This is a genomic window from Rhodococcus phenolicus, from assembly GCF_001646785.1.
GTDB lineage: Bacteria > Actinomycetota > Actinomycetes > Mycobacteriales > Mycobacteriaceae > Rhodococcus > Rhodococcus phenolicus.
In genome coordinates, this window is sequence record NZ_LRRH01000005.1 from 1 (window position 1) to 113503 (window position 113503).

The window sequence follows — 113503 nt, forward strand, 5'->3', positions numbered from 1 at the left end:
GTTCAGCCGCAGCAGCGACAGGTACCGATCCATGTCGAGGTTGACCGAGACTGTGTTGAGGATCAGGTCGAACCGGCTGCGCAGTTCCTTGAACACGGCGGGATCGCTCGTCGCACGGTAGTCGACGGCACCGAACCGCAGGCCGTCGTCCTTCTTCGACAGGGAATGCCCGAGCACGGTGACCTCGGCGCCGAGCGCGGCGGCGATCTTGACCCCGATGTGACCGAGCCCGCCCATCCCGATGATCGCGACGCGGGTACCGGGCCCGGCCCCGTAGCGCCGCAGCGGGGAGTACAACGTGATCCCGGCGCACAGCAGTGGCGCGGCGGCCGCGGGATCCAGACCGGCCGGAACCTTCAGCACGAAGTGCTCGGTCACGACGATGTGCGTGGAGTACCCGCCCTGGGTGACCTCGCCGTCGCGGCCGACCGCGTTGTAGGTGCCGGTGACCCGGTTCTCGCAGTGCTGTTCCGCGCCCGCGGTGCACGCGCCGCATTCGCGGCACGAGTCGACGAAGCACCCGACGCCCACCCGATCACCGACCGCGTGCTTCGTCACGTCGGTGCCGACGGCCTCGACGATGCCCACGATCTCGTGCCCGGGAACGATGGGATAACGGGTGTGCGCCCACTCGTTGCGGGCGGTGTGGATGTCCGAATGGCAGATACCGGCGTATTCGATCCGGATGAGCACATCGAGGGGGCCGGGTTCCCGGCGCTCGACGGTGGTCTTGGCAAGCGGTGCGTCTGCGGCGGGGGCAGCGTAGGCGGCGACGGTCGTCATGCCTTCATGCCTACACCCGTGCAGACGACGGTGCGCACCCGCGGGGGCTGTCCACGGGTGCGCACCGATCCGGGCGGGAGGCTGCTACTGCTCGGCGGCGGTACGGCGCCGCAACCGTCGTGCCGCCGCGACGAGGTTGCGCAACGACGGTTCGAGCTGCCAGTGGTGGCGGGTCTTGAGGCCACCGTCCGGGTTGGCCCACAACCGATCCGGGTCCACCGACTCGGCGGCCTCGGTGAGCAGTTCGTCCAGTTCGTCGATGTCCGGGATCCGTGCCGAGCGGCTCTCGTACACACCGGGGCCGACGCCGTGGGTGAGCGCGTGGTCCTTGATCGCCTCGAGCACCCAGCGGATGGACCGGGTCGCGACGATCGCGGTGACGTCCGCGTCGAGCCGTTCGATCGCGTCGACCACCGACTGCTGACCGGAGTACGTCAGATGTGTGTGGATCTGGGTCTCCGGCTTCGCGCCGCCGGTGGCGAGCCGGAACGCGTCGACCGCCCAGTTCAGGTACTCGGTGCGCCCGTCCTGCCGCAACGGCAGCAGTTCGCGGATGGCCGGCTCGTCGACCTGGATGATCGCGATACCCGCGCGCTCGAGGTCGGCGATCTCGTCACGGATCGCCAACGCGAGTTGATCTGCGGTTTCGTGCAGCGGCTGATCCTGGCGCATGTACGACCGGGCGAGCATCGTCACCGGGCCGGTCAGCATGCCCTTGACCGGCTTGTCGGTGAGCGACTGCGCGTACGCGATCCACTCGACGGTCATCGGCTTCGGCCGCACGATGTCGCCGTAGAGGATCGGCGGTCGCGTGCACCGCGAACCGTAGGCCTGCACCCAGCCGAAGTGCGTGGTGGCGAAGCCCTCCAGCAACTCGGCGAAGTACTGCACCATGTCGTTGCGTTCGTGTTCACCGTGCACGAGCACGTCGAGACCGATGTCCTCCTGCAACCGGACGGTGGACTCGATCTCCTCGCGGATCCGCTTGACGTAGTCGTCGTAGGAGATCCGGCCCTCACCGAGATCGCGACGGACCTTCCGGATCTCGTCGGTCTGCGGGAACGACCCGAGGGTCGTCGCCGGGACCGGCGGCAGATTCAGACGGTCCTGCTGCGCGGCACGACGCTGCTCGTAGGGCGCGCGCACCCGGTGTTCGGGCGTCAGCGCGTTGATCCGCGCGCGGACGGTGTGCTTCTGCTTGAAGTGCACCGAGGTCGGGGGCACCCGCCACTTCTCCTCGGCACCGGTGGTCAGTGCCTTGGCGAGCGAGACCACCTCGCCGACCTTCTGCTTCGCGAAGGCGAGGCGGTCGGCGACGTCACCGGGAATGTCGTATTCGACGAGCAGGTCGTAGGGCACGTGCAGCAACGAGCACGACGTCGACACGACCAGGTCCGGCGCGACCGCGGCGATCGAGTCGAGATACTCGAGGACGCGACGCCGGTCGGCGCGCCACACGTTGCGGCCGTCGACGACCCCGGCGTAGATGCGCTTGCGCTTGAGGCCGGGCACGGCGGCCAGTTCGTCGGCGTTGATCCGGCCGTTGATCAGGTCCAGGCCGATCGCCTCGACCTTCGACGCCGCGAGAATCGGCAGCGCGGCACCGAGGTGACCGTACGGACCGGTGACGAGCAGGCGCGGACGCAGCGGCGCCTGGGACAGCACGTCGTATGCGCGCTTCAGCGCCGCGAGTTCGTCCTCGCTGCGGTCCTCGGTGAAGGACGGCTCGTCGAGCTGGACGCACGTCGCGCCGGCCTTGGCGAGCTGCTCGAAGAGCTTCTCGTACTCGGGGAGCAACGCGTCGAGCAGGTCGAGCGTGGAGAATCCGTCCTTCTGCGAGGTCGGCGAGATCTTCGACAGCAGCAGCAACGAGACCGGGCCGAGGACGACCGGGCGCAGTTCGATGCCCTTGGCCTTGGCGCGTTCGAACTCGTCGAGCACGGCGGCCGAGTTCAGGGCGAACACGGTGTTCTCGTCGAGTTCGGGTTGCCGGTAGTGATAGTTGCTGCCGAACCAGCGGACCAGTTCCAGCGGCGGGAAATCCTCCCGGCCGCGGCACAGGGTGAAATAGAAGTCGAGCGGGTCGAGCTCGCCGACCAGGGGACGGAACCGCTCGGGGACCGCGCCGAACAACAGGGCGTTGTCCAGAACGTGGTCGTAGTAGGAGAACGTGTTGCCGGGGACCTGTGTCAGTCCGGTCGCCGCGAGTTCGCTCCAGGTGTCCTCCTGGATTTCGCGGGCGACGGCGACGAGTTCGTCGCGTGTGCCGGTGCCGTGCCAGTAGGCCTCGAGCGCACGCTTGAGTTCGCGGCGGGTTCCGATACGCGGGTACCCGAGGATGCTGGATCCGTAGCCGGTGGCGTTGCTGGCCATCTCGGAATCGACCTTTCCCTCATGCACCTCACGCCCGTGCACCGACGAGCAGTGCACAGGGCACTGCTGTCGGGCACGGGCGCCGAAGTACGGTGTGGTGCTACCTACTTGCTCAGCTGGCCTTCTTGGAGGCCCGACCGTTTTCGGCGTACTCGTAGAAGCCGGCACCCGACTTCTTGCCGACGAGGCCGGCCTCGACCATGCGCAGCAACAGCGGCGGGGCCGAGTACAGCGGCTCCTTGAACTCCTCGTACATCGAGTCGGCGATCGACTTGACGGTGTCGAGCCCGACGAGATCGGTCAGCGCGAGCGGACCCATCGGGTGGGCGCATCCGAGCACCATCGCCTTGTCGACGTCCTCCTTGGTCGCGAAACCGGATTCGACCATCCGGATCGCAGACAGCAGGTAGGGCACGAGCAGCGCGTTCGCGATGAAACCGGCCCGGTCCGAGGAGCGGACGACCTGCTTGCCGAGCACGTCGGCGGCGAAGGCCTCGGCACGGGCGGTGACCGCGGGGCTGGTCTTGAGGGTGGTGATGAGCTCCACCAGCGGGAGCACCGGCACCGGGTTGAAGAAGTGCAGGCCGATGACGCGCTCGGGGGCGCTGGTGGCGATGCCCAGCTTCATGATCGGGATCGACGAGGTGTTCGAGGCGAGCACCGCGTTCGGGTCCGTGACGATCTTGTCGAGCTCGGCGAAGATCTCGCTCTTGACCTTCTCGTCCTCGACGACGGCCTCCACGACGAGCTGGCGGTCCGCGAAGTCACCGAGGTCCGAGGTGAACCGGAGGCGCCACGCGGCCTGCTCCCGTTCCCGTTCGGTGATCTTTCCGCTGCTCACACCCCGGTCGAGGGACCGGAGGATGCGGGCACGTCCGGCGGCCGCAAGTTCGCGGGTCTGCTCGAACACCAGTACGTCGACATGAGCGCGCGCGCACACCTCGGCGATACCTGCGCCCATGATCCCGGCGCCGATCACGCCGACGCGCTGAATCTTTTCGCTGGTCACGTCAGCTCCTTCTCGTCATGTGGGGTTGGTCGTGGAGTTCTTCCTGCACGGTGTGTCCTCAACCGTGATCGTGCACAGTGCGGCTCTTACACGACGATCCGGCGGGGATCATCCACCGACCGGATCGTCGCAATGTGTCCGACTGGACCCGGCCGGAGAGGCCGGGGTGAAGTCACCGCGGCGGGAGTCCGGGACGGATCCCGCCGCGATGTGACTTCGAAGCCTGTTCCTAGTGGAACTGGCCCTCCTCGGTGGAGCCCTTCAGGGCAGCCGTGGAGGTGTTCGGGTCGACCGTGGTGGCGATCGAGTCGAAGTAGCCGGCGCCGACCTCGCGCTGGTGCTTGATGGCGGTGAAGCCACGCTCCTCGGCGGCCTTGAACTCGCGCTCCTGCAGGTCGACGAACGCGGTCATGCCGTTGCGGGCGTAGCCGTGAGCCAGGTCGAACATGCCGTAGTTGAGCGAGTGGAAGCCGGCGAGGGTGATGAACTGGAACTTGAAGCCCATCGCGCCGAGTTCGCGCTGGAACTTCGCGATGGTCGCGTCGTCCAGGTGAGCCTTCCAGTTGAAGGACGGCGAGCAGTTGTAGGCGAGGAGCTGGTCCGGGAACTCGCCACGGACGGCCTCGGCAAACTGCTTGGCGACCTCGAGGTCCGGAACGCCGGTCTCCATCCAGATGAGGTCGGAGTAGGGGGCGTAGGCCTTGGCGCGGGCGATGCAGGGCTCGATGCCGTTCTTGACGCCGTAGAAGCCCTCGGCCGTCCGGGTGCCGTCGAGGAACTCGCGGTCGCGCTCGTCGACATCCGAGGTCAGCAGCGTGGCGGCCTCGGCGTCGGTGCGGGCGATGACGACGGTCGGGACGTCCGCGACGTCGGCCGCGAGGCGAGCCGAGGTCAGGGTGCGGATGTGCTGCTGGGTCGGGATGAGCACCTTGCCACCGAGGTGACCGCACTTCTTCTCCGACGCGAGCTGGTCCTCCCAGTGCGAACCGGCGACGCCGGCAGCGATCATGGCCTTCTGCAGCTCGTAGACGTTCAGCGCGCCACCGAAGCCGGCCTCACCGTCGGCGACGATCGGGGCGAGCCAGTTCTCGACGGAGGTGTCGCCCTCGACCTTGGCGATCTCGTCGGCGCGGAGCAGCGCGTTGTTGATGCGGCGGACGACCTGCGGAACCGAGTTCGCCGGGTACAGCGACTGGTCCGGGTAGGTGTGGCCGGAGAGGTTCGCGTCACCGGCGACCTGCCAGCCGGACAGGTAGATGGCCTTGAGGCCGGCACGGACCTGCTGCACGGCCTGGTTGCCGGTCAGCGCGCCGAGCGAGTTGATGTAGTCCTCGTTGTTGACGAGATCCCAGAGGATCTCGGAGCCACGGCGGGCGAGGGTGGCTTCCTCGACGACGGTGCCCTGCAGCTTGACGACCTGCTCGGCCGTGTAGTTGCGGGTGACGCCCTTCCAGCGGGGGTTGGTGTCCCAGTCCTTCTGGATTTCCTCAGCGGTCCGCGGGGTGCCGGTGGTCGACATCAAAGCTCCACTCTCTAGATTCGAATCCGCTCCGGGTGTTCAGCAGTACGTGCGTACGACTTCACACCCTTCGCGTGCCGTTCGGATGTACACCAAGACAATGACACAGCTGAAAAATGCCGTCTACCTGTTGCTAATGCCAACCTTGGCTAGTTTTCGAGGCGCCTTTGCAAAGTTTGTAAATCAATGGCGGCTCCAACGACTTCCCAAATCGGACAGTTTGGTTACTCGTCGGTAGCCACTACCTCGGGTTTCCCGGCGCGACGGTTCCGCCGGCGCCGGACCGCCCCGAAGCAGCAGCGGACGCCCCACCCCGGGCGCGGTCGGGCGGCGATGTGGGCGGTCTCACACCTGCCGCGCCCCTGAGCTGCACATTTCGGCAAACCTTGATCAACACGATTCCTGCAACCCGCCGTAACATGTCTCCCGACGACCAGATCGGGGCTGGACTCGTCGCGCATCGTGCTGCGCAGCTGCTCGCGTCTCGCCCATCCACACGAGCAGAGGAGGGGTCATCCTTTCCCCCACGTCGCACGACGTCATAGAGGCCACGCTGCCCGCCGTCGAAGCCCACATCGGCGCGATTTCCGAACGTTTCTACGAGCGGCTGTTCGCAGCGGCGCCACATCTCTGCACGGACCTGTTCAACCGCACGAACCAGCGCAACCGCGAGCAGCAGAAGGCACTCGCGAGTTCGATCGCGGCGTTCGCCAAACTCCTCGTCACGGAGAAGCCCGAGGACATCGACCCGATCATGGCCCGGATCGCCAACAAGCACGCGTCGATCGGCATTCAGGCCGGGCACTACGAGATGATCCGCTTCCACCTGTTCGCGGCGATCGGCGAGGTCCTCGGTCCCGCGGTGACCCCGGAGGTCGCCGCGGCCTGGCACCAGGTCTACACCCTCATGGCAGGTTCGCTCATCGCCCAGGAAGCCGCTCTCTACAACTCGGTCGGGGTACCCCACGGCCACGTGTGGCGGCTGGTCGTCGTCTCCGAGGTCGAATACGACGGTGCCCGGGTCGCGACCTTCGTGCTCCGGTCACTCGACGGACGACCGCTCCCCGATTTCCTTCCCGGACAATATATTTCGATCTGCGTACGACTCCCGGACGGCACCCGCCAGATCCGGCAGTACACCCTCGTGCGGGGACGGGCGTCGGGTGAATGGGCCGTCACGATCAAACGGGTCCCGGGCGGCCTGGTCTCCCCGTTCCTCGTCGACGCCGTGCGGACGGGCACCGAGCTGATCGTGTCGCACCCCTTCGGAAGCCTGCTCGTCGAAGGCGGAAACACCCCATTGGCACTGATCTCGGCCGGCATCGGCATCACCAGCACACTGACCGTCCTGCAGAACCTCGCCGAGACCAATCCCCTGCGCCGCGTCGTGGCTCTGCACGTGGACCACTCCCCCTACGATCATGCGCGCCGCACCGACATCGCCGAACTCGTCTCCCGCCTCCCCAATTCCCGGATGCAGGTGCGGTACAACGATTTCGAAGAATTCCACGTGATCGGCCGATCGCCCGTCGACGACCTCGACCTTCCCGCGGGCGCCACCGCGTACGTCTACGGTCCGGTGGCGTTCATGCGCGCGGTCCGGGACGGGCTCGTCGGCCGCGGAATCCCGCTCGAGTCGATTCACTACGAGGCGTTCGCGCCCGGGTCGTGGCTCGGCGTCGACCGACCCGCGCAGGTGGCTTCGACCCGACACGATTAACACGTTGCGAACCTCGCGTTGCAAAGCCTCGTAGGTGATCGTACGCTGGGCGAATGGCCAAGACCTTCGTGGGAGCCCGCCTCCGCCAGCTGCGTACCGAGCGGGGCCTCAGCCAAGCCGCACTCGCGAAAACCCTCGAGATCTCCGCCAGCTACCTGAATCAGATCGAACACGACGTCCGTCCCCTCACCGTTCCCGTGCTGCTGCGGATCAGCGAGGTCTTCGGTGTCGACACGACCTTCTTCTCCTCGCAGGACGACACCCGCCTGATCGCCGAGATGCGGGAGGTCGCACTCGACCAGGAGATGGGCATCGAAGCCGACGCCCAAGAGATCGCCGAGATGGTCGCCGCGCATCCCGGGCTGGCCCGGGCGATGGTCAACATGCACCGAAGGTTCCGCAACACCACCGCGCAGCTCGCCGCCGCGACCGAGGACCGCTACAGCGACGGCAGCGGCAGCGGCTCCATCACGATGCCGCACGAGGAAGTGCGCGACTACTTCTACCAGCGGCAGAACTACATGCACGACCTCGACACCGCAGCCGAGGAACTCGCCAACCGCATCCGGTTCCATCGCGGCGACGTGGCCGGGGAGATCGCCAAACGCATGGCGTCGGTGCACGACGTGCAGATCGTCAAGCGCATCGACCTCGGCGAGAACGTCCTGCACCGATACGACCCCGAGACCCGCACCCTCGAAATCGCCCCGCAACTGTCCGGCGGCCAGCAGGTGTTCAAGCTCGCCACCGAACTCGCCTACCTCGAATGCGGCGACCTCATCGACAAGATGGTCGACGACGGCGCCTTCACCTCCGACGCCTCACGCGCCCTCGCCCGCCTCGGTCTCGCGAACTACTTCGCCGCGGCGACCATCCTGCCGTACACGCAGTTCCACGAGATCGCCGAGGACTTCCGTTACGACGTCGAGCGCCTGTCCGCGTTCTACGGCGTCAGCTACGAGACGATCGCCCACCGTCTGTCGACGCTGCAGCGTCCCAAACTGCGCGGGGTGCCGTTCTCGTTCGTCCGTGTCGACCGGGCCGGCAACATGTCCAAGCGCCAGTCCGCCACCGGCTTCCACTTCTCGTCCAGTGGTGGAACCTGCCCGCTGTGGAACGTCTACGAGACGTTCGCCTACCCGGGCAAGATCATGACGCAGATCGCGCAGATGCCCGACGGCCGCCGCTACCTGTGGGTCGCGCGAACCGTCGAACGCCGCGCGGCACGGTACGGGCAGCCGTCGAAGACGTTCGCCATCGGCCTCGGTTGCGAACTGCGCCACGCGCACCGGCTGGTCTACGCCGACGGTCTCGACCTCGACGATTCCAACCCCGGCACGCCGATCGGCGCGGGTTGCCGCATCTGCGAACGCGTCAACTGCCCGCAGCGCGCCTTCCCACCGCTCGGCAAGGAACTCGACATCAACGAGCACCGCAGCTCCGTCTCGCCCTACCTCATCCGCTGATCCGCGCGCCGCGCACCCGCGCGTCGCACCACCGCGCGTCGCCCGGCTGCCGGGTACCGCCCCTGTCCTCCGAGCGAGTGGTACACCCGATCGATTGAAGGAGACGAGGGATACATTCGCTCGGGCGCCGGGGCAGGGTCCGGACACGCTGACGGGTGCGGCTCCGGCCTGTTCACGCAACGGAAACATCGAACATCCAATCGTCACAAGCAGATATACCCGCGCAACACCGTCCCTTTACTGTTTGGCCGACGAATACAGCGTTGTATACGCACCCGGATACACCGGGAACCGAGGCTTCACATCTTCGAACAAGGGGGCATCTCCATGCCAGTTGCCAGGTCCACATTCGCCCAGCGAGCCGTCGCCGTTCCGGTGGCGCTCGCGGCCATCGGTCTGCTCCTCACCGCTTGCGGCAGCAAGGCCGGTGACACCGCGACCGGCGCGGCCGGCGAATCCTGCGTCGACACCTCCGGCGACACCATCAAGGTCGGTTCGCTGAACTCCCTGTCCGGCACCATGGCGATTTCCGAAGTCACCGTGCGTGATTCGATTGCGCTGGCCGTCGAGCAGATCAACGCGTCCGGCGGTGTCCTCGGCAAGCAGATCACGATCGTCGCCGAGGACGGTGCTTCCGAGCCCACGGTGTTCGCCGAGAAGGCAGAGAAGCTCATCAGCTCCGACTGTGTCGCTGCGGTGTTCGGCGGCTGGACGTCGTCGAGCCGCAAGGCGATGCTCCCGGTGTTCGAGGACAACGACGCACTGCTGTACTACCCGGTGCAGTACGAGGGCCTGGAGTCGTCGCCGAACATCTTCTACACCGGAGCCACCACCAACCAGCAGATCGTGCCGGCGCTGGACTACCTCAAGGAGAAGGGCGTCAAATCCCTCTACCTGGTCGGCAGCGACTACGTGTTCCCGCAGACGGCCAACCGCATCATCCGCGCCTACGCCGAAGCCAACGGTATCGAGATCAAGGGCGAGGACTACACCCCGCTCGGCTCGACCGACTTCTCGACGATCGTCAACAAGGTGCGCACCGCCGACGCGGACGCGGTGTTCAACACCCTCAACGGCGATTCGAACGTCGCGTTCTTCCGCGAGTACGCCAACGTGGGCCTGAAACCTGCCGACATGCCTGTGGTCTCGGTGTCCATCGCCGAGGAAGAGGTCGTCGGCATCGGCGCCCAGAACATCGAGGGCCAGCTCACCGCATGGAACTACTACCAGACGGTGGACTCCCCCGAGAACAAGTCGTTCGTCGACGCGTACAAAGCGAAGTACGGTGCGAACAAGCCGACCTCGGATCCGATGGAAGCCGCCTACACGTCGGTGTATCTGTGGAAGAACACCGTCGAGAAGGCGAACTCGTTCGCGGTGGCCGACATTCAGGAAGCAGCCGACGGTGTCTCGTTCGACGCACCCGAAGGCACCGTCACGATCGACGGCGACAACCACCACATCACCAAGACCGCCCGCATCGGCGAGATCCGCGGCGACGGACTGATCTACACGGTGTGGGATTCGGGTTCGCCGATCGAGCCGGACCCGTACCTCGAGAGCTACGACTGGGCCGCGAGCCTGTCCGGTAACTGAGTCGAGGAGACCGGGAAACCGGCGGGAAGGGAGGCGAAATGGATGTCGTTGTAGGACAGCTCTTCACCGGATTGAGCATCGGCTCGATCCTGTTGCTCGCGGCGCTGGGACTGTCACTGACGTTCGGCCAGATGGGCGTGATCAACATGGCCCACGGCGAATTCATCATGGCCGGGTCGTACACCGCGTACGTGGTGCAGCAGGTGGTGTCCGCGGCCGGGGTCTCGCTGCTGATCTCCCTGCTCGTCGGTTTCCTGGTCGGCGGTGTCATGGGCGTGCTGCTCGAGGTCACGCTCATCCGCCGCATGTACCACCGGCCGCTCGACACACTGCTCGTGACGTTCGGTGTCGGCCTGTTGCTGCAGCAGGCCGCGCGTGACGTCTTCGGCGCACCGGCGGTCAATGTCGTCGCCCCGCAATGGTTGTCGGGCGGTGTCGAGATCCTGGGCGCGGTGGTTCCGAAGACCCGCCTGTTCATCCTGGCGCTGGCCGCCGTGTGCGTGGTGGCGCTGATCGTGGCGATGAAGTACACATCGATGGGACGGCGCATCCGGGCCGTGGTGCAGAACCGCGATCTCGCCGAAACCGTCGGCATCTCCAGCAGGCGCACCGACATCACCACGTTCTTCCTCGGCTCCGGACTCGCCGGCCTGGCCGGTGTCGCGCTGACCCTCATCGGATCGACCAGCCCGACGATCGGCCAGTCGTACCTGATCGACGCGTTCCTCGTCGTCGTCATCGGCGGACTCGGACGGATCGAGGGCGCCGTGATCGCGGCGATCGCGCTGGGGCTGCTCAACTCGTTCATCGAATACTCCACCACCGCGTCGATTGCGAAGGTGATCGTGTTCGGAATCATCGTGGTGTTCCTGCAGATCCGTCCGCAGGGTCTGTTCGCGGTCAAGACAAGGAGCCTGGTCTGATGTCCGTTCTCACCCGGCCCGGGCCGGCCCGCACGTGGGCGGGTTTCGCGATCGCCGCCCTCGTGCTGTTCGGCCTCGCTCCCGCCGTCCTGTCCGACTTCCGACTGAATCTGCTCGCCAAGTTCCTGTGCTTCGCCATCGTGGCCGCCGGTATCGGCCTCGCCTGGGGCCGCGGGGGCATGCTCACCCTCGGCCAGGGCGTGTTCTTCGGTCTCGGCGCCTACATGATGGCGATGCACCTGAAGATCGCCGACGCCGAGGTGCGCGGCGACACCGTCCCGGATTTCATGCAGATCGCGGGTATCCGTGAACTGCCCGCGTACTGGGTGCCGTTCGCTTCCCCGCTCGTGACGTTACTGGCCATCCTTCTGGTGCCCGCACTGCTGGCGCTGCTGCTCGGTCTCGGTGTGTTCAAGCGCCGGGTCAAGGGCGCCTATTTCGCGATCCTGTCCCAGGCACTCGCGGCGGCGTTCGCGATCCTGCTCATCGGCCAGCAGAGCACCGGAGGGTCCAACGGCCTCAACAGGTTCCGCACGTTCTTCGGCTACGACCTGTCCGATCCGGTCAACAAGCGGATGTTGTTCTTCATCGTCGCCGCGATCCTGCTGCTCGTCGTCGCCGCGACCCGCCAGCTCATGCACTCGCGTTACGGCGAACTGCTCGTCGCGGTCCGCGACCAGGAGGAACGTGTCCGTTTCCTCGGCTACGACCCGGCGACCGTCAAGGTCGTCGCCTACACCGTCGCCGCGTTCTTCGCCGGGATCGCCGGCGCGATGTTCGTGCCGATCGTCGGCATCATCTCGCCCGCGGACATCGGTATCGTGCCGTCCATCGCCTTCCTCATCGGTGTCGCGATCGGTGGCCGCACCACCCTGCTCGGACCGGTACTCGGCGCCATCGGCGTCGCGTGGGCGCAGACCGCGCTGTCGGAGAACTTCCCGTCCGCGTGGACGTACGCGCAGGGCCTGCTCTTCATCGTCGTGGTCGGATTCTTCCCCGCCGGACTCGCCGGTCTGGCAACGCTGCGCCGCCGAAAGCGTTCCGGAACCGACTCCCCTGCCACGGAACCCGATTCCGATCCCGAAACTCCCGCCGAGAACACCGAGATGGAGCCGGCCCGATGACCGAACCCACCTTCGGCGGCAACGCCGGAATGTCCAGTCAGTACCTCGAAATCCGCGACCTGCGCGTGCAATTCGACGGCTTCATCGCCGTCGACGGTGTCGACCTGACGCTGTTGCAGGGCGACCTGCGGTTCCTCATCGGACCCAACGGCGCGGGCAAGACAACCCTGGTCGACGCCATCACCGGACTCGTCCCCGCGACCGGGTCGGTCACCAAATCCGGAGTCGAACTGCTCGGCAGGAAGGTCCACAAGATCGCCCGTCTCGGGGTGGGCCGCACGTTCCAGACGGCGTCGGTGTTCGAGGAACTGACGGTCCTGCAGAACCTCGACATCGCCGCCGGAGCGGATCGCAGCCCGTGGCAGCTGCTGCGCCGCCGCAAGGATGTGCTGCCGCAGATCGAGGAGGCCCTCGAAACCACCGGTCTCACAGCCCACCGCGACACCCCCGCCGGCATCCTCGCGCACGGCCAGAAACAGTGGCTCGAGATCGGCATGCTGCTCGTGCAGAACGCCGACGTGCTGCTCCTCGACGAGCCCGTCGCGGGCATGAGCCACGACGAGCGGGAGGAGACCGGCCGGCTGCTGCGTCGGATCGGCGCCGAACGCACGGTCGTCGTCGTCGAACACGACATGGATTTCATGCGGGCGTTCGCGACCTCGGTGACGGTACTGGCGCGCGGCAAGGTGATCGCCGAGGGCACCGTCGAAGAAGTCCAGAACGATCCGCAGGTCCAGCAGGTCTACCTGGGCACCGCAACCCTCGAGGAGGCCAACTGATGCTCGAACTCGTCGACGTACGCACCGGATACGGACGCACCGAGATCATCCACGGCGCGACGATCGTGGTCCCCTCCGACGGGGTCGTCGCGGTCATGGGCCACAACGGCGCCGGGAAGACCACGTTGCTTCGGGCGGCGGTCGGGCTGTTGCCGGTCGCCTCCGGCAAGATCCTGCTCGACGGCGAGGACATCACCGCGCTGCGTCCGGCGGCCCGGGTGGCGCGCGGTCTCGCCTACGTGCCGCAAGGTCAGCAGTCCTTCGGGCAGCTCACCTGCGCCGAGAACCTGCAGGTGGTCGCGGACGGACGCAAGAACGGCAAAGCACTGATCGCGGAGATGCTCGACCTGTTCCCCGCGCTGGTTCCGCTGCTCGACCGCCGCGCGGGCCTGCTCTCCGGTGGACAGCGCCAGCAGCTCGCCATCGCCCGGGCCCTGATCACCCGGCCGCGGATGCTCATCCTGGACGAACCGACCGAGGGTATCCAGCCGTCCGTCGTCGCGGAGATCGAGAAGACGATCGTGGATCTGAGCCGCCGCGGGGACCTCGGGGTGCTGCTCGTCGAACAGCACATCGGTTTCGCCCTCGACAACGCCCGCCACTACTACGTCCTGGAGTCTGGCCGCATCACCGCCACCGGCGAAGGAGGCACCGAAGCCGCCCGGACCGTCCGAACCGCGATGGCGATCTGATGCTCTCCCCCGGCACCCGGCGGGAGCGGGTCTACCGGGCACTTCGCGCCGACCTGATGGCAGGCACCGTCTCACCCGACGACAGGCTCAGCGAGGAACGGCTCGCGGAGTTGTACGGGGTCTCCCGCACGCCGGTGCGGGAGGCCCTGGCCCGGCTGGTATCCGAGGGGCTGGTCGAGCGCCGCGAGCACGGGCTGTTTCCGTACCGGCCGCGTTTCGACGACCTCGGCGACCTCTACGAACTGCGCGTCACGCTCGAACTGCGCGGAATCGCCCGCGCGATGTCCGGCGACGTCACCCACGACCGGGACGTACTCACGAGCGAACTCGAACGGTGGCGACGCTTCCGCGACAAACCCCCGGAGGCGGACTCGGGTTTCGTCGCGCTCGACGAGCAGTACCACCTCGCGTTGCTCGCCGCGTCCGGGAACCGGGCACTGTGCAGCGCACTCGACTCGGTGAACGCGAAGGTCCGCACCGTCCGGATGTTCGACGAACTCACCCCACAGCGGGTGACGTGCGCCGTCGACGACCACATCGCCGTCGCGGAGGCGGTGGTCGACGGCAGACTCGACGACGCCCATTCCCGTCTGCGCGACCACATCGTCAACGCTTCCGTCGCCGTCGTACAGCGCACCGAGGCGGCACGGACGATGGCCCGGCTCTCGCGGGCCGTGCGAGACTGACCCTCATGACGCCCCGCATCACGCCCGGACGGTTCCGTCAGCTCGGCCCGATCAACTGGAGCGCCTGGCGCGTTCTGTCGCTGGCTGCGGGGACCTCGGACGCGCACCTGTTCAGCACGCTGGGCCGCGCCGGGGGCCTGTTCCGCGGCTGGCTGCACTACTCCGGCAAGCTGATGCCCGGCGGCCGTCTCCCCCGGCACGACACGGAGCTGATCATTCTGCGCGTCGCGCACCTTCGCGGCTGCGACTACGAGATGGACCACCACGTGCGGCTCGGTCGTCGCGCGGGGGTAACTACGGAGATCCTGCAGCGCGTCATCGAGGGGCCGGGCGCCGACGGGTGGAGCCCGCGGCACCGCGCGCTGCTCACCGCCGTCGACGAACTGGTCGCCACCAAGGACCTCGGCGACGACACGTGGGCGGCGCTGGCAGCGCACCTCGACGAGCGCCGAATGATCGAATTCTGCATGTTGGTCGCGCACTACGACGGGCTTGCCACCACGATCGGCACCCTGCGCATCGAACGGGACTTCCCGGCGTCGAATCCGCCCACCGATTCGGAATCCGCCCCTCCTGCAGGGTGAGCGGATTCGTATTCACCGCGTCGATCGCCGGGCGGCCGCCCGCTCGAATCGCCGCGCAACCACATCGAACCGCGCCGGATCCGCCCACGTCCAGCGGATGACCTCGAGGCGGAGGTCGCGCACGGCATCCTCGCGGAGCTTCTCGGCGACCAGGTCGCGTCGATCGACATACTTGCCGGTCCCGTCGAACTCGCCGACCAGTCCGTGTTGCCCCCAGAAGAAGTCGAGACGGAAGCGTCGGCCGTCGCGCACCACGATCGGATGCTGAAGTACAGGACGTGGCAGCCCCGTCTCTGCGATCCGCACTCGCGACGACGACTCCCCCGGGCTTTCGCTGAGCGCGTCGAGGAACGACACCACCGCTGCGGCACGGACGGTCCCGTTGCGGTGCCGGGCCGCCGCTAGGGTATCCGGCAGAAGATCCGAGGTGGCCGGGTTGGTCCGCAGGGCCGAATCACCGACGACCACTGCCTGATCCCGACATCGAGACCGCGCGAGATCCACGACCGTGCGTGCCGGGGAGGTGACGGCCACGCCGTCGACCGCGGCGACGTCTCCGTCCGTCCAGGTGGTCGCGTGCACGTGCAGGTGGGTGGTCCGGCGGCCGTGTGGACCCGCACGGGAGACGTGCACCCGGTCGAGGTCGATGTTCCACACGTCCAGGTTCAGGAGCGTTGCCGCCGACACATGGCTGATCACCGTGCCGGGTGACAGTTTCGAGGCGACGTGCCGCGCCCGCATGCGGTGCCGTCCGGGAGCGTCGAGCCGGTCGTGATCGGCGCGCGACAGGTAGAGACCGCGTGTGAGCGGGACGAGGTCGCCTGCACGCACCGCGGCACGAATGTGGTCGTCCGAGATGCCCGCCGCGAGCAGGTCCGGCCTGGTCGGTGGCCGAGGGTCGGTCATGAGGCGACAATGCCCGATCCGATCCGGGGAATCGTGCAGACCGGTCCCTCGTCACCGCTTCTGTGGATGAACCACGCACCTGTGCACAGTCGTCGGATCGGTTGATGCACGACCTGATTCGGAATTCGCCGACCCGGTAGCGTGAGCGGATTCCGAATCACCGCGCCATCAGGCGCGCTCAGCGCGCGTGCGAACGGGGTCGCGTCGCGGCCGATGAGCCGCTGGAGGTCGCCGCTGTCGGTGTCGAGGGCACCGGTGGCGATGCCCGCGTCGGAGTCGGCGAGCTCCGCGTAGGTGAGCCGGTCGCCACCGAGTTCGTACACCTTGCCGGCGGTTCCGGCGAGGAATCGACGGGGTCAGCGAGCGCATGCTGTCACAGACCCTGCAGCAACTCGAACGCGACGGCTTCGTCGCCCGCGACGTCCAGGCGACGGTCACGCCCCACGTCGAGTACAGCCTGACCGATCTGGGTTCGAGATTCGCGCAGCGCCTGCTCGGGCTCGTCGAACTGGTACAGGAGTCGATTCCGGAAGTGTTTGCGGCGCAGGCACACTACGACAGCAACCGCTGATCCCCGCCGGGTCAGCGCAGGACGATCAGCGTCACCACGGAATCCTCGTTCGCGACGAGACGATGCATGATGCCCGCCTCGACGTGCACGGCCGTTCCCGGCACGAGCGAGATCGACTCGCCGCCCACCTCGAACGTCACGTGACCGGCAGCACCCTGGACCAGGATGGGGAATCCCGCGCGGTGCTCCTCCATCGTCTGACCGGCGGTGAAGCTCAGCCGGACGATGGTCGCACCGGGACCGGCCGCCATCCGTTCGATGCGGGGAGTGTCGCCCTCCTGAGCGTTCAGGTCCGCGAGGCCGCGGATTCGCGTCACACCGGCGGTGTCGTCGTGCTGTCCGGTGGGCACCGGCGGGTTCTGCGACATGCTCGACTCTCCTTCGTGGTGACCGGACGCGATCCGCGACCGCAGCGACCACGATTCTCGAACCGGTCGTGGCCGCCGTACCGTTGATCCGTCGCCCGTACCGGCGACAACTGTAAAGGAAAATACTCATTCCGATAGGGCAGGTCTCGACCGAGGCCCGTCGAGCGCGCAGCGGAGGGGCAGGAATCGGCACGACAGGTCAAGCAACGGGACCACGTTCCGGCCCTGCTCGAAGATCGACCGACCCGCTCGACGCGCACCCGCCGGCCCGGGATCTCGATCTGCACGTCACAACCGTCCGCCTCCACCTCGACTCGCTCATCGAGGAGGGCCTGGTCCGGCCACGACAACTCGGGTCCGCCAAGGTCGGGCGGCCTCGTCTCGGCTACGCCGCCGTGACGAAACCGTCCTACATCGACCTCGTCGCGCTGCTCGCGGCTCGGCTCGGCGGCACCGCGACCGAGCGGGAGAAGACGCCTGCGAGGTGGGCAGCGACGGGGCGGGCATGGTCGGTCTCGAACCGGCCGGCGACACGGACGCCGCCGCCTTCGTCATCGACGTCCTCGGCCGTCTCGGATTCGAAACACGATCCGCAACAAGCACATTCGGCGATCGTGAACTCACGTTGTGTACGTACCCGCTGGTCGCGGTCGCCCGCACCGATTCCGAGGTCGTGCGCGGCATCCGGCGCGGACTCGTCCAGCGGATTCTCGACGACAACGCCCCCACGCTCGGCGACCGGTACACCGCAGCGGTCTTTCCCGACCCACAGGACGGCAACTGCTCGATCCGCTTGGCGCTGCGCAGGTCGGACCGAGTCACAGCAACGACAACGGCCCGTGGTGACGGTGAAGTCTCCACGGGCCGAGGCCGGTACATCCGAGCGGGGATCGACCCGCACGGAGGCTCTCTCAGAAATTGATCATGTGTCCCGCGAGGCCGTGGATGGCCTCCTGCAGCGCCTCCGACAGCGTCGGGTGCGTGTGGACGTTGCGGGCCAGCTCGTTGACGGTCAGGTCCCACTTCTGGGCCAGCGTCAGTTCGGGCAGCAGCTCGGAGACGTCGGGGCCGATGAGGTGGCCGCCGATGAGCTCGCCGTGCGTCTTGTCGGCGATGAGCTTGACGAACCCGTTCGGGTCGCCCAGGCCGTGGGCCTTGCCGTTGGCGGTGAACGGGAAGGTCGCGACCTTCACGTCGTAGCCCTCGGCCCTGGCCTGCTCCTCGGTGAGACCGAACGACGCGACCTGCGGCTGGCAGAACGTCGCGCGCGGCATCATGCGGTAGTCGCCCAGCTCGAGCGTCTCGGCATTGCCGATGGTCTCGGCGGCGACGACGGCCTGCGCCTCGGCGACGTGCGCGAGCTGCAGCTTGGCGGTGACGTCACCGATCGCGTAGATGCCCGGCACATTGGTGCGCATGCGCTCGTCGATGTCGATGGCGCCGCGGTCGGTGAGGGCAACACCGGTGTTCTCGAGGCCGTAGCCCTCGACCCGCGGGGCGAAGCCGACGGATTGCAGCACCTTGTCGACGACGACGGTCTCGACGTTGCCGCTCTTGTTGTCCTTGATCGCGACGGTCACCTTGGTGCCGTCGTCGTCGATCGTCTGCACGGCCGCACCGGTCTTGATGGTGACGCCGAGCTTCTTGTACGCCTTGGTGATCTCCTTGGAGACGTCGGCGTCCTCGTTGGGCAGGGCGCGGTCGAGGAACTCGACGATGGTGACGTCCACGCCGTAGTTCTTCAGGACGTAGCCGAACTCCATGCCGATGGCGCCGGCGCCGACGATGAGGATCGAGCCCGGCAGGTCGCGGGTGAGGATCTGCTCCTCGTAGGTCACGACGTTCTCGCTGAGCGAGGTGCCCGGCAGCAGCTTGGTGACCGAACCGGTCGCGATGATGACGTTGTCGAAGGTCACCCGGTCGGTGCCGCCCTTGGTGAGCGCCACGTCGATGGTCTTGGCGTCGACGAACGAGCCCTTACCGTCGTACTCGGTGATCTTGTTCTTCTTCATGAGGAAGTGCACGCCCTTGGTGCGACCGTCCGCCACCTTGCGGCTGCGGTCGAAGGCGGCACCGAAGTCGAAGGACACGTCCCCGGAGATACCGAACGTCTTGGCCTCTTTGTTGAAGAGATGCGCCAGTTCGGCATTGCGGAGAAGCGCCTTCGAGGGAATGCAGCCCACGTTCAGGCACACACCACCCCAGTACTTCTGCTCGATGATGGCGGTGCTCAATCCCAGCTGTGCCGCGCGGATAGCAGCGACGTACCCACCGGGACCGGCTCCGAGGACAACGACGTCATAGTGTGAGGTCACGGATATACAGGGTAGTCCCGCCGAATTCCGGTGTCTGTCGATGGTCCTGTTACCGGCCGGTAGCATCCGTTTCGCGCGTTCATCGCTGCGCACCGTACCGGCGCACCGCGACGGGAACGGTCACCGCGAGAATCACCGCGATCCAGCCGAATGCCGCGGCCACCGGGTGCTGCATCGGCCACGCCGAACCCGCCGCGATACCGCCGCCCGAGCCGAACAACTCACGCAACGCCGCCACGACCGCGCTCACGGGATTCCACTCCGCGATCGCCCGCACCACGGCCGGCATGGTCTCGGTGGGTGTGAACACGTTCGAGAACATGATCAGGCCGAAGATCATCGGGGCCGCCTGCTGCAGCATGCGCTCGTCCGCGACGGCCAGCCCGAGCAGGATCCCGAGCCAGCCGAGCGCGAGACGGAACGCGAACAGCAGCACCACGGCGAGCACCACATCGGACGCGGGTGCGTCGATCCGCCACCCCACGAGATACCCGACGCCCATCATCGCGACGAGCGCGACGATCCCCACCGCGGTCTCGGCGAACGCCAGCCCCGTCGGCACCGCCGCACGGGAGATCGGGAGGGCACGGAACCGGTCGGTCAGCCCGCTGTGCAGGTCCGCGTTCGCGGTGCTCGCCGTCGCGATCAGTCCCATCGCGGCGACGAGCACGAACACCCCCGGCATGAGATACGACCGGTAGTCCGACGGATCGGCATCCCCGGCGAGTGTGCCGCCGAAGACGTAGCCGAACAGCAGCACCATCCCGAGCGGGGCGGCGAGCGTGACGGCGAGAAGGCCCGGCGCGTGCCGGTAGGTCGCGACGGTGCGGCCGAACACCACCCGGATGGCGGCGGTGGCTGTTGCGGTGGTCATGCGGTGGTCCCCTCGGTGGGACGGCCGGTGAGCGTGAGGAAGGCCTCGTCGAGGCTCGCGCGGCGACGGCCGATGTCGTGGACGTCGATCCCGTCGGCGTCGAGTGCGCGCAGGATCGGCAGCAGTTCGGGGTCCTCGTCCACCGCGAACGACATCCTGAGTGAATTGTCTTGTGTTTCGGACACTTCCACCTCACGCGCGCCGGCCTTCGCGAGGACGTTCCGGGTGCGATCGCGATGCTCGGCTGCGACCACCACATCGAGTCCGACACCGACAGCCGACGTGATCCGTTCGGGTGTGTCGGTGACGACGGTGCGGCCCCCGTCGAGGATGGTGATCGTGTCGGCGAGCCGTTCGGCTTCGTCGAGATACTGGGTGGTGAGCACGACGGTGGTGCCTTCCCGCACGAAATCTTCGACGTGCCGGTAGATCTCGTTCCGGCTGCGCGGGTCGAGGCCGGTCGTCGGTTCGTCGAGGAACAGCACGGCGGGTCGTACGACGGTGCCGGCGAGCAGATCGAGCCGGCGCCGCATGCCGCCGGAGTAGGTGCCCGCGAGGCGATCCGCTGCGTCGGAGAGACCGAATCGGTCCAGCAGATCGCGGGCGTGGTCGCGGGCGGCCCGGCGGCCCATGCCGCTCAGCCGCGCGAACATCGTGAGATTCTCGAATCCGGTGAGCCGCGGTTCGATCGCGTGGAACTGACCGACCAGCCCGATGTGCCGGCGCACGCGGTCGGCCTCGACGACGGTGTCGTGACCGAGGATGCGGGCATGCCCGTGCGTCGGGCGCAACAGCGTGGCGAGCATGCGCACGGTGGTGGTCTTGCCCGATCCGTTCGGCCCGAGAAGCGCGTGAACGGCCCCCTCCGGCACTGCGAGATCGACACCGTCGACGACGGTGCGCTCGCCGTACCGCCGGGTCAAGCCTTCGGTTTCGATGACGTTCATGCTCGTCTCCCTCAAACTGTGAACAACGTTCGCAGTTAAAGTGTAGATAAATGCGAACGGTGTTCGCAACTCTCTTCTCGAGGCATGCTGGGGTCATGCCGACCTCACTGTGGCTGCGCACCGGCGAACGCAAGCGCGGGCCCCGCCCGGCGCACACCCTTGACGACATCGGCGAGGCCTGCGTCCGGCTGGTCGACGACGAAGGCATGCGAGCGCTGTCGATGCGGCGCGTCGCCGAAGCGCTCGGCACCTCGGCGGCGTCGCTGTACCGGTACGTGGCCGGCAAGGACGACCTGCTCGCGCTGATGGCCGACCGCGTCGCCGCCGAATACGACTTCCCACCGCTCACCGGCGACGTGCGCGCCGACGTGTTCGCCATCGCCCAGCAGTCCCGGTCGCTGCACAGGCGTCATCCGTGGCTGCGCGACGTACCGGCCACCGACCTCGGGCCCAACAGCATCCGCTACCTCGACCGGCTCATCGGCGCGCTCGCCCCCGCCGGGCTGGACTCGACCGCCGTCATGATGGGTGTCGCCCTGATCAGCGGCTGGGTCGCCAACTTCGCGGCGCAGGAATCGACCGGGGAGACGGCATCGGACGCCGGGGGCGGTGCAGCGCACCTGTCCGCGATGCTCGCGCACGGCGACTACCCGCACCTGACGGCCCTGTTCACCGCGGACGCCTCGGACGCCGCCGCGCCCCTCGACAACGACGCCGCGTTCACCGCGGGGCTCGACGCCATGTTGTTCGGCATCGCCCCCGCCGTCGAGCCCTGAAACCGGAACCGGATGTCCCGGAACGGAAATGACGGTCGGCGTACCGAAACATCGGTACGCCGACCGTCACACAGGACCCTTGCGGCAGCGCGAGCTACTTCTTCTTCGCGTTGTTGAACCGGCGCATCGCCAGCAGATAGGCCGGAACCTTCCGGATCGAGACCGGACGCGGCCAGTCGCCGCCGCGGAAGAACGGCTCGGTGCCGCCGTCGACGGTGACGACGGATCCGCAGAGGAAGTCCGCGGCCGGGGAGAGCATGAACTCGACCCACGCGCCGATCTGCTCCGGCTGCCCGAAACCGCCGATCGGCACCGGGAACTCCCGCACCCGATCACCTTCCGGGCTGTCGAGCTGGGAGGTCAGCAGCGGCGTCTCGATGGCCCCCGGCGCGATCACGTTGAGCCGGATTCCCGCGCCCGCCCACTCCGGGGTGACCGCGGTGCGCCGAACCCAGTGCGTCACAGCGAGCTTCGATGCGGCGTAGGTGAACGTCGGACCGGCGGGCTTGATCCGGGACGCCCGCTTGACGGCCTTGTCCACGTCACCGGCGAGGAACGCCTTCACCGCCGACATCGGGGCCGCCGGGACCGTCGTCGTCGAATTCGACCCGAACACCACGACCTTGCTGTTGCCTGCGGCGGCGAGCGTCGAGCGCCAGCCCTCGAGCAGTTCGACGACCCCGCGGAAGTTCACCTCGGCGATGACGCGTTCCCTGCCGGGGACCGGACCGAGCCCCGCGGCGAGGACGGCACCGTCGAGGCGACCGTCGGTCTTCTCGAGCGTCTTCGCGATCGCGGTCGCGCGACCCTCCGCCGTCGACAGATCCGCGACGACGTCGCCGTCCTTCAGGTCGATCCCGATCACGGTGTGACCGGCTTCCCGCAGCCGGTCCGCGCTCGCCTTGCCCATTCCGGAAGCCGCACCGGTCACCACATAAACGCCCATTGCCATCCCCTCGTCACATCAGGTGTGCAGGCACGCTACCGCCCTCCCGATGGTTCCCGTCAGCCGGTACGCACCGAGCGACGTGCAGGTCGCCGGCCTGCCGATGTCAGGATTCGGAACGCTTCGCCAGGCGCTCGTATCTCTGCCGCGCCGCCTGGGTACTGCCCAATCCGAGTCCGAATGCGATTTGCTGCCAGGTCATTCCGCGGTCGCGTGCGATCTTCAGCAGAAGCGCTTCCAGCTGGTCCATGTCGGCCCTCGCCTTCGGGACGAGCCCCAGAGCAGCCGTCACGTCGGCGTCGTCCACGTCGGGTTCGCCGGCACCGAGCGGGTGGGCGCCACCGGCCAGCACGGCAACGATGCGGACAGCCCCCAGCGGGTCGAGCGCCTCCGGATGCGCCTGGCGGGCACGCTGGACGGGAGTGGCACCGTGCCGGTCGGAGATCCGGGACAGCCCGGCGTACTCGCGATCAGCGCGTTCACGGCTGGGATTCGGTGGGATGAACCGGTCGTCGGACATGACCCCATCGTGATGGCCGATCGTCTCGTTGTCAACATCTTGCTGTGAACAAATTGTTCACACGCGAGTGCGGCTGCTCCGACGCCACACGTAGCACCGAGCCATGAGCGCGCACCAAGCGATCGCCAAGCCGCCGCCAAGCGCCGGCGCGCACGCTACCGCCATGACTTCTGCAACGAAGGCTCCGCGCCTCACCACCGACGACGAACTGCTCGGAATGCGCCTCGCCCACCGCGTGATCCGTCACGACATCGACCGTCTCTCACGTCTCGCCGACGAGATGCTCGCGGACCCGTCGCGTTTCGATCGGGCCCGGTACGCCGCGATCTCCGACTACGTCGGGCTGTTCACCACGAGCCTCCACCATCACCACACCATCGAGGACCTCTCGTTGTGGCCCTTGATCACGGAGTCGGCCGGCCCGGACGTCGACTTCACCGCGCTCACCGACGACCACGACGAACTCGATCCGCTCCTCGACGACCTTGTCCGCCTGGCAGGCGAACTCCCCGGGCAGACCGCCGTCGCCGGGTTCGCGCGAACCGTCCGCCGGCTGCGAAAGCTGCTCGACAAACATCTCGACGACGAAGAGCGGGCCGTGTTTCCACTGATCACCGGCTATGTGACCGTCGACCGGTGGCAGCAGTTCGAGAAGGAGGCACAACGCAGCGGTCGAGCGGACTTCGACCTCACACGATTCGTCGCGGTCATGACCGCCGAGGAATCGGAGAAGGCGCGCGGGGAGATGCCGCTGTTCCTGCGCGCGGTGGTCTCGGTGCTCTCCCGCAAACAGCGCCGGCGTGAACGAAGGACATTCGGCGCCGACGCGTGACCCTGCGACTCTGCCCGGCATGCTCGTCGCGACCGGACGCGGACGCTTCACGGTTCGGGCATGATGGGTCCGTGCGTGTTCCCGGTCGATCCCAACCCGCGCGGCGCGAGGCCGCTCGGGTGTTCGACACGGGAGAACACACATGGAATACAACGCGCTGATCGAACTCGACGTGCTCGTCGATCTGCTGACCGACGACGACATCGACGACTTTCTGGAACCGATCGTCCCGCATCACGGCTGCGTGGGCCGCAGCGACCACGACCTGGTCCACCTCACCGTCACCGTCGACGCCGTCGACGCGATCCACGCGACTCGGCTGGTTCAGGATCTGATGCGCACCTCGTATGCGGGTTACCGCGTCAACTACGTCGACGTGCTTCCCACCTGCACCTTCGATGCGATCTTCGGGTTCGGTGACTACTTCCACTGACACGACCGGGCATGGGGCCGCGTCCCGGGCGCGGCCCCCGTCGCCCCCGCGAGCGGCTTGCGCAGGAGACGCGGAGAGCCGGGCACCGCACGGACGGTACTCTCGGCCGGTGCATTCACCCACGGACACGCTCGCGCAGGTGCGCGGTGGTTTCGTGGGCGCGGTGTCCGGCGCGGTCAGCATCGCCGCGCACGGCATGGCAGGCGGCGGTAGCCCACCGGGCACCGGGGTCGTTCTGCTCATCGCCGCGTGCGTCGCGATCGGAGCGATCGTCGCTTCCGTCCCCGCCGCAGCCCACCGCCGTAGGGCACTCGTGGCGGCACTGGCCGCCGGGCAGTTCGTCGGTCACCTGACCCTGACGCTGGTGTCCGAGCAGATTTCCGGGCACACGCATCCACTGGCGCCCTCGGCGCCGATGCTCGTCGCGCACGTCGCGGCGGTCGGCGTTTCCGCAGTGCTCGTCCGCGGCGCCGAGCGCGGCTGCCGGGCGGCGATCGCGGCGGTCACCCGCATCGTGCTGGCCGTGCTGTCCTTGCCGCCCGCCGAAGCACCCCTGTGGATCTCCACACCGGTGCACCGGGCGACGCTGTCTCCGTGGCTGCTCGCCGGCGCGACCGCCGGTGTCCGGGGACCTCCCCTGCCCGTCTGACCGATCCCGCCTCGCCCCGTTCAAGTCGGGCGACCACGGGCTTCGGTGCGTTCTTCCACGTCCGTGTCCGCGGTGCCCGCACCCGTGCCGCGGTGTCGTCGACGTGTGCCTGTCCGGTGCGACGACCACCCGATGTTCGCCGCACCGGTCCACCTCACCGGTCGACGCCGAGCGCCCACATGAGCGCCGCGCCGAGCCGGCACCTTCCGAATCGAGTACACGCATGTCCATTCCCGAACTGGAACGCGACAGGTCCACCGGCACAACCGCGGCGACGGATCCGCCGGCCCGGAGTTTCCGGCCGTTGATCCTGCGACTGCACTTCTACGCCGGCATCCTGATCGCGCCGTTCCTGCTCGTCGCGACGATCAGCGGCGGCCTGTATGCGATCGCCCCCGCACTCGAACAGATCGTCTACCGCCAGTACCTGCACACCGACACGACCGGACCCGTGGTTCCCGTCGCCGAGCAGGTCGCCGCAGCGCGCGCGGTTCTGCCGGATCTGACGGTGACCGCGGTCCGTCCGGCGTCCGAACCCGGCGAGACCACCCGGGTGCTGTTCACCGATCCGGCCCTCGGCGAATCCGAACGGCGCGCGGTGTTCGTCGACCCCACCGACGCGACGACGCGCGGCGATCTCGTCGTCTACGGCAGCAGCAGCGCCCTGCCGATGCGGACCTGGATCTCGCAACTGCACCGGCACCTGCATCTGGGTGAACCGGGACGCATCTACAGCGAACTCGCCGCGTCGTGGTTGTGGGTGGTCGCCCTCGGCGGCGTCTATCTGTGGGTCCAGCGGTACCGGACCACCCGGCGGCGGAACCCGGGCTCGGCGCGACTGCTGACCGTCGACCGGTCCGCCCGCGGCCGCGGCCGGACGCTCGGGTGGCACGGCGCCGCGGGCATATGGATCGCCGCCGGGCTGATCTTCCTGTCCGCGACCGGACTGACCTGGTCGAAGTTCGCGGGTGAGAACGTCGGAACCCTGCGGACCGCGTTGAGCTGGACCACGCCGGGCCTCGACGACAGCCTCGCGGACACCGGTGGGTCGGCCGGTGGTCACGACGGACACGGTGACCACCACTCCGCCCCGGTGACGGACCCCGGCATCCTCGACCGCAACATCGGCGAGCTCGATGCCGTACTCGCGATCGCCGCCGGAAACGGCGTCACCGATCATGTCGAGGTCGGTGTCCCGGCCGGCGAACACACCGCGTTCACCGTCGCCGAGACCCGGCAACCCTGGCAGTTCGCGACCGACGCGGTCGCCGTCGACGGCTCGACCGGCGCGGTGACGGACGTGAACCGGTTCGCCGACTGGCCCGTGGCCGCCAAGCTTGCGGCGTGGGGTATCTCCCTGCACATGGGCCTGCTGCTGGGGCTGGTCAATCAGCTCGCACTGCTCGCCCTCGCAGTCCTGCTGGTGACCGTGATCGTTCGCGGCTACCTGCTGTGGTGGAAGCGCCGCCCGGTCCGCGGCCGGCGCCGCGCCGGACGGCCGCCGGTCCGGGGCACGTGGCGCCACATCCATCCCTGCGCTGCCGCCGCGGTGGTGGTTTCGGCCGTCGCGGTCGGCTGGTTCGTCCCGCTGCTGGGAGTGAGCCTGCTCGGATTCCTGCTGGTCGATGCGGCTCTCGCCGGGGCCCGGAGGCTGCGGGCCGGATAATCGCCCCGAGCGCTACAGGCCGGCCAGCGACGCCCTGAGCAGTTCCGCATACCGGTCGAGGGCGGCGTCGTCGAGCACGTCGGGGCTCGTGGTGACCGACACTGCAACAGTGTCACCGATGCCGTGCACACCGTGGGTCAGCGCCATCACCGGTGACAGGCTCGGGTAACCGGTGGTGAATCGCACTGCCGCGCCGCCGAGCACGAGGTCGGCGCGGCCGCGGTTCACGCTCGACACCACGGTGTTCCCGGTGACGGTCGGCGGTACGACCGACAGGTCGATGCGCTCGGTGCCGTAGCGCAACAGCGGCGCGGGCACGTGATCCTCGGTCCGTGCCCGCGCCGCCATCGCCGGGTGCACGGCGCGACGCCGCCGCAGTTCCAGTTCGGCGGCGATCGCACCGGCTCGCTCGGCGGTGTCCCGGATGTCCGGGCGGAGCGCCACACCGACACTGCGATAGGCGTTGCGTTCGGCGCCGGCGGCGGGCACCGCGACCGGGACCTCCGCACCAAGGCCATGCTCGACGAGGTCACCGCCGACCTCCAGGAACGCGGCCAGGGCCGGCCCGATCGCGGTCAGCGCCGCGACCGTGACGGTGCCGACGCGCCGCAGGTCGGCGGCATCGCACACGAGGGTCCGAACCGTGCGGCGGGTACCGGGCGCGGTGTTGACGGCGACGAGCGGGCAGCCCGGCGCCGGGGACGGCACCGACGGCCCGGCCAGTTCCTGTTCGGCGCGGCTCGCGCGCACGCCGTCGGCGATCACCCCGACGACCTGCCCGGGTAGTTTCACCGCCGCACGCACGAGCATGCCCACGGGACCGGGCGCGCGGGGCGGTTCGGTGCGCGGCGGCACGTCCTTCCCGAACAGGGCACGCGCCAGCGCGGACGCGTGCACTCCGTCGGCGAACGCATGCGAGACCTGCAGGACCGCGATCAGCGCGGCACCGTCTCCCCCGGGCGCGCCGGTCACCTGGGGGATCAGGTGCAGCCGCCACGGCGAGTCCCGGATGTCGAGGCCGGTCTCTGCGAGGGTGCCGAGCAGGGCGGTCACCGCGCCCCAGTCGCCGCCGGGGTGCGTCGTGAACTGGTCGTCGCCGATCTCGCGGGCGGTCCAGTACGGATAGTCGAGCAGGCCGGGAACATCGACGGCCCTGGTGCGCAGATCCCCGATCAGCGCGGCCCTCGCGGCGACGTCCGCGCGCACCCGTTCGATCGGCACCGCCGGTGCGTCGAAGCAGTACACGAGGAACTGATCACTGGGCAGGCGGTCGGCGAGCCAGTCGCGACGGGCGTCGGTCGGATGCATCTGCATGCCCGTCAGTGTGCCGGTCGGGGTACAAATAGGCGCATGGCCTCCGATGCGACGACCTCCGACCCGACCGATCCGTACCTCTGGCTCGAGGACGTCACCGGCGACGAACAACTGGACTGGGTGCGCGCCCGCAATGCGCGCACCGTCGACGAGTACACCCGCACCGACGGGTTCGAGACATTGCAGTCGCGGATCCGGGAGGTCCTCGACACCGATGCGCGCATCCCCTACGGGCGGCGGCGCGCGGAGTACATCTACAACTATTGGCGCGATGCGCAGCACGTCCGCGGCCTGTGGCGGCGCACCACGATGGACCGGTATCTGCGCGACGACCCCGAATGGGACGTGCTCGTCGACCTGGACGCGCTCGCCGAGGAAGAAGGCGAGAACTGGGTGTGGTCGAGCGCCCAGGTGCTGCGCCCCGACCAGACGCGTGCGCTGATCGGATTGTCGCGGGGCGGCGCGGATGCGACCGTCATCCGCGAGTTCGATCTGCTGACAAGGCAGTTCGTGTCCGGTCCGGACAGTTTCGAGTTGCCGGAGGCCAAGACGGACATCGGGTGGATCGACGTCGATGCCGTCTACGTGGGTACCGATTTCGGTGACGGTTCCCTCACCGATTCGGGGTATCCACGGATCGCGAAGCGGTGGCGGCGCGGCACCTCGATCACCGAGGCGGAGACGGTGTTCGAAGGCGAGAAGGCCGACGTCGCGGTGTCCGCGTCGTACGACCGCACCCCCGGATACGAGCGCACCTTCGTCGAACGGGCACTGGACTTCTACACCGCGCACCGGTTCGAGCTGACCGACGGCGGCGAGCTGGTGAAACTCGAGGTGTCGGACGATGCCCGCGCCGGCGTCTACCGCGACCATCTGCTGGTGCGCACCCGGTCGCCGTGGCTGGGTCACCCGGCCGGTGCACTGCTGGCCGCGGACTATCCGGCGTTCCTTGCCGGTTCGCGCGAGTTCACGGTGCTGTTCACCCCGGACGAGCACACCTCGCTCGAACAGTACGCGTGGACCCGCAACCATCTGCTGGTCGTGACGCTGCGGGACGTGCAGACCGAGGTGCGGGTGCTCACGCCTGGGCCGGACGGGTGGGAGGACCGCCCGCTCGACGGTGTGCCGCCTGCGACGTCCACCTCGATCATCGACGTCGACCCGCTCGAGAGCGACGACTTCTTCCTCAACTCCAGCGGCTTCACCGTCCCGGCGACGCTGCTGTCCGGAACCGTCGGCGGTCCGCTGACCGCGATCAAGCAGGCACCCTCGTTCTTCGACGCCGAGAACATCGCCGTCACACAGCATTTCGCGACGTCGGACGACGGAACCCAGGTTCCGTACTTCGTGGTGGGCAGCAACACGGACACCCCGTCGCCGACCTTGCTGTACGGCTACGGCGGATTCGAGAACTCGATGGTGCCGGCCTACGGCGGTGGCGTCGGCCGGGCCTGGCTCGAACGTGGCCACACCTACGTGATCGCGAACATCCGGGGCGGCGGCGAATACGGCCCCACCTGGCACACCCAAGCGCTGAAGGAGAACCGGCACAAAGTGTTCGAGGACTTCGCGGCGGTCGCGAAAGACCTCGTCGCGCGGGGTGTCACCACCGCGGAGCAACTCGGCATCCAGGGCGGCAGCAACGGCGGTCTGCTGATGGGCGTGATGCTCACGCGTTATCCGTCGCTGTTCGGGGCGATCGTGTGCCAGGTGCCGTTGCTGGACATGAAGCGTTACCATCTGCTGCTCGCGGGCGCGTCGTGGATGGCCGAGTACGGCGACCCCGACAACCCGGAGGAATGGGCGTTCCTGAGCGAGTACTCGCCGTATCAGAACACCGACCCGGACGCGACGTATCCACCGATCCTGATCACCACGTCCACCCGCGACGACCGGGTGCATCCCGGTCACGCCCGCAAGATGGTCGCGCGGCTCGAGGAGCAGGGACACGAGGTGTGGTACTACGAGAACATCGAGGGGGGTCACGGGGGTGCGGCGGACAACGCGCAGGCCGCGTTCAAATCCGCGCTGACCTTCACCTTCCTGGAGGCCGTACTCTGATGTGTGCTCGGACATCCGGCCGACCCGAGCTGGTCGCGTGAGCGGGATGGACGATCTGACGACGTCGCAACGCACTGTGCTGGACGAGTGGTTCGGAACCGTCGATGTCCTCGAGGACCATTCGTGGCCACTCCAGGACACGACGGTGCTGCGCATCCGGGCGGCCGGGCGGGAGTTCATCGTGAAGGCTTCGCGGACAAGCCATCACATCGATCGGGAGATCGCCGCGCACAGGTCCTTCCTCGTCACGTCGGCTGCTCCGGTACCGAAGCTGGTGTATTCGAACGAGGCCGAGAAGCTCCTCGTGACGGAGTACCTGCCGGGAGAACTCGTCGAAGGTTCACCGGCGGAAGAGGACCCGTCCATCTACCGGCAGGCCGGACGGGTCCTGGCCGAGCTGCTGTCACCGGGCGACGTGTCGGACACCTACATGGGCAGGTTGCGAGACCGTGGTCTGTCCCTGTCCGACCGCGCGGCCCGGCTGGTGGACGCCGGTCCGCTCGCAGCGGTCCGCAACAGGCTCGAAGCCGTCGTGCCGCGGCCTGTTCCACTCTTCTTCACGCACGGCGACTACCAGCCCCGGAACTGGCTCGTTCACGCAGGTACGGTCGCCGTGATCGACTTCGGCCGGGCGGAGCAGCGCCCGTGGACAAGCGACCTGGTTCGGTTGCAGTTCCAGCAGTTCGTCGGCAGGCCCGATCTGGAAGAGGCCTTCCACGACGGACTCGGGCGGGATCTCGATGCCCTCGACATCGAGATCCTCGAACTCGAGCGGATCTACCAGGCCGTGTCGACCGTCGTGTGGGCGAACGGAATCGGCGATGCCGGGTTCGAGGAGCACGGCCGGCAGATGATCGACCGACTGGTCGATCGATCACGACCCGGCTGAGCGGCGGACGCGCGCCCGCGGCCGACGGACGCGCTCGGCCTACTGCCCTCCCCCGTGCGAGCTCGGCACGGGGGAAGTGGTCATGTCGGTGACCGTCTCCCCCGACTGTGTCGTCGCACCGGGAACAACGCACGCGACGACGAGAACGGGCAAACAACCGGAAGCGGCGCATCGGATGATCATCGCAGCCCGGCGTCTCCCACGCCGGCCGGCACCGGCGACCGCGACCCGTCGCGGCGTCAAGGTTCCGTCAAGGAATCGCCACCGCGCGTACAGATCCCGTTCGGATCCGCGATCGGATGTCGCCCCGGGACGTAACAAGAAGGAGCAACACCGGAGCAACCGAAGGAGACCGGAAGACCATGAACGATGTCGTGCACCGACAGGAGATCGACGGCAAGGCACGAAGTCTGCACGCCCTGGCCGATGAACTGACGCAGGGTCACGTCGCGCAGGACGTCCGTATCCGGGACGTTCCCGGCACCCGGGCGTTGCGCGCGATGATCTCCGAGCACGGCCGCCTGTCGCTGAGCCGAGTCGTCGAACGTGGGCCACACGTGGCCTCGGTCGAGTGTGCTCCCCTCGACCGGCTGATCGGATCCGACGAGATCCTGCCCGTCGAACGGGCATTCCGGCAGGTCCTCGGCAGTGGGCAGTTCACCACGGGACCGTTCGTCGCCGCGTTCGAGCACGAGTTCGCCGCGTTCCTCGGTGTCCGGCACGTGGTCGGGAGTTCCAGCGGCACCGACGCGCTGATCGGCGGTCTGCTGGCGTTGGGAGCAGGCCCGGGAACCGAGGTGATCATTCCCCCGAACAGTTTTCCGGGCACCGAGAACGCTGTGCACATGACAGGCGCCACACCCGTTCTCGCCGACGTGACGGACGACTACCTGCTCGACCCGGTGTCGGTGGCGGAGCGGATCACGCCGCGGACCCGGTGTGTGGTGCCGGTTCATCTCTACGGCCGCGCGGCGGACGTCCGTGGGATCGCGGCGGTCTGCGCCCCACACGGAATCGCGGTGTTCGAGGACGCCGCGCAGGGTGTCGGTCTCGACGACGTCGGGCGCTTCTCCGCGGGCGCCGCGTTCAGTTTCAACCCGTACAAGAACCTGGGGGCGTGTGGCAAGGCGGGTGCGTTCGTCTCCGACGACGCCGACCTCGCCGCTCGTGTGAAGCAGTACCTCTATCACGGTTTCGCCCCGACGGGCAGCGGCTACCGGAAGTACCACAAGAGCGGTTCGTTCGGCCTGAACGCCCGCATCGACAATCTACAGGCAGCGGCGCTGCAGGCGCGGATGCAGTTCCTCGCACTCAACAACCTGCGGCGGGCCGCGCTCGCCCGCCGGTACATCGACGCGCTCGCCCCGCTGCATCGGATCGGGATCTTGCGTGTCCCCGAGTTCTCGCCCGATCACGTGTGGCACCTGTTCACCGTCGACGTTCTGGCCGCGCACCGCGACGACCTGATCCGCGGATTGCAGATCCGCGGAGTGCAGGCGGACGTGTACTACCCGGTGCTGACGCATCAGCAGGACACTGCGCTCGCCCGAGCACAGTTCGGCACCACCGCGGTCCCCGTCGCCGAATCCCTCGCCGGCCGCACCTTGCAGCTGCCGTTGTTTCCACGGATGACGACAGTCGAACAGGACGTCGTCATCGACGCCGTGTTCGAGGCCGTCGGCGCGCGCGTGACGGCGTGAGTCGAGCCGTATCTCCCGATCGCGGCGAGGCCCCGGCCGCGATCCTGTGGGACATGGACGGCACGCTCGTGGACAGCGAACCACTCTGGGATCGGGTGATGGCCGTGGTCGCACAGCGTCACGGGGTGCCCTGGACGACGGACGCGAGCGCACAGATGCTCGGATGTTCGCTGGACGAGTCGCTCACACGGATCCACATCGCCGCCCACGTGGCACCGACGGCATTCGAGGTTCGCTGTGAGCGGCGATGGGTGTACGAGCAGGTCCGGGAACTGTTCCGCGGAGAACTCCGCTGGCAACCGGGAGCACAGGCCGCACTGGATCTGGTGTCCCGCCTGCATGTTCCGATGGCCCTCGTCACCAACACCGCCCGCGAACTCGCGGAACCGGTGATCGCCGCCATCGGACCGTCCAGGTTCGCCGTCACGGTGTGCGGTGACGAGGTGGCGCACGAGAAACCCTGGCCGGATCCCTACCTCACCGCTGCGGCAGCACTCGGTGTCGGCACCGGCCGTTGCCTTGCGGTCGAGGACTCCGCCGTCGGCGCGGCATCCGCCCACGCGGCCGGATGCACCACGCTGGTGGTGGGCACGGCTCGGAACGTGCAACCGGGACCTCGGCTACGGTTCCGCCGCACATTGACCGGGCTCCGGCCCTCGGAACTCACCGTGTGAGTCCCCGGGTCACCGGTCCGAGCGCACCGCCCCGAGGCCCGCGGCGAGGAAGTCGACGAGGTCGTCGATCAGTTCGGGAAGCGGCCCAGGCAGATTGCCGGCGTGGAGCGCGATCTGGTAGCGCGAGAGCGTGTGGACACAGGTGGTCATCACCATCAGCCAGCGCTCGTCGAGCACCGGCCGGGGAACGTCCGGCAGCAGCCCGCCGAGAACACGGACGAACGTCGCGACGACGCTTTCGCCCACCGCGCCCTCGAGCCCGCTGTAGCCACCACGGTCGATGATGTGGCGTGACAGGAAGGCCAGGTAGTGACTGTCGTCCTCCACGTGCCCGGTCAGGGACAGGACGAAGGCGCGGACCAGGTCGTGGACGGTCGGGCGGCCGTCCACGGCGATCAGGTCGGCGAACAGTTCGGTGCGCACCTGCTCGCTGCGGGTCGCCCGATGAGCCAGGATCGCTTTGAGCAGACCCTCGCGATCCCCGAAGTGGTATTGGACGGCGGCATTGTTCTTCTGACCGGCAGCCACCGCGATGTCGCGTAGCGGCACGGACTCGATCCCACGCTCGGCGAAGAGCCGCTCGGCGGTCTCGACCATCCGAACGCGCGTCGCGACGCCGCGCGAGTTGGGCCGGTCCCGGTCGTCGCCCGGAACCGGGTCCTGGGTGGGCACCTGCCTCTGACGTGGTGGCATGCCCGCATCCTATTCACCCTCCGGCCGTTCACCCTCATCTACACGCCTCTTTTCACACGTGTGGTGGATTCTTCACTTTTCGAGAAGTCGCTCTTGCTATTTCGAGAACGGGGTTCTAGCTTGTTTAAGCATTAGTGCTTAATTAGATACTCCACACGACCGAGAGGTACGGGATGCACACCGACGAGATGATCCTGGTGAGTGTCGACGACCACGTGATCGAACCCCCACACCTGTTCGACGGCCGACTGCCGGCGAAATACGCAGACCGCGCACCGCGATTCGTCAACCGCGCCGACGGGACCATGGCATGGGTGTACGAGGGGCTCGAGATCCCGAACACCGCGCTCAACGCGGTCGCCGGCCGGCCACCGTCCGAGTTCGGACGCGAGCCCGTGTGCATCGACGAGATCCGCGCCGGCTGCTACGACATCGACGCGCGCGTCAAGGACATGAACGCGAACGGGATCCTCGGGTCGCTGTGCTTCCCGTCCTTCGTCCGCTTCTGCGGTCAGCTGTTCGCGGAGAACGGTGAACGCGACCAGTCCGCCGCGATGGTGCGTGCGTACAACGACTGGCACATCGACGAATGGGCGGGCACACATCCCGGCCGGTTCGTTCCGCTCGCCATTCCGATCCTGTGGGATCCCGAACTCGCGGCCGCCGAGGTCCGGCGGGTTGCCGCGAAGGGTTGTCATGCGGTGACGTTCTCGTCGAACCCGCACGCTCTCGGGCTTCCCAGCCTGTACACCGATCACTGGGATCCGTTCTGGAAGGCGTGCGAGGACGAGGGCACCGTCGTGTGCATGCACCTCGGTTCGTCCTCGACCGTCCCGATCACCTCACCCGACGCGCCGGTCGAGGTGATCTATTCGCTGTCGCCGATCGGGTTGATCGAGGCGGCATCGGATCTGGTGTGGTCGGCGGTGTTCCGGAAGTTCCCCGGGCTGCGAGTCGCGTTGTCCGAGGGCGGGATCGGATGGATCCCGTACTTCCAGGAACGTATCGACAACATCTACAAGCGCACCCGGCACTGGTCCGGCATGGACCTCGGCGACCGGCTCCCGTCGGAGGTCTTCCGCGAGCACGTGCTGCTGTGCTTCATCGACGATGCCACGGGCATCCGGAACCGCCATCATCTCGAGCTCGACAACATCATGTGGGAGTGCGACTACCCGCATTCGGACAGCGATTGGCCGCGATCACCGGAAGCTCTGTCCCGGAACCTTGCCGGAGTCTCCGACGAGGAGATCGACAAGATCACCCACCTCAACGCCATGCGCCACTTCCGCTACGACCCCTTCACCCACATCCCCCGCGCAGCCGCTACCGTCGGTGCCCTGCGCCGCCGTGATCCGGACTGGGACATCGCAATCCGATCCACCGCCCATCTGCGTCCCGCCGCCGCAACCCATCGATAGCAGCGACCCCGAGCAGCCCCGAGAGGAACACACCATGTCCGACCGCACCCTCTATCTGGTCCAGTCCAATCCCCTCACCGGACGCGACGACGAATTCAACGAGTGGTACGACACGATTCACGTCCCCGAGGTCGTCGCGACACCGGGAATGGTTTCCGCCCAGCGTTACCGGATCATGGACACCGAAATGTCCCGGCTCGCGGGAAAACCCGCGCACCGATACCTGGTCGTCTACGAAATGGACGAAGACCCCGACATCGTCATGGCACGGGTACGCGAGCAGGTCGCGTCCGGTGCAATGCGCATGCACGACGCCCTGGACATGGAATCGGTCGCGATGTCGTTCTGGGCTCCGCACGGCGACAAGGTGACCCACCGATGAGCGACGGAACACTCACCGGCAAGGTCGCGATCGTCACCGGTGCCGGTGGCGGGATCGGCCGGGCCTACGCCCGTGGCCTGGCCGAGGCCGGCGCCTCGGTGGTCCTGGCGGACATCGCCGTCGCCGGTGCCCGCGCCGCTGCCGACGACCTCCGCGACGACGGATTCGCGGCGGAGGCCGTCGAGGTGGACGTCACCGACGAGGACAGCGTCGCCGCGATGGCTCGGGCGGCCGCCGACCGCTTCGGATCGGTGGACATCCTAGTCAACAACGCCGCACTGATGGCCGAGATCATGGGTGAGACGCTGACGACGACGTCGATGGACACGTGGAACCGCACCCTCGCCGTGAACCTCACCGGTCCGCTGCTGTGCACCCGGGCCGTCGTCCCGTACATGCGGGAACGCGGTCACGGCAAGATCGTCAACCAGTCCTCCGGTGGTGCGTTCCTGCCGTCCGGGCACTACGGACTGACCAAGCTCGGGATCGTCAGCATGACGATGTCCCTGGCGAAGGAACTGGCACGCGACGGCATCCGGGTCAACGCGATCGCTCCGGGCTGGGTGAACACCGAGGCCGGAATGCGCACGGTGCCACCCGAAGTGCGGCAGGCCCTCGGTGCGTCCATCCCGTTCCCGTTCGGCGACCCCGAGGACCTCGTCGGCGGACTGGTGTTTCTCTGCTCGGAGGCGAGCGACTGGGTCACCGGTCACACGCTCAACATCGACGGTGGGTGGATCCCCCGAACCTGAGACGCCCGGCCCGACATTCACCGAGCCGAGATTCGATTCGCCGGCCGGCCGGGCTCCGCCCCGGCCGGCCGCGTCAGTGATCGTGCAGCCAACCCGCGACCCGCTCGACGATCTCCCCGTTGTCGCGGATCCATCCGTTGTGCCCGAGCGGACGGTCCAGATGCCATGCCGTGGTCTCGGCGGCGGGCAGTTTGTCGAGCAGGTGCCGGGCCGCCGCGACCGGGGTCAGGTCGTCGTTCTCGACGGTGATCGACAGCACCGGCAGGGTCAGGCGTGCGAGCCGCTCCTCGTAGTCGATGTCGGCACCGTACGGTTCGAACCGTCCACTGCGCGCCAGCCGCGCCCAGTCGGAGATGAGCACGCGCGACTGCCTCCCGAACCCGCCGACGTCGAGCCGGTCTCCGGGCCAGAATCCGGCGACGCTCGCGGTGATCGACATCGCCGCCGACCCGAGCAGCAGACCCGGCGCCCGGGCACCGGAAAAGTGCCGGTAATAGGGCGTTCCGGCGGCAACGAGGATCAGGCCGCCGAGGCGGCCGCGGATCCGTGACGCGTACAGCACACCGAGCTGACCACCCATCGAATGCCCCAGCAGATAGGGAGTCGAATCGGGAAAGCGTTCACGCACCACCTCGAACATCGCCGGGAAATCGACGGACACCAGTTCGTGGTAGCCGTAGGTGCTGTCGGCGTCCGGTCGCGGCCGGCTGTCGCCCTGCCCGCGCAACTCGCAGATCGCGGCGTCGAAACCGTGACCGGTGAGCGCTTCGGCGAACGGTTCGTAGTAGCCACCCGGAACTCCGAGGCCGGGTACGACGACCACCACGATGCGTCCGGCATCGCGGCGCACCTCGTGCTCATGGTCCGGGCCGGGGAACAAGCGAACCGGCGCGGTGGTACCCCCCGGCAGTTGGATCGGCACGGTCTCCACCGGCTCAGACTAGAGCATCCCCGGCCCGTCCAGGGTCCGGGCGACGACGCCGGTCGCGTCCGGCTCTGCATCGGACACGAGAACTTCGATACCGTCGCCCGCCGACGACTTCGCCGAAGGAGGGATCGTCGACCGTCGCGGGATACCGGAGTCATCGGTCGGCATCGAAGTCCGCGGTCCACACCCGTTGCAGCATGTGCCAGTCGGCCGGGTGCGCGGCAATGCCGGCGGCGAACCGGTCGGCCAACGCCTGAGTTGTGCACTGCACGCCGCCGACAACCTCGATCGGCCGGCCGACGTGGAATCCCCACCCGCCGGGAGTGAACCAGCAATTCACCGGGAGCAACGGCGCACCGGTGTCGATCGCAAGCCGGGCGGGACCGGCCGGCATGCAGGCCCGTTCGCCGAAGAAGGTGACCGGCACGCCCATTCCGGTCATGTCGCGTTCGGCGAGAAGCCCGACCATCCGTCCCTCGCGCAACCGAGCTGTCAGCTGCTCGAGCGGGGGCTTCTCGGTGCCGGTGAGCGGAATGATCTCGAATCCCAAGCCCTCCCGGAACCGTACGAAGCGCCGGAACAGCGATTCCGGCCGGAGCCGCTCCGCGACGACGACCGGTGTGCCCACCCGCTGTGTCAGCCAGACACCGGCAAGATCCCAGTTTCCGCTGTGCGGTAGCGCGAGCACGGTCCCTCTGCCGCGTTCGACCGATTCGCGGATGTGTTCGAGGCCGGAGGCCGACGTTTCGACGCTGTCGGCGAGCCGCGCAGGGTCCATCGACGGCAGCCGGAACGCCTCGCACCAATAGCGGGCGTACGAACGCAGGCTCGCGCGCATCAGATCGTCCGAGACCTCCTGAGGTGTCGTGCCCAGTACCCGGGCCAGGTTGCGCCGCAACTGGTCCGGGCCGCCGTTGCCGGCTGCGTGGTCGGCTGCGGCGTAGAACAGGCATAGTGCCCACCGCTCGGGCAGGGCACGAACCAGCCTCCACCCTGCCGCATACCCGAGATCCCAGGCCCGATCTTTGGCGTCCACCGATCACCACCGACCATTTCGAGGCGCCGTCGACATGTCTGCGGGCACCTGCTACGACGCCGCAAACACCCAGCGGAACGATCGCTTTCAGTGTCCTCCGACATGTCGAGAACATCCAGAACTGCCGCCGATGGCAACGCGCCGGACCACTCTTCGCGAGGTCGGCAAGTTCGGCCGCGGTTGCCGCGGGTCCGGTCCCGTCGCACTACGACACAGGACGGCGTGCCGGGACATCCCGGCCGGCCCACCATGATCCACCGCTAAGCCTACAGCTCCGGGCCACCGTCCACGGGCGCCGGGTCGTGCCCGTCAGCGGTCCCGGCCTCGGGGAATCCCGCGTCGTCGAGCGCCGCCGCGGTCAGCGTCCGCCCGAGTTCGATCATCTCGGCGGCCTTGTGGAAGTCGAGGCTGCGGCACGCGGAACGCGGCACCTCGACCAGAACGTCCGGTGGATAGGCGGCGAGCTGGTGCCGTGCCAGCGCCGACTGCATGATGTCGATCGACCGGCTCATCACCGCGACACGGCCGAGTTTCGGCGCGGCCACGCCGCCGGACTCCGCCGCCTCGAGCGCCGCGTCCACGGGCGCCTCGGCCGGACCCTCGTCGGTGTCGGATCCGGCCGGTTCCGCATCGGCGTGCCCCTGCGCCGAACCGAACCGTCCCACCACCGAGCGCACGATGTCGCGTTCGAGCAGGAATCCGGCGCTGCGGCGGAAGCGGCCGATCCACTCCTCGACCGGACGCGGTTCGGCGCTGACGTTCACCGGTGACGCCAGACCACCGCGTTCCTCGCCGCCGAGACTGATCCCGATCGTCAGATCCGAGGCCAATGCCACGGTCGGTGCGACGGGCAGCGGTGCGAGAGTACCGCCGTCGGTGAGCACCCGTCCGTTGAGGACCGCAGGGGTGATGACGCCGGGAATCGCGATGGAAGCGCGGATGGCGACGTCGAGCGGACCGCGCTGGAACCACACCGGCCGCCCCGCGGCCAGATCGGTCGCAACCGCCGTGAACGGGAGCGGCAGGTCTTCGATCTGCACGTCGCCGAGGATCTCGCGGACCCGGGCGAGCACCTTCTCGGCGCGGATGGCGCCGGGTGCCGTGACCGACACGTCGAGCAACCTGACCACGTCGAGCTGGGTCAGGGTCAGCGCCCATTCGGTGTACTCGTCGAGTTTGCCCGCCGCGTACAACCCGCCGACCAGGGCCCCCATCGACGATCCGGCGATACCCACGATCTCGAAACCGCGTTCGGCCACGGCCCGGATCGCTCCGATGTGCGCATATCCACGCGCGCCCCCACTGCCGAGTGCGAGAGCGACCCGTTTCGGTTCGGCCATGGGCACGACGGTACCGCGCATGCTCCCCTACGCACCCCGACCCGAAAGTTCAGGGTGCAGATGGGTGTCTCACCCGATGTGCCGGACCGGGCGGTGGCGAGACGATGGAACCACTCCGCGGACACAGCCCACATCCCGTTCGCACCAACACTTTCCGGAGGGTACCTCGATGCGCACCACCATCTCCGCTGCCGCCGCCGCGGCTGCCGCCGTCGCCGCCCTGCTGCTCGGCGCCGGCACCGCCGCCGCCGCACCCACACCGTCCGTGGTCGGGATGAGCGAGCCCGGCGCTCGCGCCGCCCTCGACGCTGCGGGCGTGCCGTACACGGTCCTCAGCCGTTCCGGCAGCGCCTCGGGCGTCTGCACGGTCACCGAACAGCGGGATCGTGGCCACCACACCGAGATCGACATGGTCTACAACCACGACAAGCGCGAATTCGAGCGGGTCGAGACGCAGGTCTGGCGGGGCCTGGCCCTGGTGGTGCTGTGCCACTGACGCCGTGATCGGCGGCCGCGCGTCACACGAGGTCGAAGCCGCGTCGTTCCAGCGCCTCGCGCAGGCCTTCCCGCGCCCCGAGCGCACCGGGGGTCGCGAAACGGCCCACCACCCGGTCGATCCAGCCGTCCGGTAGTCCCTGCTCGCGATAGAAGCCGGAGATGCGCACGTCGTACTCGGCGATTCCGGCCTCCTGTGCAGCCAGGTCGTACCGTTCGCGGTGCAGCACCACGTCGACACCAAGTCGCGGCTTGACCTCCGCGGATTCCGCGGGATCCGGGTGCCCGACGACCAGGCCGACCACCGCGAAACTGTGCGCCGGCAGATTCAGTTCCTCGGCGAGTTCGATCGGATGATTGCGGATCGCCCCGATGTACACGGTGCCCAGCCCCAGCGACTCCGCGGCGAGTGCGGCGTTCTGCGCGGCGAGCGTCGCATCGACCACGCCGAGCAGCGCCGATTCCACGAATCCGGCATTGACGAGGTCGCGATCGTTCTGTTCGGCGATGCGCCCGGCGCGTGCGAGGTCGGCGACCCACACCAACAGCAGAGGCGCGTTGCGGACGGCGTCCTGATTGCCGGCGAGCGCCGCGATCCGGCCGAGCCGATCCCGATCGGTCACCGCCACGACACTCCACAGCTGCAGGTTGCTCGAGCTCGCCGTGGACGACGCCGCCGCGACGATCGCCCGCAACTGCCCTTCGGACACGGTGTCCGGCAGGAATTTCCGCACCGACCGGTGCGCGAGCTGCGTGGCGAGTACCTCGTTCCACACGAACTCCTCGGACTGCGCGGCGCGATCGGCTTCGGCGGTGCCGTAGCGGCGGCCGAGAGCGGCACTGCGGTGGTCGAGGGCGGTGTCGGTCATGGGGTGTCCTTTCTGACGATGCTCGTCTCCATCGTGCCGAGCCCGCCTGCCGCGGCCCAGGGTTCGTCTCACCGTGATTCCAGACGATTCGGGCCCGGATGGGTTTACTCTGACCGCATGATGCGACTCCTCGCGACTGCGGTCGTCGCCCTGATCGCCAACGCGATCGCACTGCTCGTCGGAGCGTGGGTGCTCACCGACATGTCCCTCACCCCCGTCGCGTTCCTCATCGCGGTGGTGATCTTCACGGTTGTCGCGGTGGTCATCGATCCGCTGATCCGCCAGGTGTCGATGACGAAGGCACCCGTGCTGATCGGCAGCAGTGCGCTCGTCTCGACACTGGTGGCGTTGATCGTCACAGCGCTCATCAGCGACGGACTGCAGATCAGCGGCATCGGAACGTGGATCCTGGCGACGGTGATCGTGTGGGCGGTGTCGGTCATCGCCCGCCTGGTGCTGCCACTGGTGATCTTCCGGAAGACTCTCGCCGCGCGGAAGTAGGTGCCGACCCCGAGACGAAAGATCAGGGTCGGAATCCGGGCGTCACCGGATGTGCCGGGGACCTGCTCGACGGCAGTCTGAGTGCATGACATTCGAGAGCAATTCCACTCCCCGCCCCTTCGCCCGTTCGCGGTCGCAGCGCATGCTCGGTGGCGTGTGCGGCGGTCTCGCCGAGTATTTCGGCATCGACGTCAATCTCGTCCGTGCGGGTGCCGTCGTCGCGGCCTTCGTCACCGGTGGCGGCGCCGCACTCGTCTACCTCGCTTTGTGGATGCTGCTGCCGGAGTGACGGTTCCGGTCGTTGCCCGGGACCCGATCATGCGGCACCGGTGTCCCGGCCGAGACGATGGGCGTTGTCCAGGATCGCCGCGCGTAGTGCCCGCGCCGGTTCATCGAGCACCGAGCGTCGCGCCAGGAGCACGAACTCGAGCTCACCGGCGTCGGGTAGGCGGCGCGCTCCCGCCCGCACCGGTTCGAGACCGGCGGGCGGGAGACTGCGCGCGTGCAGGAGGACACCGAGCCCGGCCAGCGCCGCCGCGCGCACCCCGTTGAGGTTGTCCGCGACGCACGTGATGCGCGCACCGAACCCGGCCCGTTGGAGGGCATCGAGCGCGATCTCACGGGTCAGCGACGGCGGTGGATACGTGACGAGCGGCACCGGCCCCTCCGGGTCGACGGTGAAACCGGGAGCGGCGAGGAACGCGAGGCGGTCGCGGAAGATCAGCTCGCCGTGCTGTTCACCGGGCCGGCGCTTGCCGAACATCAGGTCGAGTTCACCGTCGTCGAGGCGACGGTGCAGATCCTCGCTCAGCGCGACGGTGAGTTCGAGATCCACCCGCGGGTGGCTGCGCCGGAACTCTCCGAGGACGGCCGGGAGTTCGTGCAGAACCAGATCCTCGGACGCCCCGAACCGCAAGTGCCCGCTGACCGGGGAGTCCTCGAAGTACCGTCGGGCGGCATCGTGCCGATCGAGGATGTCCCGGGCGAATCCGACCATCGCACTGCCGTCGGCGGTGGGTTCGACCGAATGGGTGTCCCGCAGGAACAACCGGCGGCCCACCGCGTGTTCGAGCTTCGCGACGTGCTGGCTGACCGTGGATTGGCGAAGACCCAGCCGCCGCGCGGCGGCACTGAAACTGCGGTCGCGCTCGACGGCGAGGAAACTGCGAAGTTGCACCGGGTCGAACACATCCGCCTCCGATCACAATTTGCGATGACAGTAAACGTGGTGATCGGTTCAGTAAATCAGCGGTGCTTCCCCTAACGTCGAACCATGCTCTCCAAGATTCCCGTGCTGAACCGGCTCGACCCGTTCCTGGTCGGCATTCTCGCGACGGTCGCCGTCGCCGCGATGCTGCCCGCCGGCGGTGTCGTGCTCACCGGGTTCACATGGGCGTCGAAGATCGCGGTCGGTGTGCTGTTCTTCCTCTACGGTGCGCGCCTGTCCACCCGCGAGGCGATCGACGGCCTCAAGCACTGGCGGCTGCACGCGACGATCCTCACCACGACGTTCGTGATCTTTCCACTCCTCGGGATGGCCGCACGGGTGCTGGTGCCGTGGCTGCTGACGGAGCCGCTGTACCTCGGTGTGCTGTACCTGTGTGTGCTGCCGTCGACGGTGCAGTCGTCGATCGCGCTGGTCTCGGTTGCGCGCGGCAACATTCCCGGCGCGATCGTCAGCGCGTCCGCGTCGAGCCTGCTCGGCATCTTCGTCACGCCGATCCTGGTCGCACTGACCATGGCGACGCAGGGTGTCACGTTCAGCGCGTCGGCGGTGCTGGACATCGTGCTCATGCTCCTCGTGCCGTTCGCTGCCGGTCAGGTGCTGCGCCGCTGGGTCGGCACGTGGGTGAAGGAACACGGCCGGATCCTCAAGCTCGTCGACCGCGGCGCCATCCTGCTCGTGGTGTACGTCGCGTTCAGCCGCGGCATGAACGAGGGCATCTGGTCGAGCCTGTCGCTCGGGCGCCTGCTGGCACTGGTCCTCGTGTGCATCGTTCTGCTCGCATTCGTTCTCGCGCTCACCTGGTTCGGATCGCGCCGCCTCGGCTTCGCCTACGAGGACCGCACCGCGATCCTGTTCTGCGGGTCGACGAAGTCCCTGGCGACCGGCCTGCCGATGGCCACGCTGCTGTTCCCCGGCCGGCCGATCGGTCTGATCGTGCTGCCGCTCATGCTCTTCCATCAGATCCAGCTGCTGGTGTGTGCGGCGATCGCGACACGGCTCGCGAGGAACGTTCCCGAACCGGTCGCGGCGACCGCGTCCCGAGCACCGGCAGCCTCACCGGCCGGAGCTACGACCGCCGATCCGGAGAGTCCCGGTCGAGCAGGGTGAGATAGGCGTCGAGCCGGGCCGCGCCGGCGAGCAGACGACGGCTGTGCGCGGTGAGCCGGTCCTGCCACGCGTCGAGGAACACCCGCAGCTCGTCGGTTCCGCCCGCCTCACGCAGCGATTCGAGGAACTCCACGATCCGGGCCAGCGGGTATCCGCCGCGACGCAGTTGCCGCGCGATCTCGGCGTCCCGCACACAGTCCGGCCCGTACGTGCGATATCCGGTGGCACGGTCGCGGTCGGGACGCAGGATGCCTTCGGTTTCCCAGGCTCGTAGGGTCGCCCGGTGCACGCCGAGACGGTGCGCGAGCTCCCCGACGGACAGCGGCGCACCGGCCGGAACCGGGGTCGCGGTGGACAGGGCACCGAGCGCCGACGAAACCTCACCGCGGGTATCACGTTCGGCCACGAGCTCGACGTGTGCGCTGTCGACGAGCCGGTAGGCGGACTCGGTGTCGCCACGGTTGACGGCGCGCATGATCTCCGTTGCCCGCCGATGGCCGTGACCCGCGCGCAATGCGAGAAATGCACGCAGGGCGTGCTCGTGCATCTGCGTGTAATGCCGGTAGCCGGTGTCGCTGCGCTCGGCCGGTGGAAGAATCCCGGCAGCATCGTAGTTGCGGATCGCCTGCGCGGACAGTCCGTGCTCGCGAGCCAGGTCGACAGGTCGCAGTGCGCACCCCCGTTTGAGGCTTCGGGACCGGAAATCCCAGGTTGTCGTCGTCGAAGTTTCACTCGATTCTTCAACGATACCGTCGAGGGGGTAGTTGTTTCCGGCAGAGGAGTGTTCATGAGGACCACCGCATCGCTACCCGCAATCGCGCGCCGGCTCGACGATCCCGAGAGCCTCAGCCGTGCAGTCGACGAACTGCTCGCCGCACGATCCCGGCCGCCGTCCGTGTTCGCCCTCGGCGAGCCGACCCACGGCATCGCGGCGTTCCCGTTGCTGCGCAACGACATCCTGTGGCATCTCGTCGAACGGGGATGCCGGTCGATCGTGCTCGAGACCGATGTGTTCGCCGCCTCGATCGTCGACGACTACGTGAACGGGGCACCGGGGGTGGTCGATACGGTACTCGCCACCGGTTTCAGCCACGGTTTCGGTGTCGTTCCGGGCAACCGTGAACTCGTCGAGCAGATCCGGGCGCACAACGCCGGCCGCGCACCCGAGGATCGGGTTCGCTTCCACGGCTTCGACGCGCCGCTGGAGTTCTCCGGTGCGCCGAGCCCGAGGGGCGCGTTGACGTCGGTCGTCGAATATCTGCCCGCGCCGATGCGGCCCGGCTCGGCCCGGGATCTCGACGTGCTGCTCGGCGACGACGCGGATTGGACGAACGAGGCCGCGATGTTCGATCCGGCCGCCTCGATCGGCACTTCCGAGCGGGCCCGGTCCCTGCGCATCGTCGCCGACGATCTCGCCGGTGCACTGCACCGCGCTGGACCACTGTTGCGGCCCGCCGACCCGAAGGGATACGACGATGCCGCCGCTCGTGCGCGTACCGCATCCGGCCTGCTGCGTTATCACGCGGCGATGGCCACCGCCGCACCCGACCGGATCGGGAACCTGCTCGGTGTGCGCGCCGAGATGATGGCCGCGAACCTGCTCGCCATCGTCGAGTCGGAGCAGCGGCGCGGTCCGAGCCTGCTGTTCGCGCACAACGTGCATCTGCAGCGGATGGCGTCCGGGATGCAGGTCGGAGCTCAGCAGGCCACCTGGTGCAGTGCCGGTGCCCTGGCCGGACTCGAACTCGGTGAGCGCTATCTGTTCGTCGCGACCGATGCCGCGCCCGGCAGCGAACCTGGCACGCTGCAGCACGCGCTGGCCGGTGCGACCGGCCGGCGCGCACTGTTCCCCGCGCCCGAACTCCGCGACGCGCTCCCGGCCGGGATCGGTGCGGGCGACCCGATCGTGCCCGGCCACATTCCGCTGACACGGGCCGACCTCGACGGTGCCGACGCGGTCGTGTTCGTCGCCGACACCGACGGAACGCGGCACCGGTACTGGTAGCCGCCTACCGGTTCAGGGCGGCCTCGATCATCGGCCACGACTGGTGCAGGTCGTCCTGCCAGTAGCCCCACGAGTGGGTGCCCACCGGCCGGAAGACGGCCTGGACGGGGATGTCGAGTTCACCCAGCCGGTTCACGAACCGGTGGGTGCACTCGTCCGTCGCCGCCTCGATGACGCCACCGACCAGGATCTGGTTGGCGAGCACCTCCACGTTGCCGTCCACCTGGGCCTGATCGAGTCGCTCGTGCTGGCCGGGCAGTCCGGTCGCGCTCGACACGTACAGGTCGGTGCCGCGCAGCTTCTCGGCGTTGACGATCGCGTCGTTGGCGACCCAGTCGGGGTCGTCGGCCGGGCCCCACATGTTCTCGACGTCGCCGTTTCCGCGGGATTCGACGACGGTCGTCACATAGGCCCGGCCGAGGTCGTCGCTGGTGGAGGCGCAGCCGCTGTAGGAACCGACGGCGCGGTACAGCCCGGGGCGCGCGATTGCGAGGTTGAGCACGGACGTGGCCGACGACGACAGTCCGGCGATGGCGTTGGCACCGGTGGTCGCGAACGTGGCGTCGACGACCGGCGGCAGTTCCCGGGTCAGGAAGGTGGTCCACTTGTTGCGGCCGAGAACCGGATCGTCCTGCTGCCAGTCGGTGTAGTACGAGAAGGCACCGCCGATCGGGGTGATCACGTAGACGTCCTTGTCGGCGAAGAAGGACTCGGCGTCGGTCCTCTGCTGCCAGGTGGCACTGTCCTCGCCTCCGCCGGCGCCGTTGAGCAGGTACAGCACGGGACGCGGCGTGGTCGTGTCGGCCGGAAGCAGGATGTCGAGCGGGATCGTCCGGCCCATGGAAGGCGAATAGACGTGCGCGGTCACCTTGCGATCGGTGACCCGGTCGATCCGATCGACGTAGGCACCGGTGGAGGTGGAGTCCGGGGACCCCGCGCCGGAGGGGGCGGGATCGGCGGTCGCGACGGCGGTCGGGCCGGCAAGGCACAGCAGGGCGAGCGCGGCGACGGCGGTCCGGGAACGAAGGGTGGAACGCATGAAGAAGGGAAACCTTTCACGCGTGACCGCAGCGGCGGAAACCACCGCTGCGGTCACGGTTCGATGTCGGGAACGGACCCAGTCTACGAGGATCCGAATGCCGAGAAGGCGAGCACCAGGAAATCGAGGAATTCGAACAGGTCCATCGGTGGTGTCATGGTCGCGCTCCCCTGCTAACCGACGGCGACGTCGCTGAAGCTGTCCAGAACGCCGATGAAATCGAGGTTTGCGGCGGCCCATTCGAGAAGCAGAAGCAGCATGGATTCTCCCCTTGTTACCCAAACGAAATTGTGGACACAAGTCGTTATATCACTGTTCTCGGCCACAGGCAGCGGATGGAAAATTTGTGAAGAATGGCCAGGACAATTGGTTCGAACGGAATTGTCCTCCCGTTTCGGACGAATTCCGGACCGGCGAGAAACGGGCGAAGCCCGACCCCACGAATGTGGGATCGGGCTTCGCGCGAGGTGCGCCGGACTCAGAAGTCCATGCCGCCCATGCCGCCGGTCGGGTCCGCGACGGGCGCGGCCTTCTCCGGCTTGTCGGCGACGACGGCCTCGGTGGTCAGGAACAGAGCCGCGATGGACGCCGCGTTCTGCAGCGCCGAGCGGGTGACCTTGACCGGGTCGTTGATGCCGGCAGCGAGGAGGTCCTCGTACTCACCGGTGGCGGCGTTGAGGCCGCTGCCGGCAGGCAGGTTGCGAACCTTCTCCGCGACGACGCCGGGCTCGAGGCCGGCGTTGAACGCGATCTGCTTCAGCGGAGCCTCGAGGGCAACCTTGACGATGTTGGCACCGGTGGCCTCGTCACCCTCGAGCTTCAGGTCGTCGAGAACGGGAGCGGCCTGCAGCAGCGCCACGCCACCACCGGCGACGATGCCCTCCTCGACGGCAGCCTTCGCGTTGCGGACGGCGTCCTCGATGCGGTGCTTGCGCTCCTTGAGCTCGACCTCGGTGGCAGCGCCGGCCTTGATGACCGCGACACCGCCGGCCAGCTTGGCCAGGCGCTCCTGCAGCTTCTCACGGTCGTAGTCCGAATCCGACGCCTCGATCTCGGCGCGGATCTGGTTGACGCGACCGGCGATGGCGTCGGGATCGCCCGCACCCTCGACGATGGTGGTCTCGTCCTTGGTGACGACGACCTTGCGGGCCTGGCCGAGCAGCTCGAGACCGGCGGTCTCGAGGGACAGGCCGACCTCTTCGCTGACGACCTCGCCACCGGTGAGGATGGCGATGTCGGCGAGCTGGGCCTTGCGGCGGTCGCCGAAGCCCGGAGCCTTGACGGCGACGGACTTGAAGGTGCCGCGGATCTTGTTCAGAACCAGGGTGGACAGAGCCTCACCCTCGACATCCTCGGCGATGATGACCAGCGGCTTGCCGGACTGGATGACCTTCTCGAGCAGCGGCAGCAGGTCCTTGACCGTGGAGATCTTGGAGCTGACGAGCAGGATGTACGCGTCCTCGAGGACGGCTTCCTGACGCTCGGCGTCGGTAGCGAAGTAGAGGGAGATGTAGCCCTTGTCGAAGCGCATGCCCTCGGTCAGCTCGAGCTGAAGGCCGAAGGTGTTGGACTCCTCGACGGTGATGACGCCTTCCTTGCCCACCTTGTCGATGGCCTCGGCGATGAGCTCACCGATCGCGGGGTCACCGGCCGAGATACCGGCGGTGGCAGCGATCTGCTCCTTGGTCTCGACCTCCTTGGCGGTGTCGAGCAGCTTGGCGGTGACGGCCTCGACGGCCTTCTCGATGCCGCGCTTCAGACCCAGCGGGTTGGCGCCGGCAGCGACGTTGCGCAGACCTTCACGGACGAGCGCCTGAGCGAGGACGGTGGCGGTGGTGGTGCCGTCACCCGCGACGTCGTCGGTCTTCTTGGCAACTTCCTTGACCAGCTCGGCGCCGATCTTCTCGTACGGATCCTCGAGCTCGATCTCCTTGGCGATGGACACACCATCGTTGGTGATCGTGGGGGCGCCCCACTTCTTCTCGAGCACGACGTTGCGACCCTTGGGGCCCAACGTCACCTTGACAGCGTCGGCGAGGCTGTTCAGGCCCCGCTCGAGACCGCGACGGGCCTCTTCGTCGAACGCGATGATCTTGGCCATTGCGAAGTGATCCTCCGGATATCGGGGTGACACCTAGGACGACCGCTCGTCGGGTCGGCCCATTCACGGCTCGACCCGCGTCGGGTCGGTCCGCTCACAGGACGACCGCTCGTCGGGACGCCCCGTGTTGCCTCGGTCGGAATCAGTGCCCGCGACGGACGACCAGGGGTGTCGATATTCCCGGCCTCACCGTCCCGACCTGGCACTCACTCATCATGAGTGCCAACTGCATTTTTAGCACTCGGGTGTGGCGAGTGCAAGGCTCGCCACCCCCGGCCGGTGCTGCACCGATCAGCGGCGGGTGGACCCCACGCCGACGGCGCACCACTGACCCGACCCGGTGTTCACGGCGAACGACTGCGCGCCGATGCACGTCACCCCGGTTTCGTCGGCCGTCGCACCCGAGCCCCAGCCCGCGAGCGACAGCGTGATCACAGACGGACCCTGCGCCGACGAATGGCTCAAACCGCCGCCGAGCGCGTAGGCGAACGAACGCCCACCGTCCCGCGCGGCGCTGAGCGCGGTGCCGAATCCGGTCGCCTGCGCCTCGGCCGCACCCGCCGCCTTCGCGACCGACACAGCGGTGCCGCTCTCCGACGCCGACGAGCGGGCCGTGCTGCCGATCTCGGCGGTGGCACCGCAGCTGGCGGTGTCCGACACCAGGATCTGATTGTCCGACGGCGGCGACACACAGGTCACCGGCGCCGCCGCGGCGGTACCGACGCCGAGCAGGGACGCCGCCGCCACACCCAGGGCGGCGACGACACCGGCCCGCACCGCGCGGCGGCGACCGGGACGAGCGGAGCGGAAGGAACGAGTGAACAAGTGCGACTCCTTGGAAACTGATTCGAACGAATCCGATACGACGGAGGCGATACCCCCGGCGCGAGGGTATCCCTTCGCATCCCACCCGCTCCGAGTGGGATGGGTCACAGTGCCGGAGATCGAGGAGCGGCTACAGCCGGTCCAGCAACGCGGGCAGATCCGCGATCGAATCGACGACGTGATCGGGCCGCTCGACAGCCAGATCGAGAACCGACTGGCGGAACTTCCCGGTCCGCACGAGCACGCCGGTCATCCCGAGTCGCTGTCCGGGGAGCACCTCGGCACCCAGGTCGTCGCCGACCACGACCATGCGGTCGGCCTCGGTGCCCATCAGCTCGGCTGCCTCGAGGAAACCCTGCATGGACGGCTTCCCGACCGCGACGACGCTGCGACCGGACAGCTCCTCGAGACCCGCCAGATAGGTGCCGGTGTCGATGCGCAGACCGTCCGACGCCTGCCACGCGCCACCCCGGTGCATCGCGACGACGGGCACCCCGTCGAGCATCAGCTCCGCGACCCGGCTCAGCGCCCGGTGCGTGAAGTCCGGGCCGGCGCCACCGAGAACGACGACCTCCGGATCCTCGTCGTCGCGCGCGATACCGGCGAGGTCAGCGTCGACGTCACCGTCGTTGAGCACCCAGCACCGGCGACCGGGATAGGTCTGCCGCAGGTACTCGGCGGTGAGCGATGCGGCGGTGACGATCTCCGACTCGTCGACGGGCACGCCCGCAGCGGTGAGACTGCTCGCGATCTCGGCGCGGGTCCGGGAGGTCGTGTTTGTGAGGAACGCTCGTGCCAGTCCCCGGTCCTGCAATTCCGCGAGGACGTCGGCGGCCCCCGGGACGGGGTCCCACGACAGGACGATCACGCCTTCGATGTCGAACAGGACCCCGTCCACGCCGCTCATGACGCCGAGCTTATCGGGCGGCGACCGTCAGAGGCTGCGGGCCAGCTTGTCGGCGAGCAGCCGCGCGAACCGGGCCGGATCGTCGAGTTCGCCGCCCTCGGCGAGCACCGCCGTCCCGTACAGGAGTTCCGCCGTCTCGGCGAGCGTCGGATCGTCGCTGCGCTGCGCATGTGCGGTGCGCAACCCGGTCACCAGTGGATGGCCGGGGTTCAGCTCGAGGATGCGCTTCATCGGCGGCAACGCCTGACCCGACGCCCGGTACATGCGTTCGAGGGCGGGCGACATGCTGAACGTGTCGCCGACGATGCACGCCGGGGACGTCGTCAGCCGCGACGACAGCCGCACCTCCTTGATGTGTTCGTCGAGAGCGCCCTTCAGCCATCCGAGCAGATCCGCGAAGTCCTTCTCCTTCTCCTCCCGGTCGGCCTCGGCGGCCTTCTTCTCGTCCTCGCTGTCGAGATCCACCTCGCCCTTGGCGATCGAGCGCAGCGGCTTGCCGTCGAACTCCGGCACCGACGACGCCCACACCTCGTCCACCGGGTCGGTGAGCAGCAGCACCTCGATGCCCTTGGCGCGGAACGCCTCCATGTGCGGCGAGTTCTCGAGCTGCTGACGCGACTCGCCGGTCAGGTAGAAGATGTCCTCCTGGCCGACCTTCATCCGTTCGACGTACTCGGCGAGCGTGGTCTGCGACTCCGTGCTCTCGGTGGAGTCGAACGAAGACAGGGCCAGCAGGGTCTCGCGATTGTCGGTGTCGGAGATCAGGCCTTCCTTGACGACGCGGCCGAACTCCGCCCAGAACGTGCGGTACCTGTCGCGGTCGCCTGCCAGCAGATCCTTGATCGTCGACAGCACCTTCTTGGTGAGGCGCCGCCGGATCGCCCGGATCTGGCGGTCCTGCTGCAGGATCTCGCGGGAGACGTTGAGCGAGAGGTCCTGGGCGTCGACGACACCCTTGACGAAGCGCAGGTACTCGGGCATCAGCTCTTCGCAGTCGTCCATGATGAACACCCGCTTGACGTACAGCTGGACGCCGGACCGGTGTTCGCGCTGGAACAGGTCGAACGGTGCCTGCGACGGGATGAACAGCAGCGCCTGGTATTCGAAGGTGCCCTCGGCCTTCATCGGGATGATCTCGAGCGGATCGTCCCAGGCGTGGGCGACGTGCCGGTAGAACTCCTTGTACTCGTCGTCGGACACCTCGTCCCGGGAGCGGGCCCACAGTGCCTTGCCCGAGTTGAGGGTTTCGGTCTCGACAACCGTCTCGACGATCGGTTCGCCGCCGTCCTCGGCGGGCGCGGTCTTCGTGCGTTCGATCTCCATGCGGATCGGCCAGGCGATGAAGTCCGAGTACTTTTTGACGATCTCGCGCAGCTTGGCCGGGGACGTGTAGTCGAAGAGGTGGTCGTCGGCGTCCTCGGGCTTGAGGTGCAGGGTGACGGCGGTGCCCTGCGGCACGTCCTCGACGGTGGCGATGGTGTACGTCGACTCGCCGCCGGACTCCCAGCGCGTACCGGTGTCCTCACCCGCCCGGCGGGTGACGAGGGTGACGTTGTCGGCGACCATGAACGCCGAGTAGAAGCCGATGCCGAACTGTCCGATCAGTTCCTCGGACGCGGCGGCGTCCTTCGCCTCCTTCAGCTTGCGGCGCAGTTCGCCGGTTCCGGACTTGGCGAGCGTGCCGATGAGGTCGATCACCTCGTCGCGGGACATACCGATGCCGTTGTCCCGGACGGTGAGGGTGCGCTTGTCGGTGTCGACTTCGAGGTCGATGTGCAGATCGGACGTGTCGACCTGCAGGTCCTTGTCGTGGAACGACTCCAGTCGCAGCTTGTCCAGCGCGTCGGACGCGTTGGAGACGAGTTCGCGCAGGAACGTGTCCTTGTTCGAGTAGATCGAATGGATCATCAGGTCCAGCAGTTGCCGGGCTTCCGCCTGGAACTCGCGCTGTTCGACGTTTGTGCTCATTCTCGGTCCCCTTCGAAGCAGAACGGTCGACCGTCGATCCTACTGTCGATGTGCAGCTCCGCTGCCGGTGTGTCTTCGTGGCGGCCGGGGCCGCCACGAAGACCCACGGCACCTCACGCGAATTCCGCAGCCTCCGCGAAACTCCGCCGCAGGACGTCCATGCGCGCATCGACGTGCGACAGGTAGTGCGGGTGCGTGAGGATGTACGGCAGGTCGCGGGCGATGCCGTGGACGACGCGGGCACCGGCCTCCGCCGGATCCATGCCGAGGCTCCCGTCGCCCTTGATGTGGGCGACGTCCTCGACCTGCCCGCCGAGCCGGGTCGTGTTGCCGTCGAGGTTCGACCGGACCAGGCCCGGGCACAGCACCGACACACCCACCCCGTGCGGCGCCATCTCCTGCCGCAGCGCCTCGGACATCGCGACCACCGCGCTCTTGGCGGCACTGTAGGCGCCGCGACCCGGCGCGCCGGCGGTCAGCGCCATGACGGACGCGGTGTTGACGATGTGGCCCCGCCCCCGGTCGCGCAGGTCCGCCGCGAACGTGGAGATTCCGTTGAACACCCCGGTCAGGTCGATGTCGACGATCCGGTCGAACACCTCCGGGTCGAGGTCGGCGAAGTCGCGGCCGTTGAATCCGATGCCGGCGTTGTTGACGAGGATGTCGACGGGCCCGAACCGCTCTTCCGACCGCGCCTTCGCGTCGCGCCAGGCCTGGCGGTCGCGCACGTCGAGCCCGAGCCCGGTGAAGTCGCCCGGACGGGTGGCCGCGACCGTCTCGGCTCCCGGCCGGTCGATGTCGGCGATCGTGACGCGCACGCCTGCATCGGCGAGTGCCTCGGCGATGCCCCTGCCGATGCCACTGGCGCCGCCGGTGACGAATGCGTGCCGCGCGGATTCGATGTCCACTCGCGCCTACCTCCTCATGGGGAACAATCGACAAGAACATTGTTACCAGAAATCAGAATCACATTCTTGTCAGATTCGTGGCGCGTCTCCGAGCGCGCCGTCACGCCGCATACCGCGAGTACGTGATGCCACCGTCGAACGCCTTCGCCTCGACGAGGGTCAAGCGGGGCGCCCGAAACCCGCCGGGGAACAGCCGCCTGCCCCGCCCCTGCACGACCGGGTAGACGAACAGGCGGTACTCGTCGACGAGACCCGCCTCGATCAGTGCGTGGCACAGCGTGATGCTGCCGGTGACGACGATGTCGCGACCGGGTTGCTCCTTCAACGCCCGGATCCGTCCGATCGGGTCCGCCGAGATGATCGTGGTGTTCTGCCAGTGCGGGTCCGTCAGGGTCGCGGACACGACGTACTTCTGCACCCGGTCGAGGTACTCGGTGATTCCCGTCGGGTCGTCGGTCTGTAGCGGCCAGTAGCCGCGCAGATCCTCGAACGTGCGCCTGCCCACGAGGAATCCGTCGGCGTCGGCGTCCTGACGATGCAGTTCGGTGAGCAGATCCGCATTACCGGGCCCGCCCTGCCCCTGCGGGTCGAACCAGTCGTCGAGCATCTCGACGGATCCGTCGACGGTGATGTTCTGGGTGACGGCGAGCGTGCGCACGGTGAGCCTCCTCGGAGCGACGGGTCCTCCCCTGTTCCGACCGGCGGGCCGTGCCGAACTCATCGCACGTCGGACCGCCGGCACGCCGAATCCGCGCTTCCTCGTCGCAGTGCGACACCTGCGGGGTGTAATCGGTACAGGCCCGCACACCGGGAGGTCCAGCGATGACGGAACGATCCGGCGCCCGCCCGGTCCGTGCTCCCCGCGGCCGGGATCTGCACTGTCGCGGCTGGCAGCAGGAGGCGGCACTGCGCATGTTGATGAACAACCTGGACCCGGAGGTCGCCGAACGCCCCGACGATCTGGTGGTCTACGGCGGCACCGGGCGTGCGGCCCGCAACTGGGCGACGTTCGACGCGATCGTGTCCGCACTCACGACCCTCGCCGACGACGAGACCCTGCTCGTGCAGTCCGGCAAGCCCGTCGGCGTGCTCCGTACCCACGAGTGGGCGCCGCGCGTACTGCTCGCGAATTCGAACCTCGTCGGAGACTGGGCGAACTGGGAGGAGTTCCGGCGACTCGAGGCGCTCGGGCTCACCATGTACGGGCAGATGACCGCCGGTTCGTGGATCTACATCGGATCGCAGGGCATCCTCCAGGGCACCTACGAGACGTTCGGGGCGGTCGCCCGGAAACTCGCCGCGTCGGGCTGCCACCCGGACAGCGCCGGCACCCTCGCCGGTACCCTCACCCTCACTGCGGGGCTCGGCGGAATGGGCGGCGCGCAGCCACTGGCGGTGACGATGCACGACGGTGTCGCCCTCTGCGTCGATGTGGACCCGGCCCGCATCGAACGACGCCTCGACCACGGCTACCTCGACGTGCGGGCCGACAGTCTCGACGCCGCACTCGAATTGGCGGTCGCCGCGCGCGAAGCCCGCACCCCGCTGTCGGTCGGGGTGGTCGTCAACGCAGCGGACGCCTTCCCACGGCTGCTCGAGCGCGGAGCTCCGATCGACATCGTCACCGATCAGACCTCGGCACACGACCCGCTGTCCTATCTGCCGCTCGGGGTGGAGCTCGAGGACTGGCACCGGTTGAGCGAGAAGGATCCCGCCTGGTTCACCGAGCAGGCCCGCGCGTCCATGGCGCGGCACGTCGAAGCGATGGTCGGCTTCCTCGATCGCGGTGCCGAGGTCTTCGACTACGGCAATTCCATTCGCGACGAAGCCCGCAGAGGCGGCTACGGCCGCGCGTTCGACTTCCCCGGTTTCGTCCCCGCCTACATCCGCCCGTTGTTCGAGGAGGGACGCGGCCCGTTCCGGTGGGTGGCACTGTCCGGCGACCCCGCCGACATCGCCGCGACCGACCGCGCGATCACCGAATTGTTCCCGGACGACCCGCATCTGACGCGATGGCTGCGCCTCGCCGGCGAGAAGGTGCGCTTCGAGGGCCTGCCCGCCCGGATCTGCTGGCTCGGTTACGGCGAACGGCACCGGGCGGGTCTGCGGTTCAACGAGATGGTGGCGTCCGGTGAGGTGTCCGCGCCGATCGTGATCGGCCGCGACCATCTGGACGCCGGGTCGGTGGCCTCGCCCTATCGCGAGACCGAGGCGATGGCGGACGGATCCGACGCGATCGCCGACTGGCCGCTGCTCAACGCGCTGGTCAACACCGCGTCGGGCGCGACCTGGGTCTCGATCCATCACGGCGGCGGCGTCGGCATGGGCCGGTCGATCCACGCCGGTCAGGTGTGTGTCGCCGACGGCACCGACCTCGCCGCCCGCAAGCTCGAACGGGTCCTCACCAACGACCCCGCGACGGGCGTGTTGCGGCATGCCGACGCCGGGTACGGCAAGGCGCGTGACGTCGCCGCCCGGCACGGCCTGCGCATCCCGGCGCAGGAGCGATAGCCGTGGCTCCGGGTTCGTGGACGCTGCTCGACGGCATCGGGTGCCTGGTCACCAACGACCCCGGGATCGGCGCGGGTCCACTGGGGATCCTGAACGACGCGGCGCTCCTGCTCGGCGACGGTGTCGTGCAGTGGGTGGGACGCTCCGGACGGGAACCGCACGCCGGCAAGGTCGCCCGCTTCGACCTGGACGGTCGCGCGGCGCTGCCGGGATTCGTCGACAGCCACACCCACCCGGTCTTCGCCGGCGACCGTGCCGACGAGTTCGCTGCCCGGATGGGCGGCCGGGCCTACACCGCGGGCGGCATCCGCTCGACGATCGCGGCGACCCGCGCGGCGACCGACGCGGAACTGGCGGCGACACTGTCGCGGTTGACGACCGAGGCCCGCCGATCGGGCACGACGACGATCGAATGCAAATCCGGATACGGCCAGACCGTCCCCGACGAACTCCGCAGCCTCCGCTTGGCCGCGGCACACACACAGGAGACGACGCTGCTCGCGGCGCACGTCACTCCCCCGGAATTCGACGGTCGCACGGACGACTACGTTCGCATGGTCATCGACGAGATGATCCCCGCATGCGCACCGCACGCGAAATGGATCGACGTGTTCTGCGAACGCGGCGCGTTCGACGCCGACCGGTGCCGCGCCGTGCTCGCCGCCGGAGTCGCGGCGGGGCTGGCTCCCCGGGTGCACGGCAACCAGCTCGGCCCGGGCGACGGCGTGCGGCTCGCCGTCGAGACGGGCGCGGCGTCGGTCGATCACGTCACGCACACCAGCGCGGACGACGTCGACGCGCTGTCCCGGAGCGCCACGGTCGCGACATTGCTACCGGGCGCCGAGTTCTCCACAGGGGCAAGGTATCCCGATGCACGACGACTGATCGATGCCGGTGTCACGGTTGCGGTGGCGACGGACTGCAATCCCGGCACCTCGTACACGACGAGCATGCCGCTGTGCATCGCACTGGCGGTACGCGAAATGCGCATGACCCCGGACGAGGCGGTGCGCGCGGCGACCCTCGGCGGAGCACAGGCCCTGCGCCGCAGCGACATCGGGGTGCTACGGCCAGGGGCGCGGGCCGATGTGATCGCGCTCGACGCCCCGTCGCACGTGCATCTCGCGTACCGGCCGGGTGTGCCCCTGGTGTCGCACGTGTGGAAGGGCGGGATACGGCAATGATCCTGCGGAGCGATGCGCCGCCAGAACCGTGGACGGGACGCGACGACGGACCCGGCGCCGAGCACCTGCGCTGGCACCGGACGGTCGGGCCGTGGCCCGACGACCCGGCGCCGGGGACCCCGGCACTGATCGGCTTCCGCAGCGACGAAGGAGTGCGCCGCAACCGGGGTCGTCCGGGAGCCGTCGACGGCCCGGTCGCGTTGCGCGCGGCGCTCGCTTCGCTGGCGCTCCCGCCGGACGGGCCGTCGACGGTGTACGACGCGGGCGATGTCGTCGTCACCGGTTCCGACCTCGAAGGCGCGCAGCAGCGGCTCGGGGCCGCGGTGACCGCGATGCTCGACCACGGCCACCCCGTCACGGTTCTCGGAGGTGGGCACGAGGTCGCCTACGGCACCTATCTGGGGGTCGCGGCGAGCGCGGCCGCGCGCGGGGGCGCACGCTGCGGCGTACTGAACCTCGACGCACACTTCGATCTGCGGGCCGACGCGACGCCGAGTTCGGGGACCCCGTTCCTGCAGATGGCGCGGCAGGAACAGGCCCTGGGCCGGGCGCTGCGGTACGCGGTCGTGGGAATCGCGCAGCCGAGCAACACGACCGCGTTGTTCGGGACCGCCGCCGAACTGGGGGTGCGTCATCTGCTCGACGATGAGTGCCGGATCGCGAACCTGCCCGACGTGGAGACGTTCGTCGGTGAGTTCCTCGCGACGGTGGATCTGGTGCACCTGACGATCGACCTGGATGTTCTTCCCGCCGCGGTCGCGCCGGGGGTCAGCGCACCGGCCGCGTTCGGGGTTCCGCTGGAAGTGGTGCAGCACGTGTGCGATCTGGTGGCGCGCAGCGGCCGGCTCGCTGTCACGGATGTCGCCGAGCTCAACCCGGTCTTCGACATCGACGAGCGGACCGCGCGCACCGCGGCCCGGCTCGTCCACCGGATCGTCACCGGCAGCCCGGCCGGCTCACCCCGTGGTACTCCCTAGAATCGGGACGGACGACAAGATCACCGAGACGGAAAGCGCAGCCACCTCATGCCCGGGGAATCCGATCACGACGACCTTCTGCTCAGCGACGACGAGCGCATGCACGCTCTGAACCTCCTCGGCGACCACTACGCCGCCGGCCGCCTCGACAGCGCGGAGTTCTACGACCGGTCCGCGGACGTCGCGTCGGCGCGCACCCTCGCTGCGATCCGGGAGCCGTTCCGGGGGCTTCCCGGCGGCGTGCCGCTCGCCGGGACCGACGGGCATGTCCGGAAGATCGCGTCCCCCGACCCGGCGGTGCAGGCCGGGGACCTGCCCGCGACGCCGACACCCGAGGCGGAACTCGCGTCGCTGCGGTCGAGAGGCAGTCTCGTCGAATCACTGGACTGGGTGATCATCGGCATCACCCTCGCGGTTTTTCTCGTCCTGCAGATCGTCGTCGACTGGGACCACGCGTGGATCGTGTGGCCGTCGCTCATCGTCACCCTGAGCGTGCCCCGGATGATCCTGCGGTACAGCGACGACGACGAAGAGGCCTACGAGGAACTGAAGGAGGCCGACGCCAAGGCTCGGCGCAAGCGCCTGGACGAGGCGGCCGAACGGATCCGTCAGCTCGAGCAGGGCGACGGCAAGGGCTGAGACCACCCGTACGTTCGCCGTTCCGTGCCCGCCCACGCAGGCATGATGGAATCGGATGGGGCCTTTCGGAGACGGGAGTGCGTCATGACCGTTCGTCGGGTGATCGTCGTCGGTGCCGGTGTCGTCGGCCTGTCCACCGCCTGGTTCCTGCAGGAACGCGGGGTCGAGGTCGCCGTGCTCGACCGCACCGGTGTCGCCGCGGACGCCTCGTGGGGCAACGCGGGGTGGCTCGCTCCGGCGTTGACGCTGCCGCTGCCCGAGCCGTCGGTGCTGCGTTACGGACTGCGGTCCGCGCTGACGCCGTCGTCGCCGGTGTACGTGCCACCGACCGCCGATCTGCGGTTGCTGCGTTTCCTCACCGGCTTCGCCCGCAACTGCACCCCCGGCCGCTGGCGTGCCGCGATGGCGGTGTTCGTGCAGGCGAACCGGGTCGCATTGGACGCGTACGACGAGCTGATCGGTGGTGGGCTCACCGAGCAGACCCGCACAGCCGATCCGTTCCTGGCCGCGTTCGCCTCGGAGCGGGACCGGCAGAACCTGCTCGACGAGTTCGAGCAGGTTCGGGCCGCCGGCGGCGAGGTCGACTGCGAACTTCTCGACGGCGACACCATCCGGTCGCTCGAGCCGTTGCTCGGTGACACGGTCCGGGCCGGGGTGCGGATTCGCGGGCAACGGTTCATCGATCCGCCGCGTTTTCTCACCGCGCTGGCCGACTCCGTGCGCGGGCGCGGAGGTGAGATCGTCGAGGGGTTCGGCACCCGGGCGGTGCGGTCGCGCGTGGGTGCCGTGGAGGTTGCCGCCGCGAGCGGCGAGACCCGGGCCGCGGACGCGGTGGTACTCGCGACGGGCGCGAGGCTCGGCGACCTGGCGGGGCCGTTCGGGGTTCGGACGATCGTGCAGGCCGGTCGCGGCTACAGCTTCAGCGTCCGCCCTGCGGAACTGCCGAAGAATCCGATCTACTTTCCGGCCCAGCGGGTCGCGTGCACACCGCTGCACGACCGGTTGCGGATCGCCGGGATGATGGAATTCCGCAGTCCCGATGCCCCGTTCGATCCGCGGCGGGTGCAGGCCATCGTCGATGCCACCCGTCCGCTGCTCGGCGGGATCGACTGGTCCGCGCTGAAGGAGGAGTGGGTGGGGTCGCGTCCGTGCACGCCGGACGGCCTGCCGCTGGTCGGCGCCACGCGATCGCCGCGGGTGTTCGTCGCGGGCGGGCACGGCATGTGGGGTGTCGCGCTCGGCCCGCTGACCGGGCGACTCCTCGCGCAGGCGATGACCGGAACCCCGGATCCGCTCCTGCGGTGTTTCGACCCGCTGCGGTGAGTGCCGCGGCCGGTGGCGCCACCGGGGCTACCGATCTCATTGCAGGGGGCCGACGACCGCCTCGGCGGCGGCCACCAGGTCGCCCGACGCGGCCATGGTCACCGCCTCGTCGATCTCGGGCGCGAGGTGCCGGTCGGCGCCGGGTCCGCGCACGCGCCGCCGCAACGCGTCGCGGACCGCGGCGGTGCCGGGCGCCGGAACCAACGGGGAACGAAGGTCCAGTGCTCTTGCCGCGGTGAGTGTTTCGATCGCCAGCACCCGCGTCAGCCCCTCCAGTGCGCGGCGCAGCTTGCGGGCCGCGGACCATCCCATCGACACATGGTCCTCCTGCATCGCCGACGACGGAATCGAGTCGACGCTCGCCGGTGCCGCGAGCCGCTTGAGCTCCGCGACGATGCCGGCCTGGGTGTACTGGGCGATCATGTGGCCGCTGTCGACGCCGGGATGGTCGGCGAGGAACGGCGGCAGACCGTGGTTGCGCGCGACGTCGAGCATCCGGTCGGTGCGACGTTCGCTGATGCTCGCGACATCGGCGACGGCGATCGCGAGGAAATCGAGCACGTAGCCGAGCGGTGCCCCGTGGAAGTTCCCGTTCGACTCGATCCGGCCGTCCACGGTGACGACGGGATTGTCTATGGCCGAAGCCAATTCACGACGGGCGACCTGTCCGGCGTGTGCGAGGGTGTCGCGGGCGGCGCCGGAGACCTGCGGGGCGCAGCGCAGCGAATATGCGTCCTGGACGATCGGGCAGTCGCCGGTGCGGTGACCGGCGACGATTCCGGAGCCGGCGAGCAGTCGCGTCATGTTCGCCGCCGCGGCCGCCTGACCGGGATGCGGGCGCAACGCGAGCAGGTCGGCGGCGAACACCCGGTCGGTGCCGAGCAGCGCTTCGACGCTCATGGCCGCGGCGACGTCGGCGAGCCGGAGCAGGTCCGCGAGGTCGTGGCACGCGAGCACGAGCATGCCCAGCATGCCGTCGGTTCCGTTGATCAGCGCCAGCCCCTCCTTCTCGGCGAGGACCACCGGCGTGCATCCTGCCTCGGCGAGTGCCTCCAGGGCCGGCAGGGCCGCGCCGGTGCGGTCACGGACCGTTCCCTCCCCGATCAGAGCCAGCGCGACGTGCGCGAGCGGCGCGAGATCGCCGGAGCAACCGAGGCTGCCGTGCTCCGGCACGATCGGTGTGATCCCGGCGTCGAGGAGCGCCGCGTACGCGGTGGCGGTGTCGACGCGGACGCCGGTGCGCCCGGTGGCGAGCGTGGACAGCCGCAGCAGCATCATCGCCCGCACGACCTCCCGCTCCACCTCGAGGCCCGTACCCGCGGCGTGGGAGCGAACGACGCTGCGCTGCAGCCGGGCCCGGTCCTCGGTGTGGATGTACCGGGTGGCGAGGGCACCGAAGCCGGTGGAGATGCCGTACGCCGGCCGGGGGTCGCGGGCCCGCGCGTCCACGAGGGCGCGGCCGTCGGCGATCGCGGTGAGGGCTTCGGCGGACAACCGGACCGAGGCGTCGCCGCGTGCGACCCGTACCACCTCCTCCGGGGTGACGGGTCCGATTCCGACGACCGTTTCACCTGCCACTGCTGCCTCCCGGGTGCGTCCCCGAGGTCATTGTGGGCATCACCGCCGGTCGGCGGGGCCGTCTTGCGGGTCGGGGCCGGTCAGGCGGTCGCCGACGTGGTCGAACCAGTCGAGCACGGCGCGTTCGTAGAACACGCCGAAGTCGAGGGTGGCGGCGAAGTAGGGGTCGCCGCCGTCGAGCGCGGCGACCTGCTCGTACTCGGCGAGTTGACGTTCGTGGGCGGCGCGGTGGGTCGCGAGCATCTCGGCGAGGCGGTCGGGTGGCAGGTGCCCGCCGAAGGTGACGGAGAGCAACAGCGGGAACCGGATGTTCTCGGGGCCGGGTTCACGGGCGATCCAATCCGCGAAGGCCCGGCGTCCGCCGTCGGTGAGGGTGTAGGGCTTCCGGTCGCGCGGGCCCTTCTCCCCCGCCTCGATCAGCCCGGCGGCTTCCATCGCGGCGAGTTCCCGGTACACCTGGCTGGTCGTGACGGACCAGAACTTGCCGATGCGGTCCTGTGCGGTCGCGACCAGGTCCCATCCGGTTTTCGGGCCCTCGTGGAGGAATCCGAGCAGCGACGCCGCGGTCGCGTTGAGGGGTCGGGCTGCCATTGCGGTTTCCTTCGTCGAGGGGTTGACATTCCACTGTGTCATATCGCATCCTGGATTACGCGACATTCCACAATGGAAGATCCTGGGAGGGATCCCGATGGCCGCACCCGCCCCCGAACCCCACGTCTCCGGACTCCGAATCTCTGACGCCGACCGCGAACAACTCGTACGGACCCTCGGCACCCATGTCGGCGCCGGCCGCCTGACCCTCACCGAGTTCGACGAGCGCGTCGCCCGGGTGTATCGGGCCGTCACCGAGGATCAGGCCCGCCTGGTTCTCGCCGACCTGCCCACACCCACACCCCCCGCCCCGATCCGGCACCCCGTGCGGGATCGCGTGCGCGGACTTCCGCTGCATCAACGCCTCGAATGGTCGGCGTGGCTCGCCGTCGGGGTCCTGAATCTCGCGATCTGGGGCATCGTCTCGCTCGCCGTCGGGACGATGCTCTATCCGTGGCCGGTCTGGGTGATCGGACCCTGGGGACTGGTCCTGCTCGGCCGCACCGTGCTCGGCATCGAAGGTGGAGCGGCGCGCCGCGCCCCGTGCGCGTTTCCGGTAGCCACCGTCACCGGAAACGCGCACGAGTCCCGCGGCTCCCGGCCGGCTACGAGAAACCCGAGGTGTCTGGGATAGTCGACGCATGCGACCGCAGCATCCCGGAACTCGCTGATGTTCCTGCTCGACGACACGCTGGTGTACAGCGCGAGCGACCTCGCCCACGCCGCGACCTGTGAGTTCTCCCTCCTCCGCACGCTGGATGCGGCTCTGGGCCGGTGCGCGCAGTCCGACGCGGCCCCCGATCCGATGCTCGAGCGGGCCTCCGCGCTCGGCGACGCGCACGAGCAGCGGGCACTGCGGGATTTCCAGGAGCGCTTCGGTGACGGCGTCGCGATCATCTCGCGACCGCAGCACACCGCGGAGGGCTACGCGGCGGCGGCCGCCGAAACACTGGACGCCCTCCGCGCAGGCAAGGACGTCGTCTATCAGGGCACGTTCTTCGACGGCCGGTTCGTCGGCTTCTGCGATTTCCTGGTCCGAGAGGGCGGCACCTACGCCGTCCACGACACGAAACTGTCTCGGCACGCGAAGATTCCGGCACTGCTGCAGCTGGCGGCGTACGCCGACGCGCTTGCCGCCGCGGGTGTTCCGGTGTCGCCCCACGCGCATCTGCTGCTGGGTGACGGCACCGACTCGGCGCATCCGGTCGCGGACATCGTTCCGGTCTTCGCCCTGCGGCGCGCCCACCTCCAGCAACTCGTGGACGACCACCGCCTCGCGGGGGCGCCGGCGAGCTGGGGCGCCCCTGGGCACACCGCGTGCGGGCGCTGCCCCACGTGCGAGCCGGAGGTGTCGTCGAATCGGGATCTGCTGCTCGTCGCCGGGATGCGCGCAACGCAGCGCGCCCGCCTCATCGCCGGCGGGATCACCACCGTCGACGACCTCGCCACCCGCGAGGAGCCGGTTCCGGGCATCGCCGCGCGCACCTACACGTCGCTGCGTGCGCAGGCCCTGGCCCAGCTCGAGCAGGAACGCACCGGCACCGCCTACGTCGAGGTGTTCGCCCCGAACGGCCTGGGTGCGCTACCGAAACCGGACGCGGGTGACATCTTCTTCGATTTCGAGGGTGATCCGCTGTGGTGCACGGGCGACAGCCCGGACTGGGGACTCGAGTACCTGTTCGGCGTCGTCGAGGGAACCGCACAGGATCCTGTGTTCCGGCCGTTCTGGGCGCACGATCGAGCCGAGGAACGGCGCGCCTTCACCGGGTTCCTGGATTACCTGACCGACCGGCGACGGCAGTACCCGAACATGCACGTCTATCACTACGCGGCCTACGAGAAGTCGGCGCTGCTGCGACTCGCCGGACGGCACGGGGTCGGCGAGGACATCGTCGACGATCTGCTGCGTGCGGGTGTTCTCGTCGACCTGTACCCGGTGGTGCGGGCGTCCCTGCGGATCGGAGCGCCGTCGTACAGCATCAAGAAACTCGAACCGCTGTACACGACGAAGCGTGACGGCGACGTCACCGACGCGGCCGGTTCGGTGGTCGCGTACGCCGACTACTGCGACCGCCGCGACGCCGGGGACGAGGACGCCGCCGCGGCGATGCTCGCGAGCATCGCCGCGTACAACGAGGACGACTGTGTCTCGACGTTGCTGCTGCGGGACTGGCTGCTCGCCCGGGCCGACGAACACGGTGTCGCGACCACCGATCCCGTCGCGGCCGCCGAGGGCGAGGAATCCGAACCCGATCCCGTCGAGGTGGCACTGCTCGAGTTCGTCGGCGCCACGACCCGTTCGGATCGCAGCGACGAACAGCAGGCGGCAGCGTTGATGGCCGCCGCACTCGGGTATCACCGCCGGGAACGGAAACCGTTCTGGTGGGCGCACTTCGATCGGCTGGTCGATCCCGCCGACGAATGGGCCGATACCCGGGACACGCTGGTCGCCTCGTCGGTGACGCTCCTCGACGACTGGCACAAGGCCACACCGCGGCAACGCAAACTGCGCCGCACGCTGCGGTTCGTCGGTGAGATCGGGACCGGCAGCACCGTCGGGGCGGGTACCACGGTGTATGTGCTCTACGACGCGCCGGTGCCCGGCGGACTGCTCGACGGCGGCCCCGGAACCCGCGGCTGGAACACCGGCACCGTCGTGACGCGCACGGCCGACGACCACTTCCACGACGTTCTCGTCGTCGAGGAGACGCTGCCGACAGACTCCGACGAGTACACCCGGCTGCCGATGGCGATCACGCCGGGACCGCCGATCCGGACGACGAGTATCGAAGCGGCGGTCGCCGCGGCCGCCGACGAGATGTGCCGGTCCCTGCCGTTTCCCCCGCCCACCGCCGCGATCGACGTGCTGCGCCGGGTCCCGCCGCGCACGGGCGGGGGACGCGGCCTGCCCGGAGTCGTCGAGGGTGACCACGCTGCCGCGATCACCGCCGCGCTGCTCGACCTCGACGATTCCTACATCGCGGTGCAGGGCCCGCCCGGCACCGGGAAGACCTACACCGGCGCACGTGTCATCGCCGACCTCGCGCTTCGGCACGGGTGGCGTATCGGTGTTGTCGCGCAATCGCATTCGGTGGTCGAGAACATGCTCGACGGGATCATCGACGCCGGTGTCCCCGGCGAGGCGGTCGCGAAGGCCAAACCCCGGAAGACCGATCCGGCGTGGACCGCGTACCCCGACGCGAAGGCACTGGCCGGCTTCCTCGATCGCACCGACGGCGGCTGTGTCGTCGGGGGCACGGCATGGGATTTCACGAACGTCTCGTGTTTCGAACCGGGCGGTCTCGATCTGCTCGTGATCGACGAGGCCGGGCAGTTCTGTCTCGCGAACACGGTCGCGGTCGCGCAGGCCGCGCGGAAACTGTTGCTGCTCGGCGACCCTCAGCAACTCCCCCAGGTCAGTCAGGGCACGCATCCGGAGCCGGCGGACACCTCGGCGCTGGGGTGGCTCGCCGAAGGGCACGGTGCCCTGCCCGCCGACCGCGGTTACTTCCTGTCGCGCACCTGGCGCATGCATCCGGCGCTGTGCGAGCGGGTGTCGGATCTGTCGTACGAGGGCCGGCTGCTCTCGCAGGAGAACGTCACGGCCGCACGGTCGCTCGACGGGGTGCCGCCCGGGGTGAGCAGCGTCGCGGTCGAGCATCAGGGCAACTCGACCGAATCGGTGGAGGAAGCCGCCGAGATCACCCGGCGCATCGTCGCACTCCTGGGCACACCGTGGCGTGACCCGAACTCGTTCGACGGCACCCGCCCGCTCGATCAGGGCGATGTTCTGGTGGTCGCGCCGTACAACGCGCAGGTGATCGCGATCCGTGAACGGCTGGCCGAGGCGGGACTGGACGGGGTCGACGTGGGGACGGTCGACCGGTTCCAGGGTCGTCAGGCCGCGGTCGTGTTCGTGTCGATGACGGCGTCGGCACACGAGGACGTCCCGCGGGGCATGTCCTTCCTGTTGTCCCGCAACCGCCTCAACGTCGCGCTCTCGCGCGGGAAGTGGCACGCACTGGTCGTGCACTCCCCCGCTCTGACCCGGTATCTGCCGAGTACCCCGGAGGGACTGACCGAACTCGGCGCGTTCCTGCGGCTCACCGCCGCTCGGCCTGCACCAGCACCTCCCGAGTCGCAGTGACGAGCCGGTCGAGCCACGTCCCGGTGCCGTGTGCGCGGCGCAGCGGCTCGTTCGGCAGCTCGATGCTCACCGGCAGTCCCTCGGGCAGCACGGACCAGATGCCGGGCAGGTCGATGCCGCCGGTCCCCGGCACCAGCCGCTCCTCACGGGCGTGCCGGATCAGCTCGGCGTCCCCCCGCGGGACGGGGACGGAACCGTCGCACATCTGGGCGTAGTGCAACCACTCGGCCGGGATCGCCGCGAGATCGTCGAGAGTCGTGGCCGACCTTCCGACGTGCAACGCGTCGACCAGGATGCTGCGCGCCGGCCCGTCCGCCTTCCCGACGATCTCGATCGCGGCCGCGGCGTCGGGCACCGCCGTCCACGGCATGAACTCCAGGCTCGCGACGATGTCGTAGTCGGCGCACACGTGCGCCAGCCGCGCGTACGAGTCGGTCAACCGCGCACGATCGGGATCGTCGCCGCCGACGAGCACGGCCCGCGCGCCGAGCCGCGCACCCGCCTCGAGCAGCGGCCGGCAGGAGGAGACGTCGAATTCCTCTCCGATGCGGATGATTTCGAGGTCGAACACCTCGATCGGTGAATCCGCGAGCCGGCGAACGAGTTCGTCGAGCGCGGCGGGGTCCTCGTGCAGCGGGTAGGCGGTCGTGCCGGGAGCGGCGGGCAGCAGCCGCAGGCCGATGGTGTCGAATCCGTGCCGTTCGGCGAGATCGACGTGCTGCAGCGGCGGGGTGTCCAGGACGGTGAGGGCGGCGAGCCCGAGCGGTGCTGTCATCGTGCGATTCCTTCGGTCGAGGCGAGTCGGCGTCCGGTGAGGTAGCCGAAGGTCATGGCCGGTCCGAGGTTGATACCGCCGGACGGGTAGTGGCCGCCCATCACACCGGCCTGATCGACCCCCACGGCGTACAGCCCCCCGATGGGCGCGTTCGCGGAGTCGAGGACGCGCGAACACGAATCGGTGACGAGGCCGGCGAACGTGCCGAAACTGCCGGGGACCACCTTCACGGCGTAGAACGGTCCCTTCTCGAGCGGCGCGAGCGAGGGATTGGGCCACGGGTTGTCGGGGTCGCCCGACTTGACGTTGAACGGGGTCGATCCGCGGCCGAACTCGGGATCTTCTCCGGCCCGGGCATTTTCGTTGAACGCCGTGACGGTCTTGTCGAGTCCGTCCGGGTCGACGCCGATCTTCGCCGCGAGTTCCCGGAGGGTGGCGCCGCGGGTGAGGTACCGGGACCGCAGGTACGGCCACGTGGGGATCGGGAACGGCTTGGCCATGCCCAGCGGGTAGTACTTCATGTACTGCGCGTCGGCGATCAGCCACGAGCACACCTCGGCGCCGTCGGGTACCTGCTCGATCATGGCCAGCGTGTAGTCGTGGTATCCGAGTGCCTCGTTGACGAATCGGCGACCGTCCGCCAGCACCCCGATGGCGCCGGGCTTGGCGCGGTCCATGATGTGCGGGAAGACGCCCTGCTTGCCGTTGCGGTACCGGACCAGGGAGACGGGACAGTATGCGACCGGCGACGCGAGTGTCCGGTCCAGGCGGCCGCCGACCGATTCGCCCAGCGAGATGCCGTCACCGGTGGTCGTCGGCGGAGTGAGTGTCCAGTGCTCGCGTCCGGTGGGCGTGCGCGGGAACAGTTCCCGGCGCCGGTCGAGGTCGTGCGTGAATCCGCCGGTGGCGAGGACGACACCGCGGCGGGCCGAAACGGTGTACGCCCCGGCGGGACCCGCGAGGCGGACTCCGGTCACCCGGCCGTCGTCGGCGGCGGTGAGGGCCGTGGCCGCGGTGGACACCCGGAACTCCACCCCGGCGTCGAGCGCCGAGCGCAGCAGACGGCCGACGAGCGCGGTGCCGTTGACGAGATGCTGACCGCGACGCTTGGTGACGAGGTCGAACATGTGCGTGGTGACGCGGCGGGCACAGTGCGCGAATGCTTTCGCCGAACGCGTCGAGTGCAGAAAGGCCTGCAGATCGGGACCGGCCATGATTCCCATACCGAGGAACGAGGTCTCGTAGAGTTGCCGGCGCAGCAGCGCCGCGACATCGGGACCGAGCCTGCGCAGGCTCACCGGCTTCGGCCCGACGGAACGGTGTCCGGTGCCGGCCCCCGGGGTGTCGCCGTGGATGTCGGCGATGCCCGCGCCGGGCACGAACTGCAGGGCCGTCCGCGTCTCGAAGAACTCGACCATCTCGGGGGCGCCGTCGAGCAGCGCGTCGACCTTGCCGGCGTCGAAGTTGTCGCCGAGCCGGTGTTCGAGATAGGTGCGGGGCAGGGCGCGGTCCTCGCGGATGCCGTCGGCATGCGCGAAGAGGTTGCGCGGCGCCCACATCCACCCCCCGGACCATGCGGTGGCTCCACCGCACACGTCGGCCTTCTCCACCACCAGCACCGACGCGCCTCCGTGGGCGGCGGCGACGGCGGTGGACAATCCGCCCGCCCCGGACCCCACGACCACTACGTCGTAGGTGTATTCGTCGGTGGAACGTGCGGGGGTCATCGGTTCTCCTCGGTTGCGGACACGAGCGCGGGGGCCGGCTCGACGGGCAGGCCGGTGCGGGCGGATTCGTAGATCGCCTCGATCACGGCGAGCGACGCGCGGGCGTCGCGGCCCGTGACGGCGGGTGGGCGGCCGGTGCGGACGGCGTCGGCGAAGTCCTGCACCTGCAGGGTGTGGAAACCGGTGAGCCCGGCGTTGATGTCCCCGACGTCGAGGTTGGCGTGGGTGGCGCTGTCGTACGGGGTGCTCAGCCCGAGTTCGCCGGGCACCGTCCACAATTCGTTGACCCCTTCGCGGCCCTCGGGGAACTCGAGCACGCTCGCGACGGCCCCGCTCGCACCGACGACGGTGACCCGGTTGCCGAGATTGTGGTTGACGCCGGTGGTGGCGGTGATCGTGGCGGTGCCCCCGGACGCGAACGTCACGACGGCCGAGGCGGTGTCCTCGGTTTCGATGTGGTCACCGTGGAACCGGGTGCCGATGGCGCCGGTGACCCGGACCGGTTCCCCCATGAACCACTGCAACATGTCGATCTGGTGCACGGCCTGGGTCATGAGCACCCCGCCGCCGTCGGTGTCCCACCGGCCGCGCCACGCGTCGGCCGAATAGTAGCTCGACGGGCGGTGCAGCAGCACCGACACCTCACCGAGCACCGGGACGCCGAGCCGGCCGTCGTCGATCGCGGTCCTGATGCGCTGGGCTGCGGGCCAGAAGCGGCGCTGGAACAGAACACCGAACGTGATGCCGGCGCGGTCGGCAGCGGCGATCATGCGGTCCGCGGCGGCCACATCCACGGCGATCGGCTTCTCGCACAGCACATGAATGCCGGCGGCGGCCGCGGCGACGACGATCTGTTCGTGCACCGGATGCGGGGTGCACACGGTGCACGCGTCGAGACCGAGCGCGAACAACTCGTCCGCCGAGCCGACGGCGTGGGCGATGCCGAACTGCCGCGCGAACGTGGCGGCGCGGTCCGGATCGGCGTCGGCGCAGCCCACCACCTCGACGCCGGGACTCTGCTGCAGGGCACGGGCGTGATTGCCGGCGATGCGCCCGCATCCGACGATGCCCACACGTAACGACATCAGAAGTGTTCCTCTCGTTCGACATCGCGGGCGGCGCTCTCGCCGCGGTCGAGGGCGTCGAGCGCCGCGACGTCGGCGGGTTCGAGCCGCACGTGGACGGCGGCGAGGTTCTCCGCCTGCCGCGCGGGGTTCGCCGAGCGCGCGATCGGGACGACGCCGTGCGCCAGGTGCCACGCGAGGATCACCTGAGCGGGGGTGACGTCGAGTCGCTCGGCGATCGCGGTGACCACCGGCGAACGCAACGTCTCGCCCCGTCCCAGGGGGCTCCACGACTGGGTGAACACGCCGAGTTCGTCGGCGGCGCGCCGTACCGACACCCGTGCGATGGTCGGGTCCATCTGGATCTGGTTGACCGCCGGCGCTTCCCCGGTCTCGGCGACCAGCCGGCGCAGGTGGTGTTCCAGGAAGTTGGACACGCCCGCGTAGCGGACGAGACCGGCGTCGCGGCACTCGAGGATCCCCTCGAACGCGGCGACGTACCGGTCGAGGCGGGGTAGCGGCCAGTGGATGAGGAACAGGTCGAGGTGGTCGAGACCCAGCCTGTCGAGGCTGCGTTCGACGGCGCCGCGGATGTCTCCCGAAACATGGTCGCTGCCGCGGAGTTTGGTGGTGACGAACAGCTCGGCTCGGTCCACACCGCAGGTGGAGAGGGCGGCGCCGACGGCGTCCTCGTTGTCGTAGATCGTGGCGGTGTCGATCAGGCGGTAGCCGGACTCGAGGCCGGCGAGCACGGCGGCGGTGGCGTCCGGCCCCACCAGCGGCCAGGTGCCCAGGCCGATCGGTGGCAGCGCGTCGCGCACGGCGTTGCCGTGGGTCTTCGCGGCGACGTCGGTTTCGGGTGTCATGCGAGGACCTCCATACGGGTGTGTGCGGCTGCGGTGATGCGAGCGGCGACATCGGCGGCGGTGACGTTGGCGGCGTGGACGGATCCGCCGTCACCGCTCGCGTCACCCACGCTGTGGACACCGAGGCGCGGAGCGAGCCGCCGCAGGGCGGCGAGCAGATCGGTGCGGGGCTCGATGCCCTGGGAGACCAGCAGTTCGCCCGGCGCGGGCACCGTGCGTTCCCGGCCGTTCGTCGAGATCACCACGTGGTCCGCCTCGATGCGGGTGACGATCGACGACAGGTGGGCGGTGAAGTTCCCGGCTGCGGCCAGGCGGGGCAGCAGCACGATCTTGGCGCGCCGGCCGACATCGTGGGCGATGGTCTCCTGTGGGCCGATCATGACGACCTGAGTGCCCTTCTGCAGCAGGTCGTCGGCCACGGCCGCGGCTTCCCGGTCGGCCCCGAATATGGTGATCGCGGCGGGCGCCGGATCCCCGGAGGCGAGATATTCCCGCACGTCCCGTACGCGACGGGTGCCCGGGCCGGGCACGTCCAGCGCGGGCCCGCTGCCGCCGGTCGCCAGGACGATCGCGTCGAAGTCCCCGGCGGCCAGGGTCTGCGCCTCGACCCGGACACCGGTGTGGCACGCCACCTCCAGGTCGGCGAGCTCGGCGAGATACCAGTCGACGATGCGGCCGTACTCGGGGTACTCGTGCAGGGCCGAGGCCAGCGCGAAATCACCTCCGAGCGTGTCGCGTTCGTCGTAGAGGTCGACGTGATGGCCGGCAACCGCGAGTTCGCGTGCCACCGACAGGCCGGCAGGCCCGCCGCCGATCACCGCGACCCGCACCGGCGTTCCGGCGGGCTCGACGGGCTGCTCGAGTTCGCGGCCGACCCACGGATTCACCGAACACGGGACGGGCCCGGCGGCCAGGCTGTCGATGCAGTAGTTGCAGGCGATGCACGGCCGGTACCGGGTGCCGGCGAGCGCACGGTTCGGGAACTCGGGGTCGGCGTGCAGGGTGCGGGCCATGCTCACGAAATCGGCCTGGCCGGAGGCGATGATGTGTTCGGCGACCTCGGGTGTGCTGATGCGTCCGGCGACACCGACGGGGATGCCGAAGTCGCGAGTGTACGGCGCGGCGTGAGACGCCAGGAGGCCGCGGGGCCATTCGCCCGGCTGAATGATCCATTGGCCCGCTTCGTAATTGCCGGCCGACACGTCCAGGAAGTCGAGGCGGCCGGTGTCGATCGCGTCGATGCGGTCGCGGGTGGCGCGCGCGTCGAGGCCGCCCTCGACGCCCTCGAACGCGGAGAAGCGGATCCCCAGCGCCACCCGCGGAGCCATCGCACGCACGGTGTCGATGACGCGGTTGACGAACAACGTGGGCTCGGCCCACTTGTCGTTCCGCTTGTTGTAGGCGGGCGAGAGGAACTGGTGGATGAGATAGCCGTGCCCGCCGTGCAGCGAGATCACGTCGACACCCGCCTTCTCACACCGCGCCGCGGCCTCGCCGAAACATTCGATGATGTGCTCGATGTCGGCGTCGTCGAGTTCTCCGGGCATTTCACCGCCCACCACCGTGCACGGGATCGGCGACGGCGCGACGGGCACGAACCCGCTGACGGCACCCTGCGCGGTGCGGCCGCCGTGGTTGAGTTCCACCCCGGCGAGTGCGCCGTGGGCGTGCAGGGCCTCGGCCATCCGCGCGATCCCGGGGATGCGGTCGTCGTCGTCGACGCCCATCTGCCGGATGCGGCCCTTGCCGTCGGCGCGCACGTAGCAGGCCTCGGTGAACACGAGGGCCGCTCCCCCGGCGGCGCGGCGCTCGAGGTAGGCGATGTACTCGTCGGTCATGGTGCCGTCGGGGGCGCAGTAGTTGCGTTCCATGGGCGCCGAGACGAAGCGGTTGCGCAGCCGGACCGGGCCGAGGTCGAGCGGCCGGGCGAAGGCGGGTGTGGTCATCGGATCTCCTCGGTCGTCGGGGTCGTGGCCGGAGCGGCGGCGGTCGCGGCGGCGAGGTCCCGTTGCTCGATCAGGTCGTCGAGGTGGCGGCGCATGCGGCTCGCGTCGGGGTCGACGCCCGTCAGCAGCGCGAACGTGTCGGCGGCCTGCGCCACGAGCATCTGCCCGCCGTCGAGCACATCGCACCCGAGCGCGGTTGCCGCGGAGACGAGTTCGGTACGCAGCGGCCGGTAGACGATGTCGGCGACCCACTGGTCGGACCGCAGGGCGGTGACGTCGAAGGGCGTTCCGGGGTGACCGGTCATGCCGATCGGGGTCGCGTTCACCACCCCGCGGCACGTCCGCAGCGTGGCCGTGACGTCCGGCGCCGCGACCGGCGCGACGGATGCGGCCGGGAACGCCGCGGAGACGCGGGCACACACGTCGGCGACGCGGGCGGGGTCGACGTCCGAGATCCTCAGGTCCCGGACGCCGGACGCGCCGAGCGCGTACGCCACGGCGGAGCCGGCCCCGCCCGCCCCCACGAGCAGCACCGAGTCCAGCGCGGCGCCGGGCAGCCCGCGCCGCAACGCCGCGAGGAAGCCACTGTGGTCGGTGTTGTGCCCGATCAACCGGCCGTCGCGGACGACGACCGTGTTGACGGCACCGAGCAGCCGGGCGTTGCCGGACAGTTCGTCGAGGGCGGGGACGACGAGTTGCTTGCACGGGTGGGTGATGTTCAGTCCCGTGTAGCCCTCGTGCACGGCGGCGCGGACGAACTCGGCGGTGTGCGCGACCGGCACGGTCCGCGCGTCGAGGTCGAGCAGCTCGTAGCGGTAGCCGGCGAGGCCGAGTTCCGCGGCTTCGCGTTCGTGGAGTGCGGGCGAGAGCGACGAGGCGATACCGGCACCGACGAGTCCGATGCGGTGGGCAGCTGAGGTGGACACGATGTGTGCTCCTACGTGAGGGGATGCCTCGGTGCCCGGATCGGGCACCGAGGCGGATCGATCGGTCAGGCTTCGGCGCGGGCGAGGTCGACCGCCACCGCCGGCGCCGGGCGCTTCGGTTCTCCGAGTTCCTCGGTCGGCGTCCGGTACGTCTCGGGCCCGGTCAGTGCCGCGACCGCGGCGAGCACCGCGAAGCCCATGCACATCGACGCGACCGGGACCCAGTTCGCGGTGTCGCCGGCCGACAGCAGCTGGGCGACCGCGGGGGTGAAGCCCGCCACGAGCAGACCGAGCATGAGGCTCACCGCCATACCCGTGTAGCGGACCTTGGCCGGGAACTGCTCCGGGAAGTACGCGGGGTAGGTGCCGTTGGGCATCGCGTAGAAGAAGCCGATGAGGACGATGCCGCTGGCGAACACCATCGGAACGCTGCCGGTTCCGATGGCGTGGAAGAACGCGAAGACCATGGCGCCCGAACCGAGGGCTCCGAACACGAACACCGGCTTGCGGCCGATCCGGTCGGCGAGGATGCCGAACAGCGGCTGGGTGAGCACGGCGACGAAGTTGGCCGCGGCGATCGCCCACAGAATGGTGGAGCGTTCCATCCCTTCGACGTCCACCGCATAGGCGAGGGCGAAGACGTTGACGATGGTGTTGATCATCGCGAAGGTGGCACTGAGCGCGATGCGGATCACCGCGCGCCAGTGGGAGCGGAACATCTCCACGACCGGCAGTGCGGCGGTGTCGCCGCTCTCCTGCAGTTCCTCGAACACTTCGGGCTCGTCGAGCTTGCGGCGCAACCACATTGCGACGACGGTGACGACGATGCTGAGCCAGAACGGCACCCTCCAGCCCCACGAGTAGAGCGCGTCGTCGGGCAGCGATGCCACCGGGATGAACACGAGGCTCGAGACGACGATGCCGAACATGATGCCGCTCATCGTGAACGAGGTGAAGAACGCGCGACGCCGGTCGGGGGCATGTTCGAGGGTGAGCGACGACGACCCCGGAGACTCACCACCGGCGGACAGCCCCTGCAGCAACCGGAGCAGCACCAGGATTACGGGTGCGGCCATCCCGATCTGGTCGTAGGTGGGCAGACAGCCGATGACGAATGTCGAGATGCCCATCATGAGCAGGCACGCCAGCAGCGCGTTGCGCCGGCCGAACCGGTCGCCCCAGTGTCCCCACAGCACCGCGCCGAGCGGGCGTGCCACGTAGGCGACGCCGAGGGTGCTGATCGACAGCAGGGTCGCGGTCGCGCCACCACCGGGGAAGAAGATGTGCCCGAAGACCAGGGCTGCCGCGGATCCGTAGATGAAGAAGTCGTAGTACTCGAGCGTGCTGCCCAGGAAGCCGGACACCGCCGCCCGGCGGGCATTGGCGGTCCGGTGCCGGTCGCGATCCGACGCGTGACTGTTCGTCATGGGTTTCCTTTCGTCCCAGAATCCGACGAACACCGAGGGCGATCGTTGCTGAGACGACCCTCACACTCGCCGGGACGAAGCGAGACTGTCACGCATCACTATGTCGCGTCCAACACTGAAAAAGTCTTTGAAAAAGACCGTTTACGTCTCAATCGGGGTCGGGAGGATCTCCTCGGCGAGCCGGAGCGCGACCTCGAGCGCGGGCGAGACGCGCTTGGGCGACCACCCGAGACCGTGCAGCATGTAGACCGGCTCACCCTTCAGCGGAACGAACACCGTGCCCGGCGGGGCGATCGGCGCCATCCCGGAGGTCATGAGCGCGACGCCGACCCCGGTCGAGACGAGCAGCAGGATCATGTACGGATCGGTGATCTCCTGGACCACCCGCGGGCGGAAACCGGCGTCGAGGCAGGCCCGCATCGCGACCTCCTGCAGCGACGATCCCGCCGCGATCGGCGTGGTGACGAATCCGTCGTCGGCGAGGTCGCGCAGGTCGATCTCGCTCTCGCCCGCGAGCGGGTGATCGATCGGCAGTACCGCACCGAACGCCTCGCGCCGGATCAGTCTGGTGCTCACGCCCGCCGACTGCACCGGAAGTCCGACGAACGCGAGATCCAGTGCACCGCTTTCCAATTGAGCGACAGCGTCGCGGGTCATGATGCGGCCCACCAGCGTGAGCTCGATGTCGGGATAGCGCTGCCGCAGCGCCCGGGTGAGCGGCGGCAGCGACAGATGGTTGAGCACGCCCGTGAACCCGATCTTGATGCGTCCGTACACGCCTCCCGCGGATGCCCGGGTGGCCTGGCGCGCCGTCTCGACACTTTCGAGGATGTGATAGGCGTGCGGAAGGAACGCGTGACCACCCGCCGTGAGCGCCACGCTGCGGGTGTTGCGCTCGAACAGCGTCACGCCGATGTCCTTCTCGAGCTTGCGCACGGTCTGGCTCAGCGGCGACTGCGCCATCTGCAGTCGCGCGGCGGCCCGCCCGAAGTGCAACTCTTCCGCGACGGCGACGAACGCCTGCAACCAGCGAATCTCCACGGCCCTCTCCTCGGCAGGTTGACGACCGCTGCGCAGCCGTATATTCATTTCACACAAAGTGCGAATCCCATTGTTTCGATATCGCACATAGCGTGAGACTACTCGCCACACAATCCAGGAGAAGTTCATGGCTACGTACCCGTCGGGCGCAACCGCCCTCGTCACGGGCGGCACCGGCGGCATCGGCGCGGCGTGCGCGCAGCGCCTGGCCGGCGCGGGCGTCCGCGTCGTCACCGCCGACGTCGCGCCCGGTGCCGACGAACACCTCGATGTCACCGATCCGGAGTCGGTCGACCGGTTGCGGTCGCGGGTGGGACGCGTCGACATCCTCGTCAACAGCGCCGGCATCGTCGGCCCCTCGGCGCCGCTGGTCGACACCGACCTCGCCGGCTGGCACCGCACGTTCCGGGTCAACGTCGACGGCACGTTCCTGATGTGCCGCGCGTTCGTCCCGGGGATGGTCGACTCCGGCTGGGGGCGGGTCGTGAACATCGCGAGCATCGCGGCGAAGGACGGAAACCCGCACCAGAGCGCCTATTCGGCGTCGAAGGCGGCGGTGGTCGCCCTGACCAAGTCGCTGGGCAAGGAGGTCGCGAGGACCGGCGTGCTCGCCAATGTCGTCGCCCCCGCGGCGGTCGAGACCCCGATGAACACCGACACCGATCCCGCGATCCTCGCCCGATCTCAGAGCCTGACCCCGATGGGTCGGATGGGACGGCCCGAGGAGATCGCCGAACTGGTCGCGTGGCTGTCGTCGGAGGCGCTGAGCTTCTCGACCGGTGCGGTGTACGACGCCAGCGGCGGGCGGGCGTCGTACTGAACCGCGCCCCGGACGGGTGCCGTCGGAGTCAGGTCCCGGTGGGCTCCAGCTCGCCCTTCGTGTCGTCGGGCTCGTCGTCCCGGGTCGGCCCGACGGCTGCGGTCTCCGGGTTGCGGCGCACGAACCCCACGACGATCAGCACGACACCGATCACGGTGAGCAGCAGCGGAAGCCACTTCGAGACGATGTCGAGCACGGTCTGCGACGAGGACAGCCTGGATGCTGCGTTCGCGACCGAGGCGTCGTCGGTGCCCACGACGGCACGGGACAGCTCGAGCAGCGGAATCAGCTCACCGCCGGCCTGCACGTTGAGGACGGTGGTCTGATCCTGGACCGTGCGCAGCGGAGTACCGAAGCAGGTGTCGACGTCCATGTCGATCGTGGTGTCGGTCGTCAGCACGACGGGCACGAGATCGGGCTGGGTCGCCAGCGCGGCGGTGAGCGCCTGCGCACGCTCGGGCGGCAGAACACCGGCGAGGACCCCGAGGGTCTGCTTCGGGAGAACCGAACCGTCGCCGACACCGGCCATCGCGGCGATCCCCGCCTGCGCCGGGGCGAGCACGGCGGGGTCGGCGATGGGCGCGGTGAGGCTGCCTGTCAGCGTGTAGACGTCGCGGCCTTCGACAACCCCGTCCTCGACGTACTCGAGCGGAATCGGTTCGCGGGTGACGGTGTCGTACAGCGCGTTGCCGTCCGGGGACGGGTTCATCGGTAGTGAGAAGACCATCGCGCCCTTCTGGTCCTCCACCTCGAACCCGTCGGGAGCGGGTTGCTGGGTGTAGTCGACCCGGCTGATCGCGTAGGTGTGCTCCGACGTGGAATTCCCGTTGGGCCGTTGAGTTTCGGACACGCTCGTGATGACCGCGACGTCACCGTCGACACGGTCGACATCCACGTGGCGCGCGACGGTGAACGCGACGCCGTCCCCGAGAGCGAACCTGCTGGGATCGAACGACTGCAGGCTGCCCGTATAGGTCGACCCGGTGTCGATCTCGTCGGGCAGCTTCGTCATCGACGGGACGGCGACGAACCGGATGAGCGCGGCGGCCGCGATGAGCAGCACGCCGACGACGGCGAGTACGAGCGACGAACGGCGAATCGACACGTGTCCTCCTGAGATTGCAGACAGCACCGGTCCACGATCCACCGCCACCGCGGGGCCGACCGGCACGGCCGAAGACGTGATGTTCTGCGCTGCAACGAATTCGGATCGATCCGCTACAGAATCCCCTGCCCCCTGCGAACGCCCCCGCGTCCACACCCCTCCGATCGTCCCCACTTCACGATCCGCCCAGCATACGACCTGTATGTATGGGCCACGCCCGTTTCGGGGAGATTGCCGGCACGCTCCCCGGGCGGGCACGAGGCAGTGACTCTTCCCACGTCGGTCCACGTACGATACGGTCGTACTGCTTGTAACGCGAAGTACCACATACTCATCGGGAGTGACGTGACCAGAACCCTCGAAGCCACGATCGACATCGCCGCCTCGCCGGAGCAGGTGTGGGCGGTCCTCGGCGACCTCGGGCGCATGAAGGAGTTCAGCCCGCAGTGCCGCCTGATGAAGACCGTCGGCGGTCCCGCAGGCGTCGGCAGCACCACGATCAACATCAATCGCAAGGGCCTGCTCGTCTGGCCCACCACGTCGAAGATCCTCACCTTCGAACCGGGCCGCGAACTCCGCTTCCGCGTCAACGAGAACCGCACGATCTGGTCGTTCGTCCTCGAACCCACCGAAACCGGAACCCGCGTCGTCCAGCGCCGCGAAGCCCCGACCGGTACCAGCAAGGTTTCGAAGACCCTGATCAATCTGGCGATGGGCGGAACCGACTCGTTCGACGACGAAATGGTCGTCGGGATGAACGCCACCCTCGCCCGGGTGAAGAACGCGGTGGAGACCACGCCCGCCGCCGCGTGACACTGCTCGCGTACGCTGTGGTAGCCCGCGGGCCCTGTCGGTCCGCGGCTCACATCGCAACGCGACAGTAAGAGGAGCCGTGGCACGTAAGCCCACACCCCCCGGAACGCCCCCGACCAGCGGTGTCGCGCACATCGCCGATCTGGTCCGCAAGGCGGTTCCGCCGCTCCATCCCGCCGGCCTGCCGTTCGTCGCGGCGCCGCTCGCGGTGGCCGCGCTCGGCCGCAACCGCAAGTGGGTGCGCCGCGCCGGCCTGGCGTCCGCCGCGGCGACCGCGACGTTCTTCCGTCACCCCCACCGGGTCCCACCGAACCGGATCGGCGTCGTCGTGGCGCCCGCCGACGGCGAGGTCGCGCTCGTCGACACCGCGGTGCCCCCCGCCGAGCTCAACCTGGGCAGCGAACCGTTGCCGCGCGTGAGCATCTTCCTGTCGGTGCTCGACGTGCACGTACAGCGCAGCCCCGTCGGCGGCATCGTCCGCGAGGTCGTGCACCGGCCCGGCAAGTTCCTGTCCGCCGATCTCGCGGATGCCAGCGAGGTCAACGAGCGCAACAGCATGCTGCTCGAGACCCGTGACGGCCACCGGGTCGCCGTGGTCCAGATCGCCGGACTGCTCGCGCGCCGCATCGTCTGCGACGCCGGCGTCGGTGACACCCTGCCGATCGGCGACACCTACGGCCTGATCCGCTTCGGCTCCCGCGTCGACACCTATCTCCCGGCCGGCACCACCCTGCTGGTCGAGCGCGGGCAGCGCACCATCGGTGCCGAGACCGTCATCGCCCAGCTGCCGTGAACCCCCCGCCCCTGAACACTCCCGAACCGGAACGCAAGCGCCGCGGACGCCCGCAGGCCGTGCGGCTGCTGCCCAGCGTCATCACGGTGCTGGCGCTGTCGGCAGGTCTGTCGGCGGTGAAGTTCGCGCTCGACGGGGAGCTCGGCACCGCGCTCGGCATGATCGGCGCCGCGGCGGTGCTGGACTCGCTCGACGGCCGCATCGCGCGCCTGCTCGACGCCACCAGCAAGATCGGTGCCGAACTCGACTCGCTGTCCGACGCCATCTCCTTCGGTGTCGCCCCGGCGCTCGTGCTGTACGTGACGCTGCTCGACGGCAGCGCGTTCGGCTGGATCATCACGCTGCTGTACGCGGTGAGCATCGTGCTGCGCCTGGCGCGGTTCAACACCCTCCTCGAGGACGACTCCGTCCCCGCGTACGCCCGCGAGTACTTCGTCGGGGTTCCGGCACCGGCGGGCGCACTGATCGCGGTCGTCCCCGTCGCGGCGTTCATCCAGTGGGGCGACGGCTGGTGGACCTCCTACCCGGCGGTCGCGGTGTGGATTCTGTTCACCGCCACCCTCGTCGTCAGCACGATCCCGACGCTCGCGATGAAGTCGGTGTCGGTCCCGCCGCGCCTGGCCGTGGTCCTGCTGTTCCTCGTCGCGCTCTCCGCGGCCGCGCTCGTGACCTACCCGTACGTGCTGATGCTCGTGCTCGTCGGCGTGTACCTCGTGCACATCCCGTTCGCGGTCCGCTCCAAGCGGTGGGTCGCGGCACGGCCCGAAACGTGGGACATCAAGCCGTCCGAACGTCGTGCGATCCGTGCCGAGAACCGGGCGCTGCGTCCCCGCCGCGTCGCGATCCGTCGCACGGCGGCACCCGCGGATCGATCGTCGGCGCGCCTCGGGCTGCGACGCCCGCGCGGAGACTGAGCACGCTCTAGGCTCGGCGGGGTGACCACCGCTGAACTCGCGCTGACCGTCCGGCTCAACACCTCCGCGGCGGACGCCCGCCGCGGCGTCGTCCGCCTGCACCCGGAAGCGCTGACCGCGCTCGGCCTGCGCGAATGGGATGCGATCGCGCTCGTCGGTGCGCGCCGCACGTCGGCGGTGGCCGGGCTCGCCCCCGCCGGCACCCCCACCGGCACGATCCTGCTCGACGACGTCACACTGTCGAACACGGGCCTGCGCGAGAACGCCACGGTCGTGGTCGCACCCGTCACCGTGTACGGGGCACGGTCGGTCACCGTCACCGGATCCTCGCTGGCCACCAACTCGATCGGCGACGCGACCCTACGGCAGGCACTGCTCGGGAAGGTCGTGACCGTCGGCGACGCCGTGTCGCTGCTCCCCCGCGACCTCGGTCCCGGGACGAGCAGTGCCGACACCACCCGCACGCTGTCGCGCACGTTCGGTGTCGCCTGGACGTCGGAACTGCTCACCGTGACCGCCGTCGACCCGGCCGGCCCGGTCAGTGTGCAGCCGAACACCGCGGTGACGTGGGGCGGTGGCGCCGGGACACCGGCGGGCACCGGCATATCCGCGAGGAAGGCGCCCGCGCTCGCGGACACCGCCGCGGCGTTCACGGCACCCGAACGCGCCGCCGCGCCGCCGCCGGAAGACCTGGTCGGTGTGCAGGCCCAGGTCGCCAAGCTCACCGAATGGCTGAAGCTGTCCCTCGACGAACCCGAACTGCTGCGCACCCTCGGTGCGTCCCCGCACCTGGGTGTGCTCGTCACCGGACCCGCCGGAGTCGGCAAGGCCACACTGGCCCGGGCGGTGCTCACCCCCCGCAAGGTCGTGGAGATCGACGGCCCGGGGGTCGGTGCACTCACCGCAGACGAACGGCTCCGCCGCGTGAGCGCCGCCGCCGACGCCGTGGCCGCCGACGGTGTCCTGCTCGTCACCGACATCGACACGTTGCTGCCCGACACCCCGGAACCGGTGTCCACGCTGATCCTGGACGTGCTGCGCCGCGTCGTGGACACTCCCGGTGTCGCGCTGGTCGCGACCACCGCGCACCCCGATGCGGTCGATTCCCGGTTGCGTTCCCCCGACATCTGCGACCGGGAACTGAGCCTGCCGCTGCCGGACGGATCGACCCGGCGGGCACTGCTCGACGTGCTGTTGCGCGCGGTGCCGTCCGCGGATCTGAAACTCGACGCGATCGCCGCGCGCGCCCCGGGGTTCGTCGCCGCGGATCTCGCGGCCCTGTGCCGGGAGGCGGCGCTGCGGGCCGCGTCGCGGGCCAGCCGCGAGGACGAGGACCCGGTGCTGACCCAGGACGATCTGCTCGGTGCGCTCGAGGTGATCCGTCCCCTGTCGCGCTCGGGTACGGAGGAACTCGCGATCGGCAGCGTGACCCTCGACGATGTCGGCGACATGGCCGAGACGAAACAGGCCCTCACCGAAGCCGTGCTGTGGCCGCTGCAGCATCCCGACTCGTTCGCGCGGCTCGGCGTCGATCCGCCACGCGGGGTGCTGCTGTACGGGCCGCCCGGCTGCGGAAAGACCTTCCTGGTCCGTGCGCTGGCGAGCACCGGGCATCTGAGCGTGCACGCGGTCAAGGGCGCCGAACTGATGGACAAATGGGTGGGCGCGTCCGAGAAGGCCGTCCGCGAGCTGTTCGCCCGGGCACGCGACTCGGCCCCGTCCCTGATCTTCCTCGACGAGGTCGACGCGCTGGCACCGCGCCGCGGCCAGAGTTCGGATTCGGGGGTGGCCGACCGGGTGGTCGCGGCCCTGCTCACCGAACTCGACGGCGTCGAACCGCTGCGTGACGTCGTGGTGCTCGGGGCGACGAACCGGCCCGACCTCATCGATCCGGCACTGCTGCGGCCCGGCCGGCTCGAACGCCTCGTGTTCGTGCCGCCGCCGGACGCCGAGGCCCGCGTCGACATCCTGAAGACGGCGGGAAAGTCCGTCCCGCTCGCCGACGACGTCGATCTCGAGTCGCTCGCCGCGGACCTGGACGGATACTCCGCGGCGGACTGTGCGGCGCTGCTGCGGGAGGCGGCGCTCGCCGCGATGCGCCGCAACGTGGACGCGGCGGTGGTCACCGCCGACGACGTCGCGACCGCGAGGACCTCGGTGCGACCGTCGCTGGATCCGGCGCAGGTCGAGCACCTGCGGGCATACGCGGAGAACCGCTGACGTGGCCACGCTGACCGCGGCGCGCGTCGACGCCCCGCTCGCGGCGCTGGCGGGTCTGTGCGCTGCGGCGCTGGCCGGGGTCGTCCTCGCGGTCGACGGAGCCGTGACGGTCGCACCCGTCCACGACGACAGCACACCGATCGTCGCGGCGGTCCTCGCCGTCGTCGCGGTCGCGGGTCTGCAGCACTCGGGCTCGCGGCGCACCGGCTGGGCGATCGCCACCGGGTGTGTGCTGGTGCTGGGCAGCGTCCGCTACGTGGCGCCGTCCGACGCGAACGCGGACACGCAATCGGCGTTGCAGATCGTCGTCGCCGCGACCGCGGGCATCCTTCTCGGCGCGGCGGTCGCCGCGGCCTGGGGCCGTGCGAGCGGTCAGTGGGCGATCGTCGCCGGTGGCTGGTCGGCGTTCCTGGCGGCAGGGGTGGCCGGTACCCGGCGACCCTTCGAGTCGCTGCACTGGACGGTGCCGCAATGGCTGCTCGCGATCACGCTGATCGCGGTCGTGGCCGCGGCGCTCGTCGCGCAGCCGGGTATGCGGGCCCAGCGGGCCGATCCGCGGATGTGGACCGTCGCGGCCGGGGCGGCGCTGGCCCTGTCCGTCGGGTACCGCGTGCTCGGCGATCGGGTGACGGCCGAAGCGGCGTCGTCGACCGTGCGGATGTGGTTGTTCACCGCGGGTGCGCTGCTGCTGCTCGTCATCGGCGCGGAAGTGGCGGCACGCTTCCTGCCGCCGGGCGACGGCGCCTTCCCGATGGCGGTGACCGGCGCGATCGTCACCGCGTATCCCCTGGTCGTGGCGCTGGGCGGACCGGAAGTGTCGGGGTGGGCCCCGGCGGTCGCGATCGTCGCGGTCCTCGCCGGCCTGCGCGCGGCACCACGTGTGCCGCGCCCCGAACTGGGACTGACGGTCGCACTGGTGACCACCGCGGTCGCGGCACTGTGGCCGGATCTCGCCGGCGACGGCTGGCCGCTGCTGGTGCGGGTCGCGTTGGTGGCGGCGGGCACGGGCCTCGCACTCGGCTCCGCGTTGCCGGGGTCGGCGCCGGTGGCGGCACTCGGGCTGTCGTTGCCGTTCGCGGCGCTTCCGGTCCTCGGGGCGGTGTGGTCGATCCCGGCGGATCCGAAGCTCGTCGTGGGCGCTCTGGTGGCGACCGGGGCGGTGTGCGCGTGGCAGGTGCGGTGATCGTCTAGTCGATGACGCCCAGCGAATGCAGATGCTCGAAGACGAGCATCGAGCCCGGGGCGAACTCCGGTTGGGCGGCGTATTCGGCAACGGTGAACCACCCGAGCTCGGCGATCTCGCCGGACGGGCGCGGTTCCCCGGTGGGGTCGGCGTGGAAGCACGTCATGTGCAGGCGCGTGCCCGCGGGGTGGCCGTACGCGACGGACTCGAAGACCCCGAGCTCGGCGACTTCTCGCAGGCCCACGCCGAGTTCCTCCCGGATCTCCCGGTGCAGGGCCTGCTCGGCGTTCTCGCCGGGATCGAGCTTGCCGCCCGCCATGTAGAACACCGACGCTCCCGCCGACCGGGTCTGCAGCAACCGGCGGTCACGGACGAGTGCGAGCGCGGCCGTGCGGACGAGTGAGCGGTCGGGTGTGGCAGACATGTCCGGCACCCTACGGAAACGTTCGGGGACGGGTGGAGCACCCTCCGGTTCGCAACGATGCGAAGTTTCCCGTTAGTATGGCAACCAATCCGATTTGCCCTTTTGGCGAACGGCATGCAGTTCGGGGCGTCCCTAGTTTCGGCGGTGTGCCGTGCGCACAATGCAATCGTGTGCCGTGCGCACAATGCGATCGTGTGCCCCTGCACACACTTGCAACCCTGTTACACCCCGCCGCCAGGCCCGACCCCGACGGAGTGCCTTTTGCTCGCCATACTCTTCGCCCACGCGGTGGCCGCACTGCTCGCGCCACCCCTGGTCAGAGTCATGGGGAGAAATGCCTTTCTGCCGTTGTCGCTGGTGCCGCTCGCCGGCCTCGGCTGGGTGATCGCGAACTGGGGAACCGAGGTCACCCTCCACATCACGTGGGCCGCAACGGTGTCGATGGACATCGACATGCGATTCGACGCACTCGCCTCGATCATGTCGGTGCTGGTCCTGGGCATCGGCGCACTGATCCTGCTGTACTGCTCGCGCTACTTCACCGACGACGAACCGCGCCTCGGCATCTTCGCCGCCGAGATGGTCGCGTTCGCCGGCGCCATGTTCGGGCTCGTCACCAGCGACAACATGCTCGTGCTCTACACCTTCTGGGAACTGACGACGGTCCTGTCGTTCCTGCTCGTCGGGCACTACGCGGAACGCGCATCGAGCCGGCGCGCCGCGACCCAGGCCCTGCTGGTGACCACCGCCGGTGGCCTGGCAATGCTGGTCGGCATCATCATCCTCGGGCAGCTGGCCGGCAGCTACAACCTGTCCGCGGTCGTCGAGGCCGCCCCGCACGGCTGGCTGGCCGGCACCGCAATCGTGCTGGTACTCATCGGCGCGTTGTCCAAGTCCGCCGTCGTCCCGCTGCACTTCTGGCTCCCCGGAGCGATGGCCGCCCCGACACCGGTGTCGGGTTATCTGCACGCCGCTGCCATGGTCAAGGCCGGTATCTACCTCGTCGCCCGCCTCGCCCCCGCGTTCGCCGACGCGGCACCGTGGCGACCGATCGTCATCACGCTCGGGCTGGCGTCGATGCTCCTGGCCGGGTGGCGTGCGTTCCGCGCGTTCGACCTCAAGCTGATCCTCGCGTTCGGCACCGTCAGTCAGCTCGGCTTCCTCACGATGCTGGTCGGCATCGGAACCCGGGAGGCCGCGCTGGCCGGCATGACGATGGTCGTGGCCCACGCGCTGTTCAAGGCGTGCCTGTTCATGGTGGTCGGCATCATCGACCACTCCACCGGAACCCGCGACATTCGCAAGCTTGCTCATCTGGGCAAGCGGGCGCCGTACCTGGCGATCGTCGCGATCCTCGCCGCGATGAGCATGGCCGGGTTACCGCCCTTCCTCGGGTTCGTCGGCAAGGAGACCGCGCTCGAATCGGTGCTGGTCGCGGACGTGTTGCCGGCGTGGGCACGGGTCGCGACGATCGTCGCGATGGTCGCCGGCTCGATCCTGACCCTGGCGTACAGCATCCGGTTCATCTGGGGTGCGTTCGGGCGCAAGCAACTCAAGCGCCCCAGCCCCGCCGTCCAGAAGTTCCACGCCCCCGGCCCGCTGCTGCTGGCGTCACCGTCCGTCCTCGCCGCCGGCGGCCTGGCCGGCGGGCTCGCAGCCCCGTGGATCGATTCGCTGCTGAGCCCGTACGCCGACACCCTGCCGTCGAGCCTCGACCAGCCGTATCACCTGGCGTTGTGGCACGGCCTGACCCTGCCGCTGGCCCTGACCGGCGTCGTGGTGGTCGGCGGTGTCGCGATGTACCTGGCACAGCGCACGGTTGCGCGGCTGCGGTTCGAGCATCCGCCGCTCGGCAACGCGGACCGGATCTACGACGCGACGCTGCGCGGCATGGACACCCTGTCGATGCGGCTCACCGGTACGACCCAGCGCGGTTCGCTTCCACTGACACAGGCGACGATCCTGGTCACCCTGGTCGCTCTGCCCACCGTGCTGCTGCTGGTGTTCGGTCCCGACGCGGCACCGGCCGTCCGTCTGTGGGACACGCCCTGGCAGGTCCCGGTCGTGCTGATCATCTCGGCCGGCGCGCTCGCTGCGACCGTGCTGCGCAACCGACTCGCCGCGGTCCTGGTCGTCGGTATGACCGGCTACGGTCTCGGCGTCCTGTTCGCGCTGCAGGGCGCTCCGGATCTCGCGCTCACCCAGTTCCTGGTCGAGACGGTGACGCTCGTCGTGTTCGTGCTGGTGCTGCGCAAGCTGCCCGCCGAGGCGGACCCGACCGCGGACGTCGGCAAGCGGCTGCCGCGCGCACTGCTCGGTATCGCCGTCGGTGTCGCCGTCACCGCGATCGGCGCCTACGCGGTCGCGGCCCGCAGCGCCGAACCGATCTCGTTGCTGCTCCCGGACGCGGCCTACAACCTGGGCAACGGCAAGAACGTCGTCAACGTGCTGCTCGTCGACATCCGCGCGTGGGACACGATGGGCGAGATCTCGGTGCTGCTGGTCGCCGCCACCGGTGTCGCGAGCCTGGTGTTCCGCACCCGCCGGTTCGGGACGGCACCACGTGTGGCCGACGCGCCCGCCGCTCAGGTCGACGCCGTGAACGCGAGCACCGAGACGACCTGGCTGCGCGGCGGCGACTTCATCGATCCGCGGCATCGCTCGCTGATCCTCGAGGTGACCACCCGTCTGGTGTTCCCGACGATGATGATGCTGTCGGTCTACTTCTTCTTCTCCGGCCACAACGCACCGGGCGGCGGCTTCGCGGGCGGTCTCGTCGCCGGCCTGGCCCTGGTGCTGCGGTACCTGGCCGGCGGCCGGTACGAACTCGGTGAGGCCGTACCCATCGACGCCGGCAAGATCCTCGGCCTGGGCCTGACGTTCTCGGCGGGCACGGCGCTCGCGTCGCTGTTCCTCGGTGCGCCGGCGCTCTCGTCGGCCACCATCGAGGTGACGTTGCCGCTGCTCGGCCACATCAAGCTGGTCACCGCGATGTTCTTCGACCTCGGCGTGTACCTCATCGTGGTCGGCCTGGTCCTCGACGTACTGCGCAGCCTCGGGGCACGACTCGACGCCGAGACGATCGGAGGTCCCCGGTGAACAGCGCGAACATCGCTCTCCTCGCCGCGGTCGGGGTGCTCACGGCGACCGGCGTCTACCTGCTGCTCGAACGCAGCATCATCAAGATGCTGCTCGGCCTGCTCCTGATCGGGAACGGCATCAACCTGCTGATCCTGACGCTCGGCGGTTCCTCGGGCAGCGCTCCGATCGTGGGCACAACCAACGAACTGCACGAGACGATGGCGGACCCGCTGGCGCAGGCGATGATCCTCACCGCCATCGTCATCACCATGGGTATCGCGGCGTTCGTCCTCGCCCTGACCTACCGGTCGTACACGATCCGGGCCCGCGACGAAGTCGAGAACGACCCCGAGGACACCAAGGTGTCGCGGCGCCGCGCCCTGGCCGATGCACCGGACCGCGACCGCTCCGACGACCCGCTCACCGGCGAGCCCAGCAAGAGCGGCGACGCGTTCGACGCCGAGGGCAATCCGATCCCCCTCGACGCACTCACCAACATCGAGGACCTCGAGGCCTACGAGGACCTGCACGACGGCGACTTCGACGACGAGACCGACTCGGCATACACCCACGTGCCCGCCGACGGGGACGACCTGCCCGAGGCACCGGGTGGTAGCGACTCCTCGTCACCGAAGGGAGACCGCCGATGACGTTGTCCGCGGCCGCACTGATCCCCCTGCCCGTCCTGATCCCGCTGCTCGCCTCCGCGACCACCCTGATCCTCGGCCGGCGACCGCGAGCGCAACGGTTCGTCACGGTGTCCGCGCTGACCGGTTCGCTCATCGTGACCGGGCTGCTGCTGTTCCTCGCCGACCGCGACGGAATCGCGGTGCTGCAGGTCGGCGGCTGGGAGGCACCGATGGGCATCTCGCTCGTGGTGGACCGCCTGGCCGCATTGATGCTGGTGGTGTCGGGGATCGTGCTGCTCGCCGTCATGCTGTTCGCCGTGGGTCAGGGTATCCACGACGGCAACGAACAGCAGCCGGTGTCGATCTTCCTGCCCACCTATCTCGCGCTGACCGCGGGCGTGAACATCGCCTTCCTCGCCGGCGACCTGTTCAACCTGTTCGTCGGATTCGAGGTGCTGCTCGCCGCGTCGTTCGTGCTGTTGACCCTGGGGGCGAGCGCGGACCGTGTCCGTGCCGGCGTCTCGTACGTCATGGTGTCGATGGTGTCGTCGCTGGTCTTCCTGATCGGCATGGCCTTCGCGTACGCCGCGACCGGGACGCTGAATCTGGCGCACATGGCGGTGCGGATGGACGACGTGCCCTCCGGCATCCGCGCCGCGATCTTCGGGGTGCTGCTCGTCGCGTTCGGCATCAAGGCCGCGGTCTTCCCGCTGTCGGCCTGGTTGCCTGACTCGTATCCGACCGCGCCGGCCCCGGTCACCGCGGTGTTCGCGGGCCTGCTCACGAAGGTCGGTGTGTACGCCATCATCCGGGCGCACACGCTGCTCTTCCCGGGCGGCGAACTCGACAACGTGCTGCTGATCGCGGGTCTGCTCACGATGCTCGTGGGCATCCTCGGTGCCATCGCCCAGAACGACATCAAACGTCTGCTGTCGTTCACACTCGTCAGCCATATCGGCTACATGATCTTCGGTATCGCATTGTCGACGGAGACCGGCATGACCGGTGCCGTGTACTACGTTGCGCACCACATTCTCGTGCAGACCACCCTGTTCCTGGTGGTGGGCCTGATCGAAAGACAGGCCGGTTCGTCGTCGCTGCGCCGCCTGGGCGGTCTGGCCCTGGCGAGCCCGTTGCTGGCGATCCTGTTCCTGATCCCGGGCCTGAACCTTGGCGGCATCCCGCCGTTCTCCGGGTTCATCGGCAAGGTCGCGTTGCTGCAGGCCGGCGCCGCGGAAGGATCGGCGCTGGCGTGGGTGCTCGTCGCCGGCGGCACCGTCACGAGCCTGCTCACCCTGTACGTCATCGCCCGCGTCTGGTCGAAGGCGTTCTGGCGGGCCCGCGCCGACGCCCCGGAAGGTGACCTCGCCGATATCGCACCGTCCGCGCTGATCGACGAGTCCGCCGAGGACATCGCGTTCGTCGACCGCGCCGACGTCGGCAGGATGCCGCTCGCGATGCTGGTCCCGACCATCGGCCTCGTCGCGGTCGGCCTGGCTCTGACGGTCTTCGCCGGACCGTTGCTCGACATCAGCGAACGCGCCGCCGCGAACCTCATGGATCGCTCGGTGTACATCGAAGCCGTGTTGGGGGGCCAGCCGTGACGATGAAGCGGTCGAATGTCCTGCGATTGTTCGTACTGGGCTGGATGACGCTGGTCTGGGTGCTCCTCTGGGGCAACGTGAGCGTGGCCAACGTGGTCGGCGGCGCGCTCGTCGCCGTGGTCGTCTCACTGCTGTTGCCGCTGCCGCGGGTACCGGTGGAAGGTCGCGTGCACCTGGGGAGCGGCGCGTATCTCGCGGCGGTGATCTTCGTCGAATCGATCCGGTCGACGATCGCGGTCGCGTGGCTCGCGATCCGTCCCGCCCCGCCGCCGGTGACCGGCGTCCTGCGCTGCCGCCTGACCATCAAGTCCGACCTGGTGCTCACGCTGTGGACGGACATCATGAACAACATTCCCGGCACCATGGTCCTCGAGATCGACCAGCAGCGCCGGATCGTGTACGTGCACGTGCTGGATGTGAGCACCGACCGTGCCGTCGCCGACTTCTATCGCTCGGCACGGCGGATCGAACGCCTGCTCATCCACACCTTCGAGCGGGACGTCGAGTGGCAACCCAGCGCGTGGAAGAGTTCGTCGGAGGGAATGTCGTGACGACGATACTGACCGTCAGCGGAGTTCTGTTGCTGATCTCCGCACTGCTGATCACCTACCGGGTCCTGGCCGGACCGACGTCGCTGGACCGGCTCGTCGCGGTCGACGCGATCCTCGCGATCGCGATGTGCGGGCTGGCGCTGTGGGCCGTCTACACCCGGGACACGACGATCGCGCCCGCGATCGTGGCCCTCGCGCTGGTCGGGTTCATCGGATCGGTGTCCGTCGCCCGCTTCCGGGTGCGTGACGACCGATGAGCACCGCGATCGACGTCGTCGGCCACATCCTGATCCTGATCGGAACAGTCATCTCGCTGACCGCCGCGATCGGCATCATCCGGTTCCGCGACACCCTCTCCCGCATGCACCCGGCGACGAAGCCGCAGGTGATCGGGCTGCTGTTCGTGCTGGGCGGCGCGATGCTGATCCTGCGCGGCAACATCGACATCTGGATGCTGGCGCTGGCCGGGATGTTCATGGTGCTCACCGCGCCGGTCATCGCGCACCGGGTCGGACGCGTCGCCTATCGCGAGCAACTCGGCCGCGACGGGCTCATCGACTCCGACGACGAATCGCGTCCGGCCGGCTCCTGAACGGGGAACGTCGCACGGAAGGCGACGATCATCGCGACGAGCGAGGCGAGCAGTACCGGCCCGGCGATCAGCGCGTGCTGGGCCATCACGGCAGGCAGGTAGCGGTAGGCGGCGAGCTGCGCCGCGATGAGCAGCGCACCGCCCGCGACCAGCCTGATCCGGAACATCCCCCACCCGCGGTCCGGGTCGCGCAGCGCCGCCTCGAGGGTCAGGCACAGCACCACCCCGGTGACCAGGTCGACGCCGTAGTGGTAACCGAAACCGAGGGTCGCGGCGAGCGTGCACGCGAGCCAGGCCGCACCCATCCACCGCAGCCACCTCGGGCCGCTGCGCGAATGCAGGAACAGTGCCGTCGCCCACGCGGTGTGCAGGCTCGGCATGCAGTTGCGAGGGGTCACGTCGTCGAACGGGACCGGCTCGGGCTGCAGGTTCAGCGGCACCCACGCGGACCAGGCGTCGGCGACCTGCCAGCCGTGGCCGCTGTCGCCGAACGCGAACACCGGGCCGACCACCGGGAACAGCACGTAGCACAGCGGCCCGACCAGACCGATCAGCAGGAACGTGCGCACGAGGTGATGGGCCGGCCACGGGCGGCCGCCGCCGACGTTCCGCAGCTGGTACACGGCGACGACGATCGCGGCGACGGGCAGTTCGATGTACACCCAGTGCAGCACCCCGTACGCGAGGTCGCCGAGCTCGTTCAGAACCTGCCCGGCCACCCACGACGGATTGCCGAGCGCATGATCGGCGAGCTGGACGTATTCGTCGAGCACGTCGGGCCCGGCGAGCACGGTGATCCTCAGCCACGCGTCACCGATCTTCACCGACAGCACCAGCAGCACGCCGAGCCCGATCCCCCGGAGCGCACCGCGCCGGGTCTCCCCGGTCATCGTGGCCGCGGCGTGGACCGCCAGCAGCACCAGCACGATCGTCGGCCCGTTGCCGACGGTGAACGGTCCGTCCGCGAGGTGGCGTTCGACGAGGAACGCCACGTCGATCAGAACCGCGGTACCGATCGCCAGACACCGATCGCGGACGGTCAACCCGACCATCGCCAACACCAGACCGGCCCACGGCACCGACGCCGACTGAGGAACTCCGACGACGTCGCCGATCAGTCCCCGCAGCGGTCCGGTGAATCCGGCGTACCGCGCGACGACCTCGGCGATCAGGACCCCGACGACGGCACCGGTCAGCGCGAACGGCACGAACCACTGGGTGCGGTGACGCGGTTCCTGTTCGCCGGGTGGGGTTTCCGTGATCGACACCCGATGATGGTAAACGGGCGGTGAACGCCTCCCGAACCACCGTCGCCGAACGCGGTCCGGACGGCGGTTGTCAGTGGCGCAGTTCGTCCACCAGCGAGTCGACGACCGCGACGAGGTCTCCGCCGTTCGACTCCGCGATACGGCGTTGACGCTGGTAGGAGGCACCCACCACGGGAATGTCGGCGACCTTCGCCAGTTCGTCGGCGCAGCCCAGGCGCACCGCCGTCGGGGTCAGCTGTTCGAGCAGGTCGTGCAGGTCGTCCGTGACGAGTCTCTCATTGCAGACCGGATCGAGGATCACCTCGGCGTCGAGCCCGTACCGGGCGGCCCGCCATTTGTTCTCCTTGACGTGCCACGGCTGGAGCGTCGGCAGATCCTCACCGCGTTCGAGGCATTCGTCGAAGTACACCACGAGGGAGTGGACGAGCGCGACGAGCGCGGCCAGTTCGGCGCGGTTGGTGAGGCCGTCGAACACGCGGACCTCGAGGGTTCCCCATTTCGGGGCGGGCCGGATGTCCCAGTGCATGCCGCCGGGCTTGCTGATGACCCCCGATTTGAGCTGGTCCTCGATGAACGACTCGTACTGCGTCCAGTTCGCGAAGTGATACGGCAGTCCTGCGGTGGGCAGCTGCTGGAACATCAGCGCCCGGTTGCTCGCATAGCCGGTGTCGAGCCCGGCCCAGATCGGCGACGACGCCGACAAGGCCAGCAGGTGCGGGTACTTCACGAGCATCGCGTTGAGGATCGGCACGACCTTTTCCGCCGACGAGATGCCGACGTGGACGTGCACACCCCAGATGAGCATCTGCCGCCCCCACCAGCGGGTCCGCTCGATCATTTCGTCGTAGTCGGGGGTGCAGGTCACCACCTGGTCGGACCACTGCGCGAACGGGTGGGTGCCCGCGCACATCAGGTCGACCCCGAGCGGGTCCGCGGCCGCCCGCAGCAGGTCGAGCGATTCGGACAGGTCGTCGACGGCCTCGCCGACCGTGTCGTGCACGTCCGTGACCAGCTCGACGGTGTTGCGCAGGAACTCCTTGGTCAGCCGCGGTGTCTCCCCCGCACGTGCCTCGACCGCGTCGAAGACGACCGCGGCGTTGTTCGACAGATCCCGCGTCGACTTGTCGACCAACGCGATCTCCCATTCCACGCCGATCGTGGGCCGCGGCGAACCGGGAAACTCGACAGACACACCCAAATCCAACCACAGCGCCCCCGCGACCGAGTGCCGGTCGCGGGGGCGCTGTGTTGCGTATCGCTGTGAAACGTATTACGCGGGCGCCGATCAGCCGATCACGCCGCACGCGAGGCGCGCGCCACCGGCGGTCTCCTCGTGCACGACGACCGACGTGCCCTCCGGGCCTTCGAGATCGGCGATGGTGAACGCCGTGGTGGTGACGGTGGCCGTGGCGTCACCGTCGGCGCCGACGACGAACGCGCCGAGGTCGCCGCTCTCCGGAACGGCGGTGTGGCCGGGTGCCTGCAGATGCCCACCGGCGGACAGGAAGTCCCCGGGCTCGCCGCCGGTCGGAGCGGTCGAGTTGGGCTCGCACTTGCCGATGGCGTGCACGTGCACACCGCGGTACCCGGCGGGCAGATCCTCGAGGGTGACCGTCACGTCGACGGCATCGCCGTGGGCGGCGAACTTCACGGTGCCGGCGGCCTCACCCGTCGGGGTCTTCAGCGTCGCGGTCAGCGATTCGGCGCCTCCCTCGGCGGCAGCGCCACCGGCGGCGGTCCCGTGGGTTTCGCCGTGGGCGCCCGCTTCCGGGGCCGGCGAACCCGTCCACACCGGCGGGGTGGTGCCGGGGACGTCGGACGGTTCCTGGCTGTTGCTGCAGGCGCTCAGGCCCACCGCAGCGATCGCGACGATCGGGGCGAGCGCACGCCAGGACATGCGACGGGTGGAACTCGAGGCCATCAAACCGCTCCTTCGAAATGCCGGAAAGTCACTCGATCATAACCGGGTCCGAATCGCCCTCATTGCGAGGTGACGATGACGATGACACCGGGTGAGGAGTCCGCGATTCCGTCGAACCGGGGCTGCGCGGTCACGCCGAGAGCCTCGGCAACAGCCTGGGCGGTTTCCCGTTCTCCGGGTCCGGTCCCGTAGTAGACGGAGGTGGTGGCGATCAGCCCGTCGCTGTAGTTGCCGGTCTCGCTGATGACGAACCCGTCGTCCTCGAGCAGGCTCGCGGTCTGCGCGGCCAGGCCGGCGACCTCACTGTTGTTGAACACCCGCACCGGCGTCGCCGACTCGGGCGCGAGATCGACCAACGACGACGTGCTCGTGGCGGCGGGCGTACTCGTCGTCCGCGCGGTGGTCGTGGCCGGTGCCGCGGCCGCGGCCGTCGGACGGGCCGCGACGGCCGGCGACGTGGTGGTCGAGGCTGCCGGGGCCGCGGCCGGCTCGGTCGCCGGTGGTGTGGCGCCGTCCGAGTCGGAACCCCCCAGCGACGCCAGGCCGATACCGGCGAACAGGATCGCCAGCGAGATCAGCACCATCGCGAGAGCCCGCAGCGGCGGTCCCGAGGACTCGGTGTTCGTACGCACGCTTTCGACCATAGTTGCCTCGCCGGTGTCCGCCCGCGGTCAGCGGGTGATCTCGAAGCCCAGCCGCCGCGCGGCCCGGGCCTTCTGGCGGCTCGCCCTCAGGCGGCGCAACCGCTTGACCAGCATGGGGTCCGCGGCGAGCGCTTCCGGCCGGTCCACCAGCGCGTTGAGCACCTGGTAGTACCGGGTCGCGGACAACCCGAACAGTTCCTTGATGGCTTCTTCCTTGGCGCCCGCGTACTTCCACCACTGGCGTTCGAACGCCAGGACGTCGTGTTCCCTGCGGGTCAGCCCGTGCTCCCCCACCTCGTTCGGGTTCGCGGGAGCCTGAACCTCGGCGGCGTCGTTGCTCTGCTGGGGATCGTCCACGGACCGGGTCACATTGTCGTGCGCCGCTGCGCCGTCCATCTCACTCCTCGCCTGCCTCGAATCACACCGATTACACCCGTGTGTTTCCGACGCCAATTGAACCACGGGGTGGCGACAGGTACCGGTTCGTCAACCGGGCGAGTCCGGCGCACTATTCTGTTCCACCATGGCCATCCTTCCCATCGTGATCACCGGCGACCCGGTTCTGCACAACCCCACGGCACCGGTGACCGAATCCCCCGCGGATCTCGCCCAGCTGATCGCCGACATGTACGAGACGATGGACGCGGCCAACGGCGTCGGCCTCGCCGCGAATCAGGTCGGTGTCGGCAAGCGTCTGTTCGTCTACGACTGCCCCGACCGCGACGGCGACGGCAACGTGGTCCGTCGCCGCGGCGCGGTGATCAACCCGGTCCTCGAAACCTCCGAGATCCCGGAGACCATGCCCGACCCGGACGACGATCTCGAGGGCTGCCTGTCCGTACCCGGCGAGAACTTCCCGACCGGCCGCGCCGACTGGGCGAAGGTCACCGGTACCGACGCCGACGGCAACCCGATCGAGATCGAGGGCCACGGCTTCTTCGCCCGGATGCTGCAGCACGAGGTCGGGCACCTCGACGGCTTCCTGTACATCGACGTCCTGATCGGACGCAACGCGCGTGCCGCGAAGAAGACGATCAAACGTGCCGGCTGGGGTGTGCCCGGCCTGACGTGGCTGCCGGGGTCCGTCGAGGATCCGTTCGGTCACGACGACGACGAGGACTGACGGCCCGGCCATGCCCTCCGATCCTGCCGGTGCCGTTCCGCTGGGAAGCCGGGTCGTGCTGCGATACCGGTTACCCGCCGGATACAGCCATCCGATGACCGACGTGATCGGCGAGCTCGTGGCCCTGGAGCCTGCGGTCGTGGTGCGCACGGAGACACGGCAGCTCGTGCAGGTCGCGCCGGACGCCGTCGTCGCGCTCAAGGCACTCACCCCCCGGCCGATCCGGACCGGTGAGATCCGGGCGCTCGAGTCGGCCGCCACGGCGGGCTGGCCCGGTCTCGAACTCGAATGGGTGGACGGCTGGCTGCTGCGGGCCGGCGCCGGGTTCACCTCGCGCGCCAACTCGGCGATTCCGCTCGGCGATCCCGGTACCGTCGCCGATCCGGCGGATCCGGAGGTTCGTGCACGACTCGCCGCCTGGTTCGCCGAGCGCGGGCTTCCGTTGCGTCTGCTGATCCCCGACCGGCTCGCCCGGATCCCCCCCGGGTGGCCGGCCGGTGGGGACGTGCAGGTCATGGCCGCCGACCTCGACAACGTGCCGGTGCCGGAGGGACCGACGCCGGTCCTCGTGAGCGGCAGGCCGGACGAGGACTGGCTGTCGCGTTATCGCAGTGGAGCGCGGCCCGAGGATGCGCGCCGGGTGCTCGGCGCGGTCGCGCGGGGCGTGCTCGGGTTCGGCCGGATCGGGGCACCCGGCAGCGAGCCGGTCGCGATCGGCCGGGCCGCGGTGACCGACGCGCCCGACGGCCGGCGTTGGGTGGGACTGACCGCGATCGAGGTGGCACCCGAGCATCGGCGGAACGGCCTCGGCACGCTGATGTGCGGATCGTTGCTGCGCTGGGGCCGCGAACGCGGTGCGACGCACACCTACGTCCAGGTCGCCGAGGACAACACCGGGGCACGGGCCCTGTACCGCGAGTTGGGGTTCGTCGATCACCACCGCTACCGGTACGCGACCGAACCCGTCGGACCGCTCGCCTAGAGTGTCCGTGTGCGCCTTGCTACCTGGAATGTGAACTCCGTTCGTGCCCGGACCGACCGGATCGCCGACTGGCTGCAGCGGACCGGCACCGATGTGCTGGCCATGCAGGAAACCAAGTGCAAGGACGAGCAGTTCCCCTATGCGCGTTTCGAGGAGCTCGGCTACCAGGTCGCGCACGTCGGATCGAGCCAGTGGAACGGGGTCGCGATCGTCTCCCGCGTCGGACTCGACGACGTGCAGATCGGGTTCGAGGACCAGCCCGGGTTCACGAAGGATCCGGATGCCGCGCCCGCGCAGGAGGCCCGCGCGATCGGCGCGACCTGCGGCGGTGTGCGGGTGTGGAGTCTGTACGTCCCGAACGGGCGCGAACTGGCCGATCCGCACTACACCTACAAACTGGAGTGGCTCGCGAAGCTGCGTGCCGACGCGCAGGGCTGGCTCGATGCCGATTCGCAGACTCCGATCGCGCTCGTCGGCGACTGGAACATCGCACCGACCGACGAGGACGTGTGGGATCCGGCCTTCTTCGAGGGCAAGACCCACACCTCCGGGCCCGAGCGCGACGCGTTCGCGGCGTTCGTCGACGCCGGCTTCACCGATGTGGTCCGCCCGCACGCTCCCGGCCCCGGCGTCTACACGTACTGGGACTACACCCAGTTGCGGTTCCCCAAGAAGCAGGGAATGCGGATCGACTTCGTCCTCGGCTCGCCGGCTCTCGCGGCGCGGGTCGGCGGCGCGGAGATCGACCGCAACGAACGCAAGGGCAAGGGGGCCAGCGACCACGCCCCGGTCGTGGTGGATCTGACGGATTGATCCGGGCCGCGCCCGTCGCCGGTCAGGCGCGGCGCCGGACGGGTTCGAGGGGCACGATCACATCGCGGTACTCGGGGTTGGTGTCGAGGAACCGCTGCACGTACGTGCAGACCGGGCGCACCTTCCAGCCCCGGCGGCGCGCGATGTCCAGTGAGCGCCCCACGAGGATGCCCGCGAGTCCCTGATGACCGAAGTCCTCGACGATCACGGTGTGCAGGAAGTCGACGACCGGGTGGTGGCGGCCCGGAACACCGGACGGCCGGTCGGTGTCGAAGTAGCCGAGGATGCCCACGAGATCTCCGTTGAGCCGGAGTTCGAAGCGGTTCTGACCCGCGTTGTCGGACACCTCGGCGTGCGGCAAGTTGGTGACCATGAACCCCTCCGTGGTACCGGAAACAATGTGACGCACGCCACTATAGAGCACCACATACTGTCCGTCGGAAGGCCCCTCCCAGTTTCACCATCCGCCCCGAATCGGAAGCCCCTGTTCCATGATGCTCCACATCGGGCACCGATCGGGATAGGCCGAACGACTCCGGCAACCAGGACATTCGCCGAGGGTCCACCACCCTCACGGTCCGCGCCGATGCGCTCCGGCGGGCGCCGAGCGGCCCCCGGTAGGCTCACGCGGGTGAACCTGCTGCCGTTGGCCCCGCGCGGCCAGACCCCCGTCCGGGCTCTCACCATCGCCGGCACCGACTCCGGAGGCGGTGCGGGCATCCAGGCAGATTCCCGCACCATGGCGATGTGCGGCGTGCATGCATGTGTCGCGGTGGCCGCGGTGACGGTGCAGAACTCCCTGGGCGTCAGCGGGTTCCACGAGATTCCGCCCGAGACGGTCGCCGCGCAGGTGCGCTGCGTCGTCGAGGACATCGGAGTGTCGGCCGCGAAGACCGGAATGCTCGCGTCGACCGCGATCATCGAATCGGTGGCGCAGGTGTGCACCGAGGTCGGCATCGGGCACGGGCACGCGATCCCGCTCGTGGTGGATCCGGTGTGCGCCTCGATGCACGGCGATCCGCTGCTGCACGCCGAAGCCCTCGACGCGGTGCGCACCGTCCTGATCCCCCTCGCGACCGTCGTGACACCGAATCTGGACGAGATCCGGCTCATCACCGGCATCGACGTCGTCGACGATTCCACCGCCCGGCGCGCCGCCGAGGCACTGCACGCGCTCGGCGCGCAGTGGTCGATCGTCAAGGGCGGGCACCTGCGAACGTCTCCGGAGAGCACCGACCTGCTGTTCGACGGTGATCGTTTCCTCGAGTTCACGAGCCCGCGCATCGACACCGGCAACGACCACGGCGGCGGGGACACGCTGGCCGCGGCGATCGCCTCGGCCCTCGCGCACGGCCGGTCCGTGCCGGACGCGGTGGCGTTCGCGAAGGAGTGGGTGACCAGGTGTCTCGAATGGTCGTACGACCTGGGGGGCGGGCACGGCCCGGTGAACCCGCTGTGGCGGTTGCAGTCCTGACCTCGGTCAGTTGCCGGAGCGCTCCTGATCCCGCGCAGCCCCTGTCGGCACTCCGTCGAGGGACTGCGCAAACGTCCCGACGCCGTAGCCGACCGACGCCGCCGTCACCGCGAGCGCATCGCGGTCGATGTTGCCGAGGGTGTCCTGCGGCGAGTGATAGTCGGGGTCGAACGGGACATCTGCCTCGCCGCCCCATTTGCCGGCCTGGTCCGGCGTTTTTCGTTCGTCGGCGCCGCTGAACACACCACCGGCCGGGATGCCCGCTTCGACGAACGGGCCGTAGTCCGACCGTCCGTCGAAGTCCGTGCCGTCGGCGGCGACACCCCGCGAGTCGAAGAAGGTACGGAAGGTCTGCTCGATCGCCGTCGAGCCCTCGGGGCCCGGCCCCGCCCCCACCGCATCGGAGTCGTCACCGTCGTAGACGAGGTAGCCGGGGTTCGGGGAGCCGAGCATGTCGAAGTTGAGATAGAGCGCGACGGCGTTCCGCTCCTCGTCGGACAGGGATTCGACGTACCGGGTCGAACCCACGAGACCGATCTCCTCGGCGCCCCAGAACGCGAACCGCACCGCGTTGGTGACGCTCGGATCGGAACCGAGTTGCAGGGCGGTCTCGAGGACCGCGGCGACGCCGCTGCCGTTGTCGTTGATGCCGGGACCATCCGGCACGCTGTCGAGGTGCGCGCCGACGACGACGACGTTGCCGGTGTCGCCGGTGGCGGTCTGAGCGATGACGTTCCGGGAACGGATGTCCTCGATGGTGGTTTCGGCGATCAGGGTCACGCTTCCCGCCCCGGCCAGGGCGGTACCGTCGTCGCCGCTGACACCGGCCGCGGGGATGAGTGTGTCGCCGTCCTCACCGAGGGTGCCGCCGGCCAGTGGCCCGGGTTCGTTGTTGACGACGAGGAGTGCCGCGGCGCCCCGTTCGGCCGCGACCTGCTGTTTGACCGAGAACGGGCACACCCCGCGGTCGACGACGGCGACCGCTCCCGCGACATCCAGTCCGTCGTAGTCGGTGGCCTCGCAACCCGGGGTGTCGTCGGCGGGGGCCCGCACGACGCGTGCGGTGATCCCGTCCGGGCCGGTGGACGGCGACATCGCGAGGACCCTCAGCTCGACCGGTGCGCCGTCCACGGTCAGCGACGCGTTCTCGACGTCGAACGAGGTGACGTCGAACTCCGGTGTCTGCACGTCGAACCCCGCGTCGCGGAGCTTCCCGGCGACGTAGTCGACACTCGCGTCGTAGCCGGCGGTCCCCAGCGCCCGGTTGCCGTCGTTCTCGGTGGCGATGCGTTCGAGTTCCTGCAGGTGCCCGACGACCGCGTCGAGCTGTACCGCGTCGGCGAGTGCGGGGGCGTCGAGCGGCGCGGTCGGCGCTGCGGTGCTCGAGCAGGCGACCGCGCCGAGTGCCGCGGCGAGGATCGTGATTCCCGACAGTGTCCTCGTGTTCATCGCGGTCCGCCCCATCCGGCGAGGATACCCGGACGGCCCCACTCCGCACCGGCGGACGACAACCGCGCGGAATAACAGAGCAATTGCTCTGTTATGGTGTGCCGCATGCCCCGCACCCGCACCTACGACCTCGACGGCCTGCTCGACGCCGCCGAGCTCATCGCCGCCGAATCCGGCGCCGCGGCCGTCACACTCCGCGGGCTGACCGACGCCACCGGCATGTCGAACGGTGCGATCTATCACGCGTTCGGGTCGCGGCTCGGCGTCGTCGGGCAGGCCTGGCTGCGCGCCGGACGCCGCTTCCTCACCGTCCAGCGCCGGGCCGTCGACGCCGCCCTCGCCGACCGCGACTCCGACACCCCGGCGGTCGACGCCGTCGTCGCGGCCGCCGATGCACCCGCCGTGTTCGCCGAGCTCCACCCGACGTCGGCGCGGCTGGTGCTGACCGTGCGCCGCACCGACCTGCTCGGGACATCGCTACCCGACGATCTCGCTCGCGACCTGCGCCACCTCGACCACGAACTCGGTGCGCTCACAGCAGAACTGGCGAGCGCCCTGTGGGATCGCCGCGACAGCGCCGCCGTCGACGTCGTGAACTCGTGCATCGTCGCCCTTCCCACCGGACTCCTTCTGCACAACAACAGGTATCGCGATCCGGTCGCTCGCCGCCGGCTCGCCGCCGCGGTCCGCGCCGTACTGGAACTCGGCCCCGAAACCCCCACCTCGAAAGGCACACCATGACCGTCACCACCACCCGCCACGACGCCGTCACCGTCCTGCACCTCGGCGACGACGAGAATCGTTTCTCCCCCGGCTGGCTCGACAGCGTGGATGCCGCGCTCGACGAGATCGAATCCGGCGAGCCCACCGCGCTGGTGACCGTCGCGAGCGGAAAGTTCTACTCCAACGGCCTGGACCTGGAATGGCTCGCGGCCAACGGCGAGAAGGCGCAGTGGTACGTCGAGCGGGTCCACGGGCTCTTCGCGCGTGTCCTCACCCTGCCGGTCCCGACGGTCGCGGCGATCAACGGGCACGCGTTCGGCGCCGGTGCGATGCTCGCGCTCGCCCACGATTTTCGGGTGATGCGCACCGACCGCGGGTTCTTCTGCCTGCCCGAGGTGGACATCCGCATCCCGTTCACGCCGGGTATGGCAGCGCTGGTGCAGGCCAAGACCACTCCGCGCGCCGCGACCGCGGCGATGACCACCGGGCGACGATTCGGCGGACCCGAAGCGCTCGCGGCCGGCATCGTCGACGCGACGGCCGAAGAGCCCGCGCTGCTGACCTCGGCGGTGGGCACGGTCGCACCGCTCGTCGGGAAGGATCCCGGCACGCTCGGCACCATCAAGTCGACGATGTACGCGCCTGCGATCGACGCGCTGACGGCTCCCCGGTAGCCCGCGACCAGGCCGAGATCGCCGTCCAGCGCCCCGGCGAACGGGATTCAGGCGTCGCGCCGGTTCACCACGACCACCGCTGCACCGAACACGACGAGCGTGAACACCGCGAAGTACAGGAATGCGACCCACGGGCCCCAATGGAAATCGATGCCCTGGTCGGTGCCCAGGAAATAGTTGATGTTCGCGAACGGCAGGAACGGCTGGACGTTCCTGCCGAACGAACCGAACAGCCCGAACAACGATTCGATGAGCATCGGCCACAGCAGCAGGATGGCGATGGTGCCGGCGGACTGACGCAACAGGGCGCCGACACCGACCGCCAGGATCGACGCGAACAACGCGAACAACGCGGTGCCGTAGACCGTCCGCCACGTCGCGCCCTCGAGAACCAGGTTCCGTCCCGCCTCCGGCCCGGCGAGCGCCTTCGTCAGGTAGAACGCGCCCAGCGCCAGCACACCGGCCAGGATGCCGCCGACCACGCCGATCAGCAGCGCCTTCACGGCGAGGACGACCCCGCGGTTCGGCAGTGCCTGGAACGTCGACCGGATCACACCGAAGCGGTATTCGCTGGTCACCGACAGCGCCGCGAGGATCATCAGCACCAGCACCCCGAAGCCGGTGACACCGCTGACGGCGGCGTCCACGGTGGGATAGAACCGGGCCGCTTCGTCGTCCGCGGACATCGACGCCTTCGAGGCCGCACCGAGGATCGCGGCCAGCCCCAGCCCGAGTGCGACGATCACCGCGGTGCACCACCACGGCGACTGCACCGACGTCAGCTTGATCCGTTCGGCGCGCACCGTGTCGATCGCCACGCTCATCACAGGCCACCCTTCATCACCGAGTCGGCACCGGTGCCGTGGAACTGCACGTCACCACCGGTCATCTTCATGAATGCTTCTTCCAGCGACGCGTGCTGCCCGGCGAGTTCGTGCAGCACCACCGATCGGGCGGCCGCCAGCTCGCCGATCTCCGCCGTGGTCGCCCCGGTGACCACGAGCGCGCCGTCGTCGTCGCGGACGCTGTGCCCGCGCTCCGCCAGTGCCGCGCGCAGCGTGTCGAGCTGGGGGCTGCGCACGCGCACCGCCGCTTCCGACGCCTGCGCGACGAACGCGTCGACGGAAGTGTCGGCGATGAGCCGGCCCCTCCCGATCACCAGCAGGTGATCGGCGGTCTGGGCCATCTCCGACAACAGGTGACTCGACACCAGGACGGTGCGGCCCTCCGCTGCGAGCGCCTGCATGAAGCGCCGGATCCACACGATGCCCTCGGGATCGAGGCCGTTGACGGGTTCGTCGAACAGCAGCACCTGTGGGTCGCCGAGCAGCGCGCCGGCCAGACCGAGACGCTGCGACATGCCGAGCGAGAAGCCTCCCGCGCGTTTGTTCGCGACGTCGGTCAGGCCCACCTGGCGCAGCACCTCCTCGACGCGCGAGTCGGGTAACCCGTTCGACGCGGCCATCCAGCGCAGGTGCGCGCGGGCCGAGCGGTTCGGGTGCACCCATTTCGCGTCGAGCAGCGCACCGACGGTGCGCAGCGGCCGCACCAGCTCCCGGTACGGTTTCCCGGTCACCAGGGCGGTCCCGGCCGTCGGCCGGTCGAGGCCGAGGATCATCCGCATCGTCGTGGACTTGCCGGCGCCGTTCGGACCGAGGAAGCCGGTGACGACGCCGGGCCGGACGGTGAACGTCACGTCGTCGACGGCAGTGGTCGATCCGAAGGTCTTGGTCAGTCCCGTCACTTCGATCATGACCCCTACCCTGCCCGATCCATCCGGATTGCGCAGGGACCGGCGCGAGCGAATCTCCGGATCTACGGTTCCAGCGGCGACGACGCCTGCGCCCAGAACCGCTTCGGGATCCGGCCGGCGTGCCGCGCCCGGAAGCCCGCTTCCACGGCGTGCCGCATCGCCGACGCCATGAGCGCCGGGTCCTTCGCTCGCGTCACCGCCGTCGCGAGCAGCACCGCATCGCACCCCAGTTCCATCGCGAGCGCCGCATCGGACGCGGTGCCGATACCCGCGTCGAGGACGACCGGAACACCGGCGGCTTCGACGATCATCTCGATGTGGTGGGGGTTGGCGATGCCGAGACCGGTGCCGATCGGCGAGCCGAGCGGCATCACCGCCGCGCATCCGACGTCCTCGAGTCGCTTCGCCAGGACCGGATCGTCCGTCGTGTACGGCAGGACCACGAATCCGTCGTCGACGAGTTGCTCTGCCGCGGATACCAATTCGATGGCATCGGGCAACAGGGTGCGCTCGTCGGCGATGACTTCGAGCTTCACCCAGTCGGTTTCGAGTGCTTCGCGGCCCAGCTGCGCGGTGAGCACCGCTTCCTTCGCGCCGCGGCAACCCGCGGTGTTCGGCAGCGGGGTGATGCCGAGGCGGCGCAGCAGGTCGAGCACCCCGGTTCCGGAGGCCGCGTCGACGCGCCGCATCGCGACGGTGGTCAGTTCGGTGCCGGACGCGACGAGTGCTTCCTCGAGCACCGCCAGGTTCGCGGCACCGCCGGTGCCGGTGATCAACCGCGACGCGAAGGTGCGTCCGGCGATGGTCAGCCGAGGCAGGTCGTGTGCCGGATCGCGCAGGTCAGCCACCTTGAACCGCCGTGAGAATCTCGATCTGCCAGCCCTTTCCGACCGGCTCGGACCAGCGTCCCCGCGGGAACACCGCCCCGTCGACGGCGATCGCGATGCCCTTGTCCGGCAATCCCAGCCGGGTCAGCAGTTCGGCGACCGTCGGCGCCTGCTCGAAACAGTGGTCCTCACCGTTGACGGTGATCCCCACCGAATTCGGATTCGTCATCACAGCCCTTCCTTCGGAAATCGTTGCGGATCCGCAGTTTTCGCCTCGGCCATCGGGTCGTCGGCGAGTTCGGCGAGCACGGCGTCCACGGTGATCGGGGTGAACAGCACACCGTTTCGGCCGTGCCCGGTCGCCGCGACGACCCGTTCGGACAGCCGTCCGATCAGTGGCAGATTGTCCGGGCTCATCGGCCGCAGCCCCGCCGTCGCCTCGTACAGCTCGTACTCGCCGATCGCGGGGAGCAACGCCTCCGCGTCGGCGATGAGATCGCGCACTCCCGCGACCGTGACCTGCGTGTCGTCCGCCTCGTACTGGGTGGCGCCGACGACGAGCCCGTCCCCGCGCGGCACCAGATAAGCGGGACGTCCGTGCACGCTTCCGCGGATGGTGCGGCTCGGCGCGGGCGTGGCACCGGGCCGGGCCCGCAACCTCAGGATCTCCCCCTTGACCGGTCGCACCGGCAGCCCGGGCCACAACCGGGCCGACGCCGAGCCCGCCGCGAGCACCACGCGGTCCGCCCGCAGTTCGTCGAGCGAGCCGACCGGCCTGGCGACGAACCGCACCCCCGCGTCGACGCATGCGCGGCGCACGGCGTCGACGAGGACGCGGTTGTCGACGGCCAGCTCCGTCGGGGCGAGCAACCCGAGCCGGATCCGCGGGCCGAGCGACGGCTCGAGCTCCCGGATCTCGGCGCGCGTGAGGATCCGCATCTCGTGGCCCTGCTGCTGCACCCATTCGGCGACGGTGCGCAGGTCCGCGGCGTCGGCGGCGTCCAGGGCGACCGTCAGCGACCCGGCGGAGGTGAACAGGTCGCATCCGGTCGCGCGCTGCAGCCGGTCCCCGAACTCCGGCCAGCGCGCCAGCGAGGCCGCTCCCAGTTCCAGGACGTGTTCCTCACCGGGCCAGCCCTCGGACAGCGGGGCGAGCATGCCGCCGGCCACCCACGACGCACCCGCCCCGGGTGCCGGGTCGTGCACCGTCACGTCCCACCCGGCGCTCGCCGCTCGCCATGCGATCGACAGGCCGATGACACCGCCACCGACGACGGCTACCGTTCCCACCTTGCACCCACCTCGCTCCCTGCGCCGGCATGATCCGGGTCAGGTCATAACGGTCGGGGCCGGCAGGCCCCCTCTCAGCCCCGCGTTCCCCGGGACTCCCGTGTTGTCATGTCTCCCTCAGAGGCTACCGTCTGGGCTGTGACTTCCTATCGCGGCAACCACCCCTCACCTCGGGAACGACTCGCGGACGCGCGGCTGTACTTGTGCACCGATGCGCGGCGCGACACCGGCGACCTGGCCCGATTCGCGGAGGAGGCGCTCGCCGGGGGCGTCGACATCGTCCAGCTGCGAGACAAGGACTCGGCGGGCGAGAAGAAGTTCGGGAGGCTCGAGGCTCGCGACGAACTGGCCGCGCTCGAGGTCCTGGCCGATGCGTGCCGGCGCCACGGCGCGTTGCTCGCCGTCAACGACCGCGCCGACATCGCACTGGCCGCGGGCGCGGACATCCTGCATCTCGGGCAGGGCGACCTTCCGGTGGCGCACGCCCGCACCATCCTCGGCCCGGACATCGTCATCGGCCGGTCCACCGGCAGCCGCGGGCAGGCAGCTCTCGCCGAAATCGAGGACGGCGTCGACTATTTCGCGTCCGGCCCGGTGTGGGACACCCCCACGAAGCCGGGGCGCAGCGCGGCGGGTCTGGACGTGATCCGGGAGGTCGCGCAATCACATCCGACGCGCCCCTGGTTCGCGATCGGCGGGATCGACGCCGAGCGGCTGCCCGAGGTGATCGCCGCCGGAGCCACCCGTGTCGCGGTGGTGCGGGCGATCACGCAGGCCGCCGATCCGCGTGCCGCGGCCGCGGCCCTGAAGGCGGCACTGTCCGGGTGAGCGCGGCTACAGCCAGCCGAGGACGGTCGACGGCGAGAGGGTGACCACCGAGCCGGGCAGGCGCTGCCGCAGCCCGCGGTCGGCGGTCACGACCACCGTCACCTCCGACGCGAGGGTCGCGGTTGTCCCGGCGAGGCGGGCGAGTTCGTCGTCGCCGCTGCCCGCGGCGGCGTGCACCGGGATGCGGGCGTCGTCCACCGTCGCGTCCCGCGCCTGCCCTTCGAGCACCGCCTCGATCCGCGTCACCCAGCCGAACCCGCCGTCGGGCAGTTCGAGGGTGCGCGGCAGCACCGCCGCCAGGTCCGCCAGCAACGCCCCGGTCGCTCCGGAGCGGTCGCGCCACCAGCCGGTCGGCCGCGAACCGAGCACGTTCGCGGTGTCGAGCAGCACCCGCACCACGCGGGTGCGCAGCCCCGGCCAGGATGCGGCGAATCCCGCATGCAGTGGCATCGCCTCCACATCGGTCTCCGGCACCCACCGCAACTCGGTGCTCTCCCCGTTCGGAATGGTCGCCAGCGGGTTGCCGGTGTCGGCGACGACGGTGGTGTAGGTCCAGCCGCCGGTTGCGCCTGCGGTGACCCGTTCGGCGCGCACCGCGACGACGGCGACATCGATGCCGGTTTCCTCCTGCGCCTCGCGGACCGCGGCGTCGACGGTGCTCTCGTGGCTGTCGCGGGCGCCGCCCGGCAGCGCCCAGGTTCCGCCCTGATGACTCCACGCGGCACGGTGCTGCAGCAGTACCGCCGGCCGGCCGTCCGGCAGAGGTGCGCGCAGCAACAGCCCGGCCGCACCGTGCTTGCCCCACCGGCGGTCACCGTCGGGGCCGACGGCCCATCCGTCACCGTCACCGCGCATCGTGTCCGCCTCCCTGCCGGCCGCGACGGCCTGCCGAGCCCCTGTCCCGACCCGCCCGCGCGGCGCATTCCTGTCCGTACTGCTTATATGCTCGCCAAGGACAGTGCAACACCGAAAGGGGCGATGGTGGACTCGCGTCTGCATCCCACGATCGACCCGGATGGTGACCACGACCCCGAATACCGGCGCACCGATCGCCTCGACGCCCTGGCCCGCATCCGGCCGGGCGACGAACCCCGCCCGGCGGTCGGCACCGCGACCGTCCCCGAGGATCTGAGCGCCGTCCTGCGCTCCACACCTGCCAAACTCGTCACGCTCGGCGTGCTCGTCTCCATCCTGCTGGTCGTGTCGGGGATCGTCGCGGCGCAGATGGTGACCAGCCGCAAGGCCACCCACGATCAGCTGCTCGGCACAACCGAACCCCTCGCCAACGCCGCACAGGATCTCTACAGTGCGCTGTCCGTCGCCGACGCCGCCGCCGTCACCGGGTTCATCTCCGGCGGCATCGAACCGGAAGTGGTGCGCGACCGGTACGAGCAGGCGATCGGGGAAGCGTCCGCGCAACTGGTCGCCGCGGCCGGGGGCACCACTGAGGACGCCGACAGCACCCGGTTGCTGTCCGGTCTCGCCGGTCAGCTGACCGTGTACGCCGGGCTGATCGAAACCGCCCGCGCCAACAATCGCATCGGCAACCCGGTGGGTGTCGCGTACCTGAGTGAAGCGTCGAACCTGATGCAGACGTCGCTGCTGCCGATGGCCCAGGAACTGCACACCCGGGGCGTCGCCGCTGTCGAGTCCACCCAGCGCGCCGCGGTCCGGCCCCCCTGGGTGGCGATCGGGTTGCTCATCGCCGCCCTCGGGGCACTGTGTGCGGTGCACCTGGTCATCTCCCGGATCAGCCGGCGTGCCCTCAATCCCGGGCTGATCCTGGCGATCGTCGCCACCGGTGTCCTGCTGGTGTGGATGCTCGTGGCCGGCCTGGTGTCGTCGAGCGCCACCCGGCGGGCCATCACCCACGGCGCCGAGCCGTTGGCGACCCTCACCGAGAGCCGAATCCTCGCCCAGCAGTCCCGCACCGCCGAGACGCTGCTGCTGGCCCGCCGCGACAGTACCGGTGAGTACGACGGCGCGTTCGACGAGACGATGACCCGGCTCGGGGACCGGCTGCACGGCTACTCGGACGACAACGACGACCGCACCGCCTCGACCGCCGTCACGCAGGCACTCGCTGCCCGCGACGCGTGGATCGCCTCGCACGAGCGCACCCGCGCCGCCCTGGCCCGCGGGGACTACACGGCGGCGGCGATACTCGCGACGGGTCCGGGAGCCGACGAAGCCACCGCGCAGTTCGCGGCAGTCGATCGTGCCCTGTCCGACGGCATCGACGCGACCCGCGCCGAACTGCGTTCCAACGAGGCCCGCGCCGCCCAGTTGCTGTCCGCGTTGGCGCCGGCGTCGACCGCCCTGATATTCGTCGCCCTGTGCGGTGTCATCATCGGATTGTGGCCTCGTCTGCGGGAGTACCAGTGAGCACGCGGATCGCGAGGGGCCGTGTGGCCGTGATCGCGATGGCGCTGTGCGGTGCGGTGCTCGCGGGCGGTTGTGCGAGCGCGCCGCTGCCTGAGAACCCTGCCCCCGAGATCTCCTACACCGAGGCGCCGTTGCCCGAACGCGCGGCTCTCGCTCCGTCCCCTACCGCTGCGCCGCAGATGCCCGACTGCGGCGATCCCACGGCGAGCCTGCGGCCCGACGGCACCGACACCGGGCCGACCCTCGACAGGATCCGCGCCCGCGGCCGGCTGGTGGTGGGCCTGGACACCGGCAGCAACCTGATGAGCTTCCGCGATCCGGCGACCGGCCGCATCACCGGATTCGACGTCGACATCGCCCGGGAGGTCGCCCGCGACCTGCTGGGGGACCCCGACTTGATCGACTACCGGATCCTCAACTCCGCCGACCGCGAGCAGGCGCTGCAGAATTCCACCGTCGACATCGTCGCCAAGACCATGTCGATCACGTGCGCCCGGCGTGAACGCGTCGATTTCTCGACCACCTATTTCCTGGCACGGCAGCGCGTGCTGGTGGTCAAGGGTTCGGACATCCGGAACGCCACCGACCTCGCGGGCCGGCGCGTGTGCATCGTTCGCGGCACCACGTCCCTGCCACGCATGCAGCAGGTCCAGCCGTCCGCATCGATCCTGACCGTGCCGGCGTGGGCGGACTGCCTCGTCGTGCTGCAGCAGGGCCAGGTCGATGCGGTCAGCACCGACGACACGATCCTCGCCGGGCTCGCGTCGCAGGACCCGTATCTCGAACTGGTCGGCGACGCCATGGGCACCGAGCCGTACGGCATCGGCATCACCCGGGGCAACGACGACCTGGTGCGGTTCGTCAACGGGACGCTCGAACGGATCCGCCGGGACGGCACCTGGGCCGAGCTGTACGACCGCTGGCTGACGATGCTCGGGCCGACTCCCGCGCCCCCGACCGCGACGTATGTGGATTGAGGGACGATCCGATGGCCGACACCGATTCCGACAGCGGACCGGCGACCCAGCGCAGCCCCCGCCCCGCCGCGGTGCCTGCCGAACCGACCCGGCGCACCCCGCTCCAGCCGAGCGTCCCCTCGCAGCGGGCGTCGAGCCGCCGTTCGCGTCCCCGGGGCCTGCTGCGCCGGCGCATCGCCGGACTCGTCGATGTCCCGGTACCGGCGCCCCTCGACCCGGAGAGCGTCGTGCTGCTCGATCCGCGTGTCGCCGAGGGCAAACGCTTCTGCTGGAAATGCGGAAATCCGGTGGGGCGCACCACCGCTACCGGTCCCGCGTCCGCGTCCGGCACCTGCTCCACCTGCGACACACCGTTCGAGTTCGCCCCGAACCTGTCCCGCGGCGACCTCGTCGCCGGGCAGTACGAGGTGCAGGGCTGCATCGCGCACGGGGGTCTGGGCTGGATCTATCTGGCCGTCGACCGCAATGTGAGCGACCGCTGGGTGGTGCTCAAGGGACTCCTGCATTCCGGCGACGCCGAGGCCCAGGCCGTCGCGGTCGCCGAGCGTCAGTTCCTCGCCGAGGTGTCGCACCCGAGCATCGTCAAGATCTACAACTTCGTCGAGCACCCCCGCCCGGACGGCACCCCGATGGGGTACATCGTCATGGAGTACGTCGGCGGTCACACGCTGCGCGAGGTTCTCGGCACGTACGCCAAACCCGACCGGATGCCCCTCGACCAGGCCATCGCGTACATGCTCGAGGTTCTGCCGGCACTCGGCTATCTGCACGAGATCGGCCTGGTCTACAACGATCTCAAGCCCGAGAACATCATGGTCACCGACGAGCAGACCAAACTGATCGACCTCGGTGCCGTCTCCGGCATCGAGGATTACGGCTATCTGTACGGCACCCCCGGATATCAGGCGCCCGAGATCGTCCGCACCGGCCCGACGCCCGCCACGGACATCTACACCGTCGGCCGTACCCTGGCCGCGCTGACGCTCGATCTTCCCGTCGACAAGGGCCGTTACGTCGACGGGTTGCCGTCGCCCGAGCAGGCTCCGTTGCTCGCCGAGTACGACTCGTTCCACCGGTTGCTGCTGCGCGCCACCGACCCGGATCCCGACCACCGGTTCCGCTCCGCCGACGAGATGGCCGGGCAGCTGACCGGGGTGCTGCGCGAAGTCCTGTCGCAGCAGACCGGCACCGAGCATCCGGGCCTGTCCGCGAAGTTCGGTCGTCAGCGCACCACGTTCGGCACCGACGAGGCCGTGGGGCAGACGGATGTGTTCGTCGACGGCGTCGCGCGCGACAAGAACATCTCCGCTCGGGATGTCGCTGCGGCGCTGCCGGTTCCGCTGCTCGAGCCGAACGACCCCAGCGCCGCGTTGCTCGCCGCCGCCGTGCACAGCGAACCGCAGCAGACGCTCGACGCCCTCCGCCACGCCCGCGACAACGGCCTGGAGCGGGTCGTGGGGACCGCGGATGTCTCGTTCTCCCGCGAGATCAGCCTCGCCGAGGTCCGCGCCCACCTCGATCTCGGACACGGCGAGCAAGCCGAGGGGATCCTCGCGAAGCTCGAGCGGGATCTCGGCACGGACTGGCGGATCGACTGGCATGCCGGGATCGCCGCGTTGTTGCTGGGCGAATACGAGGCGGCGTTCGGCAGGTTCGAGCAGGTGCTCGAGGCGCTGCCCGGCGAGACCGCACCGAAGATCGCGCTGGCCGCCACCGCCGAGCTGATCCTGCAGCACTGGGAGAGCGACGATCCGCACGCGTGGCGCCGATTCTGCGAGAACTACTACCGCACGGTGTGGCGCACCGACCACAATCTCGTCAGCGCCGCGTTCGGCCTGGCCCGTCAACTCGCCGAACGCAAGGACCTCACCGGGGCCGTCGCCACCCTCGATCAGGTGCCCGCGACCTCCCGGCACCACAGTGTCGCCACCATGACCGCGGTGCTGATCATATTGCACGACAGGGAGATCGACGATGTCACCGAAGCGGATCTGCGCGAGGCGGCGCACCGTGTCGACGCGCTGCCGCCCGACGAGGGTCGCGCCCTCCAGATGCGCACGCTCGTGCTCGGCACCGCCCTCGAATGGGTGCGCGCCGGGCACGCCGCCAGCAAGGCCCTCGATCCGATCCTCGGGGTGCCGTTCACCGAGAAGGGCCTGAGGAAGGGCACCGAAACGGGACTGCGGGCCCTCGCACGCAAGGCGCAGGCGCGCACCCACCGGTACACCCTCGTCGACCTGGCGAACGCGATCCGTCCCCGCAGCATCCTCTGACCGCGGACACGAGGTGACGGAACCCGCTCGGGCAGTGGACGTCCGCACGCAGCCGACGCGTGCGGACGTCTTCTCCGCCGGCGGATCCGGTGATCAGCGGGGCAGGCTCTTCGCGAGCGCGTCGGCGGCCCGTGCGATCGCGAGTTCCTCGTCGGTAGGGATCACCAGGACCTCGACCTCCGAGCCGGGGGCCGAGATGCGCCGTTCGGTATCGGCGCGGGTGGCGTTCGCCTCCGGATCGACGACGATGCCGAGCCGGCCGAGCCCGGCGAGCGCGTCACGGCGCACGTCGGCGTTGTTCTCCCCCACCCCGCCGGTGAACACGACCGCGTCGACCCCGCCGAGTTCCACCAGGTACGCGCCCAGATAACGGCGCAGCCGGTGCACGTACACGTCGTAGGCGAGTTTCGCGTCCTCCGAGCCGTCGGCGACGAGCCGCAGCAGCGCG

At 69.3% G+C, this 113503-nt stretch carries 109 protein-coding genes, 2 pseudogenes and 1 riboswitch (1 of these 112 cut by a window edge); of the genes and pseudogenes, 57 read left to right on the forward strand and 54 right to left on the reverse strand.

What is annotated here, in order from left to right; translation table 11 throughout:
* From A8G15_RS01635 to aceA, 4 genes are all read right to left on the reverse strand, one after another.
* Window positions 1-783, reverse strand: a 783-nt coding sequence (locus tag A8G15_RS01635; RefSeq protein WP_068154724.1) for an NAD(P)-dependent alcohol dehydrogenase, incomplete at its 3' end; no start/stop codon positions are given.
* 84 nt (window positions 784-867) lie between these two features.
* Complete coding sequence (gene metE, locus A8G15_RS01640; RefSeq protein ID WP_068155055.1) at window positions 868-3156, reverse strand: 5-methyltetrahydropteroyltriglutamate--homocysteine S-methyltransferase; 2289 nt, start codon at window positions 3154-3156, stop codon at window positions 868-870.
* A gap of 112 nt (window positions 3157-3268) precedes the next feature.
* Window positions 3269-4165: a 3-hydroxybutyryl-CoA dehydrogenase gene (locus tag A8G15_RS01645; protein ID WP_068154726.1), complete on the reverse strand. Its 897-nt coding sequence runs from the start codon at window positions 4163-4165 to the stop codon at window positions 3269-3271.
* Between the two features lie 229 nt (window positions 4166-4394).
* Window positions 4395-5684, reverse strand: coding sequence for an isocitrate lyase (aceA, locus tag A8G15_RS01650; protein WP_068154728.1), 1290 nt, complete (start codon window positions 5682-5684; stop codon window positions 4395-4397).
* 583 nt (window positions 5685-6267) lie between these two features.
* On the opposite strand from aceA, the gene A8G15_RS01655 reads away from it, so the two are divergent.
* The 9 genes from A8G15_RS01655 (at window position 6268) to A8G15_RS01695 (ending at window position 15254) form a co-directional block, all read left to right on the forward strand.
* Complete coding sequence (locus A8G15_RS01655) at window positions 6268-7404, forward strand: globin domain-containing protein (protein ID WP_342671534.1); 1137 nt, start codon at window positions 6268-6270, stop codon at window positions 7402-7404.
* Between the two features lie 53 nt (window positions 7405-7457).
* Complete coding sequence (gene ramB, locus A8G15_RS01660; protein ID WP_068154732.1) at window positions 7458-8870, forward strand: acetate metabolism transcriptional regulator RamB; 1413 nt, start codon at window positions 7458-7460, stop codon at window positions 8868-8870.
* A 327-nt stretch (window positions 8871-9197) separates the two neighbouring features.
* Window positions 9198-10466 (forward strand): urea ABC transporter substrate-binding protein, encoded by a 1269-nt coding sequence (gene urtA / locus A8G15_RS01665; RefSeq protein ID WP_068154734.1) that lies wholly within the window; start codon window positions 9198-9200, stop codon window positions 10464-10466.
* A gap of 38 nt (window positions 10467-10504) precedes the next feature.
* Window positions 10505-11389 (forward strand): urea ABC transporter permease subunit UrtB, encoded by an 885-nt coding sequence (gene urtB, locus A8G15_RS01670; protein WP_068154736.1) that lies wholly within the window; start codon window positions 10505-10507, stop codon window positions 11387-11389.
* Window positions 11389-12513, forward strand: coding sequence for an urea ABC transporter permease subunit UrtC (gene urtC / locus A8G15_RS01675; RefSeq protein WP_068154738.1), 1125 nt, complete (start codon window positions 11389-11391; stop codon window positions 12511-12513). The genes urtB and urtC overlap by 1 nt, the downstream gene beginning before the upstream one ends.
* Window positions 12510-13292, forward strand: coding sequence for an urea ABC transporter ATP-binding protein UrtD (gene urtD / locus A8G15_RS01680; RefSeq protein ID WP_068154740.1), 783 nt, complete (start codon window positions 12510-12512; stop codon window positions 13290-13292). Before urtC ends, urtD begins: the two co-directional genes overlap by 4 nt.
* Window positions 13292-13984 (forward strand): urea ABC transporter ATP-binding subunit UrtE, encoded by a 693-nt coding sequence (urtE, locus tag A8G15_RS01685; protein ID WP_068154741.1) that lies wholly within the window; start codon window positions 13292-13294, stop codon window positions 13982-13984. The genes urtD and urtE overlap by 1 nt, the downstream gene beginning before the upstream one ends.
* The gene (locus tag A8G15_RS01690; protein WP_068154742.1) at window positions 13984-14670 is read left to right on the forward strand and encodes a GntR family transcriptional regulator; all 687 of its coding nucleotides are present in this window, start codon (window positions 13984-13986) and stop codon (window positions 14668-14670) included. Before urtE ends, A8G15_RS01690 begins: the two co-directional genes overlap by 1 nt.
* A gap of 5 nt (window positions 14671-14675) precedes the next feature.
* Window positions 14676-15254, forward strand: coding sequence for a carboxymuconolactone decarboxylase family protein (locus tag A8G15_RS01695; RefSeq protein ID WP_068154744.1), 579 nt, complete (start codon window positions 14676-14678; stop codon window positions 15252-15254).
* A gap of 12 nt (window positions 15255-15266) precedes the next feature.
* Here A8G15_RS01695 and A8G15_RS01700 read toward each other — a convergent pair whose 3' ends face one another.
* Both A8G15_RS01700 and A8G15_RS29585 read right to left on the reverse strand, forming a co-directional pair.
* On the reverse strand, window positions 15267-16160 hold the full coding sequence (locus A8G15_RS01700; RefSeq protein WP_068154746.1) for a type IV toxin-antitoxin system AbiEi family antitoxin domain-containing protein: 894 nt from the start codon (window positions 16158-16160) through the stop codon (window positions 15267-15269).
* A gap of 176 nt (window positions 16161-16336) precedes the next feature.
* Window positions 16337-16498 (reverse strand): annotated as a pseudogene (locus tag A8G15_RS29585) (KR domain-containing protein); the annotation flags it as partial.
* On the opposite strand from A8G15_RS29585, the pseudogene A8G15_RS01710 reads away from it, so the two are divergent.
* A pseudogene (locus A8G15_RS01710) lies at window positions 16498-16731 on the forward strand (winged helix-turn-helix transcriptional regulator); the annotation flags it as partial. The pseudogenes A8G15_RS29585 and A8G15_RS01710 sit on opposite strands and share 1 nt — an antisense overlap.
* A gap of 11 nt (window positions 16732-16742) precedes the next feature.
* Here A8G15_RS01710 and A8G15_RS01715 read toward each other — a convergent pair.
* Window positions 16743-17099 carry a cupin domain-containing protein gene (locus A8G15_RS01715; protein ID WP_068154754.1) on the reverse strand — a complete coding sequence of 119 codons (357 nt, stop codon included), beginning with the start codon at window positions 17097-17099 and terminating at the stop codon, window positions 16743-16745.
* A gap of 484 nt (window positions 17100-17583) precedes the next feature.
* Between A8G15_RS01715 and A8G15_RS31635 the strand changes: the two genes are divergently transcribed.
* Window positions 17584-18021 carry a hypothetical protein gene (locus A8G15_RS31635; protein WP_245687680.1) on the forward strand — a complete coding sequence of 146 codons (438 nt, stop codon included), beginning with the start codon at window positions 17584-17586 and terminating at the stop codon, window positions 18019-18021.
* Here A8G15_RS31635 and lpdA read toward each other — a convergent pair.
* From lpdA to A8G15_RS01735, 3 genes are all read right to left on the reverse strand, one after another.
* Complete coding sequence (gene lpdA / locus A8G15_RS01725; RefSeq protein WP_068154755.1) at window positions 18011-19414, reverse strand: dihydrolipoyl dehydrogenase; 1404 nt, start codon at window positions 19412-19414, stop codon at window positions 18011-18013. The two genes, A8G15_RS31635 and lpdA, sit on opposite strands and share 11 nt — an antisense overlap.
* A 79-nt stretch (window positions 19415-19493) precedes the next feature.
* Window positions 19494-20288, reverse strand: a complete 795-nt coding sequence (locus tag A8G15_RS01730) for an ABC transporter permease (protein WP_068154756.1) — start codon at window positions 20286-20288, stop codon at window positions 19494-19496.
* Window positions 20285-21235: an ABC transporter ATP-binding protein gene (locus A8G15_RS01735; RefSeq protein ID WP_068154758.1), complete on the reverse strand. Its 951-nt coding sequence runs from the start codon at window positions 21233-21235 to the stop codon at window positions 20285-20287. Before A8G15_RS01735 ends, A8G15_RS01730 begins: the two co-directional genes overlap by 4 nt.
* Window positions 21236-21330: 95 nt before the next feature.
* Here A8G15_RS01735 and A8G15_RS01740 point away from each other — a divergent pair, with 95 nt between their 5' ends.
* Window positions 21331-22011: a TetR/AcrR family transcriptional regulator gene (locus A8G15_RS01740; protein ID WP_068154759.1), complete on the forward strand. Its 681-nt coding sequence runs from the start codon at window positions 21331-21333 to the stop codon at window positions 22009-22011.
* 94 nt (window positions 22012-22105) lie between these two features.
* On the opposite strand, the gene A8G15_RS01745 is transcribed toward A8G15_RS01740, so the two are convergent.
* Together A8G15_RS01745 and A8G15_RS01750 are read right to left on the reverse strand one after the other, a co-directional pair.
* Window positions 22106-22957 (reverse strand): SDR family oxidoreductase, encoded by an 852-nt coding sequence (locus A8G15_RS01745; RefSeq protein ID WP_068154762.1) that lies wholly within the window; start codon window positions 22955-22957, stop codon window positions 22106-22108.
* Window positions 22958-23063: 106 nt separating this feature from the next.
* Window positions 23064-23477, reverse strand: coding sequence for a DNA-binding protein (locus tag A8G15_RS01750; protein WP_068154764.1), 414 nt, complete (start codon window positions 23475-23477; stop codon window positions 23064-23066).
* A 163-nt stretch (window positions 23478-23640) separates the two neighbouring features.
* On the opposite strand from A8G15_RS01750, the gene A8G15_RS01755 reads away from it, so the two are divergent.
* The 4 genes from A8G15_RS01755 (at window position 23641) to A8G15_RS01770 (ending at window position 27057) form a co-directional block, all read left to right on the forward strand.
* Complete coding sequence (locus A8G15_RS01755) at window positions 23641-24309, forward strand: hemerythrin domain-containing protein (RefSeq protein WP_068154766.1); 669 nt, start codon at window positions 23641-23643, stop codon at window positions 24307-24309.
* Window positions 24310-24451: 142 nt separating this feature from the next.
* Window positions 24452-24742: a hypothetical protein gene (locus tag A8G15_RS01760; RefSeq protein WP_068154767.1), complete on the forward strand. Its 291-nt coding sequence runs from the start codon at window positions 24452-24454 to the stop codon at window positions 24740-24742.
* Window positions 24743-24851: 109 nt separating this feature from the next.
* Window positions 24852-25391: a hypothetical protein gene (locus A8G15_RS01765; protein WP_068154769.1), complete on the forward strand. Its 540-nt coding sequence runs from the start codon at window positions 24852-24854 to the stop codon at window positions 25389-25391.
* Window positions 25392-25614: 223 nt separating this feature from the next.
* Entirely contained in the window at window positions 25615-27057 is a 1443-nt protein-coding gene (locus tag A8G15_RS01770; protein WP_068154772.1) for a PepSY-associated TM helix domain-containing protein, read from the forward strand.
* Between the two features lie 12 nt (window positions 27058-27069).
* Here the strand turns inward: A8G15_RS01770 and A8G15_RS01775 are convergent, their stop codons facing one another.
* Window positions 27070-28371 carry a wax ester/triacylglycerol synthase domain-containing protein gene (locus A8G15_RS01775; protein ID WP_068154774.1) on the reverse strand — a complete coding sequence of 434 codons (1302 nt, stop codon included), beginning with the start codon at window positions 28369-28371 and terminating at the stop codon, window positions 27070-27072.
* Between the two features lie 36 nt (window positions 28372-28407).
* Between A8G15_RS01775 and A8G15_RS01780 the strand changes: the two genes are divergently transcribed.
* The 4 genes from A8G15_RS01780 to A8G15_RS01795 all read left to right on the forward strand — a co-directional run bounded on the left by A8G15_RS01780 (window position 28408) and on the right by A8G15_RS01795 (window position 33695).
* Window positions 28408-30432, forward strand: coding sequence for a prolyl oligopeptidase family serine peptidase (locus A8G15_RS01780; RefSeq protein ID WP_068154777.1), 2025 nt, complete (start codon window positions 28408-28410; stop codon window positions 30430-30432).
* A gap of 46 nt (window positions 30433-30478) precedes the next feature.
* Window positions 30479-31321 (forward strand): aminoglycoside phosphotransferase family protein, encoded by an 843-nt coding sequence (locus A8G15_RS01785; RefSeq protein WP_082899599.1) that lies wholly within the window; start codon window positions 30479-30481, stop codon window positions 31319-31321.
* Window positions 31322-31683: 362 nt separating this feature from the next.
* Window positions 31684-33021 carry a DegT/DnrJ/EryC1/StrS family aminotransferase gene (locus A8G15_RS01790; RefSeq protein ID WP_068154780.1) on the forward strand — a complete coding sequence of 446 codons (1338 nt, stop codon included), beginning with the start codon at window positions 31684-31686 and terminating at the stop codon, window positions 33019-33021.
* On the forward strand, window positions 33018-33695 hold the full coding sequence (locus A8G15_RS01795; RefSeq protein ID WP_281180590.1) for an HAD family hydrolase: 678 nt from the start codon (window positions 33018-33020) through the stop codon (window positions 33693-33695). The genes A8G15_RS01790 and A8G15_RS01795 overlap by 4 nt, the downstream gene beginning before the upstream one ends.
* Window positions 33696-33704: 9 nt before the next feature.
* Here A8G15_RS01795 and A8G15_RS01800 read toward each other — a convergent pair whose 3' ends face one another.
* Entirely contained in the window at window positions 33705-34388 is a 684-nt protein-coding gene (locus tag A8G15_RS01800) for a TetR/AcrR family transcriptional regulator (protein ID WP_068154784.1), read from the reverse strand.
* A gap of 173 nt (window positions 34389-34561) precedes the next feature.
* Between A8G15_RS01800 and A8G15_RS01805 the strand changes: the two genes are divergently transcribed.
* The 3 genes from A8G15_RS01805 to A8G15_RS01815 are packed head-to-tail and all read left to right on the forward strand — an operon-like array spanning window position 34562 to window position 36943.
* Window positions 34562-35809, forward strand: coding sequence for an amidohydrolase family protein (locus A8G15_RS01805; protein WP_068154787.1), 1248 nt, complete (start codon window positions 34562-34564; stop codon window positions 35807-35809).
* A gap of 34 nt (window positions 35810-35843) precedes the next feature.
* Window positions 35844-36191 carry a DUF4286 family protein gene (locus A8G15_RS01810; protein WP_068154789.1) on the forward strand — a complete coding sequence of 116 codons (348 nt, stop codon included), beginning with the start codon at window positions 35844-35846 and terminating at the stop codon, window positions 36189-36191.
* The gene (locus tag A8G15_RS01815) at window positions 36188-36943 is read left to right on the forward strand and encodes an SDR family oxidoreductase (protein WP_068154791.1); all 756 of its coding nucleotides are present in this window, start codon (window positions 36188-36190) and stop codon (window positions 36941-36943) included. Before A8G15_RS01810 ends, A8G15_RS01815 begins: the two co-directional genes overlap by 4 nt.
* 73 nt (window positions 36944-37016) lie before the next feature.
* Here A8G15_RS01815 and A8G15_RS01820 read toward each other — a convergent pair whose 3' ends face one another.
* The 4 genes from A8G15_RS01820 to A8G15_RS01830 form a co-directional block, all read right to left on the reverse strand.
* A complete protein-coding gene (locus tag A8G15_RS01820; RefSeq protein ID WP_068154793.1) occupies window positions 37017-37874 on the reverse strand; it encodes an alpha/beta hydrolase family protein in 858 nt (285 codons plus the stop codon).
* A 9-nt stretch (window positions 37875-37883) separates the two neighbouring features.
* Window positions 37884-38039 (reverse strand): hypothetical protein, encoded by a 156-nt coding sequence (locus tag A8G15_RS30380; protein ID WP_156665226.1) that lies wholly within the window; start codon window positions 38037-38039, stop codon window positions 37884-37886.
* On the reverse strand, window positions 38026-38907 hold the full coding sequence (locus tag A8G15_RS01825; protein ID WP_068154795.1) for a phosphatidylinositol mannoside acyltransferase: 882 nt from the start codon (window positions 38905-38907) through the stop codon (window positions 38026-38028). The genes A8G15_RS30380 and A8G15_RS01825 overlap by 14 nt, the downstream gene beginning before the upstream one ends.
* 266 nt (window positions 38908-39173) lie before the next feature.
* Window positions 39174-40247 carry a patatin-like phospholipase family protein gene (locus A8G15_RS01830; protein ID WP_068155060.1) on the reverse strand — a complete coding sequence of 358 codons (1074 nt, stop codon included), beginning with the start codon at window positions 40245-40247 and terminating at the stop codon, window positions 39174-39176.
* A 169-nt stretch (window positions 40248-40416) separates the two neighbouring features.
* Here A8G15_RS01830 and A8G15_RS01835 point away from each other — a divergent pair, with 169 nt between their 5' ends.
* The gene (locus tag A8G15_RS01835) at window positions 40417-40743 is read left to right on the forward strand and encodes a hypothetical protein (protein WP_068154797.1); all 327 of its coding nucleotides are present in this window, start codon (window positions 40417-40419) and stop codon (window positions 40741-40743) included.
* Between the two features lie 22 nt (window positions 40744-40765).
* On the opposite strand, the gene A8G15_RS01840 is transcribed toward A8G15_RS01835, so the two are convergent.
* Entirely contained in the window at window positions 40766-41611 is an 846-nt protein-coding gene (locus A8G15_RS01840) for a nitroreductase family protein (RefSeq protein WP_068154800.1), read from the reverse strand.
* Between the two features lie 117 nt (window positions 41612-41728).
* Between A8G15_RS01840 and A8G15_RS01845 the strand changes: the two genes are divergently transcribed.
* Together A8G15_RS01845 and A8G15_RS01850 are read left to right on the forward strand one after the other, a co-directional pair.
* The gene (locus A8G15_RS01845) at window positions 41729-42112 is read left to right on the forward strand and encodes a phage holin family protein (RefSeq protein ID WP_068154802.1); all 384 of its coding nucleotides are present in this window, start codon (window positions 41729-41731) and stop codon (window positions 42110-42112) included.
* 85 nt (window positions 42113-42197) lie between these two features.
* Window positions 42198-42401 (forward strand): PspC domain-containing protein, encoded by a 204-nt coding sequence (locus tag A8G15_RS01850; protein WP_068154804.1) that lies wholly within the window; start codon window positions 42198-42200, stop codon window positions 42399-42401.
* A gap of 27 nt (window positions 42402-42428) precedes the next feature.
* Here A8G15_RS01850 and A8G15_RS01855 read toward each other — a convergent pair whose 3' ends face one another.
* Window positions 42429-43301, reverse strand: coding sequence for a LysR family transcriptional regulator (locus A8G15_RS01855; protein WP_068154805.1), 873 nt, complete (start codon window positions 43299-43301; stop codon window positions 42429-42431).
* Window positions 43302-43385: 84 nt separating this feature from the next.
* Here A8G15_RS01855 and A8G15_RS01860 point away from each other — a divergent pair, with 84 nt between their 5' ends.
* The gene (locus A8G15_RS01860) at window positions 43386-44447 is read left to right on the forward strand and encodes a bile acid:sodium symporter family protein (protein WP_082899601.1); all 1062 of its coding nucleotides are present in this window, start codon (window positions 43386-43388) and stop codon (window positions 44445-44447) included.
* Here the strand turns inward: A8G15_RS01860 and A8G15_RS01865 are convergent.
* Window positions 44407-45117 (reverse strand): MerR family transcriptional regulator, encoded by a 711-nt coding sequence (locus A8G15_RS01865; protein WP_068154807.1) that lies wholly within the window; start codon window positions 45115-45117, stop codon window positions 44407-44409. The two genes, A8G15_RS01860 and A8G15_RS01865, sit on opposite strands and share 41 nt — an antisense overlap.
* 117 nt (window positions 45118-45234) lie before the next feature.
* Here A8G15_RS01865 and A8G15_RS01870 point away from each other — a divergent pair, with 117 nt between their 5' ends.
* Window positions 45235-46452: an erythromycin esterase family protein gene (locus A8G15_RS01870; RefSeq protein WP_068155061.1), complete on the forward strand. Its 1218-nt coding sequence runs from the start codon at window positions 45235-45237 to the stop codon at window positions 46450-46452.
* Window positions 46453-46456: 4 nt separating this feature from the next.
* Here the strand turns inward: A8G15_RS01870 and A8G15_RS01875 are convergent, their stop codons facing one another.
* From A8G15_RS01875 to A8G15_RS01905, 7 genes are all read right to left on the reverse strand, one after another.
* Window positions 46457-47491, reverse strand: a complete 1035-nt coding sequence (locus tag A8G15_RS01875; protein ID WP_068155063.1) for an alpha/beta hydrolase — start codon at window positions 47489-47491, stop codon at window positions 46457-46459.
* A gap of 478 nt (window positions 47492-47969) precedes the next feature.
* Window positions 47970-49592 carry a chaperonin GroEL gene (gene groL / locus A8G15_RS01880; RefSeq protein WP_068154808.1) on the reverse strand — a complete coding sequence of 541 codons (1623 nt, stop codon included), beginning with the start codon at window positions 49590-49592 and terminating at the stop codon, window positions 47970-47972.
* Window positions 49593-49883: 291 nt separating this feature from the next.
* Entirely contained in the window at window positions 49884-50417 is a 534-nt protein-coding gene (locus A8G15_RS01885) for a DUF6764 family protein (RefSeq protein ID WP_082899602.1), read from the reverse strand.
* A gap of 130 nt (window positions 50418-50547) precedes the next feature.
* Window positions 50548-51324 carry an HAD-IIA family hydrolase gene (locus A8G15_RS01890; RefSeq protein ID WP_068154810.1) on the reverse strand — a complete coding sequence of 259 codons (777 nt, stop codon included), beginning with the start codon at window positions 51322-51324 and terminating at the stop codon, window positions 50548-50550.
* 27 nt (window positions 51325-51351) lie between these two features.
* A complete protein-coding gene (gene htpG, locus A8G15_RS01895) occupies window positions 51352-53292 on the reverse strand; it encodes a molecular chaperone HtpG (RefSeq protein ID WP_068154812.1) in 1941 nt (646 codons plus the stop codon).
* A gap of 113 nt (window positions 53293-53405) precedes the next feature.
* Window positions 53406-54200 carry an SDR family oxidoreductase gene (locus A8G15_RS01900; protein WP_068154814.1) on the reverse strand — a complete coding sequence of 265 codons (795 nt, stop codon included), beginning with the start codon at window positions 54198-54200 and terminating at the stop codon, window positions 53406-53408.
* Window positions 54201-54300: 100 nt separating this feature from the next.
* Window positions 54301-54858 (reverse strand): dihydrofolate reductase family protein, encoded by a 558-nt coding sequence (locus tag A8G15_RS01905; RefSeq protein WP_068154816.1) that lies wholly within the window; start codon window positions 54856-54858, stop codon window positions 54301-54303.
* Between the two features lie 164 nt (window positions 54859-55022).
* Here A8G15_RS01905 and A8G15_RS01910 point away from each other — a divergent pair, with 164 nt between their 5' ends.
* The 5 genes from A8G15_RS01910 to A8G15_RS01930 all read left to right on the forward strand — a co-directional run bounded on the left by A8G15_RS01910 (window position 55023) and on the right by A8G15_RS01930 (window position 60834).
* Window positions 55023-56711, forward strand: a complete 1689-nt coding sequence (locus A8G15_RS01910; protein ID WP_068154818.1) for a urocanate hydratase — start codon at window positions 55023-55025, stop codon at window positions 56709-56711.
* Window positions 56712-56713: 2 nt separating this feature from the next.
* Complete coding sequence (gene hutI / locus A8G15_RS01915; protein WP_068154819.1) at window positions 56714-57895, forward strand: imidazolonepropionase; 1182 nt, start codon at window positions 56714-56716, stop codon at window positions 57893-57895.
* Window positions 57892-58872: a formimidoylglutamase gene (gene hutG / locus A8G15_RS01920; RefSeq protein ID WP_068154821.1), complete on the forward strand. Its 981-nt coding sequence runs from the start codon at window positions 57892-57894 to the stop codon at window positions 58870-58872. The genes hutI and hutG overlap by 4 nt, the downstream gene beginning before the upstream one ends.
* A 48-nt stretch (window positions 58873-58920) precedes the next feature.
* Complete coding sequence (locus A8G15_RS01925) at window positions 58921-59511, forward strand: DUF1707 SHOCT-like domain-containing protein (RefSeq protein WP_068154823.1); 591 nt, start codon at window positions 58921-58923, stop codon at window positions 59509-59511.
* 84 nt (window positions 59512-59595) lie between these two features.
* Window positions 59596-60834, forward strand: a complete 1239-nt coding sequence (locus tag A8G15_RS01930; protein WP_068154825.1) for an NAD(P)/FAD-dependent oxidoreductase — start codon at window positions 59596-59598, stop codon at window positions 60832-60834.
* A 36-nt stretch (window positions 60835-60870) separates the two neighbouring features.
* On the opposite strand, the gene hutH is transcribed toward A8G15_RS01930, so the two are convergent.
* Entirely contained in the window at window positions 60871-62412 is a 1542-nt protein-coding gene (hutH, locus tag A8G15_RS01935; RefSeq protein ID WP_068154827.1) for a histidine ammonia-lyase, read from the reverse strand.
* Window positions 62413-62451: 39 nt separating this feature from the next.
* A complete protein-coding gene (locus A8G15_RS01940) occupies window positions 62452-63003 on the reverse strand; it encodes a PadR family transcriptional regulator (protein ID WP_068154829.1) in 552 nt (183 codons plus the stop codon).
* Between the two features lie 97 nt (window positions 63004-63100).
* Here A8G15_RS01940 and A8G15_RS01945 point away from each other — a divergent pair, with 97 nt between their 5' ends.
* Window positions 63101-63637 (forward strand): DUF1707 SHOCT-like domain-containing protein, encoded by a 537-nt coding sequence (locus A8G15_RS01945; RefSeq protein WP_068154831.1) that lies wholly within the window; start codon window positions 63101-63103, stop codon window positions 63635-63637.
* Window positions 63638-63673: 36 nt separating this feature from the next.
* Window positions 63674-67150, forward strand: a complete 3477-nt coding sequence (locus tag A8G15_RS01950; RefSeq protein ID WP_068154833.1) for a TM0106 family RecB-like putative nuclease — start codon at window positions 63674-63676, stop codon at window positions 67148-67150.
* On the opposite strand, the gene A8G15_RS01955 is transcribed toward A8G15_RS01950, so the two are convergent.
* From A8G15_RS01955 to A8G15_RS01990, 8 genes are all read right to left on the reverse strand, one after another.
* The gene (locus A8G15_RS01955; RefSeq protein WP_068154836.1) at window positions 67107-67925 is read right to left on the reverse strand and encodes a sugar phosphate isomerase/epimerase family protein; all 819 of its coding nucleotides are present in this window, start codon (window positions 67923-67925) and stop codon (window positions 67107-67109) included. The genes A8G15_RS01950 and A8G15_RS01955 overlap by 44 nt on opposite strands.
* Window positions 67922-69652, reverse strand: a complete 1731-nt coding sequence (locus tag A8G15_RS01960) for an FAD-dependent oxidoreductase (RefSeq protein ID WP_068154838.1) — start codon at window positions 69650-69652, stop codon at window positions 67922-67924. Before A8G15_RS01960 ends, A8G15_RS01955 begins: the two co-directional genes overlap by 4 nt.
* Window positions 69649-70737, reverse strand: a complete 1089-nt coding sequence (locus A8G15_RS01965; protein WP_068154839.1) for a Gfo/Idh/MocA family protein — start codon at window positions 70735-70737, stop codon at window positions 69649-69651. The genes A8G15_RS01960 and A8G15_RS01965 overlap by 4 nt, the downstream gene beginning before the upstream one ends.
* The gene (locus tag A8G15_RS01970; RefSeq protein ID WP_068154841.1) at window positions 70737-71582 is read right to left on the reverse strand and encodes an aldo/keto reductase; all 846 of its coding nucleotides are present in this window, start codon (window positions 71580-71582) and stop codon (window positions 70737-70739) included. Before A8G15_RS01970 ends, A8G15_RS01965 begins: the two co-directional genes overlap by 1 nt.
* The gene (locus A8G15_RS01975; RefSeq protein WP_068154843.1) at window positions 71579-73528 is read right to left on the reverse strand and encodes an oxidoreductase; all 1950 of its coding nucleotides are present in this window, start codon (window positions 73526-73528) and stop codon (window positions 71579-71581) included. Before A8G15_RS01975 ends, A8G15_RS01970 begins: the two co-directional genes overlap by 4 nt.
* Window positions 73525-74457, reverse strand: coding sequence for a shikimate dehydrogenase (locus A8G15_RS01980; RefSeq protein WP_068155069.1), 933 nt, complete (start codon window positions 74455-74457; stop codon window positions 73525-73527). Before A8G15_RS01980 ends, A8G15_RS01975 begins: the two co-directional genes overlap by 4 nt.
* A 62-nt stretch (window positions 74458-74519) precedes the next feature.
* Window positions 74520-75881 (reverse strand): MFS transporter, encoded by a 1362-nt coding sequence (locus tag A8G15_RS01985; protein WP_068155072.1) that lies wholly within the window; start codon window positions 75879-75881, stop codon window positions 74520-74522.
* A gap of 141 nt (window positions 75882-76022) precedes the next feature.
* Window positions 76023-76922, reverse strand: a complete 900-nt coding sequence (locus A8G15_RS01990) for a LysR family transcriptional regulator (RefSeq protein ID WP_068154844.1) — start codon at window positions 76920-76922, stop codon at window positions 76023-76025.
* 127 nt (window positions 76923-77049) lie between these two features.
* On the opposite strand from A8G15_RS01990, the gene A8G15_RS01995 reads away from it, so the two are divergent.
* On the forward strand, window positions 77050-77742 hold the full coding sequence (locus A8G15_RS01995; RefSeq protein ID WP_068154846.1) for an SDR family NAD(P)-dependent oxidoreductase: 693 nt from the start codon (window positions 77050-77052) through the stop codon (window positions 77740-77742).
* A gap of 28 nt (window positions 77743-77770) precedes the next feature.
* Here the strand turns inward: A8G15_RS01995 and A8G15_RS31005 are convergent, their stop codons facing one another.
* Window positions 77771-78847: a porin PorA family protein gene (locus A8G15_RS31005; RefSeq protein WP_169833849.1), complete on the reverse strand. Its 1077-nt coding sequence runs from the start codon at window positions 78845-78847 to the stop codon at window positions 77771-77773.
* A 345-nt stretch (window positions 78848-79192) separates the two neighbouring features.
* Here A8G15_RS31005 and A8G15_RS31010 point away from each other — a divergent pair, with 345 nt between their 5' ends.
* From A8G15_RS31010 to A8G15_RS02025, 5 genes are all read left to right on the forward strand, one after another.
* Window positions 79193-79660: an SRPBCC family protein gene (locus tag A8G15_RS31010; protein WP_068154850.1), complete on the forward strand. Its 468-nt coding sequence runs from the start codon at window positions 79193-79195 to the stop codon at window positions 79658-79660.
* A gap of 79 nt (window positions 79661-79739) precedes the next feature.
* Window positions 79740-80453 (forward strand): phosphatidylserine decarboxylase, encoded by a 714-nt coding sequence (locus tag A8G15_RS02010; RefSeq protein ID WP_068154851.1) that lies wholly within the window; start codon window positions 79740-79742, stop codon window positions 80451-80453.
* 11 nt (window positions 80454-80464) lie between these two features.
* A complete protein-coding gene (locus tag A8G15_RS02015; protein ID WP_068155074.1) occupies window positions 80465-81367 on the forward strand; it encodes a CDP-alcohol phosphatidyltransferase family protein in 903 nt (300 codons plus the stop codon).
* A gap of 21 nt (window positions 81368-81388) precedes the next feature.
* Window positions 81389-83587: an AAA family ATPase gene (locus A8G15_RS02020; RefSeq protein ID WP_068154854.1), complete on the forward strand. Its 2199-nt coding sequence runs from the start codon at window positions 81389-81391 to the stop codon at window positions 83585-83587.
* 1 nt (window position 83588) lies between these two features.
* The gene (locus A8G15_RS02025) at window positions 83589-84770 is read left to right on the forward strand and encodes a hypothetical protein (protein ID WP_068154856.1); all 1182 of its coding nucleotides are present in this window, start codon (window positions 83589-83591) and stop codon (window positions 84768-84770) included.
* A gap of 4 nt (window positions 84771-84774) precedes the next feature.
* Here A8G15_RS02025 and A8G15_RS02030 read toward each other — a convergent pair whose 3' ends face one another.
* Window positions 84775-85194, reverse strand: coding sequence for an NUDIX hydrolase (locus tag A8G15_RS02030; RefSeq protein ID WP_068155077.1), 420 nt, complete (start codon window positions 85192-85194; stop codon window positions 84775-84777).
* Between the two features lie 261 nt (window positions 85195-85455).
* Here A8G15_RS02030 and A8G15_RS02035 point away from each other — a divergent pair, with 261 nt between their 5' ends.
* Genes A8G15_RS02035 through mnhG form a run of 6 tightly spaced genes read left to right on the forward strand, consistent with a single transcriptional unit; the run spans window position 85456 to window position 91651 of the window.
* Window positions 85456-88293, forward strand: a complete 2838-nt coding sequence (locus A8G15_RS02035) for a Na+/H+ antiporter subunit A (protein ID WP_068154857.1) — start codon at window positions 85456-85458, stop codon at window positions 88291-88293.
* A complete protein-coding gene (locus A8G15_RS02040) occupies window positions 88290-88925 on the forward strand; it encodes a Na(+)/H(+) antiporter subunit C (protein WP_068154859.1) in 636 nt (211 codons plus the stop codon). The genes A8G15_RS02035 and A8G15_RS02040 overlap by 4 nt, the downstream gene beginning before the upstream one ends.
* A complete protein-coding gene (locus A8G15_RS02045; protein WP_068154861.1) occupies window positions 88922-90508 on the forward strand; it encodes a Na+/H+ antiporter subunit D in 1587 nt (528 codons plus the stop codon). Before A8G15_RS02040 ends, A8G15_RS02045 begins: the two co-directional genes overlap by 4 nt.
* A 2-nt stretch (window positions 90509-90510) precedes the next feature.
* Window positions 90511-91059 carry a Na+/H+ antiporter subunit E gene (locus A8G15_RS02050; protein ID WP_068154863.1) on the forward strand — a complete coding sequence of 183 codons (549 nt, stop codon included), beginning with the start codon at window positions 90511-90513 and terminating at the stop codon, window positions 91057-91059.
* Window positions 91056-91316, forward strand: a complete 261-nt coding sequence (locus A8G15_RS02055) for a monovalent cation/H+ antiporter complex subunit F (RefSeq protein ID WP_068154865.1) — start codon at window positions 91056-91058, stop codon at window positions 91314-91316. The genes A8G15_RS02050 and A8G15_RS02055 overlap by 4 nt, the downstream gene beginning before the upstream one ends.
* Window positions 91313-91651 (forward strand): monovalent cation/H(+) antiporter subunit G, encoded by a 339-nt coding sequence (mnhG, locus tag A8G15_RS02060; RefSeq protein WP_068154867.1) that lies wholly within the window; start codon window positions 91313-91315, stop codon window positions 91649-91651. Before A8G15_RS02055 ends, mnhG begins: the two co-directional genes overlap by 4 nt.
* On the opposite strand, the gene A8G15_RS02065 is transcribed toward mnhG, so the two are convergent.
* The 5 genes from A8G15_RS02065 to napA all read right to left on the reverse strand — a co-directional run bounded on the left by A8G15_RS02065 (window position 91582) and on the right by napA (window position 95880).
* A complete protein-coding gene (locus A8G15_RS02065; RefSeq protein WP_068155079.1) occupies window positions 91582-92913 on the reverse strand; it encodes a phosphatase PAP2 family protein in 1332 nt (443 codons plus the stop codon). The two genes, mnhG and A8G15_RS02065, sit on opposite strands and share 70 nt — an antisense overlap.
* A 76-nt stretch (window positions 92914-92989) precedes the next feature.
* Complete coding sequence (locus tag A8G15_RS02070; RefSeq protein WP_068154869.1) at window positions 92990-94111, reverse strand: glutamate--cysteine ligase; 1122 nt, start codon at window positions 94109-94111, stop codon at window positions 92990-92992.
* Between the two features lie 93 nt (window positions 94112-94204).
* Window positions 94205-94840: a superoxide dismutase[Cu-Zn] gene (gene sodC, locus A8G15_RS02075; protein WP_068154871.1), complete on the reverse strand. Its 636-nt coding sequence runs from the start codon at window positions 94838-94840 to the stop codon at window positions 94205-94207.
* Window positions 94841-94899: 59 nt separating this feature from the next.
* Complete coding sequence (locus A8G15_RS02080; RefSeq protein WP_068154874.1) at window positions 94900-95484, reverse strand: LytR C-terminal domain-containing protein; 585 nt, start codon at window positions 95482-95484, stop codon at window positions 94900-94902.
* A gap of 27 nt (window positions 95485-95511) precedes the next feature.
* Window positions 95512-95880 carry a nucleoid-associated protein NapA gene (gene napA, locus A8G15_RS02085; RefSeq protein ID WP_068154876.1) on the reverse strand — a complete coding sequence of 123 codons (369 nt, stop codon included), beginning with the start codon at window positions 95878-95880 and terminating at the stop codon, window positions 95512-95514.
* Between the two features lie 127 nt (window positions 95881-96007).
* Between napA and A8G15_RS02090 the strand changes: the two genes are divergently transcribed.
* The 3 genes from A8G15_RS02090 to A8G15_RS02100 are packed head-to-tail and all read left to right on the forward strand — an operon-like array spanning window position 96008 to window position 98402.
* Entirely contained in the window at window positions 96008-96607 is a 600-nt protein-coding gene (locus tag A8G15_RS02090) for a peptide deformylase (RefSeq protein WP_068154878.1), read from the forward strand.
* A gap of 10 nt (window positions 96608-96617) precedes the next feature.
* A complete protein-coding gene (locus A8G15_RS02095; protein ID WP_068154880.1) occupies window positions 96618-97589 on the forward strand; it encodes an N-acetylglutamate synthase, CG3035 family in 972 nt (323 codons plus the stop codon).
* A gap of 9 nt (window positions 97590-97598) precedes the next feature.
* Window positions 97599-98402, forward strand: a complete 804-nt coding sequence (locus tag A8G15_RS02100) for an exodeoxyribonuclease III (RefSeq protein WP_068154882.1) — start codon at window positions 97599-97601, stop codon at window positions 98400-98402.
* 22 nt (window positions 98403-98424) lie between these two features.
* Here the strand turns inward: A8G15_RS02100 and A8G15_RS02105 are convergent, their stop codons facing one another.
* Window positions 98425-98775: a GNAT family N-acetyltransferase gene (locus tag A8G15_RS02105; protein ID WP_068154884.1), complete on the reverse strand. Its 351-nt coding sequence runs from the start codon at window positions 98773-98775 to the stop codon at window positions 98425-98427.
* Window positions 98776-99033: 258 nt separating this feature from the next.
* On the opposite strand from A8G15_RS02105, the gene thiD reads away from it, so the two are divergent.
* Window positions 99034-99876, forward strand: a complete 843-nt coding sequence (gene thiD, locus A8G15_RS02110; RefSeq protein WP_068154886.1) for a bifunctional hydroxymethylpyrimidine kinase/phosphomethylpyrimidine kinase — start codon at window positions 99034-99036, stop codon at window positions 99874-99876.
* A gap of 6 nt (window positions 99877-99882) precedes the next feature.
* Here the strand turns inward: thiD and A8G15_RS02115 are convergent, their stop codons facing one another.
* On the reverse strand, window positions 99883-101340 hold the full coding sequence (locus tag A8G15_RS02115; RefSeq protein WP_245687681.1) for a M28 family metallopeptidase: 1458 nt from the start codon (window positions 101338-101340) through the stop codon (window positions 99883-99885).
* A 90-nt stretch (window positions 101341-101430) separates the two neighbouring features.
* Between A8G15_RS02115 and A8G15_RS02120 the strand changes: the two genes are divergently transcribed.
* Window positions 101431-102066: a TetR/AcrR family transcriptional regulator gene (locus tag A8G15_RS02120; protein ID WP_068155083.1), complete on the forward strand. Its 636-nt coding sequence runs from the start codon at window positions 101431-101433 to the stop codon at window positions 102064-102066.
* Window positions 102063-102722 carry an enoyl-CoA hydratase-related protein gene (locus A8G15_RS02125; protein WP_068154888.1) on the forward strand — a complete coding sequence of 220 codons (660 nt, stop codon included), beginning with the start codon at window positions 102063-102065 and terminating at the stop codon, window positions 102720-102722. Before A8G15_RS02120 ends, A8G15_RS02125 begins: the two co-directional genes overlap by 4 nt.
* 47 nt (window positions 102723-102769) lie before the next feature.
* Here the strand turns inward: A8G15_RS02125 and A8G15_RS02130 are convergent, their stop codons facing one another.
* From A8G15_RS02130 to thiO, 5 genes are all read right to left on the reverse strand, one after another.
* Window positions 102770-103546, reverse strand: coding sequence for an ABC transporter permease (locus A8G15_RS02130; protein ID WP_068154890.1), 777 nt, complete (start codon window positions 103544-103546; stop codon window positions 102770-102772).
* Window positions 103546-104475, reverse strand: a complete 930-nt coding sequence (locus tag A8G15_RS02135; protein ID WP_068154891.1) for an ABC transporter ATP-binding protein — start codon at window positions 104473-104475, stop codon at window positions 103546-103548. The genes A8G15_RS02130 and A8G15_RS02135 overlap by 1 nt, the downstream gene beginning before the upstream one ends.
* 62 nt (window positions 104476-104537) lie before the next feature.
* Window positions 104538-105323, reverse strand: coding sequence for a thiazole synthase (gene thiG, locus A8G15_RS02140; RefSeq protein WP_068154893.1), 786 nt, complete (start codon window positions 105321-105323; stop codon window positions 104538-104540).
* On the reverse strand, window positions 105316-105531 hold the full coding sequence (gene thiS, locus A8G15_RS02145; RefSeq protein ID WP_068154895.1) for a sulfur carrier protein ThiS: 216 nt from the start codon (window positions 105529-105531) through the stop codon (window positions 105316-105318). Before thiS ends, thiG begins: the two co-directional genes overlap by 8 nt.
* On the reverse strand, window positions 105531-106592 hold the full coding sequence (gene thiO / locus A8G15_RS02150; protein ID WP_068154897.1) for a glycine oxidase ThiO: 1062 nt from the start codon (window positions 106590-106592) through the stop codon (window positions 105531-105533). Before thiO ends, thiS begins: the two co-directional genes overlap by 1 nt.
* Window positions 106590-106704, reverse strand: a riboswitch (TPP riboswitch). It overlaps the preceding gene by 3 nt.
* Window positions 106705-106730: 26 nt before the next feature.
* On the opposite strand from thiO, the gene thiE reads away from it, so the two are divergent.
* A complete protein-coding gene (gene thiE / locus A8G15_RS02155; protein WP_068154899.1) occupies window positions 106731-107420 on the forward strand; it encodes a thiamine phosphate synthase in 690 nt (229 codons plus the stop codon).
* Between the two features lie 6 nt (window positions 107421-107426).
* Here the strand turns inward: thiE and A8G15_RS02160 are convergent, their stop codons facing one another.
* A complete protein-coding gene (locus A8G15_RS02160) occupies window positions 107427-108275 on the reverse strand; it encodes an NUDIX hydrolase (protein ID WP_068154901.1) in 849 nt (282 codons plus the stop codon).
* A gap of 123 nt (window positions 108276-108398) precedes the next feature.
* Between A8G15_RS02160 and A8G15_RS02165 the strand changes: the two genes are divergently transcribed.
* The 3 genes from A8G15_RS02165 to A8G15_RS02175 are packed head-to-tail and all read left to right on the forward strand — an operon-like array spanning window position 108399 to window position 113055.
* The gene (locus A8G15_RS02165) at window positions 108399-109805 is read left to right on the forward strand and encodes a hypothetical protein (protein ID WP_082899604.1); all 1407 of its coding nucleotides are present in this window, start codon (window positions 108399-108401) and stop codon (window positions 109803-109805) included.
* A 38-nt stretch (window positions 109806-109843) separates the two neighbouring features.
* Window positions 109844-110782, forward strand: coding sequence for a glutamate ABC transporter substrate-binding protein (locus A8G15_RS02170; RefSeq protein ID WP_068155087.1), 939 nt, complete (start codon window positions 109844-109846; stop codon window positions 110780-110782).
* A gap of 11 nt (window positions 110783-110793) precedes the next feature.
* Window positions 110794-113055, forward strand: a complete 2262-nt coding sequence (locus A8G15_RS02175; RefSeq protein ID WP_082899605.1) for a serine/threonine-protein kinase — start codon at window positions 110794-110796, stop codon at window positions 113053-113055.
* Between the two features lie 93 nt (window positions 113056-113148).
* Here the strand turns inward: A8G15_RS02175 and A8G15_RS02180 are convergent, their stop codons facing one another.
* Window positions 113149-113503, reverse strand: the final stretch of a protein-coding gene (locus tag A8G15_RS02180) for an acetate kinase (RefSeq protein ID WP_068154903.1). It continues 860 nt past the right edge of the window; the window shows 355 of its 1215 coding nt (coding positions 861-1215); the start codon falls outside the window, past its right edge; the stop codon is at window positions 113149-113151.

What these genes read in the sequence shown, in the direction of transcription:
- metE (WP_068155055.1), bottom strand. Translation starts at nt 3,156, where the DNA reads ATGGCCAGCAACGCCACCGGCTACGGATCCAGCATCCTCGGGTACCCG.
- aceA (WP_068154728.1), bottom strand. Translation starts at nt 5,684, where the DNA reads ATGTCGACCACCGGCACCCCGCGGACCGCTGAGGAAATCCAGAAGGAC.
- ramB (WP_068154732.1), top strand. Translation starts at nt 7,458, where the DNA reads ATGGCCAAGACCTTCGTGGGAGCCCGCCTCCGCCAGCTGCGTACCGAG.
- urtA (WP_068154734.1), top strand. Translation starts at nt 9,198, where the DNA reads ATGCCAGTTGCCAGGTCCACATTCGCCCAGCGAGCCGTCGCCGTTCCG.
- urtB (WP_068154736.1), top strand. Translation starts at nt 10,505, where the DNA reads ATGGATGTCGTTGTAGGACAGCTCTTCACCGGATTGAGCATCGGCTCG.
- urtC (WP_068154738.1), top strand. Translation starts at nt 11,389, where the DNA reads ATGTCCGTTCTCACCCGGCCCGGGCCGGCCCGCACGTGGGCGGGTTTC.
- urtD (WP_068154740.1), top strand. Translation starts at nt 12,510, where the DNA reads ATGACCGAACCCACCTTCGGCGGCAACGCCGGAATGTCCAGTCAGTAC.
- urtE (WP_068154741.1), top strand. Translation starts at nt 13,292, where the DNA reads ATGCTCGAACTCGTCGACGTACGCACCGGATACGGACGCACCGAGATC.
- A8G15_RS01690 (WP_068154742.1), top strand. Translation starts at nt 13,984, where the DNA reads ATGCTCTCCCCCGGCACCCGGCGGGAGCGGGTCTACCGGGCACTTCGC.
- A8G15_RS01695 (WP_068154744.1), top strand. Translation starts at nt 14,676, where the DNA reads ATGACGCCCCGCATCACGCCCGGACGGTTCCGTCAGCTCGGCCCGATC.
- A8G15_RS01700 (WP_068154746.1), bottom strand. Translation starts at nt 16,160, where the DNA reads ATGACCGACCCTCGGCCACCGACCAGGCCGGACCTGCTCGCGGCGGGC.
- A8G15_RS01715 (WP_068154754.1), bottom strand. Translation starts at nt 17,099, where the DNA reads ATGTCGCAGAACCCGCCGGTGCCCACCGGACAGCACGACGACACCGCC.
- A8G15_RS01730 (WP_068154756.1), bottom strand. Translation starts at nt 20,288, where the DNA reads ATGACCACCGCAACAGCCACCGCCGCCATCCGGGTGGTGTTCGGCCGC.
- A8G15_RS01735 (WP_068154758.1), bottom strand. Translation starts at nt 21,235, where the DNA reads ATGAACGTCATCGAAACCGAAGGCTTGACCCGGCGGTACGGCGAGCGC.
- A8G15_RS01740 (WP_068154759.1), top strand. Translation starts at nt 21,331, where the DNA reads ATGCCGACCTCACTGTGGCTGCGCACCGGCGAACGCAAGCGCGGGCCC.
- A8G15_RS01745 (WP_068154762.1), bottom strand. Translation starts at nt 22,957, where the DNA reads ATGGGCGTTTATGTGGTGACCGGTGCGGCTTCCGGAATGGGCAAGGCG.
- A8G15_RS01750 (WP_068154764.1), bottom strand. Translation starts at nt 23,477, where the DNA reads ATGTCCGACGACCGGTTCATCCCACCGAATCCCAGCCGTGAACGCGCT.
- A8G15_RS01755 (WP_068154766.1), top strand. Translation starts at nt 23,641, where the DNA reads ATGACTTCTGCAACGAAGGCTCCGCGCCTCACCACCGACGACGAACTG.
- A8G15_RS01760 (WP_068154767.1), top strand. Translation starts at nt 24,452, where the DNA reads ATGGAATACAACGCGCTGATCGAACTCGACGTGCTCGTCGATCTGCTG.
- A8G15_RS01770 (WP_068154772.1), top strand. Translation starts at nt 25,615, where the DNA reads ATGTCCATTCCCGAACTGGAACGCGACAGGTCCACCGGCACAACCGCG.
- A8G15_RS01775 (WP_068154774.1), bottom strand. Translation starts at nt 28,371, where the DNA reads ATGCAGATGCATCCGACCGACGCCCGTCGCGACTGGCTCGCCGACCGC.
- A8G15_RS01780 (WP_068154777.1), top strand. Translation starts at nt 28,408, where the DNA reads ATGGCCTCCGATGCGACGACCTCCGACCCGACCGATCCGTACCTCTGG.
- A8G15_RS01785 (WP_082899599.1), top strand. Translation starts at nt 30,479, where the DNA reads ATGGACGATCTGACGACGTCGCAACGCACTGTGCTGGACGAGTGGTTC.
- A8G15_RS01790 (WP_068154780.1), top strand. Translation starts at nt 31,684, where the DNA reads ATGAACGATGTCGTGCACCGACAGGAGATCGACGGCAAGGCACGAAGT.
- A8G15_RS01800 (WP_068154784.1), bottom strand. Translation starts at nt 34,388, where the DNA reads ATGCCACCACGTCAGAGGCAGGTGCCCACCCAGGACCCGGTTCCGGGC.
- A8G15_RS01805 (WP_068154787.1), top strand. Translation starts at nt 34,562, where the DNA reads ATGCACACCGACGAGATGATCCTGGTGAGTGTCGACGACCACGTGATC.
- A8G15_RS01810 (WP_068154789.1), top strand. Translation starts at nt 35,844, where the DNA reads ATGTCCGACCGCACCCTCTATCTGGTCCAGTCCAATCCCCTCACCGGA.
- A8G15_RS01815 (WP_068154791.1), top strand. Translation starts at nt 36,188, where the DNA reads ATGAGCGACGGAACACTCACCGGCAAGGTCGCGATCGTCACCGGTGCC.
- A8G15_RS30380 (WP_156665226.1), bottom strand. Translation starts at nt 38,039, where the DNA reads ATGCCGACCGATGACTCCGGTATCCCGCGACGGTCGACGATCCCTCCT.
- A8G15_RS01830 (WP_068155060.1), bottom strand. Translation starts at nt 40,247, where the DNA reads ATGGCCGAACCGAAACGGGTCGCTCTCGCACTCGGCAGTGGGGGCGCG.
- A8G15_RS01835 (WP_068154797.1), top strand. Translation starts at nt 40,417, where the DNA reads ATGCGCACCACCATCTCCGCTGCCGCCGCCGCGGCTGCCGCCGTCGCC.
- A8G15_RS01840 (WP_068154800.1), bottom strand. Translation starts at nt 41,611, where the DNA reads ATGACCGACACCGCCCTCGACCACCGCAGTGCCGCTCTCGGCCGCCGC.
- A8G15_RS01845 (WP_068154802.1), top strand. Translation starts at nt 41,729, where the DNA reads ATGATGCGACTCCTCGCGACTGCGGTCGTCGCCCTGATCGCCAACGCG.
- A8G15_RS01850 (WP_068154804.1), top strand. Translation starts at nt 42,198, where the DNA reads ATGACATTCGAGAGCAATTCCACTCCCCGCCCCTTCGCCCGTTCGCGG.
- A8G15_RS01860 (WP_082899601.1), top strand. Translation starts at nt 43,386, where the DNA reads ATGCTCTCCAAGATTCCCGTGCTGAACCGGCTCGACCCGTTCCTGGTC.
- A8G15_RS01870 (WP_068155061.1), top strand. Translation starts at nt 45,235, where the DNA reads ATGAGGACCACCGCATCGCTACCCGCAATCGCGCGCCGGCTCGACGAT.
- A8G15_RS01875 (WP_068155063.1), bottom strand. Translation starts at nt 47,491, where the DNA reads ATGCGTTCCACCCTTCGTTCCCGGACCGCCGTCGCCGCGCTCGCCCTG.
- groL (WP_068154808.1), bottom strand. Translation starts at nt 49,592, where the DNA reads ATGGCCAAGATCATCGCGTTCGACGAAGAGGCCCGTCGCGGTCTCGAG.
- A8G15_RS01890 (WP_068154810.1), bottom strand. Translation starts at nt 51,324, where the DNA reads ATGAGCGGCGTGGACGGGGTCCTGTTCGACATCGAAGGCGTGATCGTC.
- htpG (WP_068154812.1), bottom strand. Translation starts at nt 53,292, where the DNA reads ATGAGCACAAACGTCGAACAGCGCGAGTTCCAGGCGGAAGCCCGGCAA.
- A8G15_RS01910 (WP_068154818.1), top strand. Translation starts at nt 55,023, where the DNA reads ATGACGGAACGATCCGGCGCCCGCCCGGTCCGTGCTCCCCGCGGCCGG.
- hutG (WP_068154821.1), top strand. Translation starts at nt 57,892, where the DNA reads ATGATCCTGCGGAGCGATGCGCCGCCAGAACCGTGGACGGGACGCGAC.
- A8G15_RS01925 (WP_068154823.1), top strand. Translation starts at nt 58,921, where the DNA reads ATGCCCGGGGAATCCGATCACGACGACCTTCTGCTCAGCGACGACGAG.
- A8G15_RS01930 (WP_068154825.1), top strand. Translation starts at nt 59,596, where the DNA reads ATGACCGTTCGTCGGGTGATCGTCGTCGGTGCCGGTGTCGTCGGCCTG.
- A8G15_RS01940 (WP_068154829.1), bottom strand. Translation starts at nt 63,003, where the DNA reads ATGGCAGCCCGACCCCTCAACGCGACCGCGGCGTCGCTGCTCGGATTC.
- A8G15_RS01945 (WP_068154831.1), top strand. Translation starts at nt 63,101, where the DNA reads ATGGCCGCACCCGCCCCCGAACCCCACGTCTCCGGACTCCGAATCTCT.
- A8G15_RS01950 (WP_068154833.1), top strand. Translation starts at nt 63,674, where the DNA reads ATGTTCCTGCTCGACGACACGCTGGTGTACAGCGCGAGCGACCTCGCC.
- A8G15_RS01955 (WP_068154836.1), bottom strand. Translation starts at nt 67,925, where the DNA reads ATGACAGCACCGCTCGGGCTCGCCGCCCTCACCGTCCTGGACACCCCG.
- A8G15_RS01960 (WP_068154838.1), bottom strand. Translation starts at nt 69,652, where the DNA reads ATGACCCCCGCACGTTCCACCGACGAATACACCTACGACGTAGTGGTC.
- A8G15_RS01965 (WP_068154839.1), bottom strand. Translation starts at nt 70,737, where the DNA reads ATGTCGTTACGTGTGGGCATCGTCGGATGCGGGCGCATCGCCGGCAAT.
- A8G15_RS01970 (WP_068154841.1), bottom strand. Translation starts at nt 71,582, where the DNA reads ATGACACCCGAAACCGACGTCGCCGCGAAGACCCACGGCAACGCCGTG.
- A8G15_RS01975 (WP_068154843.1), bottom strand. Translation starts at nt 73,528, where the DNA reads ATGACCACACCCGCCTTCGCCCGGCCGCTCGACCTCGGCCCGGTCCGG.
- A8G15_RS01985 (WP_068155072.1), bottom strand. Translation starts at nt 75,881, where the DNA reads ATGACGAACAGTCACGCGTCGGATCGCGACCGGCACCGGACCGCCAAT.
- A8G15_RS01995 (WP_068154846.1), top strand. Translation starts at nt 77,050, where the DNA reads ATGGCTACGTACCCGTCGGGCGCAACCGCCCTCGTCACGGGCGGCACC.
- A8G15_RS02030 (WP_068155077.1), bottom strand. Translation starts at nt 85,194, where the DNA reads ATGTCTGCCACACCCGACCGCTCACTCGTCCGCACGGCCGCGCTCGCA.
- A8G15_RS02045 (WP_068154861.1), top strand. Translation starts at nt 88,922, where the DNA reads ATGACGTTGTCCGCGGCCGCACTGATCCCCCTGCCCGTCCTGATCCCG.
- A8G15_RS02050 (WP_068154863.1), top strand. Translation starts at nt 90,511, where the DNA reads ATGAAGCGGTCGAATGTCCTGCGATTGTTCGTACTGGGCTGGATGACG.
- mnhG (WP_068154867.1), top strand. Translation starts at nt 91,313, where the DNA reads ATGAGCACCGCGATCGACGTCGTCGGCCACATCCTGATCCTGATCGGA.
- sodC (WP_068154871.1), bottom strand. Translation starts at nt 94,840, where the DNA reads ATGGCCTCGAGTTCCACCCGTCGCATGTCCTGGCGTGCGCTCGCCCCG.
- A8G15_RS02080 (WP_068154874.1), bottom strand. Translation starts at nt 95,484, where the DNA reads ATGGTCGAAAGCGTGCGTACGAACACCGAGTCCTCGGGACCGCCGCTG.
- napA (WP_068154876.1), bottom strand. Translation starts at nt 95,880, where the DNA reads ATGGACGGCGCAGCGGCGCACGACAATGTGACCCGGTCCGTGGACGAT.
- A8G15_RS02090 (WP_068154878.1), top strand. Translation starts at nt 96,008, where the DNA reads ATGGCCATCCTTCCCATCGTGATCACCGGCGACCCGGTTCTGCACAAC.
- A8G15_RS02095 (WP_068154880.1), top strand. Translation starts at nt 96,618, where the DNA reads ATGCCCTCCGATCCTGCCGGTGCCGTTCCGCTGGGAAGCCGGGTCGTG.
- A8G15_RS02105 (WP_068154884.1), bottom strand. Translation starts at nt 98,775, where the DNA reads ATGGTCACCAACTTGCCGCACGCCGAGGTGTCCGACAACGCGGGTCAG.
- A8G15_RS02115 (WP_245687681.1), bottom strand. Translation starts at nt 101,340, where the DNA reads ATGGGGCGGACCGCGATGAACACGAGGACACTGTCGGGAATCACGATC.
- A8G15_RS02120 (WP_068155083.1), top strand. Translation starts at nt 101,431, where the DNA reads ATGCCCCGCACCCGCACCTACGACCTCGACGGCCTGCTCGACGCCGCC.
- A8G15_RS02125 (WP_068154888.1), top strand. Translation starts at nt 102,063, where the DNA reads ATGACCGTCACCACCACCCGCCACGACGCCGTCACCGTCCTGCACCTC.
- A8G15_RS02130 (WP_068154890.1), bottom strand. Translation starts at nt 103,546, where the DNA reads ATGAGCGTGGCGATCGACACGGTGCGCGCCGAACGGATCAAGCTGACG.
- A8G15_RS02135 (WP_068154891.1), bottom strand. Translation starts at nt 104,475, where the DNA reads ATGATCGAAGTGACGGGACTGACCAAGACCTTCGGATCGACCACTGCC.
- thiS (WP_068154895.1), bottom strand. Translation starts at nt 105,531, where the DNA reads ATGACGAATCCGAATTCGGTGGGGATCACCGTCAACGGTGAGGACCAC.
- A8G15_RS02160 (WP_068154901.1), bottom strand. Translation starts at nt 108,275, where the DNA reads ATGCGCGGTGACGGTGACGGATGGGCCGTCGGCCCCGACGGTGACCGC.
- A8G15_RS02165 (WP_082899604.1), top strand. Translation starts at nt 108,399, where the DNA reads ATGGTGGACTCGCGTCTGCATCCCACGATCGACCCGGATGGTGACCAC.
- A8G15_RS02170 (WP_068155087.1), top strand. Translation starts at nt 109,844, where the DNA reads ATGGCGCTGTGCGGTGCGGTGCTCGCGGGCGGTTGTGCGAGCGCGCCG.
- A8G15_RS02175 (WP_082899605.1), top strand. Translation starts at nt 110,794, where the DNA reads ATGGCCGACACCGATTCCGACAGCGGACCGGCGACCCAGCGCAGCCCC.